We start from the raw sequence: 115,343 nt of genomic DNA, 5'->3' as shown, positions 1-115,343 counted from the left end.
TTGGCCCGCTAATCGCTATTCGCAGCGACAATCCGTTCAGGCCGCAAGAGCTGGTGGACGTGATGACCGCCCGCAATCTGGATGTAGTGGCGCTGGCGGTAGTGGGCCTGAACAGCCGCAATGTTAACAAGCGGGAAACCCTGCAATTCACCTTTGGTGGTGAAGGGTTCTGGCGCGACTACGGTTATAACTTCTATGTGCAGCACGGCAAAGTGGAGTCCAGTTCAACCTCTCAAGACGTGCTGAATGAGCGCTACTATGAAGCGCTGGATGCCACCACTGATGCGCAGGGTAATCCGGTCTGTCGCAGCGGTAATAGTGCCTGTGTACCGTTCAATCCAATCAATAACCAGGCCAGCCAGGCTGCCATTGATTATGTGGCGGTAACGCTACGTCAGGAAGATGAGATTAAGCAGACGCTGGCATCCTTTTCCTTAAATGGTGATCTGTTCGAGTTGCCTGCCGGTATGGTGGCCTTTGCTGCGGGCCTGGAGTATCGCAAGGAGAGTTCATCCAGCATTCCAGATCCTCTGGCTCAGGCCGTGGACGCTGATGGCGTGGGTTCCGGATTGGTGGGAAGTCGCACGGGGCCAAGCCGTGAGGAAAATAGCTATCTGAATCCGGTAAAAGGCAGCTTTGATGTTAAAGAAATATTCGGCGAAGCCATAGTGCCGTTGTTGGAAGACACGCCGGTATCAGAAAGAGTGGAGCTGGAACTGGCCGCCCGCCTGGCTAATCATAGTGAAACAGGCTCGGATGTGACCTATAAATCCGCCTTGAACTGGACCTTTAACGATATGTTCAGGTTGCGAGGCACCTATTCCAAGGCGGTTCGTGCCCCCAATATTCAGGAGCTGTTTGCGCCGAATTCTATCGCCGGCGCGCGGGTCACCGATCCTTGTCACAATACCGAACTGGACAACGGCCGCGATCCGCAAAATCGGCGTGCCAATTGTCAGGCGCTGGGTATTGACGAGAATTTTGTCTCTGAAGCTTCATTTGGTACCCGTCAGGTTGTCACGCGCGGTAATCTGGCGTTAAAACCGGAAGAAGCCGATACGCTGACTCTGGGACTAGTGGTGACGCCGACTCAAGATCTGAACATGGCCATCGATTTTTGGGATATTGAGATCACGGACGCCATCACCAGCTTCGATGCCTCTGACGTACTGGCTAATTGCGTTGACGGCGCTGGCCTGAATGAAGAATTCTGCAGCCTGATTAAACGTGATGGTGAAGGCCAGATAAACAATATCTCGGTGCAGAATATCAATGCGTCAAAGTTCGCCGCCAGAGGGACTGACCTGGATATCTCCTATCGTTATGCTCTGGGAGACGGTGAACTGGGGTTAACCTTTAAAGGTACTTACCTGGACAAGCGTGAGTTTCGCCAGAACCCTAATGATCCCGAGGACATCAGCAGCCTGGCCGGACGCTGGGACTTCCCCAGGGTCCGTGCCCAGGTGAATACGGTATACAGTACCGGCAGCCTAACCTTGGCATGGGGAGTTAACTACGTTGGTGAGTCCACCTTTAACAAAACCGCTCAGCCTGAGGAATACCCAGATTGGTTTGACAATAAAGTACCGTCCTACTTTAAACACAATCTGCATCTGGGCTATGGCCTGACCGAAAACATCAACCTGTATCTGGATATTAACAATCTAACCGACAAGCAACCGGCCTTCCTGCCTAACATTAATAGCGGCGGTACCTTGTATGATGGTCTGGGTCGTTATTACACGGCTGGGATTAATGTCAGGATGTAAATTCGATACATAACACAACAGGGAAACCCTGGATGGGTATGTCCATGGAAGGACGGTATGCCGATGTTGCAGGGAGCATTCATCGGCGATGTCCATGGAAGGACGGGCAGAAAACCGCTCCTGCGTTTTCTGCACTTCCACCCTCCATGGCGGTCGTATGCCGATGTTGCAGGGAGCACTCATCGGCGATGTCCATGGCGTTCGTATGCCGATGTAGTAGTGAGCAGCATCGGCAACATCAATGCAGTGGGCCGACAATCTTAAGCTAGTTCCCATAGCTTAAAGCAGAGCAGCTACAGCTGTTCAATAGCCTTACATAGGCTATGGTGCCCCGGTGTTTTCTGTACTGCCATTCTCCCTGGTGGTTGTACAGAAGTCACAGGGCACTATTGTCGGCCATTTTTCAGACGTTCAGATAATCCAGCATGCCTTCTGCGGCCTGGCGACCTTCGAAGATGGCAGTGACCACCAAGTCTGAGCCTCTGACCATGTCGCCACCGGAGAATACCTTGGGGTTACTGGTCTGGAACGCATATTTACCTTTGGCTGGTGCCCTGACCCGGCCCTTTTCATCCAGAATAATGCCGAAGTCTGCAAACCAACTGGCCGGACTGGGTTGAAAGCCAAAGGCGACAATAACCGCATCGGCTTCCAGGATATGCTCAGAGCCGGGCACGGCTTCCGGACTGCGACGACCCGCTGCATCCGGTGCGCCCAATTGGGTTTTCACCAGTTTGACGCCACAGGCGTGACCGGCTTCATCAACGGCGATATCCAGCGGTTGCAGGTTAAACTGAAAATCCACGCCTTCCTCACGGGCGTTTTGTACTTCACGGCGCGACCCAGGCATGTTTTCCTCGTCGCGACGATAGGCACAGATGACCTTTTCAGCACCCTGACGCACCGCCGTGCGCACACAGTCCATGGCGGTATCACCACCGCCCAGCACCACCACTTTCTTGCCTTGCATATCCACATAGTCACAAGCCGATTGTTCCAAGCCCATGAGCTTATTGGTATTGGCAATCAGATAGGGCAGGGCTTCATACACGCCGGGCGCGGATTCGTTAGCAAAACCGCCCTGCATATATTTGTAGGTGCCCATCCCCAGAAATACCGCATCGTATTCATCCAGTAACTGCTGGAACTGAATATCCTTGCCGATTTCGGTATTTAGTACGAACTCCACGCCCATTTCGGTAAAGATTTCGCGGCGCAGTTGCACCACTTCTTTTTCCAGCTTGAAGGCCGGGATACCAAAGGTCAGCAGACCGCCAATCTCGGGGTACTTGTCGAATACTACCGGGGTCACGCCATTGCGAACCAGAATATCGGCACATGCCAGACCTGCTGGGCCAGCCCCGACAATGGCGACCCGTTTATCGGTTTTGACTACCCCGGACATGTCCGGCCGCCACCCCATTTTAAAGGCGGTATCGGTAATAAATTTCTCGATAGAGCCAATGGTCACCGCGCCAAAATCGTCATTCAGGGTGCAGGCCCCTTCACATAAACGGTCTTGCGGGCACACCCGGCCACAGACTTCCGGCAGGCTGTTGGTTTTGTGTGACAGCTCGGCGGCTTCCAGAATCCGCCCTTCATTGGCCAGTTTTAACCACTGCGGAATATAGTTGTGCACCGGGCACTTCCATTCGCAGTAGGGGTTACCGCAGTCCAGACAGCGATCGGCCTGACCGGCAGCCTGACTGTCACTCATAGGTTGATAAATCTCGGCAAACTCGCTGCGACGAATAGCGGCGGGCTTTTTCGGAGGATCGATACGTTCAACATCGACAAACTGATATACGTTCTTTGCCATACTGCTTGTTCCTCCTTACTGGGCCTGCACGCGCAACTCGGCGCTGGAACGGCTGATATGTCCCAGCAGATTCTTAACGTCGCTGGTCTTTGGCTTAACCAGACGGAACTGCTTCAGGTATTTGCTAAACTGGCTGAGGATCTCAAGTGAGTGCTCGCTGCCGGTTTCTTCGTAATGTTGGTTGATAAGACCACGCAGGTGCTCGACCAGGATGGGTTTATCTTCAACCCCCATCACTTCCACCAAATCGCCGTTAACGCGACGGTCAAAGTCATTGGCCTGATCCAGTACATAGGCAAAGCCACCGGTCATACCGGCCCCGAAGTTGACCCCGGTTTGCCCCAAAATGGCGACGATGCCGCCGGTCATATATTCACAGGCGTTATCACCGGTGCCTTCCACTACGGCAATGGCCCCCGAATTGCGAACTGCGAAACGTTCACCGGCTCGGCCAGCAGCAAAAAGTTTGCCGCCCGTTGCGCCGTACAAACAGGTATTACCCATAATCGCGCTGTCGCGGGTCGCGTAGTGCACACCAACCGGTGGGTGGATGGTGATCTTGCCACCGGTCATGCCTTTACCCACATAGTCGTTGGCATCACCAATCAAATGCAGCTCCAGACCGCCTGCATTCCATACGCCAAAGCTTTGACCCGCTGTGCCGGTTAAGGTGATACGCAGCGGATAATCCGCCATCCCCTGGTTGCCATGTTTTTGGGCGATAAAGCCAGAGATGCGCGCGCCCACCGAACGGTCGGTATTACGGATACTGTAGCGCCAGTTACCGCCTGACTTGTTCTCTACGGCAGTTTTAACATCGCCGAGAATGCGCAGATTCAGCTCGCCCTTATCCATTGGTGCGTTGGTCACCTCAGAACAGAATAGTCTGGTATGTTCGCCGGCCTGGGGTTTGGCCAGAATCGGCGATAGATCCAAACGCTGCTGGCGGGCATTGATACCGTCAATCACTTCCAGCAATTCGGTACGGCCAATCAGCTCTTCCAGTTTACGTACGCCAAGGGCAGCCATCAGTTCACGCACTTCCTGGGCAATAAACTTAAAGTAGTTCATGACCATCTCGGGCAGACCGATAAAATAGTTGTCCCGCAGGTTCTTATCTTGCGTGGCCACCCCGGTGGCGCAATTATTCAAATGGCAGATACGCAGGTATTTACAACCCAGTGCCACCATCGGGCCGGTGCCAAAGCCAAAGCTTTCTGCCCCCAGGATGGCGGCTTTAATCACATCCAGGCCGGTTTTCAGACCGCCGTCGGTCTGTACGCGTACTTTATGACGCAGGCCGTTTTCCACCAGGGCTTGCTGGCTTTCTGCCAGCCCCAGTTCCCAGGGGCTGCCGGCATATTTAACCGAGGTCAGCGGGCTGGCCCCTGTACCGCCGTCATAACCTGAGATGGTAATCAGGTCGGCATAGGCTTTGGCCACACCAGTGGCAACAGTGCCGACACCTGGCTCAGATACCAGTTTGACCGAGATCAGGGCGTTGGGATTGACCTGCTTAAGATCAAAAATCAACTGCGCCAAATCCTCGATAGAATAAATATCATGGTGTGGCGGCGGTGAAATCAGGGTGACACCGGGTACCGAATAGCGCAGCTCAGCAATGTATTTGTTGACCTTATCGCCGGGTAGCTGTCCGCCTTCACCGGGCTTGGCACCCTGTGCTACTTTAATCTGCAGCACGTCGGCATTGACCAGATAGTGCGGGGTAACGCCAAAACGACCAGAGGCCACCTGTTTGATACGGGAATTTTTCTCGGTACCGAAACGGGCCGGATCTTCCCCGCCTTCGCCGGAGTTAGATTGACCGCCCAGTCGGTTCATGGCAATGGCCAAAGCCTCATGCGCCTCAGGGCTTAATGCACCGATACTCATGGCTGCCGTATCGAAACGTGGGTACAGCGTTTCTGCTGCTTCCACTTCATTGATATCAATGGCCTGGTCGCTGAATTTCAGCTTGAACAGATCGCGGATATGGGCGGCAGGACGCTGGTTAACTAACTCGGCAAAGGCCTGGTAGTCGGCATAGTTGCCACTGACTACGGCTTTTTGCAAGGTGCTGACCACGTCGGGGTTGTAGGCGTGGTATTCACCGTCGTGCACATATTTAAGCAGGCCGCCATGGCTGATGGTTTTGCGCTTAATCCAGGCAATGCGGTTAAGGTTTTGGATGTCCTGCTCAAAATCATCGAAGTTGGCACCCTGGATACGACTGGGCACACCCTGGAAGCACAGCTTCATCACGTCCTGGTGTATACCTATGGCTTCAAACAGCTTGGCGCAGCGATAGCTGGCCACGGTGCTGATGCCCATTTTCGACATAATCTTAAACAGGCCCTTATTAATGCCCTTACGGTAATTCAGCACGGCGTCCATTACCGGAATATCCAGTTCACCCTTGTCGGCCATTTGCTCAATCACTTCGTAGGCCAGGAACGGGTATACCGCAGTGGCACCCAGGCCTAGCAGCACGGCAAAGTGGTGTGGATCGCGGGCTGAAGCGGTTTCGATGACGATATTGGCGTCACAGCGCAAGGCTTTTTCCACCAGACGACGCTGTACAGCGCCGACAGCCATAGGGGCCGGAATCGGCAGACGGTTAGCCTTGATTTTGCGGTCCGACAGGATCACAAAGGCGGCCTTTTTTTGTCTGACCAGATATTCGGCCTCATCACAAACCCGCTTAATGGCGGCTTTCAGGCCTTCTTCCGGCTGATAGTTCAGATCAATGACTTCTGAGTAATAATGCTCGGAGTCAAATTCACGCAACTGTTTCAGGTCGGTGTAGAGCATAATCGGCGATTCAAACAGCACCCGATTGGCGTAACCCGAGGTTTCGCTGAATACATTCTGTTCGCGGCCAATACAGGTGGCCAGCGACATCACATGGTTTTCCCGCAGCGGGTCGATTGGCGGGTTGGTGACCTGGGCAAACTGCTGGCGGAAGTAGTCGTACAAGGTTCGATGCTTGCTAGACAACACAGCCATGGGGGTATCGTCACCCATTGAGCCTACGGCTTCCTGGCCGTCTTTGGCCAGTACCTTAATAACCTGCTGAATCTCTTCGTAGCTGTAATTAAACTGCTTGTAGTAGGTATTCATCATGTCGTCATCAAACAGCCGCACACCAATCAGACTGGCATCGCATTTCTGAATGGGCAGCAAACGACTGATATGCTTGTCCAGCCATTCCCGGTAAGGATGGCGGTTTTTCAGATCTTCATCTATTTCACTGGAGCGCAGTACTTTGCCGGTGTATGTGTCCACCGCCAGCATTTCGCCGGGACCGACCCGGCCTTTTTCCAATACGTCTTCTGGCTGGTAATCCCAGATACCAATTTCTGAGGCCAGGGTAATCAGGCCATCTTTGGTAATCACATAGCGGGCCGGACGCAGGCCGTTCCTGTCCAGGTTACAGGCTACATGACGACCATTGGTCATCACGATGCCAGCCGGGCCGTCCCAGGGCTCCATATGCATGGAGTTAAATTCATAGAACGCCTTCAGGTCCGGATCCATGGTGTGGTTATTCTGGTAAGCAGGTGGCACCAGTAAGCGCATGGCACGGAATAAATCCATACCACCGGCCAGGAACAACTCCAGCATATTGTCCAGTGACGAGGAATCAGAGCCCTCGAAGTTCACAAAAGGGGCCGCGTCATGTAAATCGGGCAACAGCGGCGTGCGGAACTTATAGGTACGGGCTTCGGCCCACTCGCGGTTACCACGAATAGTGTTGATTTCGCCATTGTGAGCCAGGAATCTGAATGGCTGGGCCAGCGGCCATCTGGGCAGCGTATTAGTAGAAAAACGCTGGTGGAAAACACAGATAGCCGATTGCATGCGTTCGTCTGCCAGATCCTGATAGAAATTAGGCAGATCTTTGGGCATCACCAGGCCTTTATAGATGGTGACCAGATTCGACAGACAGGCAATGTAAAAGTCCGGATCATGGCTCATGCGTTTTTCAGCACGGCGACGCGCCATAAACAAACGGCGTTCCACATCTTTCTTACGCCAGCCTGGCGGGGCATTGACAAACACCTGCTCAATCTGGGGCAGACCGGTTAAAGCCAGTTCACCCAACAGCGCCGGATTGGTTGGCACCACGCGCCAGCCCTGTACATCCAGAGTTTCTTTTTGCAACTCTTCATTAAGGATATCGCGAGCTTGCTGGGCCAGTACCGGATCCTGGCTGAGAAATACCATGCCGACGCCGTATTTCTTGGCCAGCTTCCAGCCATTTTCCTCGCCAATAGCGCGGAAGAATGCATCGGGTTTTTGCAGCAGTAAACCACAGCCGTCACCTGTTTTGCCGTCTGCGGCGATGCCGCCCCTGTGCTGCATACGATCCAGCGCATGGATGGCGGTCTTTACCAGACTGTGGCTGGCCTGCCCTTGTGTATGGGCGATCAGGCCGAAACCACAGTTATCCCGAGAATCGTTCGGGTTATATAGTCTCATTACTCATGACTCCTTCAACCGTTCGACTGGGCAGGGTGATGTTTTTATTCAGGGATGGCATGTGCTGGACTCTTTTTGGTCCGTTTTATCATGCGCCTGTGTCGTTAGGATGACCTATTACAGGTTCTATTTTTATTTGGGGTTACCAGTCTTTCTTTCTGAACAGAGCGGTTTATTCCTTACCGCCGCTATTCTTATCGCACCGGACGTATCCAGTATCGACGCCTCTTGGCCCAATGGCCGGTTCCGCATTCCTATTTGTATATTGGCCGACCTCAAGCCTGTCTGCACCAATAACGAATCTTTATGCACTCATAAAGTGCGGCTAATGAAAATACCACAATGCTTCGACAAATCAATTCCCCCTTAGCAATAAGCTTGGAATGGTGATGGCTATTTTTGTCTAAAGTTAGGATAAAAGTTTCAAAATGGTCGCCATCTGACCAATTTGATGTTTTGGTTTTTAGCATATAACTAAAAATCCTAGTGACACAGGCAGGCTGAAAATGGCGAAGAAGGTGGTTTGCCAAGAATACTTTGGTTGAATTTATATCCGTTAAATGTGAATAAAAATTCCGACTGGAACACTTGGTGATTTAACTGGGACCGAGATAACGGGTACAAATTCAGCTTGGGGAATCCGCCATGCTCTTGCTAGGATGCCGACAACTATTGTCAGTGGAAATTCTCTTCATGCAGCCAGCTTCCAATCAAAATGAGTCATGGGCTATTCGTTTTGCCCAGTTTGTCGGGCGCTTTGGCACCTTGCGAATCAGTATCCTGTTTGTGTTGCTGACCTTGATGTTTACCATCGCTGGCTCTTACTTTATCCGTTTATATATGACAGGTGAAGTGCATCTGGAAGACTTTGTCTCTGCCATTATGCTGACACTACTGAGTGCGCCCTGGGTGCTGTATTTTTTCAGTGAACTGGTCAGGCAACTGGAGACCAGCCGCCACAACCTCAAAGATGTGGTGGCGCAGTTAGAAAGTCTGCGCGAAGAGGATGTGCTGCTAAACCGTGAACTGCAGAATAATATCCGCCAGCTCAATATTGAGATTGAAGAGCGTCGTAAGGCGCAGGAAGACAGAGAGAAAGTCTTCGCCGAGCTGGAGCAGGAGATTCATGAGAAGTCAGAAAAAGAGCAACAGGCTCTGCGTTTATCTACCTTGTTGCGCTCTATTATTGATGCCAGTCCGGATTTAATTTACTACCGCAATGAAGAAGGGCGCTTTGCTGGTTGTAATACCGTGGCAGAGCAAATGACGGGTAAGACCGAAGCGCAGCTGATTGGCCTGACTCCCCATGAAGTGTATGACGAAGATCTGGCCCGGCAGGTGGTGGAAAGTGACCATGAAGTGCTGGAGAACAATATGGGCATCACCGAAGAGCTGTGGCTGCGCTTTGCTGATGGCAGCAAGCGATACTACGAAATGCGCAAGGTGCCGTTTTTTGACAAAGAGGGTAATCGCCTGGGTCTGCTGGCCTTTGGCCGGGATATTACCGAGCGTAAACATTCGCAGGTGGCATTGGAAAAAGCCAGCCGGGATAAGACCGCCTTTATTGCCACGATCAGCCACGAACTGCGTACCCCTTTAAACGGCATTGTCGGCTTAAGCCGCATGCTGCGTGACACAAAGCTAACCGATGAGCAGTACAGTTGGGTCAGCACCATCTACGCCAGTGCCATTACTCTGGGCAATATCTTTAACGACATTATTGATCTGGACAAGCTGGGCCGGGACAAGCTGGAACTGGCATTAAAAACCGTCAGCCTGAAAGATTTCTTCGGTGAATTGTCCAGTATTATTCAACTGCTGGTGGCCGATAAGAACCTGAATTTTCAGACCCAGATGCTCGAGCCGTTGCCGGATTTTGTCGAAGCGGACGGCACCAGATTGCGCCAGGTACTATGGAATCTGCTGTTTAATGCGGTGAAGTTTACCCAGCAGGGCTCGGTCAGTTTTACCCTGTCGGCAGAAACGCCTAAAAACGGTATCTGTAACGTGCTGTTCAAGGTGGCAGATACCGGGGTGGGGATCCCGGAGGAAGAGCTGCATAAAATCTTCGCCATGTATTATCAGGTCAAACATCCAGATCACCAAAGCGCAACCGGCACCGGGATTGGCCTGGCTATCTGTAAAAAGATGGTTGAACTGATGCACGGCGATATCCGGGTCAGCAGCGAAGTCGGCAAGGGCACTTGCTTTACCGTTGAGTTACCCCTGGCTATCAGCACCCGTCCGGCCCAGTTGGCTGAAATCAGGGTGACGGGTCTTAAAATCCTGCTGGTGGAAGATATTGAACTGAACGTGATGGTGGCCAAAGCGCTGCTGGAAAAACTCGGTCAGAGCGTGGAAGTGGCCATGACCGGCCGACAGGCACTGGAAATGGCGCGGGCCAATGAGTACGACCTGATTTTGCTGGATATTCAACTACCTGATATGACTGGTTTTGACGTGGTTGGCAAAATGCACGAGGAAGAACTGGTTACCGGCACGCCGGTCGTGGCACTGACGGCCAATGTGATTAAGACCCGCCAGGAATATCTGGATCAGGGTATGGATGACGTGATTTCCAAACCAATCAAGAAGAGCAGGGTGGTTGAAGTCTTTAATCAGCTGTTCTGTGATGCCTCTGAGCTGCCTCGTTTACCTGAAAACAACCAGAGTAAGAGCGAATCCGTGCTGGATCTGGAGATGTTGCAGATGCTGGTGGACACCATCGGCGCGGAAATGCTCAGCACCAGCGTTAATGTGTTTAACCAGAGTATTCCTCAGTATATGGAGATTCTGCTTACCAATCTAAGCGCCAAAGACAAGGACGAGGTCTGTGCCCAGGCCCATAAGATTAAAGGCGCGGCAGGCTCGGTGGGGCTTTCCAGGGTGCAGAAAATTGCCAATCAGATTCAGCAGGGCGACCACCCAGCCTGGTGGCAGAATGTGTATGACTGGGTAGAAGAGCTGCAGGAAGCCCTGAAACTGGATATGCAATCTCTGCATAACTGGTTGTCTGATCAGACCATTGACGACTAGCCAGCAACATCCCGATTAGCCTTCGTGGTTGAAAACTCTTGCACCACGAAGGTTGCCAAAGCAACACTTTGCAGCCATTGACTCTGTTTACTCCTAAGCTCCCAATACTTAATGCAATCGTTTCCATTCTGGTGAAGCAATTCTTGCTGCTGAAACGGCCTGTTAGACGATACTCTTGCCAAGTCTTGTAACTAATTTGTAACTGCAACAGTAGTGGAAACCTTAAATTAACATTTTTTACACAAAATCCGGCCTTGATTATTGCAATCGATTGCAATTCGATCTACTTTTAAGCTATCTCAGCTCACACAGTGGCTGACAAGGTGGCTACAAACTCCCTGTCAGACCAGATAAAAGCTAACTAAGTCAAAAAGATAACTGGGGACCAGCAATGAAAAGCAATAAACTCATCCTGGCTTTGGCCGTTTCCACCGCCCTGAGCGGTCATGCCTGGGGGCAAGAAACACCTGATAATAAAGAACAGGCCAAGGATTTTGAGCAAATCGTGGTAACAGGTACACCCACCGGCACCGCTGTGCGTAAAGTAGATGCCGGCTTTGCCATAACCAACCTGTCGGCCGAAGCCATTAAGAAGCTGGCCCCTAAGAGTACCGCAGACTTATTTAAGGCTGTGCCCGGCGTCTGGTCTGAGAGTTCCGGCGGGGTATCCGGGGCCAATGTGTTTGTGCGCGGTTTCCCTGGTACCGGAGATGCCCCGTTTCTGACCGTGCAAATGGAAGGGGCGCCCTTGTATCAGCCGCCAACTCTGTCATTCCTGGAAAACTCCACGCTGTTTCGTATGGATGAAACTGTGGCTTATATGGAAGGCCTGCGTGGTGGTACTAACCCGGTGATCTCAAACGGCCAGCCCGGCCTGACCACCAACTTCCTGCTGAAAGAAGGTTCGGATATTACCGAAGGGGTATTTAAATACAGCACCTCAGATTATGACCTGCAACGCGTGGATGCCATGGTCAGCGGCGCCATCTCGGACGGTCTTTACTATATGGTGGGCGGTTATGTTTCCAGCTCGCCGGGCATTCGCGATGCCGGATTCAATTCCGAGAAGGGTCATCAGTTCACTATCAATATCACCAAAGAACTGGATAACGGCAAAATGAACTTCTACACCCGGGTCACAGATGACCATGGTGTCTGGTATTTGCCTACCCCGCTGGTGGATGGGGTAGACAACCAATATACCCAAATCGGTACCCTTAACCGGCAGGCCAGCATTCAATATGGCCCGAATGGCAGTAGCACCCAGGCCTTTGACTTTGGTAATGGTCGCGGCTGGGACGGTTCGGTGTCCGGTGGTAAAATCCAACTGGAATTTGCTGACGGCTGGCAGTTCTCGGACCGCTTTAATTTTACCAAGGGCGATGCGAATACTTATGGTTTAGTACCGGAAGGTGCACCCACTACTTTGGCTGCGGTAGCGGATAACGGTGAAAGTGCTACCGGTGCGGTGACAGGCAAAACCTATGCAGGCAACACCTTGGTGCAACAGATTGGCCGTTGGGTGGTGTTGAAAGAGATTGAGTCTTTTACCAACGACTTGTCGCTGACCAAACAAATCGACGCCCTGAAGGTGACATTCGGCCTGTATACCTCCAACTTTGAAGCCAAAGACTGGTGGTCAATTGGTAATCAGTCATATCATGTGGTGGCGCCGGGCGGCGAGAATCTGACCGGCATAGATTGTAACGATAATGATGACAGCTGCACTTGGAATTACGATATTAATGCCACGGGTGACGGCTCCACCCGGGCGTTTTATACCGCCTTTGAATATAAGGCCACTGATGATCTGACCCTGGATTTGGGTATTCGCCGTGAAAATCACAAGATTGACTATTCGGTGGATGAAGATCTGGACGGCACTATCAACAAGCCAGTGCAATACGATGAGGACACCACGTCCTGGACGGCTGGGGCCAATTACATGCTCACTGACAATTCCGGCATTTTTGCCCGGGTCAATGACGGCAGTAAAATGCCTTATTTCGATGATTTTCGTGATAACTATGGACAGTATGAAATCGGTAATGACCTGATTTTCGATGTCACCCAGTATGAGCTGGGTTATAAGCTGGCCGCTGATAATTACAGCCTGTATGCCACGGCTTTCTTTAACGAAGTGGAAAGCAGCACGGTAACCCGTCCGGGTGAACCGGCCACCTTGTCGGTAAACGAAGCAAAAGGTATTGAGCTGGACGGTAATTACACCTTTGATTTTGGCCTGAACCTGAATCTAAACGCTACGATTCAAAGCACGGAAATTACCAAAAGCGCTGATATGGATTTGGTGGGTAACGAGTCGCAGCGTCAGCCTGGCTGGCAGTTGCGTCTGACCCCAAGCTATGATGTTGAACTGGCTGGCGGCAATTTTGTGACGCTGTATGGTACTCTGACGTCAGTAGATGACCGCTGGATCAGTAACGAGAATCTGGGCGAGCTTGACGGTTATACCAAGATTGATCTGGGCGCATACTGGGAGGTGACAGACCAATTGAATGTGCGCCTGTCGGTGGACAACCTGACCGATAAAGACGGGCTGACCGAGGGGGATCCCCGCAACCCCACGGCACCTAATGGCCGTTACATTATGCCAAGGTCAATGAACCTGAGCATCGGCTACAACTTCTGAAGTCGTTGATAGAAATAACAAAAGGTGGCAGCTCGCAGCCACCTTTCGCTTTTCCACCGGTGGGGCAATTTGATAACCTTGCCCCAACACCCATCTGAATAAGCTGATCCATGACGCGCGCCAAAAGCATTGCCGATATTGCCAAACTCCTTGGCGTTTCCGAGTCCACCGTTTCCCGCGCGCTGAATGACAACCCGCTGATTGCCGAAAAAACCCGGCATAAGATTCAGCAAGTGGCCCGTGAACATAATTTTAAGATCAATGCTAAAGCCCGGGCATTGCGTACCCAGAAAACCATGGTGATTGCCGTGGTGGTGTTGTTCAAAGAGCGCACCGAACAGGGTATTTCTGATCCCTGGCTGTTGGATATGCTGGGTGCCATTGCCGATGAACTGACTCGTCATGGTTACGACATGTTGCTGTCTAATACCCGCACCGCCTCAGACGATTGGCGCGACTACTACTTCGATTCCAAACGTGCCGACGGCCTGATTGTCATCGGGCAGGGGGAGCATGATGCGCGCATTGATCGTTTGGCCGAACAGGATTGTCCTTTTGTGGTGTGGGGGGCAATGTTACCGGACAGTCAGTATTGTACCGTTGGTAGCGACAATAAGATGGGCGCCTTTCTGGCCGTTAACCATTTACTTAACCAGGGCTGCCAGCGTATTGCCTTTCTGGGCGACACCAGTCACAGCGAAATGGAGCAGCGCTGGCAGGGCTATTGTCTGGCCCTGCAGCAAGCCGGTATCCAGGTGGATGAATCGCTCAGACTGGAAACCGATTTTACCAGCGAAGCGGGTTATCGCAGTGCAACCCGCCTGTTGGAAAATGGCGCAGGGGACGTGGATGGTATTTTTGCGGTTAGCGATGTGATTGCGCTGGGCGCAATGAAAAAGCTGATTGAAGCGGGCAGACACATCCCTGCAGATATCGCCATGGTTGGGTTTGACGATGTGGCCTTGTCGATGTTCTGCCATCCTTCACTCACCACTATCCGGCAGCAGACACTGGAAGGGGGCAAATTGCTGGTGCGTAAATTGTTAGACAAACTGGCCGGTAAAACCGTGCGTTCACAAGTCATGGATGTGCAGCTTGTGGTGCGTGAATCCAGCCGCAAAGCACTTTGATCTGTATTGGCGCAAAACCAGTTGGAGTTATGCTTACCGTTGCGAATCTTTCTCTTTCATCGGGCATAGCTTACAGAGGGCTGGCTTGAAAAGGTTGTGCCATACACTTTGTCGTAATAGCGGGTAAGCTCTGCATGCAAGGAAACATCAAACCAATTCAGATGGCTTTGCAGATACGCAGAAGTCTGAGACAAAACGGCAATACGCTTGGACAGGACGCCCGCAGCATAGCGCCCGGTTTCACTGTTGGAGCACAAGATAAAACCAATATTATAAGCCGGCGTTTCCTTCAGGCTGAAACTTTGGCTTGTTGTCTGGCCTGATTGCCCGGCATAGAGTTGATATATATTGGGGAATTCCAGTAAAGCATCAATACGCTCTGACCTAAGCATGGCAATGACACCGGCGCCCATGTCTGTGCCCGCCCGCCGATAGAGTAAATCAGATGTCAGAAACGGCCGCAGTGCCTGGTCTACCGCTCCACCATAGGAACGACCTTCCACAATACCCAGTTTAAAAGCGGCTCCTTGTTCAGTCAGCAGATCAACAATGGATAGCCCTTGGGTTGTGGCTTTGTGCAGAATTTGGGGAAATCGTGCGGCAGTATCGCGCACATATAAGCGCAGCCCCAGCACCACCGCCTGAGGAAGCTGGGTTGCCACGCTGAATTCCTGGCGGGCCGGCGTGTAAATTCTGTCACCCACACAAATATCATCGCGTTGCGCCAGAAGCTTTATGGCCCGTTGTGGATTGCTGACTTCGATGCGCACTTGCAAATCCGGCAAGTCCTGTAAAATCAGATCGCGGGTTTGCTCATCCAGTCGCACTTGCTTGTCAAAACCCGGTGCGGCATCCGCCAACCAGGTAATGCTTTGCCCCCAGCCCGAAAAAGACACCAACAGAAATAGCCACCACAACTTCAACGCGTTATTCCCGGTTAACAAATGGCCGCGGATTCTACGTTATGTAGTCTGGTAGAACAATATTTGTGCAGATATAGTGCTGAAATTGACCCTGACCAATTATCCTTAGCCTGTAGTCGGAGCTTTACGCCCAAGCATCAACACCTCATCGAGATCCAGTTGGCCTATCTGTGCATAGACCAGATTGGCGTCTGTAAGCAGCTGTTTTTCACCTATGCCCACAGCGTACATACCGGCATCGAGAATGCTTTGCAGGCCAGCCAGCGAATCTTCCACCCCGACACAATGTTGCGCTGGTATACCAAGCGCCTTAGCCACGGTCAGAAAGATTTCCGGATGGGGTTTGCCTTGCCTTATGGCGGCGGCATCGGCTACGTAGTCAAATGCTGCGCTGATTCCCAGCTTATTCAGCACCATGGCAGCATTCTTACTGGCTGACGCCAGGCCTATGGCGATTCCCGCCTGTTTCAAGCGGTTGAACAGCGGGTGAACACCTTCAAATAAATCGGCATCGCTGATATTTTCAATCAGTTGCTGGTAATGTGTGTTCTTTGCTTTTGCCAGCATGTCCTTTTCATCGCTGGGGAGCTGCAGGCCACCTTTATCCAGAATAAACTGCAATGACCCCATACGGTCGACGCCTTTGAGTTGTTCGTTGTCTTGCCGGTCAAAGGGCACACCAAGCTTGTGTGCCAGGGCTGACCAGGCCTGGAAATGGTACTCTGCGGTATCGGTTAACACCCCGTCCAGGTCAAAAATCACGGCTTTGATACTCATGACTGCACCTTTGCGATATGCAGCGTTTGGTTGCTGCTTAGGGTGAGTTCCTGCTGGTGATGGCGGATGCTGAGCGTTGCACCTCGCTTGAGGAGATAACGCACGCCGTCTTTGGCCACAGAGACCTGTAAGTGCCGCCCCTGATATTGCAGATTGAAGCTGTAACTGTCCCAGTGGGCAGGTAAATGCGGTGTGAAGACCAGCTCATCCGGGCGTATCCTCAGCCCGGCAAAGCCCTGCACAATGCTCATCCAGGAACCCGCCATACAAGCAGTGTGAATACCATACTCGGTGTTCCCATGGCGGTTATCTATGTCCATACGCACGCTGTCATGAAAAAACTCATAGGCGCGCTGATACTGGCCAGTTTCAGCAAACTCAATGCTGTGAATGCAACTGGACAGGGTGGAATCATGGGTAGTGAGCGGCTCATAGTAAGCCAGATTCCTGGCTTTTTGCTGCTGGTCAAAGGCGTCATCCAGTAAAAACATGGCCAGCACCACATCGGCTTGTTTTAACACCTGGTGGCGATAAATCACCAGGGGATGGTAATGCAGCAGCAAAGGGTATTTGTCTGCGGGAGTGTTGGCAAAGTCCCACGGCTTTTTATCCAGAAAGCTGTCATCCTGGGCATGGATGCCGAGCTTTGCATCATAAGGCAGATACATCTTGTCTGCCGCTTTTGCCCAGCTTGAGATCTCTGCGTCATTCAAACCAATACTTTTGCATAACAATTGGTAAGCAGGACGATTTTTGTCCTGGAGTTTAGCGGCAATTTGTACCGCAAAGCGCAGATGCGCCTGGGCCATGGCATTGGTGTAGAAGTTGTTGCTGACAATGGCTGTGTATTCATCCGGCCCGGTTACTCCGTCGATACAGAAGCGATCTTGTTTTTGCGGGTTAAAATGCCCCAGACTGAGCCACAACCTGGCGGTTTCAAACAACATCTCAGCGCCCATGTCCTGCATAAAGGTCCAGTCTGCTGTGGCGGTAAAATAGCTGCGAATGGCATGGGCAATGGCGGCGTTAATGTGATACTGCGCGGTGCCTGCCGGGAAAAAGGCCGAACATTCGTCGCCGCCAATGGTGCGCCAGGGATAAAGTGCACCACGGGAATGGGACATTTGCCGGGCACGCTGACGGGCTCCATCCAAAGTGCGATAGCGGAATGTCAGGCACTGTTTGGTTAGCTCCGGGTTAGTGGCGGTCATCACCGACAGAATATAAATTTCGGTGTCCCAGAAATAATGACCATCATAACCGTGTCCGGTCAGCCCTTTTGCCCCCATATTGCAGTGGCCGTTCTTGCCAATGGACATAAATAAATGCAGTAGATTAAAACGCATGCCTTGCTGCAGTGCCGGGTCACCATTGATCTGCACATCGCTATTTTGCCAGAACTCGGCCACCTGATGCTTATGCTCTGCCAGCATCTGGTCCCAGCCCATGGTTTTGGCCTGTTGCAACTTATCCTGGCAAGATAGGAGTAGCTCGCCGAACTCCATTTGTTGGTCATGTTGATAGCTGATAAATTTATCCACGATCAGCTTAACCCCTTGCACCAGTCTAAACCGCCACTGCTGGCCAACTTGTTTATCGCTGTTGATGTGCGAAATATTGTCCGCTGGCTGTGATGCACTGACAGCAGTGGCCGAAGCAATGCGGAACGGGCCGTCTTTTACCTGATGCAGCATCCAGGCTTGTTCATCGGTGCTCTGTTGCTGGTGTAGCATCAGACTGTCATCCAGACTGAGCACACCTACTCTGGGATCATCTTTATTGGGGCTGAACTGATAAGCGGCATCCAGCAGGGTGCTGAGATCAATGTCACCACTGAAATTCTGCGCCACAATTTCCATGCGCTGACAGATCAAATTCGGCTGGCTGAGTGACGCGAAACGGCTGGTGGTCAGCAGAATTTGTTTGCCTGTCGGACTTTGCCAATGCATTTGCCGGTGTAAACTGGCAGAGCGAAAATCCAGCCAGCGTTTACCTGCTGAGGCATCAGACAGATTGACCAGCTGATTGTCCAACCTTAACTGCATTATCTTGCCATTGGGGACCAGCTGCATTTTCTGGTTGTGGCTGGCATAGCCATAGGCCACCTCACCATAGGTGATTTTCTCGCTATGGTAGACGCCGTTTAAATAGGTGCCTTCGCAGCTTTGCTGGCCTGGTTGTGAGCCTTCTTCCATGGTACCCCTGGTACCCAGATAACCATTGGCCAATGCAAACAAGGTTTCTTCCAACATTGCTTGTTCAGGTATCAACCGGTCAATTTCAAGTTGCCAGGGCTGAGGGGTGAAAAGCAGGTGTTTGGGTGAAACGTTCATAGCAGCGATAAACCTTGGAATGAAGAGCAATAGTGACAAGGTTAGCTGTTTTTGCAATCGATTGCAATTGTGTTAAATTTAGGTAAACTCAAATAGGTCGGGGCAATACTGCCTGTATTTATCAGCACGGAGATACAGATGATTAGCAACAGTGTCAGAGTAAAATATTCCCTCATGCTGACCTACTTTCTGTTTGCTATTTTGCTCAACAGTGTGGGCACTGTGATATTGCAGGTGATCAACGGTTATGGGGTCAGTAAAGAGGCTGCCAGTGTGCTGGAAGGCTTTAAGGATCTGCCAATTGCACTGGTGTCTTTTATGCTGGCGGCTTACCTGCCCAGGTTTGGCTATCGCAACGCCATGATGCTGGGCACCCTGCTGGTCACCGGGGTTAGCCTGTTAATGCCTCTGCTGCCGGTATTCTGGATGACCAAAGTGCTGTTTTTCTGTGTCGGCAGTGCCTTTGGGTTGGTCAAAGTGTCGTTGTATTCCACCGTGGGGCTTATCAGTGACGATAAGCAGCAGCACGCATCCATTATGAACACCATTGAAGGGATTTTTATGGTGGGGGTGTTGTCTGGTTATTGGTTGTTTGGTGCTTTTATCGATGGTGATGATCCTGCTTCAAGCAACTGGCTGAACGTTTATTGGTGTCTGGCCTTGTTGGGCGGGCTGAATTTCTTGTTGCTGTGGCGCACACCATTTGCCAACCCTGTCCCTCAGCAGAGCAGCCGGCCCATGGAGGATTTTCTGGCCATGCTGAAATTAGCCCTTAAACCTCTGGTGTTGGTATTTGTACTATCTGCTTTTCTATATGTATTGATTGAGCAGGGGCTGGGCACCTGGCTTCCCACCTTTAATAACCAGGTTCTGCACTTACCCGCCGATATGAGCGTGCAGGCGACCAGTATTTTTGCCGCCTGTTTGGCCATTGGCAGACTGGGCGCCGGGGTATTGATGACCCGAATCAGCTGGTATGTGCTGCTGAATATTTGTCTGCTGGCGATGGCGGCATTAGTGCTGGTTTCCATGCCTCTGGCCAATCTGGCCATGCCGCAGGCACAGATGAGTTGGGGTAATGCGCCGCTGGCGGCCTTTGTTTTTCCATTGATTGGCTTGTTTATGGCACCCATCTACCCGGCTATCAATTCTATTATGTTGTCGTCTCTGCCCAAAACCCAACATGCCGCGATGACTGGGTTGATAGTGATTTTCTCGGCGCTGGGCGGCACCACAGGTTCAATGATTACCGGACTGGTGTTTGGCAGCTTTAGTGGACAAACGGCATTTTATTTGTCGCTTATCCCCATCGCTGCCATCTTAATAACTCTGTTCTATTTCCGCCAGGGTACTCTGCAGCAGGGCCCTGCGGCCCCCATCAGGGATGGCTCAGCTCATACAGGCGGGTAGACAAGGCGGTCGACGAGCGACTCAACTCGCTTAGCGCCGTGGCATCGCGGGAGTTCATCTCATTACTCTCGCGAATGCCCTCGGCCAGGCGGTGAATTTCATTCGCCACTTTGGCCTGCTCGCTGGCGGCGGTAGCGATCTGCGAGGTGCTGTCGCTGATGCCACCAAACGCTTCGACAATCTCATTAAAGCCGGCGATCACCTTATTGGAACGCTCAACAGTTTGTTCCGACAGGGATTGTGAGCTGAGAATAATATCCACGCCTTGCTTGGCTGAACTTTGTAGCTGGGCAATCATATTCTCTATTTCATTGGCAGAGGATTGCGAGCGTCCTGCCAGGGTACGTACCTCGTCGGCTACCACAGCAAAACCGCGCCCTTGTTCCCCGGCCCTGGCCGCTTCAATGGCAGCATTTAACGCCAGCAGGTTGGTTTGCTCTGATATGCCTTTGATTACATCCAGCACCGCGCCCATTTGCTGGGCATCACCGGACAGGCGGTTAATGATGTCAGCGGTTTGCTGTAACACACCGGCCAGTTCCTGATTGGCCTGGTTGTTGGCCACCACATCCTGCAAACGCCGTTTTACCAAGCCTTGTGAGTCATCCACCGTGTCGGAGGTGGTACGGGTATTATTGGCCACTTCTGCTGCACTACTGGCCATCTGATTAATGGCGGCGGCCAGCATATTGTTTTCACTAAGTTGATGTTCTGCACGGTCTTTGAGATCGTGAGCCATGCTGCTTAGTTCTTCGGCTCGTTGCTTGGATTCTGCCGCCTCAGCGGCGATTTGGCGCAGCAAACCATTAAGGTGCTCGCCATAATTATTCACCGCCTGTTTCAACAGGCCTATTTCGTCCAGCTTATCAATACTCAGAGTGGCCGACGCACCGCCCCGTATCAGCCGTTGTATCTGTTCGGTGGTTTCATTAACCCACCCCAGCACCTTGTTAGCATAGAAAATCAGTAAACCAACAAACAAGGCGATGAGTGGCAAAAGGGTGCCATACAGGCTGAAACTCAGGTGACTAACCGGCTCCTGTACCACCTGACTGGGTAATACCAGGCCCATCTTCATGCCTTCCTGCGGCAATGACTGTAGGGCCAGCAGGCTGGTGTCGCCCTGAACCACGCCTTCAGGCAAAGAACTGATGCTTTTCCCCTGACTAATAGCCTCCAGCAATGGGCGCAAACTTTTGTCCTGACCGGCAACCTGTTGAAGATTTTGCATATCCAGGCGCTGGTCGCGAATATCCGGGAAACTGATGATCTGATCATTGGCACCCAGCAAGAATATATAGCCGCCGGATGCTTTGTTTTGGGTGCGGAACAAGTCAGCTAAACCGGATAGCACCAGATCGACCGTGGCTACCCCCCAGAATTTGCCCTGGCGTTTAATGGCAACCGTGCAGGTTACCATAGCCACACCGCTGGCCGCATCCTCATAGGCTTCAGACCAGCCACACTGGCCGGAATTTAATTGTTTTCCGGCCTGATACCAGCTTTCATTGTGGTAGCCGTTGCCACTGGGGTCGTTGTAATCATCGGATTTGACCAGACGGCCATTATTGTCGCGGGCCCAGAAAAAGGAGTATCGGGACTGACCGGCATTAAAGGCATTGGGTTCTGGCCAGATACCGCCGCCGGCAATATTAGTGTTGCCGAATTGGTTGATCAGAACCGGCATCAGGCTGTTGAACTGAGCGTCATCCAGCGGCAGATGTTGCGCCAAAGCGGCCATATTCTGGGTGAGAATAGCACCCTGATTCAGTTCATTTCGCAGCTGCGCCGCGCTGTCTGACACCCTGACCAGGGCTTCTTGTTCAACTTCCTGTTGAATAATGGGCAGCGCCAGCCATTGCATTACCAGGTAGATTACTACTAAGGCGGCACCCAGTAAGCCGGCCCCCAGATAACTGGCCTTGGTCTTTATCATCAGATCTTTTGCCATGCGTCTATCTCACTGTTATTGGTAAGGAAGTTCAGCCTCCTTAGGATAGACCAAGATAACGACAAAAAGCCTTTAACCGCAAAAAAATTATGGCTTTTCAGATGCTTCCGTTACAGCATCAGGGCATCATCAACAACGTGGCGGTGCCTAAAAAGGCAAAAATACCAACCACGTCCGTGATGGTGGTGAGAATAACCGAACCGGCCAGCGCCGGATCGATTTTCAGGCGTTTCATCAATAGTGGCAGCGTTGCGCCAGCAAGTCCTGCCGCCAGCATATTGATCATCATGGCAAAGGCGATAATGCCACCCAGGGTCAGATCCTGTTTCCAGATGGCCACTACACCGGCAATCAGTACAGCCCAGATAATGCCGTTCAGTGCACCAATGGCCAGTTCCTTACTCACCAGCCAGCGGCTGTTACTGGGACTGACATGGCCCAGCGCCATGCCCCGAATAACCAGCGTTAATGTCTGGTTACCGGCCACGCCACCCATACTGGGCACAATGGTATTGAGAATAGCCAGCACGGCCAGTTGACTCAGGGTGGCTTCGAATAAATCGCTGACCATTGCCGCCAGTAATGCCGTGACCAGATTAACCCCCAGCCAGATAGAGCGTCGGCCGGTACTTTTCATTACCGGTGCGAAGGTATCTTCCTCGTCATCCAAACCGGCCATGCTCATCATGCTGTGTTCGGCTTCTTCACGGATGATATCCACCACATCGTCGATGGTGATTCTGCCCAGTAGCCTGTCTTCGCCATCCACCACAGGAGCAGAAATCCAGTTGTAGCGCTCGAACAGTTTAGCTACTTCACCTTCGGGCATGTCTACGGGGATGGTTTCGGCGTCTTCATCCATCAATTCCTCCACCGTCATATCTGAGGTGGCGGTCAGCAGGCGGATCACCGGCACAATCCCAATAAGCTTGTCGTGACGGTTCACCACATAGAAGGCGTCGGTGTCTTCCGGCACTTCCCCTTTTAAACGCAGATAGCGCAGGATCACATCGACGGTCACTTCCGGGCGCAGGGTGATGGTGTCGGTATTCATAATAAAACCGGCGGTACCCTCACCGAAGGAAAGCGCCTGCTCGGCCCTGACCCTGTCCTGTTCATCCATGGAGTGCAGTACCTGCTGGAAGATGGTATCCGGCAGACCGCGCAAAAGCTCGGCCAAATCATCGGTGTCCATATCTTCCAGGGCGTCGGCGAGTTTTTCCGGTACCATCTGGCGGATGATGCCGTTGCGCACATCTTCGGACAGCTCTTCCAGCACATCACCGTGGAATTCAGGGTCTATAAGTTGCCAGAGCACGGCGCGGCTCTTGGCTGGCGTGGACTCCAGCATAAAAGCCACATCCGGCGCCGGCATATGATGGAGCATCTTGCGCACGTGCACATACATGCCGCTGGACAGGGCGTCATTAATAGCCTGTAGCTGCTGGTATGAGGATTGTGATTCGAATGCCGGTTCCAACTTAGCTCGGGCCCTTGTGCAACTTATTGATTTTCTGTTGTTAGTTTAGTGGAAGACGAACAGCAGGTCAGCAGGAATCTTATCGCAAGATGAAGTTAAGTGTTCTTACCGGACAAACTGTTGGTAAGATAAAATGATCATCAAATCTGCTATTAACATTTAATGCAAGGACGCGCTTGTGAACGCTACTCGCTTTAGAACCTCTCTGCTCATTTTGCTATTGGTGTGTTGGGCGTTCTCATCCTATGCATCACCGAACGATGAATACCGGATTGCTGCGCAGCCTGACTGGGTGGTTCCAGCTTCCATTCCTGCCTTAGGGTCTGTTGAAATAATGAATAATTTCAATGGTATAGCTCATTTGCTGGTAGACAGACAATGGAAAATTCAAGAGACACAACAGAGTCGTTTTGAACACTTCGCCGAGCAGGCCCTGAATGCCGAGGGACTGGGATATATTTCCAATATCGAAATCGATTTTGACCCCAGCTATGAGCAGGTTATTTTGCATGATGTCGAGGTGATTCGCAGCGGCGTATCTGAACCTCGTCTGCCTCGCGCCAGAATTAGCCTGTTGCAATTAGAAACGCAACGAGAGTATCAAATTTACAATGGGCGCAAGACCTTAAGCTTGGTACTGGATGATATTCGGGTTGGCGACGTGGTTCACTACAGTTACAGCGTGGTCGGTGTTAACCCGGTGTATGCCGGACATTTTTCCAATCAGCTTGCGCTGGGCTGGCGGGTACCTGCGGCGTTAGTCAATTACAGATTGGTGTGGCAAGAAAACAAGCCTTTATATATTCAGAATCACCTCACTGATATCGAACCCAACATTGAGACGCACAACGGCACCAGCGTTTATCATTGGCAACAAGCCATGCTGGAAGAAATAGAATGGGAAGACAACATCCCTGGCTGGTATGACCCTTTTCCGTTTGTCCAGGTGAGTGACTATGCCAGTTGGCAGGATGTGGTGGCGTGGGCGATACCTTTGTTTCAATCCAGACCACAAGAAATGGCGACGGTGATTGATGAGATTCGCAGCACACACCACTCGGTTGAAGAGCAGTTGTTGTCTGCGCTGAGATTTTCTCAGGAGAGCATTCGCTATTTGGGAATCGAGATGGGTATTCACTCCCATCAACCTCATAGTCCGGCACAGGTGCTGTTGCAACGATATGGTGATTGCAAGGACAAAGCCTTACTGCTGGTGAGTATTCTCAATGGTTTAGGTATTGAAGCAAACGTCGCCCTGGTGAATACCCAGAGTGGTCTGGCCCTGCCTGACAGCCTGCCAACGCCATTGAGATTCAATCATGCCATTGTAAGAGCAAAGCTGCATAACCAAACCTACTGGTTAGATGCCACTCGAACTTACCAAAGTGGCAATCTGGCTCATTTGTATCAGGCTGACTTTGACTATGCCTTGGTTATTGCAAAAGACACGGCGAATTTACAAAACATGTCGGCAGATATCCTGCAGGTGCATCGTAAGAAAGTCGTTGAATATGTTGACTTGCGCACATCTCATGATGAGGCCACTTATGAAGTGACCACCAGTTATGACGGCTTTTATGCTGATCAGTTCAGAGAGCAACTGGCCGGGTCTAATCTTAAAACCATGCAGCAGAACTATCTTGAGTACACGCAAAAGTACTTTGAAAATGCCAAGGTTTCCGCTGATCTGACGGTATATGATGACGATGGCTTAAATCGTATTACCGTTACTGAAAACTATGTTGTGTCCCCCATATGGCAGGCCGAGGCCGGTTCTGACTTTGTAAGTGTCAATTTTGAGCCTTTTCTGATGGATGACCATTTGCACAAAGTTGAAAAAAAAGCCCGCCGCTATCCCATGTCTTTCTCTCATCCGGTTGAATTTACGCATATAACCCGAATCAAAATGCCGGCAGACTCCAATTTCGCTGATGAGCAGGTGAGTATAAAAGACCAGGCCTTTGACTACAGCAAGGTGGTGCAATTTGATGGTGAAACGTTGGAACTGACGTATTCATATGGTTCGAAAAAGTCGGTGATAGAGCCCGAGTATTACTCGGACTACGCGAAGAATATTGGGGCCGCTCAGGAAGAGGGCTTTTATCTGATTCAGAAAGTCGACCCGGCTTTGAACTTTGGTACCTACCAATTTGCCATGAAAGACATTAACTGGCCGGTAATATTATTACTACTCGTTAGTTTGCTGGTTTGTGTGTGGCTGAGTATCAAAGTTATCCGTTATGATCCCCCCGTGAAGCCATACCAACCCGAGGTATTCTGCTCATCTGGCATTGGTGGTTGGCTGATTCTGCCGATGTTGGGTCTGTTAATTACCCCGCTTGCGTTGGTTATTCAAAGCCGGGATCTTTGGTACCTGGCGTCAGCGAAACAGTGGGCAGTCATATCTCAGCACTACGATTTTCCGATGATGACACTGCTATGTGTCGAGTTGTTTACCAATGTTATGTTGCTGGTCGGGACAATAACCGTTTTATGGTTGTTTTTTAAACGCAGGCAAACTCTGCCCAAAGTTTATGTAATATATAAAGTCGCTATGTTGCTGATTATCGGGATAGATCTCTACCTGACCTCTGTCCTTGGCGGGCCAGATTTCGCAGTGGAGGCTGCAGAGATCACTGAATGGTTGTCAATGCTGGTCACCAGCCTAATCTGGATTAGCTATTTCCTGGTATCTAAACGTGTCAAAGCCACGTTTATTCGCAGGTACAATTCTGCACAGACTGAAGCGTCCACGCCTGAGGTGGCTGCTGAGGGGGCGAACTAGCGGCATCCAGATGCAATGCCGCAAGCTGAATAATGATTACTGTGGTATGCGATGTCGACAGGCTTTGCGACTGGACCTGCATAATGGGTCACCCTGATTTGGTGATTGCGTCAGCAATACCGCACGCATTTGGTTGTTGACCAGTGCGGTGGCGGCAATCTGGCCATAATTGTTGATATCTTCAGCACTGATCAGTGGCCATTGGCTACTAACCAGCGTATTGAGGTCAATCAGCTTACCCTGTAATACGATAATCGCCCTGGCATGGCCGTCTTCATCCCAGGCCTGTCCGACTGCCACGCCTTGATCATTAATCCCGCGTAGCGATGAGGCGCTGTAATTTTTCAGGGTACCCAGCTCAAGGGTCTGCATTTCACCGCCCAGCAGAGGAAGCCACAGAGCTGCCAGGGGCGGACGATGTGGCCCGGAGGCTAACTCACCCGCTACCATACCCAGGTTGTTAATATCTTTGGCTTCGGACCATACTTCACTTTGGTCCGATAACTGGCTGACGACATGATGCTGATAGAGCAGCGCAGAATTTGGCCGAAAACTGTAGGGCCTGTATTGATATCCCACCAGATTGCCACTGTCGTTTATGCCTAAACCTCGGCGGTAGTATTCCTTGTCCATTGCATGCAATTGCATTTCCTTGCCATGCCAGACGGTCAGATTCTGCTGGCCCTGCTCATCATAGCTCCAACCCACAATTTCGCCCTGGCGGTTAATATCTTCCGCCTGACCTCCACCGTTTTCATGTGCTACTGCCAGCAAAGTCAGGCCTTGTTTGTCGCCTTTAATGGGGCGGGTGATCGAACCGCTTAGTGGGTAGTAGTCGGTTTCATAGCCGACCATAATGCCGTCGTCATTGATCTCTACCACATAGGTCCTTTCAGCGTCGGGATGTGCATGCCCTAAGTCTTGCATCTGACCTTGCTGCCAGACAAAACCATAGCGACACGGCGCGTTCTGCTCACTGGCAAGACATTCCGGCCGGTTGTTGCGGGTTGACCAACCCACCACCTGGCCCAGATCGTTCAGGCCCATGGCTTGAGACTCTGCACCACCCAGGGTGCCTAAATCCGTTAACTGGTAAGCTGGCAACGGTGCGGCCTGGCTTAAATCTGCCAGCAACAGACAAAGTCCGGCAATCAGCTTGGCTGTTTTCATAAGCTTACTTCCTGTAATGGTGCTAAGGGGGAGTGATTGCCGCCAAATTATCGCCAGTTCTTTCCAAGCACAACCCGTGATTACAAATTAATACTTAATTTTCAAATATTTAACTATTTTGAAAAACAGGGCATTTTGGCGGTCATTCTTGCTATTCGCCTAAAGTCGGTTGGCCTCAGCACTAAAAGCGGGCTAGAGTCGCCTCATGTTGGCTTGATATATATGCTTTGCATGGAAAGTTTTGCCCTGGTCTTGATTTACCTGTTAATCGGCAGTCAGCTTCGCCGTCTGCCGCAGTTTCCTGCCGACACAGGTATGGTGCTGAACCAGTACGTACTTTACGTGGCCTTGCCTGCTCTGGTGTTGCAAAAAATCCCATTGATGACGTTTTCTGCCCAGTTGTGGATGCCGGCAGTACTGCCCTGGATCATTTTGTTAATAGTGGCCACACTGGTGTTGTTGGTGGGTAAGATAATGAAATGGGACCGGCATTTAATCGCTGCGCTATTGGTGGTATTGCCGCTGGGGAATACGTCCTTTCTGGGCTTTCCCATGGTCGAGGCCTTTTTTGGCGAGCAGGCTATGCCCTATGCGATTATTTACGATCAGCTTGGTTCGTTTCTGGCCCTGGCCACTTATGCCACCCTGCTCTGTGCCTGGTACAACCCGCAGGCCAGCGCGCCTTCTGCCGGTCAGATGGCCAGACGGGTGCTACTGTTTCCCTCCTTTATTGCCTTATTGCTGGCGTTGCTGCTCAAAGACTGGCCTTATCCTGAATTTATGCAGCGCCTGCTGGATAGTCTGGCTGCTACTCTGGTGCCTGTGATCATGGTGGCGGTGGGCTTTCAGTTTCGCCTCAAACTGGATGGCAAAGAAGCCCTGCCGCTGGGATTTGCGTTGATGGTTAAATTAGTGCTGATGCCCGCCATTGCCCTGATCCTGCTCTTGCCGTTGCAGCCTGATGGTCTGTTGTTGCAGGTCGGTGTATTTCAGGCGGCAATGCCACCTATGGTATCGGCTGGCGCGCTGGCCATAGGCGCCGCATTAGCCCCCAGATTGGTGGCCGCGTTGGTGGGGTTGGGTTTGGTGCTTAGCTTTATCACTCTGCCGTCCTGGTATTGGCTGTTGCAGCAGGTGGTATCCTGATGTCATTTGTGCTCAGAGCCGCCAAAGTCGAAGAGGCGCAGTCGCTGTCTGTTTTAGCACTGCGCTCTAAAGCCTATTGGGCCTATTCTGCAGATTTTATGGCCGCTGTGGCCGATGAATTAACGCTATCCTGCCAGCAATTACTGAGTGAGCAGTGGGCCTGCCAGGTTGCTGAAGGCAAAGATATTGTGCTGGGCTATGCCCTGATTGATAAAACCCATGCCGGGCAATGGCAATTGGACGCCTTATTTGTCGAGCCGCAAGCAATAGGGCAGGGGGTAGGGCGGGCGCTGATGGACTGGGTGAAACAACACATGGCGGAACACAATATAACCAGCTTAATCATTCAGAGTGATCCGCACGCCGAAATGTTCTATCTGGCGATGGGGGCTAAACGGATAGGCGAGTTACCCTCGGCCAGTATCGCAGGGCGAATGTTGCCTTTGCTTGAGTTGGCTGTTTAACCTTTTATCCAGGCATCTGAGCTTAGCAGTGCCACATTGTCTTGCCTCCGTCACATAAGCGTTGGAGACTCGACCTTTTTTAGATGGAGACACACCTTGCGTAATCTGATTCTGGCAATCGCTTTGTTCAGCGCGCATACACTGGCAGGACCCAGTTTTATTCTGCTGCAGGACCTACCTTACACAGACACACAGGAATATGTGTATAAGAAGCTGATCCGGCCGGCCATTATGGCCTCGGATGCTGCTTTTGTTATTCACGGCGGGGATATGCAGGGGAGTAAGGCACCTTGTAGCCAGGCAGGATTGACGGCGATTCGCGATGATTTATATGCCTTAAAGCCGGACCGGGTTTTTGTGACGCCAGGGGATAATGATTGGACCGATTGCGACAGGCCCAGTAATCCCCATCCCGTCAGCGAGTACCAGGTGCTGAACCAGTTACGCGAGATTTTTTACCATCCCGCCCCGTCAGGGCTGGCCGAATGGCAATTAAGCCGGCAGGAGGAATACCCTGAGAATGCCCGCTGGCTGGTGGAAGAGACGGTTTTTGTTACCCTGCATATATTGGGAACGGTCAATGGCCGCGCACAGATATATCTGGATGATGCTGACTTTGCGCTACAGCAGGTAGAAATGCGTGACCAGGCAAATCAAATCTGGCTTGAGCAGGCCCTGGCTTTTGCCAAGCTCAAGCAAGCCAAAGCCATGGTGATTGCCACCCATGCCGATATCACTGTGGGGGAAGGCAAGCCTGTTTGTCGCGCTGACAGCACCCATCAATGTGATCCTTACCTGCAATATCGCCGTCAATTACGCGACGTGGCAAAAGCCTTTGGTAAACCAGTGTTGTTCGCACATGGTGATACGGAGCCCATGTGTTTGGATAAACACTTTGGAGGCCCTGATACTGTGAATTTGTGGCGATTAAACGGTGCCGGGGATTACAACCTTATCGACGCGTTGACGGTGAAAGTCACAGAAGACCCTGAGCAGCCTTTTAAAGTAACGGCTCTGACTCAGGAATTAACACCACCTTCCTGTACCGAGGAGTAGAAGATGCAAGTGATTCGGGCTAGAGAGTTTACCGCCGAGCGCCCATGGGGGGCCAAAGACATTGCCTGTATGCAGGGGATAAGCACCCGATTGCACTGGACGGATCAACCCTATCACTGGCATGTCAATGATGGCGATGAGGTCTTTGTGGTGCTGGATGGCGAAGTGGAGATGCGTTATCGGGATAAAGGCAAGGAGCATAAGGCACTGCTTGGTTGTGGTGATATTTTCTATGCTGGTGTCGGCACCGCCCATTGCGCCTTTCCTGTGGGACCAGCGCGCATTCTGGTGGTGGAAAAACAGGGCAGTATCTGATGCTGGAGCTGCGACCCAACTGTGAGTGCTGCAATTGCCCGCTGCCGCCCGATTCAGAGCAGGCCTGGATATGCAGCTATGAGTGCACCTTCTGTCAGCACTGTGTGGAACATATTCTGCAAAATGTCTGTCCTAATTGCGGCGGGGGTTTTACTGCGCGCCCCATTCGGCCAAAGCAAGCATACCGACCCGGAGTCAGCCTGTTGCATCAACCGGCCTCAAACAAAGCCGTACACAGCCGTTACAGCCCTGAAGATATGCAGACCTTCAGTCAGTCACTCAAAGCTATCCGTCCATCCCAACGTTAAGGCGCAACCAGTCTGCCTTTGCTGAGAAATACGCAAAGGCATCGGCATAAACCAGTTTTACCGTGATCTGCACCGCTGCATGGATTAAAATTCCCCGGCGCAAAGGCGCTGGAGGATATATGAGCGAAAACGGCGCCATCAGGCTTAATAAATTTATCAGCGATTCAGGCTACTGTTCCCGTCGCGAAGCAGACAAGCTGATTGAACAAAAACGGGTTAGCATTAACGGCAAAGTGCCAGAGCTTGGTACTAAGGTGATGCCCGGCGATCAGGTCAGTGTGGATGGCAAGCCGGTTGGTGCCAGTGCCGAAGACAAATCTGATCGTGTCTATATTGCCTATAACAAGCCGGTTGGCATTATCTGTACCACAGAGCGCGATGTGCAGGGCAATATTGTTGATGCCATCGGCCATCGCCAGCGTATTTTTCCTATCGGGCGGCTGGATAAAGATTCAGAGGGACTGATCTTTCTGACCACAGACGGGGATATCGTTAACAAGATCCTGCGCGCCGGTAATGAGCATGAAAAAGAATATCTGGTGACTGTCAATCAGCCGGTGAGTGAACGTTTTGTGCGTCAGATGAGCCAGGGGGTACCTATTCTGGGCACCATAACCAAACCTTGTCAGGTAAAAGCAACCGGGCGCTTTTCTTTTCGGATTATTCTGACACAAGGACTGAACAGACAAATTCGCCGCATGTGTGAGTTTCTTGGTTATCAGGTGGTGCGTCTCAAACGTGAGCGTATTATGCAGGTGCAACTGGGCAATCTTAAGCCTGGCCAGTGGCGAAATTTAACTGAAGCAGAGATGGGGCAAATTAATCAGGCGGTGCGCTACTCCAGTAAGACCGTCTAGATAGGCTAATGACAAACTGCGAAGGTGATTTGCTTAGTACAGTATTAAATACCAGAGGTTACTGAAATTTACTCTGCCTCATTAAATTTCTGTTGAATTAATTGTTCCACTGCCAGCAGTGCGGCTTTGGCATCCTGCCCTTCGCTGATCACCAGTACTTCCTTGCCCATGCTGCTTTCCAGCATCATCAAACCTAATACACTGGTGGCTGAAGCTGACTTGTCGCCCTGTACCAGCGTTACCTGGGCATCGAATTGATTGGCCAGTTTCGCTAATTGGGTGGCTGCTCTGGCATGTAATCCCAATTTGTTCTGGATTAACAGGACCTTTTCCAGTCTCATTTTCGTGACAACTCCCTGTGCCTTATTTGTACATCCGGATGTACCGCCTTGAATGTGCGCGCCAGGCTTTCTGCCACGTAAACGGAGCGATGCTGACCACCAGTACAACCAATGGCTATGGTGACATAGCTGCGGTTATTGCGCTCCAGATGAGGTAACCAGGTTGATATCAGGTTCTGTATTTGCCAGATAAACTTGGTAACAATGGCCTGGGAGCCTAAAAATGCTTCCACTTGCGGATCCAGACCGGTCAGGCTCTTCAGCTCAGGCTCCCAGTGCGGGTTAGGCAAAAATCGCGCATCGAATACGTAGTCGGCATCCTTGGGAATGCCATGTTTAAAACCAAATGATTCGAAAACCAATACCAGGCGTGAGCTCTTTTTTCCCAGGATGCGTTCACGCACCAGTTCGGCCAACTGATGCACCGATAACTCACCGGTGTCGATGTATAAGTCGGCCCGCTCGATAATCGGGGCAAGCAATAAGGCTTCTGACTGAATAGCGTCGGTCAGCGACTTACTGTGTTTGGATAACGGGTGCAGACGACGGGTTTCGCTGAAACGTTTGATTAGCACGTCGTCACTGGCATCCAGATAAAGTATGGTCAGTTCCCAGTTAGAGGGCAGGTAGTCAAGAATTTCTACCAACTCTTCAGGGTCTTTGGGTAGGTTACGCACATCAATGCTGACGGCAACCTGATCATACTCATCGACAACCGTGTGGGTCAGAGTCGGTAGCAAATTAACCGGAATATTGTCCACACAGTAATAACCCAGATCTTCCAATGCCCTTAAGACAATAGACTTACCCGAGCCGGAGCGCCCGCTGATAATAATGAGTTTCACACTATGGCCTCAAATAGTTCCTGATCTGATTGGGCATGACGTAGCTTTTTCACCGTTTCCTTGTCATTCAGTTTGGCTGCTATAGTGGCCAGGGTTTGCAGATGTCCCTGTGCCTGATCTTCTGGTACAAGAATAGCGAAGAAGATGTCCACAGGCTGATTATCAATGGCTTCAAACGCGACGGCTGGCTGGCTGGTTAACAATATTGCCGTGACTTTCTCCAGTCCGGCCAAACGGCCATGGGGAATGGCAATGCCACAACCAATGCCGGTACTACCCATTTTTTCACGGTTCAGCAGACTGGTGAGGATCGCATCCTGACCAATTTCTGGCAGATGCCTGGCCGCGATATCACTGATAGATTCCAGAATGCGTTTTTTACTGGTCCCCTGAATGGCACAGGAAGTGCAATCAAGGGAGAGGATGTCTTTGATTTCCATGCTGAGTTTTGTGTTGTGGCCATAAACAGGCGGGGCCTGTTTATGGCTTTGTTTGAGCCTAATGGCGTTTTATTTTTTCCTTATGCTTGAGCACCTGGCGATCAAGCTTATCTATAAGGCTGTCAATGGCGGCATACATATCGGTATGCTCGGAGGTGGCAAAAACCTCGGCACCATTGAGGTGCAGAGTGGCTTCCGCCTTCTGATTAAGTTTCTCCACATTCAGGATAACATGGACATTGTTAATATGATCGAAATGTCGCTCCAACTTGGTAAATTTGCTGTCAACATAGGCGCGAAGAGAATCGGTGATTTCAACGTGATGACCAGTAAGGTTGATTTGCATAATGCCTCTTCCTTTTGTTGGTAAGTCTTAAAGCAGACTCTTGCGTTGGTTGGATGGGGGAATCGATAAGGATTCCCGGTATTTGGCGATTGTCCGCCGGGCAACCATAATGCCTTGCTCGGCCAACAACTGCGCAATCTTGCTGTCACTCAGCGGTTTGGCGGGTTTTTCTGCCGCCACCAGTTTTTTAATCAGAGCGCGGATAGCAGTAGACGAGCACTCGCCACCACTTTCCGTTGCCACATGGCTGGAGAAGAAGTATTTCAGCTCAAAAATGCCACGTGGTGTATGCATATACTTCTGGGTCGTAACCCGGGAAATAGTGGATTCATGCATATCCACCATTTCTGCGACATCATTCAGCACCATTGGTTTCATGGCCTCAGGGCCATATTCAAAAAATCCCTGTTGCTGCTGTACTATGCAATTAGCCACTTTAAGTAGCGTTTCATTCCGGCTTTCCAGACTCTTGATAAACCATTTGGCTTCCTGCATATGAGAGCGGATAAACTGGCTGTCGCTGGAATTTCTGGCATTGCGGCTCATGGCCGCATACTGCTGATTGATACTCAACTTGGGCAGGCTATCAGGGTTTAGTTCTACCACCCAGCGGCCATTTTTCTTAGTCACTGACACGTCTGGAATAACGTACTCTGGTTCACTGGTGACGATGGCGCTGCCTGGCCTGGGATTCAGGGTTTGCAGTAACCGCAGTGCTTCACGCAGTTCGTCTTCTTTCAAACGTGCCTTGCGCATCAGGGTACGGTAGTCTTTGCTGGCCAGCAGTTCGCTATGCTCCAGAATCAACGCCTTGGCTTCTTCCAGCCAGGGGGTTTCAGCGCCAAACTGACGAAGTTGCACCAATAGGCATTCTTGCACTGAACGCGAGCCTACCCCCACAGGATCAAACATCTGGATACGTTTTAACACGCATTCCACCTCATCCAGTTCCACTTCTTCGTCTTCGATATCCAGACTCTGCAGAATGTCTTCGGTGCTGACCGTAAGATAACCTGACTCATCAATGCTATCGATAATAGCGATAGCAATAGCGGTGTCAGTTTCACTGAAAGGGGTCAGACGCATTTGCCACAGCAAGTGATCCTGAATGCTGTCGGATGTTTCACCCTGGTAAATATTGTCCTCATCTGAGCTGGCGGCTGAGGAGGAGGGGCCTGAAGAAGCGCTGTAATACTCATCCCAGGTAGTATCTACCGGTAAGTCGTCTGGTAATTCCTGTTTTTCCAGCGCTTCGCCGGTTTCCATGCGGTCGTTGTCTTCGCTATTGGCAGAAGCACTGTCGTTGCTGACATTGTTGAGGTCCTGATCGTCGCCGGTGGAAAAATCCTGGCCGTCATCCGCTTCCAACAAAGGGTTGGATTCCAGGGCTTCCTGGATTTCCTGTTGCAGATCCAGGGTCGACAGTTGCAACAGACGAATGGCCTGTTGCAGTTGCGGCGTCATGGTGAGCTGCTGGCTGAATTTTAGCTGTAATGCGGGCTTCATCTACTTCTTATTATCTTCCAATGGCCTTCAGGGTATTGATATGGTCGTTCATGGCAAGTTCAATGCCTGTTTGGCTTAACTATAGCTTGAATTGCTCACCCAGGTATACATCTCTGACCTGCTTGTCGTTAAGTACCTGTTCGGCTGAGCCTTCCGCAATTAATTCACCATGACTGACAATATAAGCTTTTTCACATACATCCAGGGTTTCACGGACATTATGGTCGGTAATCAGAACGCCGATGCCTCTGTCTTTCAGATGATGGATAATCTTTTTTATATCGCTGACCGAAATGGGATCGACACCGGCAAAGGGCTCATCCAGCAATATAAATCTGGGGTTGGCTGACAAGGCCCGGGCGATTTCCACCCGGCGTCTTTCTCCTCCGGACAGACTCATGCCGGTGCTATGACGGATATGGTTGATGTTAAATTCATCCAACAATGCATCCGCCTCCTGCTCCCGTTGCTCCTGGTTGAGATCCTTGCGGGTTTCCAGAATCGCCATCAGATTTTGATAAACGCTTAGTTTCCGGAAGATGGATGACTCCTGGGGCAGATAGCCAATGCCCAGTCTGGCCCGCACATGCATTGGTTGGTGGCTGAGTTCCTGGTCATCAATAAATATCTGGCCTTTGTCCATGGGAACCAGGCCAACAATCATATAGAAGGAAGTGGTTTTTCCTGCGCCATTGGGGCCGAGCAAACCCACAATCTGTCCGGTACTGACTTGCAGGCTCACGTCACGCACCACCTGGCGATTTTTGTAGCTTTTCGCCAGATGCGAGGCCTTAAGTGTTGGCATGAATTTACTTCTCCTGGACCGGTTTCTTCTTGGGCTCTGGCTGGAAAATTGTTTCTACCCGGCCATCACCGTCGTCCGAGCCTTGTGCGACTAACTGTTCCTTCTCCATATTGAACTCAATGTTATCACCGCTAACACTGCTGCTGTTTTGATGTAGCTCAGCATTTCCCTTTAAGGTCAGAGTTCGTTTATCCACCTGATATTCGATATGATTGGCCAACGCCCGAATACGACTGCCGTCGGCCATGGTTTGTTGGTACTCGGCCGGTTCGCCTTTGGCAATAAAAATTTCCCGTCCTTTACCTTGTTCGGCATTCACTTCCACTTCATCGGCATCAATACTCAGGGTGCCTTGGGTGATTTTCACATTTTCGCGAAAAATGGACACTTTATTGATACCGTCACCGGACTGGTATTTGGAGGCCACCTTAATAGGTTCGTTAAAATCCTTATTGATTGCTGCAGCGGAAGCACTCAGAAGAACGGCCGCCGTCAGCACATGCAGTTTAATTTTATTTACCATAGATGGTCTCTACGTGATCCAGTAGTTCAAATTGTTTGGTGTTCAAATCTGCGCTAAAACCATTGCCTCTGATGACATAATTGACACCGCTGATGGTAACAGGCTGGTCAGAATGCATGGTTTTGCTGTTCAGGTCTATCTCGATAAAGCTGGTGCTGATGGTTTGCAGCAATCCTTCGTTGCTAAGACTGCGTATCTCTACATTGGTTTCCAACTGAATGCGGTTGTCTTCGTATAGTGTGCCCTCGTCGGCGGTAATTTCCCAAGGGGGCTCGTTCGTGTCAACAAAGATACTGTATTGAGGTTGCTGGAACAGGGTAAAACCCAGCATGTCGTAATGCTCCATTACCTTAGCGTGGATACTATGAGTCAGAACACCATCGTCATTATACAAACTGGTTTGCATATTGCGGGCCAGGTAATTTGGCTGCCAGACTTCTTCACCTTGCTTGCTGGTTTGTGGCTGTTCACTGTCCAGCCACCAGTTGTAGTTGGTAGCCAGTATCAGCACAAACAGCAGCAGAATACTTAAGGTCAGGCGATTCATAGGCTAATGCCGTGTATTTGGGTTAGTTGATGATTGGCTTGCAATATCATATCGCAAACCTCTCTGACGGCACCAAATCCACCTTGGCAACGGGTAATAAAATCGGCCTGTTGTATCACCACTGGATGACCATCGGGTACCGAAATCTTGATACCTGCTTGTCTGAACATGCCCAGATCGGGCATATCATCACCCATGGCAGCTATCTGCTCTGTATTGAGTTTCATCTGCCCAGCTATGTCCTGCAAGGCCTGTTGTTTATCTTCCTGCCCCTGGATGATATAGCGCAGGCCTAGTGCGCGCATCCTGTCTTCCACTATTTGAGATTTGCGTCCAGTGATGACAGCCACTTCTACCCCTATTTTCATCAGCGCTTTGACGCCGTAACCGTCGCGGGTGTGAAAGGCTTTTAATTCTGCACCATCATTTCCCAGATAGATTCGGCCGTCGGAAAAAATACCGTCCACGTCACAGGCTAACAAGCGGATATTGGCAAAGCGCTTAAAGATAGAAGTGTCTAACGTGCCGTAGGGGGTCTGGGTATGGCTCATGTGGCCTCTAATTCCGGTTAATGTTGAAACAAACTGGCCTGGTAAGCCAGGTAGCAAGCCAATAACAGTCCGCCTTGCCAACGCTGTATCTGCCGCCGTCCGCGAATAGCGATGCAAAAAAATACCAACAGCATGGTCAAAGCCAGCATGGCTGGCAAATCCCGTTGTACCGCCAGGGAATCTATGGCTCCCGGAGCCAACAGCCCCGGCATGGACAGTACTGCCAAAATATTAAAAATATTGGAGCCTAATATATTGCCCAAAGCCAGATCGTCTTCACCTTTCATGACGCCTGCTATGCTGGCGGCCAGCTCAGGTAAACTAGTACCGATTGCGATGACGGTCAGGCCAATCACCAAGTCACTAATGCCAAAATGCCGGGCAATATCAGCTGCCGAAGCCACCATCACATGGGCGCTGAGTGGTAATAAAAGCAAACCAGCCAATATCCACAACACGGCTTTAGCGGAAGCCATTTTGGATATTTCCCCGGCTATTTCCTGATTAAGAGGATCCTGTTTGTCGCTGCGTAGTGATAGCCAGGCAAGCAGGCCAATCACCAGGAAAAATAATAATAACAACAGCAACCCTTCACGGTAGCCCAGACGGCCGTCCCACAATAAATAGGTGGCCAGTAAAGACACCGCCAGTACTATGGGTAATTCCCGCCACAACGTGCCAGAGGATACCAGCAGCGGCCTGAACAGGGCCGTGATGCCTAACACCAGGCCGATATTTGCAATATTTGAGCCGATGGCGTTACCAACTGCGGTATTGCTGTTGCCCGCTAGTGAGGCACTTGCACTGACCATAATCTCCGGCGCAGATGACCCCATGGCTACAATAGTCAGACCAATGAGCATGGGGGGCAGTCCAAAATTTCCCGCCAGCGCAGAAGCACCGCGGATGAATCCATCGGCACTCCAACTTAATACTGCCAGACCGGCCAGGAAAATCAGGGATTCTGTAATCACTAGCTGCTGAAAGATGTCCATATCGTTGACCTTGTGGCGATTGTCGCAAAATCCAAGCCTTTTGCCTATCAGTGCGCATCATGGATTTGCGAAAGTAAACTGTACCGTTTACAATTCGACAGATCCAGGCCAGATAGGGGTTAACCAGGCCTGGTCAGACAAAATTCGAACATTTAGAACACAACTTATTACTTTTTAACTTTGTTGCAGTTTCTTGAAAAACATTACAATACCCCCACTCTGGTGCGCCCAAGAGTGGTATTTTGTTAGATGGATGTGGAAATGGAAGACTTGGTAAGTGTAGATAACCTGACGTTCTCCCGCGGTGATCGGTTGATTTACCAGGATATTTCCCTTCGTCTGAGAAAGGGTAAAACCACCGCCATTATGGGCCCCAGCGGTATAGGTAAAACCACACTGCTTAAGCTAATTGGTGGTCAGCTGCGTCCGGATAGCGGTGATATTCGCTTTAAAGGTGAATCGATTCCCGGTATGGGACGTAAACGCTTGTTTGAGGTACGCCGACAAATGAGCATGTTGTTTCAAAGTGGTGCCCTGTTTACTGATATCTCAGTGTTTGACAATGTTGCCTACCCACTTCGTGAGCATACAAACCTTTCTGAACAATTAATTCGTTTACTGGTACTGATGAAATTGCAGGCAGTTGGGTTACGCGGTGCCGCCGCAATGATGCCCAGCGAGCTTTCCGGCGGCATGGCGAGGCGTGCTGCACTGGCCAGGGCTATTGCTTTAGACCCTGAACTGATTATGTATGACGAGCCATTCGCTGGTCAGGATCCTATTTCTATGGGCGTGTTGGTGAAGTTAATTAAAGAACTGAATGACGCCCTGAGTCTGACGAGCGTGGTGGTTACTCATGATGTCACGGAAGTGATGTCTATTGCTGACTATGTCTACATTCTGGCGGACAAACAGATTATTGGTGAAGGTACGCCAGAACAAATCCGTTCCCATCAGTCACCTCTGGTTCAGCAGTTCCTGCTTGGACGTGCCGATGGACCCGTGCCTTTTCATTATCCTGCCGAGAACATTGCGCAGCAGTTGTTGGAGAATTATTGATGGAATGGTTTGCACGCCTTGGCAGGTCTACTTTGCAGGGCTTAGCAGGGTTAGGTCGGGCAGCTTATTTGTTAGTGGGCGCGCTGGTTGCCAGGCCGCAGCTTAAAAATATCCCACTGACTATCAGGCAAATGTATGTAGTTGGTGTGCAGTCGCTGCTGATCATTATCGTGTCTGGCGCCTTTATCGGTATGGTACTGGCACTGCAGGCGTATACCGTGTTGGTAGATTACGGTGCAGAGGAAAGCCTGGGGCCGATGGTGGCGTTGTCATTGTTGCGCGAGTTGGGGCCCGTGGTAACGGCGTTGCTATTCGCTGGGCGGGCCGGATCCGCCCTGACCGCTGAAATTGGCTTAATGAAAGCCACCGAACAACTAAGCAGCCTGGAAATGATGGCGGTAGATCCGCTCAGACGCATTATCGCGCCCAGATTGTGGGCGGGTGTGATTTCTATGCCCATGTTGGCCATTATCTTCAGTGCCGTGGGGATACTGGGGGGCCAGGTCGTGGGTGTTGACTGGTTAGGGGTGGATTCCGGTAGTTACTGGTCAGTGATGCAGGCGGCGGTAGAATTTGACGAAGATATTATGAATGGCGTGATAAAGAGCCTGGTGTTTGCCTTTGTGGTGACCTGGATAGCAGTGTTTAGAGGTTATGACTCTGTGCCTACGTCCGAAGGCATTAGCCAGGCGACCACCCAGACAGTGGTGTATTCATCACTGGCGGTACTGGGATTGGATTTTGTTTTGACAGCATTAATGTTTGGTACGCATTGACAGGGGGTTGGCAATGAATTCGAGAAAGATTGAAGTACTTGTTGGGTTGTTTGTGGCATTGGCTGCCGCTGCGCTCATCATGCTGGCCCTGAAAGTGGCGGACCGAGGCCTGAGTGGCAATGGTGAAACCTATATACTCAAGGCCAAGTTTGACAATATCGGTGGGTTGAAAGTGCGCTCACCGGTAAAAGTCGGTGGGGTGGTCATTGGCAGGGTAGGTAATATCAGCCTGGATGATGATGATTTTACTCCTGTTGTGACATTGATCATAGGTAAGGAATTCGACAAGTTTCCGCAGACCAGTTCAGTGTCTATTCTTACTTCTGGGCTGCTTGGAGAGCAGTATGTAGGGCTACAGCCAGGTTTTATGCTGGATGAGAACGATGTCCTGAAACCGGGCCAGTATATTGAAGACACTAAGTCGGCTCTGGTTCTTGAAGATTTGATCGGCCAGTTCCTGTTCAGTCGCAATAATGACTGAGGCCAAGAATTCTAGTTTGCGTGGAGAGAAATATGTTAGTTAAGAAACTACTGTCCTGGTTCGCCGTTGCGGCAATGGTAGTATCCTGTCAGGTCGTGGCCCAGGAGTCGGATGATCCCTATCAATTGTTGTCTACTGTGGCGACTAAGACGTTTGATCGTATAAAAGGGGAAAGAGGGGACATTCAGGCTAACCCTGAACTGCTGCGCCAGATTATGGAGCAGGAGCTGTTGCCTTATATCGATTATAAGTTTGCTGCCCTTAAAGTCTTAGGTAAGCATTTTAAATCGGTGCCTCGTGAGCGCATTCCTGAGTATGTACAAGTGTTTCGTGATTATCTGGTCACAACTTATGCACTGGCACTAGCACAATATGACAACCAGACGGTGGAGTTTGAGCCAAACCGTGGTGAACTGGACGAAGACCGGGTGGTAACAGTACGGGCATTGATCAAAGAGCCTGGCAGACCTGACATCAAGCTGGCCTTTAAAGTGCGTAAGAGTAACAACACCGAGCAATGGAAAGCCTATGACATGGTGGCAGAAGGCATCAGTATGTTGTCCAGTAAGCAAAGTGAACTGGAAGGCATTATTCGTCAGGATGGCATTGATGCGGTGATTAAACTGATGAAAGAGAAAAATGCTCAGCCGATTAACCTGCAAAAAGTGGCCAAGGATAACGCATGAGCGGGCTGAGCCTCAGGGCCCAATCACAGCCGGGTCAGTTTGATTTGAGCGGCAGTCTCACCCGTGACCATGTGATGGGCCTGGCATCTGCGTGTCAGCAGCTATGGAAACATAACAGTCTGGTGCTGGATTTGGCCGGGATTCAGCAGTCAGACATGGCTGGCCTGGCCTGGTTGGTGCAACTGGTGGGAGAGGCACATAAACAGAAAGTCGAGGTGCAGTTGCATAACTTGCCAGTTACTTTACGCAAGTTAGCAAAAATCAGCGACGTGGAATCACTTTTGCCGTTACAATAACCAGCCTGTGTCACAGGCTGGAAGTTCTCGTCATGCCAATCAATCAAATCGAACAATTACTCAGAGATGCCCTGGAACTGAGTGAATTGTATGTAAAGGGAGAAGGCTCCCATTTCCAGGTAATTGCGGTATCCACTGTGTTTGACGGCGTCAGCCGGGTCAAGAAACAACAGATGGTCTACGGCCCCCTTTCTGCCCTGATTGCCGATGGCACAGTTCACGCCCTTTCCATTAAAGCTTTTACGCCCGAAGAGTGGCAGCGTGAACGCAAATTTATTATGCCGGAGTAATTAGTGGATAAATTACTAATCAAAGGAAATGGACCGCTAAGCGGTTCGGTGCGCATTTCAGGTGCGAAAAATGCCGCTTTACCCCTGTTGATGGCTGGCTTGTTAACTGACCAGCCCTGTATTTTTACCAATGTGCCTGCGCTACGTGATATCAAAACGACGCTGGCCTTGTTGGAACAATTAGGTGCCAGGGTAAGCCATACAGAAGACACTGTCAGCATTGATGCCAGTGAAATTACCAATCTTATTGCGCCTTATGAACTGGTTAAAACCATGCGCGCTTCGATTTTGGTGCTGGGGCCGCTATTGGCAAAATTTGGACGGGCGCAGGTGTCCTTACCCGGTGGATGTGCCATTGGCGCCAGGCCGGTGAATCTGCATCTTAGCGGCCTTGAGCAAATGGGCGCCAAAATTGAAGTGGATGCCGGATACATAACCGCTGAGGTGGAAGGTCGTCTGCAAGGCGCTAACATTTTTATGGATATGGTCAGTGTCGGCGCAACAGAGAATCTGATGATGGCGGCCGTGCTTGCCGAAGGCACCACTATTCTGGAAAACGCCGCACGTGAACCTGAAATTGTTGACCTGGCTAACTGCCTGAACAGTATGGGGGCCAATGTCAGCGGTGCAGGAACCGATAAAATCCAAATCCAGGGCGTGGCGTCACTCAATGGTTGCCATCATAGGGTATTACCGGACCGCATCGAGACAGGCACCTTCTTGGTTGCTGCGGCAGCAACTGGTGGACAGATTCGTTGTGAACAGGCTGCGCCAGATACCCTGGAAGCCGTACTGAGTAAATTAAAGGAAGCCGGCGCCACTATCACTGTAGGTGATGATTGGATTGAACTGGATATGCAAGGCAAGTCACCTAAGAGCGTTAATATAAAAACCGCTCCGCATCCTGGGTTTCCTACCGACATGCAGGCTCAGTTTGTGGCGCTTAACTGTGTCGCCAGTGGCACTGGCGTGGTAACTGAGACTATTTTTGAAAACCGCTTTATGCATGTTCCTGAACTGCAACGCATGGGCGCTAAGATTGATTTGGAAGCCAACAGCGCAGTGTGTCGCGGTGGTTCAAAACTCAAGGGGGCGCAGGTGATGGCCACCGATCTACGTGCTTCTGCCAGCCTGGTGATTGCCGGCCTGGTGGCCAAGGGCGAAACTCTGGTTGACCGGATTTATCATTTGGATCGTGGTTACGAGAAAATTGAAGTTAAGCTGGGTGGTGTGGGCGCTAAAATTGAACGGGTTAAGTGACCCCACATAACCTGACTAGAAAGGCCGCATTGCGGCCTTTTTTGTTTGGGTCTAACTACTGGTTAATTCAGATACTTTCACGGTAACGCTGACGGTGGTGCGCTTTTTGTCTTCGTCCTCTCGCAGAAGTTCAAAGGTTAACTCGGAGCCAGGGGCGGTTTCTGCAACCTGATCCAGGGTTTTAAAGGTACTTTCGATGGGCTTGCCGTCAATTTTTACCAGAATGTCGCCAGTACGGATACCGTAGCGCGCCGCCGGACCTAAAGGGTCCACACCGGTGACCAGAATGCCGGCGTCACTGATAATTTCCGCACCGCTAATGCCCAGATAGCCTCTGATCACCCGGCCATGGGCAATAATATCGTCCATAACCCGTTTGGCCAGTGCATAAGGCACAGCAAAGAATATGCCGGCCACATCCTTTATGCGGCGGTTGCGATCCAGGGTTTTGAAATTGGCATTATTGATGCCCACTAATGTGCCGTTGCTGTCCACCAGTGCGCCACCGGAGTTGCCTTCATTCAGTACCGCATCCATCTGGATAAAATCGGCGTAGTTGGCGTTACTGACATAGTTACTCAGTCCACCACGGCCAGTGGCGCTGATAATGCCCTGGGTAATGGTTTGACCAAGGTTGTAGGGATTACCAATAGCTAATACCAAGTCACCAACCCGGGTGTTGTACTGTTCGCTCTGGGGGATAACCGGCAGATTTTCGTCTGTTACTTTCAGTACTGCCAAATCTGTGTGGGGGTCCTGTCCCACTAAGGAGGCTTCAAGTATACGGCCATCCTGTAACATCACATTAATGCGTTCAGCATCTTTAATTACGTGGTAGCAGGTCAGGATATGGCCGTTAAACGTCATAATCACACCTGAGCCCAAACTGGTGCGTTCAATAGGCTGGCGGCGATAATACAGTGGCCTGGTGTCGTAGCTGGTGCTGTAAATATTTACTACGGCAGGCGCGGCTTTGCCTATGGCCTCGGCAAAACTCAATGGCGGGGGCTTACTTCCTGCACTTTGAAACAGGTTGAAGCTTAGGCCTGCATTGTTGCGTAACTCTGGCATAGCCAGCAGCAGAATGCCTGCAACAAAAATGCCCAGCAATATGGACTTAATCAAGAAAACGAGCCAACTTGAATTTTTCACGGGCGCTGATGATGATTCAAAACTGCCCAGAGGATAGCATTGTCATGCAGTGGATGACAGTATCAAGGCGCAGCACTGAGTAATAAGCAAGATACTGTTATGACAGAAAAAAGGCTGCCGGGAGGCAGCCTTTTGGTGGCAATCTGGTGCGAATTAACGAATCACCAGATAGAGCGAGCTCTTACCTCGCTTGATATTCAGGGCTACCACGCCTTCATTGTCACGCAGGTAACTGCGCAACTCACTGACATTCTGAATACGTTGGCGGTTGATGCCTACTATTACATCGCCATTCTGTAATCCCAGCCTTTCAGCAGGCGAACGACTGGCGATATCTGAGACTAACACACCATTGATACCGTCTTCCGTTTTACCATCGGACAGATTCGCACCTTCAAGGAAGGGGTGAATTTCACTGGCGGCGACATTAGCAGAGGTGTAATCACCCAGGGTGACTTCCACATTCTTGCGTTTACCATCGCGCAGCAGCCCTAGTTTCACCTTGCTTCCAGCGCCTAATGTGCCTATTTTAGCGCGCAGTTCGGTGAAGCTGCGGATATCCTTGCCATCAATGGACAAAATAATATCACCCGGTTCAATACCGCCTTTTTCCGCCGCTGAACCGGCATTCACTTCGCGTACAAATGCACCTTGGTGTACATCCAGGTCCATGGCCTTGGCTAGTTCGGAATCCAGGTCGCCACCAAGAATGCCCAGCAGACCGCGGCGAATTTCACCAAATTCAATTAACTGATCAGACAGGTTCTTCATCATATTGGAAGGAATGGCAAAACCAATCCCGACGTTGCCGCCGTTGGGGCCGTAAATGGCGGTATTGATCCCCACCAGTTCGCCGCGCAGGTTAACCAGGGCGCCACCTGAATTACCACGGTTGATGGCCGCATCGGTTTGAATAAAGTCTTCATAACCTTCGATATTAAGACCACTGCGGCCCAGCGCACTGACAATCCCGGAGGTAACTGTTTGGGTCAGGCCAAAGGGGTTACCTATGGCCACCACAAAATCACCAACCCGAAGCTGGTCTGAATCGGCCACTTTAACTGCATGCAGGTTGTCGGCCTTGACCTGCAGTAAGGCAATATCGCTTTGCTCGTCAGAGCCTAGTTTTTTGGCTTCCAGCTCCCGGCCGTCAACCAGTGTGACGGTGATTTTATCGGCCTGATCCACCACATGGTTGTTGGTGATGATATAGCCTTTGTCTGCGTCAATAATGACGCCGGAACCCAGGCCGCGGAACGGACGTTCCTGCACTTGCTCATCTGGTGCGTTGGGGCCAAAAAAGAAGCGGAACATTTCCGGCACTCTTTGTCTGGACACCTGCGTGCCAGCCACCGAGATGCTGACGACTGCGGGTTTCACTTCCTCCAGCATCGGAGCCAATGATGGCACCTTATCGTCGTCGCCGAAAAACGGAATGGCGGCGCTGGTAGTGAATGACGCACTGGCCATGGCCAGTGCACTGATGGCAAATACCTTGGTGATGTTTCGTCCAAAGGCTGTTTTCATTGCTGCTATTTCTCCAGGCTGATTCAAGGACAAAAGTATTCAACAGACACAGTGGGCGGGTAGAAAGTTCAATGCAAATTTAGTCCGCAGACGATGACGTGCTTTTACCGGTACCTTTAAACAAACCCGTCCCGGCATTGGCATAATCCCTGGGTTGATAGTCTGTGGTCTGGCTGACCGGTTGTTGTTTTTTACTTTGATTGCGCAAATAGGCTGACGCCTGCTCGCCAAAATAATTGAGCTGAGGCTTGTCCTGTTCAGTGTCCACCTGAGTCAGCAGAGACTCATAGTTCTCCATCTGGCTCTTAAGCATCTCGCTTTGTTGGTCGATAGTAGCCAGCATCTGACGACATTCACTGATATGGATAGCGGCCTGCTCTGACATCAAGCGTTTGATGTCCTGCTCTATCGCCATACCGGATTGCTTGTCACCCGATTTGTTCAGGCTGTATCTGGCCGCAAAAAAGCCGATGACAGCCCCGCACACCAGCAGCAAGAGTCCTACTATCCAGTCCATAACCTCTCCCCCAAATAAACAACAAAAAGCACGCGGCGTGCAAACATGGTGGCAGTGGAAAACGGCATTTGCCGCTATCAAGCGATCAAAGTGCAGATTTTACCGCCGACACCCTTTACTTAATAATACCCGCTACGCAAACTATGCGGCCAGTTTATTTTTATTCAAGCATTCGGCCGTCCGTTGGGACATATTTGAGTCGATTGGCATCATCAGTGGATCGCGACACATGTTATCTATGACCCCGTGGCAAAAATACCAGCAGGATCTGCAATCGCCGGACTTTTTTGCCGATTCTGCGCAGGAGAATGCGGTTCGGCATCTGCAGGAACTGTATGAAAAGTTGTTGGTGGAAAAGCCCAAGAAGGGCGTGACGGGGCGTTTGAAAGGGCTATTCAGCAGAGGTCAACCTGCCCCGGTTCAAGGTCTGTATTTTTGGGGCGGGGTAGGACGGGGTAAAACCTATCTGGTGGATACCTTCTTTGAATGCTTACCGTTCGAGCACAAGATGCGCATTCACTTTCATCGTTTTATGCATAAGGTGCATCATGAACTTAAGGCCCTGGCTGGCCAGTCTGATCCCCTGAAAACCGTAGCGAGACGCTTTGCTAAAGAAGCCAGAGTGATCTGTTTTGACGAGTTTTTTGTGTCGGACATCACCGATGCGATGATTTTAGGTACCTTGATGGAGGAACTGTTCAGTCATGGTATCGTGCTGGTTGCCACCTCCAATATTGTGCCGGATGAGTTGTACCGAAATGGTTTGCAGCGGGCCAGGTTCCTGCCTGCCATTCATTTGATTAAGCAGCACTGCGCTGTGGTGAATGTCGACAGCGGTACTGATTACCGGCTTCGGGCTCTCGAACAAGCAGAAATTTATCATCATCCACTGGACACAGATGCCACGGAAAATTTGCACAGATACTTTATCCAGTTGGCACCGGAAGAAGGTACTCAACACCAACCAATAGAAGTGGAAGGACGTAAAATTCAGAGTCTGCGTGAGGCTGATGGGGTGCTGATGATTGACTTTCGCGCTATCTGTGATGGTCCCCGCAGCCAGGCTGACTATATGGAGCTGAGTCGTTGCTACCACACTGTGCTGGTGGCCAATGTGGAACAAATGGGGCAGCAAGTGGACGATATTGCCCGGCGTTTTATTGCCATGGTGGACGAGTTTTATGAGCGGAATGTCAAATTGATTATGTCGGCGGCGGTGCCGTTAGAGGCACTTTATACCGAGGGGCGTCTGAACTTTGAGTTTAAGCGCTGCCTGAGTCGCCTGAAAGAAATGCAGTCTCACGATTATCTCGCTTTACAGCACCTGCCTTAAATCAAGTTAACCAGGACAGGCAACACCTCTGTTGAAGCCTGTCTTTTGCTAAGACTATTGCTTATTTCATCTGCATTGTACTGTGGGGTAAGCATCGCATTCCTGCGGGTTGCCCAGGCTAGGGTATAAGAACTTATACATAGGTACTGGCGCTACTCTGTCACCTTTGCCAATCCTCTTATAAGCTTATCTCCGTCAAGACCCGAATGTGTAAATTTGTTTAGAGGCAACACCCATGAAAAAGTCAGCTATTGCAGTTATCGCCAGCCTGGTAGGTTTCGTTTTCACTCCTGTGAGCCAAGCCGATATCAACGAAGATTTGCAGAATATCTGCACCATCGTAAAAAACGATGATAAATCTGAACTGCGTAAGAAAGTCAAAAAAGTGCAGGATGACTACAACCTGCGTTTGGGTGACTACTACACAGGGATCAGCTGTGGTGGCAATAGCCTGATTCGCTATGCGATGGAAAATGGCGCCAACGAAGTCGGCACCTTTATGATCAAAAAAATGAGCAAATCTGACCTGACTCAGGCCGAAGCCGATGGGCAACTGCTGCAACAGTGGGCAGAAAGTAATGGCCATATCGCCAGCCCCATAGGTCAGGAATTGTTGGCCAGGATCAACTGATAGAATTTTATCCGGCGTCTCAGATTCAGACTTTCGAACATAAATTAGCTGATTAAACGGATTAAGGCGGCTGGCATCGTCCAGCTTCCACAGGATTGGGCAGCACTCTCTTGAAGGTCTTGACGCCTCTTAATTTGAGAGAGTGCTTTAGCCCAACTTATGCAAAACCCCGCAACTCCGCGGGGTTTTTTATGTCCAGGGATGGACGGTATGCCGGTGTAGCAGGAGCATTCACCGGCGATGTCCAGGGATGGACGGGCAGAAAAACTGCTCCTGCGTTTTCTGCACTATCACCATCCTTGGCGGGCGTATGCCGGTGTAGCAGGAGCATTCACCGGCGATGTCCAGGGATGAGCGGGCAGATAACCGCTCCTGCGTAATCTGCACTTCCGCCATCCCTGGCGGGCGAAGCCAGGCTTATGGCATTTGAAAAACAATAGTTTGAACCCTTGACCACCTTCTTAGGGTCAGTTCAATCTGCCATCTCAACGCCACAACTTCAGCAACTTATCTTTTCTGAAACTTAACAGTAGTAACAACATCCCGATATACACAAGCGGCTGCGTGATATCGGACTTTACCGACCAGATATAGTGCAGGGCAATGAGTCCGGCGGCCAGATAAACCCAGTTATGTAATTTTTGCCAGTTGCGGCCAAGACGGCGCTGGGCGGCTTTGTTTGAGGTCAGTGTCAGGGCCAGCAGAATTATCCAGGCACTGAAACCTACAGTGATATAAGGCCGTTTGACAATTTCACTGAGCAGCAACTGCCATTCCAATTGCAACTCGAACAGAATGTAACTGGCCAGGTGCAGCAGTGCATAGAAGAAAGCATACAACCCCAGTAACCGGCGCACCTGCATAAACTGGCTGATACGAGACCACCTGACCAGTGGCGAAATAATCAGACATAACAACAGCAGGTTAAATGCCCCGATGCCGGTAAAGTGCAAAATGCCCTCTACAGGATCGCCGCCTAGCTGATCCGTACCGGCCCGGTAATAGGTAAGCGAGGCCCAGCCCAGACTGAGTAAGTGAATCAGAGCCTTGAGCCAGAAGATGTTCCTGCGACTCAGTCCTCTAACCATCAGTAATGTTGCCTTAAATCCATACCAGAATAGAGGCTGGCCACTTCGTCATAGCCGTTGAACAGCTGTGTGTCGATTCGGTTACTGGAAAACAGGCCACCTGTGGTGATACGTCTCTCTCTGGCCTGACTCCAGCGTGGGTGATCCACTTTGGGATTAACATTGGCGTAAAAGCCATATTCCTGTGCCGCCAACAGATTCCACGTAGTGGGTGGCTGCTTATCAACCACGCTGATTCGTACAATGGATTTAATGCTTTTAAAGCCATATTTCCAGGGCACCACCAGGCGGATAGGGGCGCCATTCTGTGCCGGCAGGCTTTTACCATAAAGACCTACCGCCAGAAAACTCAGCGGATGTGCAGCTTCGTCTATACGCAGGCCTTCTACATAGGGGTAATCAATACCGCCGCCGCGAAAAGGGTTGCTTTGACCTGGCATCTGCTTAGGGTCGTACAGCGTTTCAAAGGCAACATATTTACCGCTGCTAAGAGGCCGGGCTTTGTTCAACAAGGCATTCAGCGAGAAGCCAACCCAGGGGATCACCATAGACCAGGCTTCGACACAGCGAAGGCGGTAAATGCGTTCTTGCAGTGGAGCAAATTTGAATAGTTCATCAAACGACAGGGTAAAAGGGGTTTCCACCAGGCCATCCACTCTGAGCTGCCAGGGATCGACCTGAAATGCCTGGGCATTAGCCTTGGGATCGCTTTTATCGGTGCCAAATTCATAAAAATTGTTATGGCCGATAACCTTGGCTTCAGGTGTCAGAATCTGGCTTTGCTGTTGCGCCTCAGCATAATCCAGCGCATGAGTTTGAAATCTGGGCTCATCATCGCCAAATAAGCTGATGCCGCTGGCCTGATGCGAGGCCAGCAGCGCTCCGGCACCGATAAAGCCCATTTGCTTTAACAGATGCCGCCTTTGCTGGTAGATTTTTTCGTCTGTTACCTGATTGTCTTTAAGTGTCCAGGATGTGGGGCGCTTAATCAGCATAATGTTTCTGGTTCCGTTAACAGGGATACCAGAGATGACAGGCAAAACGGTTATTTTGTTTCAGCAGCGCCATGCTCAGCTCTTTAACATTTGTTGTAAAGCTTGCTGATTCGGGCTGCAGTCGCCAATATTTTGCGCCACCCAATCCTTGTTGTAGTAGGTTTCAAGATAACGTTCACCGCTGTCGCACAACAGGGTGACAATGGAGCCACCCTTACCCTGTCGGCGCATTTCATCTGCTTTGATCAGCGCCCCCCACATATTGGTGCCGGTTGACGGCCCGACCTTGCGGCCCAACAGGTTTTCCAGCCATAGCATGGTGGCAATACTGGCACCGTCCGCCACCTGCAGCATATCGTCTACCACGCTGGGGACAAACGAGGGTTCAACCCTTGGTCGACCAATACCTTCTATTTTACTGCCACAGGAAGTCAGATTGGCATTGCCGGAGAGAAAGTAGGGGTAGAACACCGAATGGTCTGGATCTACCACCAATAAGCGGGTGTCATAGCATTTATATCTGATATAACGGCCAATAGTGGCACTGGTGCCACCGGTGCCTGCACTCATAACAATCCAAGCCGGGATGGGATGGCGTTCATAATGCATCTGCTCAAAAATACTGCAGGCGATGTTGTTGTTGCCTCGCCAGTCAGTCGCTCGTTCTGCATAAGTAAACTGATCCATATAGTGACCCTTGAGTTCTTTGGCCAGGCGCATGGACTCCGCGTAGATCTGGTCACTTTTTTCAACGAAATGGCATTGTCCGCCATAAAACTCAATTTGCTGAATCTTTCGCTGCGCCGTATGCCTGGGCATGACTGCAATAAAAGGTAAGCCAAGTAGTCGGGCAAAGTAAGCTTCAGATACCGCCGTGCTGCCAGAGGATGACTCGATGATGGTGGTTTGTTGATTAATCCAGCCATTGGTCAGGGCATACAGGTATAACGAACGTGCCAACCGATGTTTCAGACTGCCGGTAGGGTGTGTGCTTTCATCTTTTAAGTAGAAATCAATTTGTTCAAAACCCGGTACTTCGAGTTTGATCAAATGAGTGTCGGAAGAGCGTTGGAAATCCGCCTGAATACTTTCAATGGCCTTGTGAGCCCATTCTCTGCACATATGAAGTATTGCCTTTGTATATGGGGTGGCACTAACCTTTAGCAAAGATGAGTGCGCCAATGTTAAGAATGGGTATAACTTATATCAAAAGGTAGTATTAAATTCGACAACAGCGTAATCAAATTGGGTTATTGCATCGGCACTACACGCGGAGCCGGACGTGTTGTGGTCGGGTTCTGTTGTTCGGTAAAACTGGTTAGTGCCAGCATCGCAACACAAAGCCAAAACAGCCTGAAGAAGAGCTTGTAACGCACTATATAAACTCATGGTTCTGTTACTAGAGCTACAAAGTGTTGCGAGTCACTCAATCCTCCCAGCTAATTTTTTATATTTGAGTTGCCGCGTTTTTCTGCTGGTAAATTAAGATGTTAAGTTTTCGGTGCAGTAGCACATATTGAATAAAATGCAAGCAGTTGCGCCCGGCGGATGACATTTGCCTTGAAATAGCGGACACTTGGCGCCACTTAGTCATTCACATTCATATAAAAAGAGAACTGAAACATGGCTCGCAACTACGTTATTTTGGATAAGGAAGCTCACAAGAAGCTGAAGGTTAAGCAGGATCCCACTCTGGCTCATGGTAAAGCCTCGCACCTGGTTGGTGTGTCTATTCGTGAATTCGCGCGCGCGTCCAGCGCCGTTCCGCTGGTATTGATTAAAGACGAATCTGCCAATCGTTATCATGTGGCCGGTCTGTATGGTTTGAACGAAGGTGTGAACCTGTATTTCTCTGAAGAAGGCTGGCAGAGCCATTTCGCCCCATTAAATCTGCAGCGTTATCCTTTTGATGTGCGTCCCAATGGTGAACAGCTGTCTATCTTTATTGACAAAGACAGTGAGCTGGTGGGCGAAGATGACGGTTTTGAGCTGTTTAAAGAAGATGGTTCAGTATCCGAGTACCTGGAAAGCCGCCAGCGTATGTTGTCTGATCTGGTTAACAGCGAAAACGTAACCCAGGAATTTGTTAAGCAACTGGTGGATCTGGATCTGGTTGATGAAGTGCGCCTGGGCATTCGTTATGCCAATGGCGAGCAACGCCAATTGGTGGGTTTATACAACGTCAGCGAAGAGAAACTGCTGAAGTTGGACGACGAGCAGGTACTGAAATTGCACCGCAACGGTTTCCTTGGTGCTATCTATGCCATGCTGGGTTCTATGGGCCAACTGAACCGCCTGGTGCAGTTTTCGCAAAAATCTGAACAGCCTATTGCCTCTATCCAGATTCTGCCTAAAGAACAGGCCGAAGCTCAGCCTGCTGAAGCAGAAAAAGCTAACTAATAAAAATGGGGCGGTATCGCTAGTCCGCCCCACTTGTCCTCTCCTGTCTATAGTAAAAATTCTTAAATCAGTACATCGATACTCACCAGCTACCACTTTTCTCCACCTTATCAATTACTTCCACAAAACCCTTGATATATCTGGCTTACAGCCCGGAAAAGCGCAGATTTTTATTCCTTGACACTCTGTACTGGGGATACCTAAACTGTCATTTGTGGGTAAAAGTGGCAGAAAGTGGAAAAAATAACTTTAAAAGGCATGGGGAATGTTCCGCGGCGCTAACGCAATCAGTCTGGATAACAAAGGACGTGTAACGATTCCAACTCGTTACCGGCAGTCTTTGCTGGATGATTGTCAGGGACAGCTGGTGTGTACCATAGATAGTCAGCAACCCTGTCTGCTGCTTTACCCACTTACCGAATGGGAAGAAATTGAGCAAAAGCTGGCTCGCCTGTCCAGTATGAACCCCCATGAACGCCGGTTGCAACGCCTGCTTTTGGGTTATGCGCTGGAAGGCAATATGGATAACAGCGGGCGTTTTTTGTTGTCAGGGCCTCTGCGCCAGCATGCCAGGCTGGATAAACAGGTCATGTTGGTTGGCCAGCTCAATAAATTTGAGATTTGGGACGCAGAAATCTGGCAACAGCAAATTCATGCTGATATTGAAACCGAACAGCAGGGCGGTTTCGAATTAACCGAGAGACTTCAGGACTTTTCATTCTAATGTCCACCGATTTTGTTCATCAGTCGGTGTTACTGCAGGAATCCGTTGAGGCGTTAGCAGTAAAACCAGACGGCATCTACCTCGACGCGACTTTTGGCCGCGGCGGGCATTCGCGTGCCATTTTGGCTAACCTGGGCGAAACTGGCCGTCTTATCGGGCTGGACCGCGATCCTCAGGCTATACAGGCCGCTCAGGCACTTGCTGATGACAAGCGTTTTCAGATTTTCCATTGCGCTTTTTCCAATCTATTGAATGTGGTTGAAGAGCTGGGCTTGGTGGGCAAAGTTGACGGTATCTTGATGGATCTGGGGGTCTCTTCACCACAACTGGATGACCCCGAACGTGGCTTTAGTTTTATGCGTGACGGTCCACTGGATATGCGCATGGACACCACCCGGGGGATCAGTGCCGCCCAATGGCTGGCACAGGCGGATCTGGAAGAAATCGTACCGGTACTCAAAGAATACGGAGAAGAGCGCTTCGCAAGGCGTATTGCACATGCCATTGTGACCACCCGTGACGAGCAGCCCCTGACCCGCACCAGACAATTGGCGGAGCTTATCGATCAGGCGGTGCCATTTAAAGACAAACATAAGCACCCGGCCACTCGCAGTTTCCAGGCTATCCGTATTTTTATTAACCGCGAGCTGGATGAAGTCACAGACACGTTAAAACATGCTCTGACCGCATTAAATTCCGGTGGTCGCCTGGCCGTTATCAGCTTCCATTCACTGGAAGATCGGCTGGTGAAGCGCTTTATGCGTGAGCAGAGCCGGGGGCGTCAGGTGCCACACGGCTTGCCATTGACCGAGGCAGAGTTGAACGCCAGCAAAGCCATGAAGCTGGTGGGCAAGGCTATTATGCCGTCCGAAGCTGAGCTGTCGGTTAACAACCGGGCTCGAAGTTCGGTGCTCAGGGTGGCGGAAAAGCTATGAAAGATGGCCAAACCCAATTCAGCTTGGTTGGGCTGATATGGACTGACCTGACTCGCCACCCCGGGCGGGTTTTGTTGTATTTAATGGTACTGGGAAGTGCAGCTGCGGTGATTCTCAGTTCTCACCACAACCGTCAACTGACCATTGTGCATGAACAGCTTATGCAACAGCGTGATCAACTGGATGTGGAATGGCGGCATCTGTTGCTTGAGCAAAGCGCACTGACCGAACACAACCGGGTGGAAACGCTGGTGCGCAAGCAACTGAATATGCGTCGGCCGCAACCTGAAGACGAAGTAGTGGTGAGAATAAAATGAGCACCGCCGGTCAAGCCAAGAAAAACCAAAAGCCACGCCTGGTGGAATGGCGTTTTATGCTGGTGGCCTTCGTGGTGGTCTGCGTGTTTGCGACTTTGGTCGCCAGGGCGGCCTATATTCAGGTTATCGAGCCGGATTCACTGATTCAGCAGGGTGATAATCGAACCAAACGTACCCGCTATACCCAGGCTCACCGAGGCAATATTACCGATCGTAACGGTGAAGAGCTGGCGGTCAGTGTGCCGGTGCGGGCTATTTATGCCGACCCTAAGCTGGTTCATGATAACGGCGGATTTGCCGATTTGCGCCGTTGGCAAGCCTTGGCAGAAGTGTTGGGACAAGATTTAAAAGATATTCGTGCCAAGCTTGGCGACCCTAAAAAGCGTTTTGTTTATATTCAGCGCCAGGTCTCTCCCGCCATGGCCGATTATGTTGAACAACTGGATTTACCCGGAATCTACCTACGCAACGAATCGCGCCGCTATTACCCTGTGGGGGAAGTATCCGCGCAGTTAATCGGTTTTACCGATGTGGATGACAGGGGCATTGAAGGCATCGAGCGGCTTTACAACGACTGGTTAACCGGCACACCGGGTGAACGTAAAATTCGCCGCGATGCCAAAGGGCGTCAGGTTGAAATTCTTGATGAAACACAAAGTGAACCCGGCAAGGATTTACAACTCACCATAGATCAGCGCATTCAGGCGCTTGCATATAAAGAGCTGAAACAGGCAGTGGGTACTTACAAAGCGGCTTCTGGTTCCGTGGTGGTAGTGGATATCCACAGTGGTGAAATTCTGGCGATGGTGAATAGCCCATCGTTCAACCCCAATAACCGGGTCGGCGTGTCGCCGCATCGGATCCGCAATCGCGCCATTACCGACACCTTTGAACCAGGTTCTACGGCCAAGCCATTAGCGGTATTGGCGGCGTTGGAATTTGGCAGTGTCAAACTGGATGAAGTCATTGATACATCGCCAGGATGGATGCGCCTGGGGGGCAGCCTGGTACAGGATGCACGCAATTACGGCGAGATGGATTTGACCGGTATTATCCGTAAGTCCAGCAACATGGGCACGTCTAAACTGGCGTTGTCTGTACCTAAAGAACACTTTATCGAACTCTATTACCAGATGGGACTGATTGGCGATACCGGCACGCATCTGGTCGGTGAAAGCGGCGGGATTTTTCACGACAGATCCCGTTGGTCTCAGCATGAACTGGCAGCCTTGTCCTTCGGTTACAACATCGCTGTGACGTCAATGCAACTGGCGCGCATGTATTCCGTGATAGGTTCAGGCGGGATTAAGCGCCCATTGTCCATTATCAAGTCCAATCAGACTGTGCCATCAGAGCGAGTGCTCAGCAAAGGCAATGCGCAGGCCATGGTGCAAATGCTGGAAACTGTAGTACTGGACGGTGGAACGGCAACTAAGGCCAGAGTGCCGGGCTATCGGGTCGCAGGCAAAACCGGTACCAGCCGCAAGGCGGTGGCGGGTGGTTATGGGGAAGAATACGTGAATAACTTTGCCGGTATTGCGCCGGTCTCTGATCCCCAGCTTGTGGTCGTAGTGATGATAAATGAGCCAGGCGGCGATCTTTACCATGGTGGGGATACTGCCGCGCCAACTTTTGCCCGCATAATGGCCGGTGCCCTGCAGCTTCTGAATGTGCCACCAGACGACAAGACGGTGAATTCCCTGGCGTCAGCAGTCAAAGGGGGACGACATGATTCATGATATGACCCTGCGCCAGTTGTTGCTGCCATTTGGTATTGATGCACCCGCCATTGAACTGACAGATATGGTGCTGGACAGCCGTGATGTCGCCATTCATAAACTCTTTGTGGCGCTGATTGGCCACAAACTGGATGGTCGGGATTTTATTCCCCAGGCAATCAGTTTGGGCGCTAAAGCCATCCTGGCTGAAACCACCGAGGCCAGCGCGCACGGTGTCATGGAAATGCGCGAGCAATCGCTGATTGTGCAGTTTTACGGCCTGGCAGAGAAGCTGTCTGCCCTGGCCGCACAATTTTATGCTTATCCGGCCGAGCAACTGCAAGTGGCAGCCGTGACAGGAACAAACGGCAAAACCAGCACAGTGCAGCTTATTGCCCAATTGAGTCAGGCCATGGGCCAGACCGCTGGCACCATAGGCACGTTGGGAGCGGGACTGCTTGGACAAGTGCAAGAAGGTACCAATACCACACCGGATGCCATCAGCATGCATAGGTTGTTGCGCCAGATGCAGGAGAAAGGCGCCGGATTGGTGGCGCTGGAGGCATCGTCTCATGCCCTGGTTCAGCATCGTATCGCCAGTGTCAAAACCGATGTGGCGGTCTTTACCAACCTAACTCGTGACCATCTGGACTATCACGGTGATATGAGTCGCTATGCGGCGGCCAAGCGCCTGTTACTTGAGCAAAAAGGCTTGAAAACCGCAGTGCTGAACCAGCACGAAGGCGAAAGTGAAAACTGGCTGGCGCAGGCCCGCGGACGCATGGATATTGTGTTCTACGGCATGCAGCAAGCCATCTATCCAGAGCAGCCGTATCTGCTGGCAAGCGCTGTAAATTATCAGCCTGATGGTTGCCAAATCAGCATCATCAGCAGCTGGGGTGAGGTACAAATACAGTCCCCTTTGTTAGGGCAATTTAATGTATTGAACCTGCTGGCTGCCATGGCTGTCCAACTCAGCTTTGGTCATTCGTTGCAAAAGGTCGCGAATGCCGTTCAGCACATCAGTACCGTACCAGGTCGGCTTGAGGTCTTTCATCAGCCAAACCTGCCCACATTGGTGGTGGATTATGCCCATACGCCGGATGCTCTAGAGCAGGCCCTGAAAGCCTTGCGGCTGCATACCCAAGGGCGTCTGTTATGCGTGTTTGGTTGTGGTGGTGACAGGGATAAAGGCAAACGACCACTGATGGGAAAAATAGCCGAGCAACTGGCTGATCTGGCCATTATCACCAATGACAACAGCCGTTCTGAACAGCCATTGGCTATTGCCAGGGATATTCAGGCCGGTATGCAGCACCAGGAATCGGCTCTGATTGAACTGGATCGTCAGGCTGCCATCCGCCTGGCGATGAGTGAATGCCAGGCCGGAGATGTGATTCTGCTGGCCGGTAAGGGCCATGAAAACTATCAGATTATTGGCAATAACAAGATCAACTATGACGAGCGGGCCTTCGCATCGGCATTAATAAAGGGGACAAGCGCGTGATCTCTGTAACACTTGAATGGATTGCTGAGCAACTGCAGTCCGAGCTGCAAGGTGAAAACAAGGATATCAGCGGGGTCAGTACCGATACCCGCACTTTGCAAACGGGTGACCTGTTTGTCGCTCTGTCCGGTCCAAATTTTGATGGGCATGGTTTTGTCGAAATGGCAGAACAAAAAGGCGCTGCCGCTTTGATTGTCAGTCAGCCGGTGAAAAGCTGCTTGCCCTTTATTCTGGTGCCGGATACCAAACTGGCGCTGGGTAAACTGGCTGGTGCGGTCAGGCAACTGGTGCCGGTTAAAACCGTTGCCATTACCGGCAGCAGCGGCAAAACCACAGTAAAAGAAATGGTGGCGGCTATTTTGTCTCGCAAGGGCAAAGTGCTGGCCACTCAGGGCAATTTCAATAACGACATTGGTGTGCCCCTGACGCTGCTGCGACTGGAAGCCGATCATCAGTATGCGGTGATAGAGCTGGGGGCAAACCATCTGGGTGAAATTGCCTACACCACGGCATTGACCAGGCCTGATGTGGCCACCATTGTCAATGCCGCCGCCGCTCATTTGGAAGGCTTTGGCAGCCTGTTCGGTGTGGCCAGGGCTAAAAGCGAGATATTCAAAGGCTTACCTGACAATGGCCTGGCGGTGCTGAATGCCGATAGCCAGTTTCTGGCCTTCTGGAAAGGTAAACTGAATCACCTGCGCATTCAGGAATTCGGAGAAGCGGCCGGTGATTTTCATGCTTCTGATGTGGCATTGGGTATGGATGGTTGTGCACAGTTCCAGATGCACACACCCAAAGGTAATTTGGATCTGACCTTGGCCGTTCCGGGTATGCATAATGTTTCCAATGCCTTGTGTGCTGCGGCCCTTGCCATGGAAGTGGGCGCCAGCCTGGAAGACATCAAGATGGGACTGCAGGAGATGGGCCAGGTACGTGGTCGCCTGAATATTAAGGCGCTGACCAATCAGGTCAGGCTGATTGACGATAGCTATAACGCCAACGTCTCCTCTACACAGGCAGCTATTGACTTACTGGCCAGTTTTCCAGGTCGTCGGGTTTTAGTCTTGGGTGACATGGCCGAACTGGGTGAAAAAGCCCGTTTTTACCATGAAGAAATGGGCCAGTATGCGCTATCCAGAGGGGTGGATAACCTTTTCAGTTTGGGCGTATTGAGTCAACAGGCCAGTGACCAGTTTGGTGCAGCGGGGCGACATTTCAGCGAGGTGGACGCCCTGATTGCCTACCTGCAAGGCGAACTGCAAAGCGAACAACGTGATATCAGCATTTTAATTAAGGGCTCGCGTAGCGCACGTATGGAAAGAGTGGTTAAAGCCATCGAGGAGTCTCCCGTGGGAAAGTTTGAACGGGCCAGGGAGCGTATCGCATGCTGATTTGGCTGGCCGAGTGGTTACGGCAGTTCGATACAGGCTTTAACGTATTTTCTTACCTGACGATGCGGGCGATTTTAAGCACCCTGACCGCCCTGGTGATTTCCGTTGTACTGGGTCCACGCATGATACGCTGGTTACAGCATATGCAAATCGGGCAGACGGTCAGAACCGACGGTCCTCAGTCGCATTTGTCCAAATCCGGTACCCCAACCATGGGCGGGGTGCTGATTCTGGCTGCGATCATCAGCAGCACGTTACTTTGGGCCGACCTGACCAACAGGTATGTACTGGTCACCCTGTTTGTGGTGGCCAGTTATGGGGTGATTGGCTTTGTCGACGATTACCGCAAAGTGATTCGCAAGGATGCCAAAGGGTTAATTGCCCGCTGGAAGTATTTCTGGCTGTCTGTGGTGGCTATCCTGGTGGCGTTTTACTTGTACAGCAGCAGCCAGCAGGCCGCAGAAACTGCCTTGTTGGTGCCTTTCTTTAAAGAAGTCATGCCACAACTTGGGTTGATGTATCTGGTGCTGACCTACTTTGTGCTGGTTGGCACCAGCAACGCGGTGAACCTCACCGACGGCCTGGATGGTTTGGCTATTGTGCCGACGATTCTGGTGGCGGGGGCTTTCGCCATCTTTGCCTATGTAACGGGCAATGTGAATTTCTCTGCCTATCTGAATATTCCACATATTCCTCTGACCAGTGAACTGGTGATTGTTTGTACCGCCATTGTCGGCGCCGGGCTGGGCTTTTTGTGGTTCAACACCTATCCGGCCATGGTGTTTATGGGCGATGTCGGTTCGCTGGCATTGGGGGGCGCATTGGGAATTCTGGCGGTGTTGGTTCGCCAGGAACTGGTGTTAGTGATTATGGGGGGGGTGTTTGTAATGGAAGCCCTATCGGTGATTCTGCAGGTGGGCTCGTACAAGCTTCGTGGGCAGCGGATATTTCGTATGGCACCGATTCATCACCACTACGAGCTGAAAGGCTGGCCGGAGCCGAGGGTGATCGTACGTTTTTGGATTATTTCTTTAATTCTGGTGTTGGTGGGTCTGGCCACCCTTAAACTCAGGTAGCAGGACGAATAGTGAACTATAAGCTGGTCGACAAACAAGTAGCAGTAGTAGGGCTGGGCCTGACCGGGCAGTCTTGCGTGCGCTTTTTGTTGGCACAAGGCGCTAAAGTCACGGCTTATGACAGTCGTCCACACCTGGATGTTCAGCTACCCGAGGATGTGGAAGTGCATCTTGGGCCCTTTGATGCCAACGAACTTAGCCAGGCGCAACTGATTTTGCTTAGCCCCGGGTTGCCATTGGCTGCCCCTGCTATACAGGCTGTCAAAGCCGCAGGTGTCGAGGTGATCGGTGATATAGAGCTGTTTGCCCGTTTTAACTGCAAACCTGTGCTGGCGATCACCGGTTCCAACGGCAAAAGTACGGTGACCACGCTGGTACGTGACATGCTGCAAGCCAGCGGTATTAAAACCGCCATGGGCGGTAATATCGGCACACCGGCGCTGGATTTACTCGCTCAGGATTATGATGTGGCTGTGCTGGAGCTGTCCAGTTTCCAACTTGAGACCACATATAGTCTGGCACCCACGGCTGCCACCATCCTGAATATCAGCCCTGATCATCTTGACCGCTATGCTGACCTTGCCGCCTACCGGCAAGCAAAACTGCGTATTTATGCTCAGGCCGCACTTTGTGTTTACAGTCGTCTGGATGCCCTAACTCGTCCCGAGCACAGTGCAAATCTCATCAGTTTTGGTCTTGACTCACAAGCTGATGGGTTGGGTTATCAATCTGACAGCGGCTGGATCTTAAATCAGGGGGAAGCACTGCTGAATGTGCATCAGTGCAGCCTGGTAGGCGAACATAATCTGCTGAATATACAGGCCGCCGCAGCATTGGCGCTGGCAGGTGGTGCCACAACTGAAGGTATTCGTACCGCCTGTGGCAGTTTTAAAAGTCTGCCACATCGCTGCGAGCTGGTGCGTGAGCACCGTGGTGTGCGTTGGGTGGACGATTCCAAAGGCACTAATATTGGCGCTACCGAGGCGGCTATTAACGGCTTGCGCGGGCAAGTGCCGGGTAAGCTGCTGTTGATTGCTGGTGGGGATGGTAAAGGGGCGGACTTTAACGAATTGCTTCCCAGTCTGGCCAAGGTGGACAAACTTATCTGTCTGGGTAAAGACGGTCCGGCTATAGCGGCATTAAAATCCGGTGCTGAGCTGGTAGACAGTATGGCCAAGGCCGTTGCTCTGGCCGATAGCCTGGCTGACAGCGGTGATATGGTGCTGCTGTCCCCGGCTTGTGCCAGTCTGGATATGTTTGATAACTACCATCACCGTGGTCAGGTGTTTGCCCAGGCTGTGGAGGCATTGCCATGAATATGCCGCAAAGCCTGATGGGGGAAAATCTGCAGCGTTTGTTCCAGTTACGTCACGATGTGCGTGGCATGCGCCCTTATGATTTGGGTTTGTTGCTGATCGCTCTGGCGCTGATGTCGGTGGGTATGATCGTCGTTACATCGGCATCCATGCCCGCAGCGGCGCGCATTTATGACAATCCTTTTCACTTTGCTATCCGACACGGTATTTATATGGGTATAGCCATGGTGGCGGCACTGGTCACCATGCAACTGCCCATGCGCTGGTGGCGTACCTTCAATGGTTGGCTGCTGTTATTGGCTATTCTGTTGTTGTTGGCGGTGTTGCTGGTGGGGCGGAATGTTAATGGCAGTACTCGTTGGCTGGCACTGGGGCCAATTACCATCCAGGCTGCTGAACCGGCCAAGCTATTTTTCTTCTGTTACCTGGCTGGCTATTTGGTGCGCCGTTATGAAGAAGTGACTGAAAACCTCAAAGGCTTTATCAAGCCATTGGGGGTGTTGTTTATTCTGGCCTTGCTGCTTTTGATGCAGCCGGATCTGGGTACCGTAGTGGTGATGTTCGCCACCACTATAGGTCTGTTGTTTCTGGCCGGGGCCAAGCTTTGGCAGTTTTTTGGTTTGCTGCTCAGTGGGCTGTGCGCCGTGGTTGCACTGATTGTATTTGAAGAGTACCGCCTTAAACGTATTACCGCTTTTCTGGATCCCTGGGCGGATCCCTTTGGCAGTGGCTACCAATTGACTCAGTCACTGATGGCCTATGGGCGGGGGGATATATTTGGCCAGGGTCTGGGTAACAGTCTGCAGAAACTGGAATATCTGCCTGAAGCCCATACCGATTTTATTGCCGCCATTTTGGCAGAAGAACTGGGCTTTGTCGGTATCTGCGCGGTACTGGCATTGTTGCTGATGTTGGTATTGAAGGCCTTGCGGCTGGGTAACCTGGCGTTACAGCAGGGGCGGCCATTTGAAGGCTATCTGGCCCATGCCATTGGTATCTGGTTCAGTTTCCAGACAGCCGTTAATGTCGGGGCCAGTGCAGGCATTCTGCCCACCAAAGGGCTGACCTTGCCATTGGTCAGCTATGGTGGTAACAGCCTGATTCTGATGGCCATGGCGGTCGCCCTGCTACTCAGAATTGATTTTGAATTGCGTATGGACGGTGTCCAGGCCCTGAGTGACCGTAAACGGGGTAAAGTGTCATGAGTGGCAGGATTATGATTATGGCCGGTGGCACTGGTGGGCATGTTTTCCCGGGGCTGGCGGTGGCTGATTGGTTAGCGGCACAAGGCTGGCAAATCCACTGGCTGGGCACTGCACAGAAGATGGAGGCCAAGGTTGTTCCCGCCGCAGGTTATCCTATTAGTTTTCTGAGCATCAGTGGAGTGCGGGGTAATGGATTGCTGAGACTGCTCAAAGCGCCATTTAGTATTGTCCACGCCATCTGGCAGGCAAGACGCGCAATCAAGGTCTTTAAACCGGATGTGGTATTGGGCATGGGCGGTTTTGCCAGCGGCCCCGGGGGCATGGCTGCCTGGTTGTGCGGAATACCTTTGCTTGTTCATGAACAAAATGCCGTGCCAGGTATGACCAACAAATTACTCAGCCGCCTGGCGAGAAAAGTGCTGAGCGGTTTTGATCAGACCTTTAAGCCCGGCGCGAAAGTGGCATGGGTGGGTAATCCAGTACGTCGCAATATTATGCCAAAGCCATATCGCCAAATCGAAGGCAAAGTGCATGTGCTGGTGGTGGGAGGCAGTTTGGGGGCTAGAGCCCTGAATGAACAGTTACCCGCACATTTTGCCGGCCTGCAGAATATTGAGATTCGTCATCAATGCGGTGGCGGACGACTGGCAGAAGCCACTGATGCTTACCGTCAGCATATGGGCCAGCAGAATAACTGGCAGGTTGAAGAATTTATTCAGGATATGGGGCAGGCCTATGCCTGGGCAGATTTGGTGATCTGCCGTTCTGGTGCACTTACCGTATCGGAAATCGCCAGCAGTGGTTTGGCGGCAATTTTCGTTCCTTTACCCCATGCTGTGGATGACCATCAGACCTGTAATGCACAGGTGTTGGTGCGTGCCAACGCAGCTATTTTAGCCCCTCAGCCAAGTCTGACCGGGGAACAGTTTAAACAGACCTTGATGCAGTTACTGCATGATCCGGCAAAACTGGTGGAGATGGGCCAGAGAGCCCTGAGTCAGGCTAAGCCGGATGCCACTGAAAAGGTGGCGCAGTATTGCAAACAACTAGCGGAGCAACAGGCATGAGCAGTACCGCCAATTACACCGTTCCGGAGATGCGCCGAATTAAACGCATTCATTTTATCGGCATTGGTGGTGCCGGAATGGGTGGCATTGCCGAAGTGTTACTGAACGAAGGTTATCAGGTATCCGGCTCCGATCTGGGTACAAATAGTATGACCGCCAGGTTGGAAGGATTGGGGGCCAGGATTTTTATCGGCCACCAGGCAGACAACGTGCGTGATGTGGACGTGGTCGTGGTGTCCAGTGCCATCGACAAACAGAATCCGGAGATTCAACTGGCCAGAGAAAACCGCATTCCGGTGATTCGCCGTGCCGAAATGCTGGCAGAACTAATGCGTTTTCGTCATGGTATCGCCGTTGCTGGCACCCATGGTAAAACCACTACCACCAGTCTTATTGCTACCATCTTCGCCCATGGCGGGCAGGATCCCACGTTCGTGATCGGCGGCTTACTCAACAGTGCCGGCACCAATGCCAGGCTGGGCAGCAGCCGTTATCTGATTGCCGAAGCGGATGAAAGCGATGCGTCCTTCTTGCATCTGCAGCCGATGGTATCCGTGGTGACCAATATCGAGGCAGATCATATGGATACCTATCAGGGTGACTTTCAGAAGATGGAAGACACCTACGTAGATTTCCTGCACAACCTGCCTTTTTACGGCCTGGCGGTCGTTTGTGGTGACGATCCGGTTATTCGCAACCTGCTGCCAAGAATTGGTCGTCAGTACCTCACTTACGGTTTTGAGGATGGTGTGGATTACCGGGCAGTGGATCTAACCCAGGGCTTTAATCACAGTTGTTTTACGGTGGAGAAAAAGTCTGGTGAACGCTTTGATGTGAAACTCGGTTTGCCTGGGCGACATAATGTGCTGAATGCGCTGGCAGCAATTGCCGTGGCACTGGAAGAAGGGCTTGAACAAAACAAAGTGGTGGAAGCATTGGCTTCTTTCCAGGGCATCGGGCGGCGCTTTGAATATCTGGGCGAATTTGACAGCGGTAACGGTCAGGTGGTGTTGGTGGACGATTATGGTCACCATCCTACTGAGGTGGAAGCCACCATCGCTACCGCCAGAAGCAACTGGCCTGACAAACGTCTGGTGATGGCCTACCAGCCACATCGATATTCCCGTACCCGCGATTTATACGAAGATTTTGTCCGGGTCCTGTCGCAGGTGGATTTGTTGCTACTGCTGGAGGTGTATTCGGCTGGCGAAGCGCCCATCGAAGGAGTGGACAGTAAAGCCTTGTGCCGCTCTATTCGCCAGCGTGGCCAAATAGAACCCGTATATGTCAGCAGTCCACAGGAATTACCGGCCATTCTGGCGCCATTGCTACAGGATAACGATCTGCTGATGACGCAGGGTGCTGGCAACATAGGTAAGCTGGCGAAGGACCTGCAAAAAATGCAACTGAATGTAACGCAGATGGCTAAGGAGAACCTTGCATGAAGGTTGCTGAGTTCGGCAAAGTCGCGGTGCTGTTTGGTGGCACCTCGGCGGAGCGTGAAGTGTCGCTAAAATCCGGTCAGGCAGTGCTGAACGCGCTTAAAAGCCAGGGCGTGGACGCTTATGCATTTGACACGGCCAGCCAGCCTCTCACCGAGCTGGTGAACCAGCACTTCGACCGGGTGTTGATCATGCTGCACGGCCGGGGTGGTGAAGACGGAACCCTGCAGGGGGCACTGCAACAGTTGGCTATCCCTTATACCGGTTCCGGCGTACTTGGCTCTGCTTTGTCCATGGACAAAGTACGCAGTAAGTGGATATGGCAGGCCTTGAATTTACCTACTGCCGAATACCAAGTTATTGATAAATCCAGCTTTAATGCTGAACACTGCGCAGATATAATGGTCCGTTTAGGCGGCATTGTAATGGTCAAGCCAGCGAATGAAGGCTCCAGTATCGGCATGACCAAGGTCAGTGATGCAGGACAATTATCCGCAGCCATAGAGCAAGCCTTTCAATATGACCACCAAGTGTTGGTGGAAAGATTTATTGTTGGTCAGGAATTTACCGTCAGCCTGCTGGGCGAAAGGGCGCTACCGTCTATCCGCATGCAAACTCCCAGGACGTTTTATGATTATGAAGCCAAATATCAGGCTTCCAGTACGGAGTATTTTTGTCCCAGTGGTTTGGATGTAGAAACCGAAAGCGGTCTGGCTGAGTTGGCCCGCCGGGCCTTCACTGCAGTAAATGGCAGTGGTTGGGGACGAATCGATTTTATGCAGGACCAGGCCGGGCAGTTTTATTTGCTGGAAGCCAATACGGTTCCTGGTATGACTGAGAAAAGTCTGGTGCCTATGGCCGCCAAACAAGCTGGGATGAGCTTTGCAGAGCTGACCCTGGAAATTCTGGCAACCTCGGAGGTTAGCCGGTGAATGAGTTACAGGTCCTGCCTGAACCGGCCCGTGGGCCGCAGTTGTGGTGGGGCATGGTGTTTCTGTTAGTGGTACTGGTGGGGATGGGGTATGCGGCATACCGCCTGAATGTGTGGCTGGATGATGAACAGCAATTACCGGTGCGGGATATAAAAGTATCAGGTGAACTTAAATACCTGGTGAAGCAAGACGTTGAAAACGCGATTAGGAAGAATCAGCCAGGCAGCTTCTTTGAGCTGGATATTGAGCGCGCCCTGCTGGATATCGAGGCCCTGCCTTGGGTGTACCGGGCCTCAATTCGTAAGGACTGGCCAAATAATCTGCATGTTCACGTGGTGGAACAGCAGGTAGTGGCCAACTGGAATGATGATATGTTGCTGAACAGCCAGGGCGGCACCTTTAATGCCGCGCAACCAGAAGGGTTGGTATTACCCAAATTGTATGGACCACAAGGTAGCGAGCAGACAGCATTACAGGGCTTTCGGGCGATGCAGGCTTTATTGGCTCGCTCTGGGGTGTCGGTAAGTGAATTGGTGCTGACAGAGCGATTTGCCTGGAATCTGCGTTTAGACAATGGGCTGGGTTTAAACCTGGGCAGGGATGAGTTTATCGACCGCCTTCAGCGCTTTGTGGATATCTATCCGCTGCTGAAGAAGGATGAGCGCCGGGCCGAATACGTGGACCTTCGCTATGACACAGGCCTGGCCGTGGGATGGCAGAAAACAACGGCCGAGATCAGCAAAGGCTGACTGGCAGATAAGATTAACCGTAAACAGACAATACAGCAGACAGCGTAGTGAGAATGAACATGCCGGTGGCAAAGGTAACAGATCGGAATTTGATCGTAGGTCTGGATATAGGTACCAGCACTGTAAAAGCAGTGGTGGGCGAAGTGCTGGACGACGGCGGTATTAGTATTGTCGGCGTTGGGACGCATATGGCCCGTGGCATGGACAAGGGCGGGGTGAATGATCTGAACCTGGTGGTGCAGTCGGTGCAGAGCGCTATTAATGAAATGGAATTGATGGCTGATTGTCGGGTGTCGTCAGTATTTATGGCAATTTCCGGCCGCCACGTACAGTGTCAGAATGAAAGCGGCATGGTGCCCATTAATAACAAAGAAGTGACTCAGGAAGATGTCGACAATGTTATTCACGCCGCTCGCAGTGTGCCTATCGCCGCTGAGCGACGCCTGCTACACGTGTTGCCGCAGGAATTTACTATTGATGTGCAGGAAGGGATTAAAAATCCAGTGGGGATGTCCGGTGTGCGTATGGAAGCTGAGGCGCACATTATTACCTGCGCAGATGATATGGCGAAGAATCTGGTCAAGTGTGTGGAACGCTGTGGATTGCACTCGGATCAACTGATTTTTTCTGCCCTGGCGTCAAGCTATGCGGTACTGACCGACGACGAAAAAGAATTGGGCGTGTGTGTGGTGGATATTGGTGGTGGCACTATTGATATCGTGATTTACACCGACGGCGCTATTCGTCATACCGCGGTGATTCCGGTGGCTGGCAATCAGATAACCAGCGATATCGCCAAGATTTTCCGTACCCCCATCAGCCATGCTGAAGAAATTAAAATTAACTATGCCTGTGCCTTGAAAAACATGGTCAGCATGGAAGAAAGCATTGAAGTGCCCAGTGTTGGCGGCAGGCCGTCACGGGCTATGTCCAGGCATACCCTGGCTGAAGTGATTGAGCCTAGGTACCAGGAATTGTTTGAATTAGTGCACGACCAGATCCGTTCCAGCGGTCTGGAAGAGCAGATTGCTGCCGGTATTGTGCTGACCGGCGGAACGGCCAAGATGGAAGGCGCAGTGGAATTTGCCGAAGAGCTGTTCCAGATGCCGGTAAGAGTGGGGCGACCACTGAATGCCAAGGGCCTGTCGGAATATGTAGAGGATTCAACCTTCGCCACAGTGGTGGGGCTGTTGCAATATGCCAAAGATCATATGCGTGCCAAGCAATTGGCCCGACAGAAGTCATCAGATGGCCTATGGCACAGGATACAGAGTTGGTTTAAGGGCGAATTTTAAGCCCTGAATTGAAAAAGATGTCTAGCGGGGTGCGGTTAACGCCAAGGACCGCACGTTGTGAAGCAAAAACCGGAGAGAAAACATGTTTGAATTAATGGATAGCCACGGTGATGAAGCCGTAATCAAAGTCATAGGTGTAGGTGGCGGTGGCGGTAACGCTGTAGACCACATGGTTTCGCACAACATTGAAGGCGTGGAGTTTATCGCCGTCAATACCGATGCCCAGGTGCTGCGCAGTTCCAAGGCCAATGTCACCCTGCAAATCGGTTCTGGTGTAACCAAAGGCCTGGGGGCCGGTGCCAACCCTATGGTTGGGCGTCAGGCCGCCGAAGAAGATGGCGAGACCATCCGTCAGAGCCTGGAAGGAGCCGACATGGTATTTATCACCGCCGGTATGGGCGGTGGTACAGGAACCGGCGCCGCGCCAGAAGTCGCCCGTATTGCCAAGGAAATGGGGGTACTGACAGTGGCAGTGGTCACTAAGCCTTTCCCATTCGAAGGACGTAAGCGTATCGAATATGCGGAGCAGGGCATTCAGGAGTTGTCCAAATATGTGGACTCACTGATCACTATCCCCAACGAAAAGCTGCTGAAAGTGATGGGGCGGGGCACGCCGCTGTTGAAAGCCTTCAGTGCTGCAAATGACGTACTTCGCGGTGCAGTACAGGGGATTGCCGAACTGATTACCCGTCCTGGTCTGATTAACGTCGACTTTGCTGACGTGCGTACAGTAATGTCTGAAATGGGCAAAGCCATGATGGGCAGCGGCACCGCAACAGGTGAAGACCGTGCCGAAGAAGCAGCAGAAGCGGCCATTGCCAGTCCGCTGTTGGAAGATATCGATTTGTCGGGTGCCCGCGGCATTCTGGTCAATATCACCGCGGGTCCGGACTTTGCTATTGACGAGTTTGAAACAGTCGGTAATGCAGTGAAAGCCTTTGCCTCTGAAAATGCTACTGTGGTGGTGGGAACTGTTATCGATATGGAGATGTCTGATGAACTGCGCGTGACTGTGGTAGCCACCGGTATCGGCGCAGAACGCAAACCGGAAATCTCTTTGGTCAGCAACCGCCAAACCAGCACAGGTGGTCGCTACATGCCTGAACCGAGCGAGTTTAAGCTGAGTCAGGAAGGGACTGGTGAGCGGGTCAGCAGCATGCGTGAGCCTGCTGTACGCAGCAACCACAATGTGGAAGAAAAGGCCGAGTCTAACAACGATTTGGAATATCTGGATATTCCTGCGTTTCTGCGTAAGCAGGCGGACTAACAGGCAAAAATATTGGGATGGCTGTAGCAAAACTGTCATAAGTGGCAAGAACTCGTTGCATTTCTTGAACTTGCCTCAATATGATGTTTTGACATTGCGTGGTCTAACCACTAAAATGCCTGCCCTTTTGTGTTTTGGTTAATTATTGAGCTAAGGCGAGATGATCAAACAACGTACCCTGAAACAGCCAGTGCAAGTGACAGGAATTGGTCTGCACAAAGGTGACAAGGTCACCATGACTCTCCGGCCCGCGCCCGTGAACACAGGGATCCTGTTCCGTCGCGTTGACCTTGAGCCTTATGTGGACATTCCTGCCCGCGCCGATGCGGTAGGGGATACCATGTTATGTACATGCCTTAGTAACCAGGAAGGTGCCAGCATTTCCACGGTGGAACATCTGGCGTCAGCTCTGGCCGGTATGGGCATTGATAATATTATTGTTGAAGTCGATGCCAATGAACTACCCATTATGGATGGCAGTGCCAGTCCTTTTATATTTCTGCTGCAGTCGGCAGGAATAGAGGAACAAAAAGCGGCCAAGAAGTTTATCCGGGTAACCAAAACCGTGCGCGTGGAAGACGGTGATAAGTGGGCAGAACTGCGCCCTTATGATGGTTTTCGCGTTGATTTTCGCATTGATTTCGAGCACCCGGTGATTAGCCAAACCCGCCAGCATTTGGTGATGGACTTTGATACTGCGTCTTACATCGACGAAGTCAGCCGGGCCAGAACCTTTGGCTTTATGAAAGACCTGGAATATATGCATGCCCACAACTTGGCGTTGGGTGGCAGTATGGAAAACGCCGTAGCATTGGACGAATACCGGGTACTCAACCACGAAGGCTTGCGTTATGAGGATGAATTCCTTAAGCATAAGATTCTGGATGCCATCGGTGATTTGTATCTCGGTGGTCACAGCATTATCGGCGAGCTTTGCGCATACAAAACCGGCCATGGTCTGAACAATAAGTTGTTGAACAAGTTGCTGGCCATGCAGGATTGCTGGGAATTTGTCAGCTACGAGTCAGACGAGAAAATGCCTATCCGATTTGGTGCGCCATTACTGGCAAATTAAACCTCAGAAATTAAAAAATGCCGCCATCGCGGCATTTTTTCTTTTGATTTAAATAAATTCTTTTGTAAACAATTGGTTATACTTTGTTGGCAAGTTCAATGCATGGCCAAGAGTAGCAAGTGGAAAAATTGACGTTTTGCATATTATCCCTGGTTATTATCCTGAATGCGTCTCCTGGCTTTTTTTTGGCGTAGAGTCGGTTTAGAATCGACCCGAGCCGTAACGAGAATAACATCCGATGAGTCTGACCCTGGTAATCAGAAGTAAAAAGATACGCCTTCGATATAATCTGTCAAAACGGCAGCTTATTGCCGCTGTTGTCGTGACGCTGGGGCTAACTCTGATTGCTGGCCGCTCCACACAGGATCCTGCCGATGCACAGGCCAGGGTAAGTTTTGCCCAAACAGGTCTGATCAAGCAAAAAGAAGAAGTGGAACTGTTGAAAGAAACCACTCAGCAGCAATTAACCGGCATGTTAATGAAACTGGGTGAAATGCAGGGGCAACTGCACCGTTTGAATGCCCTGGGAGAGCGTTTAGCCAGTGAATCTGGGCTTAACAGCGAAGAATTTAACTTTTCCGAGTTGCCTGCTATGGGGGGGCCATCCCACGACATGCTGGATACGGAAGTGCAGGCTGCCAGTGATGTTATGTTACAAATAGAAAAAATGCTGGCACAACTGGATAGCAAAACTAAGCAACTTCAGGCCCTTGAATCCATTCTGTTGAATCACCATATTGAAGCGCAGAGCTATTTGGCTGGCAGGCCGATAAATAGTGGCTGGCTATCTTCGTACTATGGTGTTCGCAAAGATCCTTTTACTGGTATGCCAGCTATGCATAAAGGGCTGGATTTTGCTGGTCAGGAAGGCGACGCGGTGGTGGCCACCGGTGCCGGACTGGTAACCTGGGCTGGAGAGCGGTATGGTTACGGCAATTTGGTCGAAATTGAGCATGGAAACGGTCTGGTAACACGTTACGGCCATAATAAGGAATTGGAAGTCAAGGTAGGGGATGTGGTGACCAAAGGTCAGGCTATTGCTGTGATGGGCAGTACCGGACGTTCCACCGGCGCGCATGTGCATTATGAAGTGATGCAACATGGCCGACAGATAGACCCTTTGCCATTCGTCTATCGTAAATCCCAGGGGTGACCCACGGGTAATGCGGGTTGCAACCTGCTGCAAATGGGATTTTCCTGATCCTTAATGCGCAATCGGCTTAAAGCCGATTGTTTTGTTTGGAATTAGATTAAAAAGAATTGGAAGCCGTTTACGCATGTTTTCTAGTATTCTCACAAAGATTTTTGGTAGCCGAAACGAACGCACACTAAAGAAACTGGGTAAGGTCGTTGAGCAAATTAACCAGTTGGAACCCGAATATGAAGGTTTCAGTGATGAGCAGTTAAAGCAGAAAACCAGCGAGTTCAAAGAGCGACTGGAAAAAGGCGAAACCACTAACGATATTCTGCCCGAAGCTTTTGCGCTGGTGCGCGAAGCCAGCAAGCGTGTATTTGGTATGCGCCATTTTGATGTGCAGATGATTGGCGGTATGGTGCTGCAGGAAGGGCAGATTGCTGAAATGCGCACAGGTGAAGGTAAAACCCTGACCGGTACCTTGAGTTCCTATCTGAACGCAGTTACCGGCAAAGGGGTACATGTTATTACCGTGAATGATTACCTGGCCCGCCGTGACGCTGAGTGGAGCCGCCCATTGTTTGAATTTCTTGGTCTTACCGTAGGCTGCAATGTACCCGGTATGAACCATGAGCAGAAAAAAGAAGCCTACGCTGCCGACATTACTTACGGTACCAACAACGAATTCGGCTTCGACTACCTGCGTGACAACATGGCGTTTCGCCCCGAAGACAGAGTGCAACGCCCGCTGCATTACGCGGTAGTGGATGAAGTTGACTCTATCCTTATCGATGAAGCCCGTACCCCGCTGATTATCTCTGGTCAGGCAGAAGACAGTTCAGAGCTGTACAAGCGCATCAATGCCATTATTCCTGAGCTGAAATTGCAGGAAAAGGAAGATGAGGAAGGCCAGGAAGGTGATGGCGATTTCACCATAGATGAAAAAGCCAAACAGATTCACCTGACCGAACGTGGCCAAGTACGTATTGAAGAGATTATGCATAAATACGGTCTGTTGCCTGAGGGCGAGTCCTTGTATGCGGCCGGCAATATCTCGCTGATGCACCATGTTAACGCGGCATTGCGCGCGCACAAGCTGTTTAGCCGCGATGTGGATTACATAGTTAAAGATGACGAGATCGTTATCGTTGACGAGCATACTGGTCGTACTATGGAGGGCCGTCGTTGGTCTGAAGGTTTGCATCAGGCGGTGGAAGCAAAAGAAGGGGTGCGCATTCAGCACGAAAACCAGACCCTGGCGTCTATTACCTTCCAGAACTATTTCCGTTTGTACGACAAACTGGCCGGTATGACCGGTACGGCAGACACCGAAGCCGCCGAGTTCCAGCAAATTTATGGCCTGGATACCGTGGTTATTCCCACCAACAAACCCATGATTCGTGATGATCGGGCTGACCTGATTTACCTGACAGCGGAAGAGAAATACGAAGCCATTATCGCTGATATCAAGGAGTGCGTGGAAAAAGGCCGACCGGTATTGGTGGGTACAGTGTCTATCGAAAACTCCGAATTGCTGTCCAATGTACTGAAAAAAGGCAAAATCCCGCACAAGGTACTGAACGCCAAGTTCCATGCCCAGGAAGCGGATATTATTGCCCAGGCTGGTCGTCCGGGGGCCGTGACAATTGCCACCAATATGGCCGGTCGAGGTACCGATATCGTATTAGGGGGCAACTGGCAGGCTGAAATCGATAAGATTAACGACCCCAAGCCGGGCACTGTGGACAAAATCAAAGCTGAATGGCAGGAGAACCATGACAAGGTGATTGCTGCCGGAGGCCTGCATATTATCGGTACCGAGCGCCATGAATCGCGTCGTATCGACAACCAATTACGTGGTCGAGCAGGTCGTCAGGGTGACCCAGGTTCCTCGCGCTTCTATCTGTCGCTGGAAGATTCGTTAATGCGTATCTTTGCGTCTGAGCGTATGGCCAATATGATGAAACGCTTGGGCATGGAACGTGGCGAAGCCATTGAACATCCTTGGGTAACTAAAGCCATTGAAAACGCCCAGCGTAAAGTTGAGCAACGTAACTTCGATATTCGTAAGCAGTTACTGGAGTTTGATGATGTGGCCAATGACCAGCGTAAGGTCATATACGAGCAGCGCAACAGCCTGCTGGACGAAGGTGACATTAGCGAAACCATCAAGGCCATACGTACCGATGTGGTGGATGACACCATCAGCCAGTTTATTCCTCCGCAGTCTCTGGCGGAAATGTGGGATGTTCCGGGCTTGCAGGAACGTATCAAATCTGACTATTTGCTGGATCTGCCAATTCAGAAATGGCTGGACGAAGACGACAAACTGTTTGAAGAAACGCTGCGTGAACGTATTCATGAGCAGATCGACGCTGCTTATCAGGCCAAAGAAGAAATGGTAGGGGCACCGGTACTGCGCCAGTTTGAAAAAGCCATTATGCTGCAAACGCTCGACAGCCATTGGAAAGAGCATTTGGCGGCCATGGATCACCTGCGCCAGGGCATTCATTTGCGCGGTTATGCACAGAAGAACCCTAAGCAGGAATATAAGCGCGAGTCTTTTGAACTGTTTGGCCAGATGCTGGAAAACCTTAAAACTGAAGTGGTTAACGTACTGAGTAAAGTGCAGGTACGTGCCGAGTCCGATGTACAAGCCGTGGAAGAGCAGCGCCGTCGTGAAGAAGAAGCCATGCGTCTGCGCATGAAGGAACAACACGAATCTGCCAGTCAGCCGCAGGCTGCCGAGGTGCGTGAAGGCCCTAAAGTTGGGCGTAACGACCCATGTCCATGCGGATCGGGTAAAAAGTATAAACAATGCCATGGCAAGCTGTCTTAAGCTTACTGGTTTGCCAAGCGCTAACGCATAAATAAGGCCGGGATATCCCGGCCTTTGTCTTTGGAGAATTGAATATGAAAGTGGTCCAAGTGGCGGTGGGTGTGATCCTGCGTCAACAACAGGTGTTTATTACCCTGCGCGACCCAAGCCTGCACCAGGGCGGCAAATGGGAATTTCCAGGGGGTAAAGTCGAAGCCGGTGAAACTGTGACCCAGGCGCTTATCCGCGAGTTGCAGGAAGAGGTGGGCATTGAAGTGAGCAGCTCACAACCCTTTATGCTGATAGAGCATGACTATGGCGACAAACAGGTGAAACTGGATATCCACCTGGTCAGCGACTTTCGCGGCGAACCCCATGGCCGTGAGGGGCAGCAAGGTCGTTGGGTGGATGTGTCGGAATTGGACACTTACCAGTTTCCTGAGGCTAATATGCCTATTCTTAGTAAGTTGGCAGAAATAAGTCGTCAGTAGGCAGGGGAAAAGAGCGCTTTAACACGCTCTATTATTGCTTAAAAAATTCATCGCCCTGTTGGGCCAGCATGGCCTCAATATCTTCAATATCCGGTAACTGAGTTTCGGCATCGTTGCTGGGGCCGCAGGGGATAGTCTTTTGTTCCTCGGCCCATTCGCCTAAATCAATTAACTGACAGCGTTTTGAGCAGAAGGGGCGGTAAGGGCTTTGGGGACCCCATTCCAGTTCGGTCTGGCAGGTAGGGCAGGTAACTTTCATAGCAAACTTGGCCTTTTTGTCTTGTGGGTCGGGATTTATCCCGACAATTAACATAGCTGTTTCTGAGAAGGGGACTCAAGCAATCTGATTGTTTGTCGGGATAAATCCCGACCTACCTAACAGCAGGCCAGCTTAAACTGCACCATACTTTCCATGGCGACCTGGCCTGCCTCTTCGGGGTTAAACATCATAAAGCGGATGGCATAGCGGTATTTGTTGCCACTCAGGGTCGGGAAATAACCCTGATCGGTGCGGCAGTATACCCGGATCACTTCATTTTTGTCGTCGGCCACACCCTGATAGAAGCCTTTCTCCGCGTTGATGGCTTCAAAGCGGCCGCGTTCACGTAAAAAGGTCAGGGTCATATCTATGGCATTTTGCATCAGCGCAAATTCACTGAACCAGCCTTTGAGGGCCTGAAGTTTAATGTCGTTGTCCTGGCGTAACCAATAATGCAGGTTCGGCAAATCAAAGCTACAAGTGCCGCCGGGGATACTGAAGCGCTGGCGGATGGACATCAGAAATTTTTCTTCACGCAGTGCTGAACCAAATTTTCTGGCATTTTTCAGTTCATCACGCAGTGCCAAGACCTTTTGCTGAGCCTGACGCAGGGCATCCAGATCAATGTTGGGGTGCTGGGCCCAAAACTGCAGATTTTTTTCATGCAGCTCCACGTCTTTTAACAGATCGGTACGCACATCCACCCGTTCTGACAGGTCCAGCAGGGTAAACAAAGACTCGATAAAACGCACATACTGCCAGTCTTCCGTGGCACTGATGCTCTGGCCAAGCTGTTTGAATAACTGCTCCAGGCGCAAATAGGTGCGCACCTTTTCATTGAGCGGAAATTCATACACTGCCTGGTTCATTGCCTTACCTCGTCGTATTGACCTGCCTGTCTCACCTCAATTGCCTATGACAAAATCACAGACCTGAGCATAATACTAGCACTACAACGTAAATGCCGATTTATTTCAAGCTTTTAGCTTGGTAATCCGGCTGAGGTAATAGGCGTGGAGCTTGTCTACCTGCTCTATCAGGTTATTTATCGTGCCGTTGTTATCGATAATGTCATCGGCAGCAGCCAGACGTTGGCTGCGGCTTGCCTGCGAAGCCAGTATCGCATCTACTTGATCAGCACTGACATTGTCTCTGCTGATAACCCTGGTACGTTGCACCGATTCCTCCACATCCACCACCAGAATTCTATCCACCAGACTTTGCAGTTGGTTCTCCACCAGAAGTGGTATGGCCAGGATACAGTATGGGGAACGTGCTGCCGCCGTGCGCTCTTGCATTAATTGTCTGATCAGGGGATGCAGTAATTCGTTGAGCCAGGTTTTATCTTGAGGATGGGAAAAGATACGCTCGCGCAACGCCTTTCTGTTTAACTGACCGTCGGCTTGAAGCATATCTTTGCCAAAGTGCTGTGCAATTTTAGCCAGCGCCGGTGCGCCGGGTTCAACCACTTCCCTGGCCAGGATATCCGCGTCTATGATCTCAATACCTTTAGCGGCGAACAGATCCGAGACTTTGCTTTTGCCGCTGCCTATACCGCCAGTCAGCCCAATTATCATAGGGCGCTGTCTGGTCATGACAAAATCCACTGCCAATAGATGTCGGCAATAGGTTCACCATATAAAAGGGTTAACAAGCCGGCAATGGCCAGGTATGGACCAAATGGAATAGCCTGACCCTTGTCCTTACCTTGGATACTTAGCACCAGGATGCCGATAATGGCCCCAACAAAAGACGACGCCAGAATTACCATTGGTAGATACTGCCAGCCCAACCAGGCCCCCAGGGCAGCCAGCAGCTTAAAATCCCCGTGCCCCATGCCTTCCTTGCCGGTTAGCAGCTTAAAGCCCCAATACACTGACCACAAACTGAGGTAACCGGCCACCGCACCGATAATAGCATCCATCGGGCCCACAAATAGTGACTGGGTGCTGGCTAACAGTCCCAGCCATAATAACGGCAGGGTAAGCTGATCTGGCAACAGCATTTTATCCAGGTCGATAAAGGTCATTGCAACCAACAGCCAGGTAAATAGTAAAGCCGCTAACAATGGCCAGCCAAACCCCCAGTGCCAGGCCATCCAGGCCGACAACAGGCCGGTGAGCAGTTCCACCATGGGGTAGCGGGCAGAGATGGGCGTGCCACACTGACTGCACTTGCCCCGTAATAGCAGCCAGCTTAGCAACGGGATATTTTCCCAGGCGCGAATTTTATGCCCGCATTTAGGGCACTGCGAGTCGGGCTTGACCAGATTATAGGGCGCTGTGGCCTGGGCCTGCTCCGGATGGAAATAGCTTTGGTATTCATATTGCCAGCTACGTTCCAGCATAATCGGCAGGCGATGGATCACCACATTCAGAAAACTGCCCACCATCAACCCGATAATCAGCACAAAGATAATTAATGCGGTTGGGGAGCTTTGCAGTAACAGAAAAATATCGGGCATGATTAGTTGTCAGTTGTCAGTTGTCAGTTGTCAGTTGTCAGTTGTCAGTTGTCGGTTGGTTTTCTACTTAGTGCTTATATCAGCGGCTTTTCCACCACCAGCAAAAGTCTGTTGATTTATATAAGTTAAGTCAACAGACTTCTGCCTCACGCCTCACGCCTCACGCCTCACGCCTCACGCCTCACGCCTCACGCCTCACGCCTCACGCCTCACGCCTCACGCCTCACGCCTCACGCCTCACACCACATTACCCATCTGGAAGATTGGCAGATACATGGCCACAATCAGGCCGCCAATGACCACGCCCAATACCGCCATAATCATAGGTTCCAGCAGGCTGGTCAGACCGTCTACCATATCGTCTACTTCACGCTCGTAGATGGTGGCAATTTTACTGAGCATTTCATCCACAGCACCGGACTCTTCACCTATGGCAATCATTTGAGTCACCATATCCGGAAATACATTGGTAGCTCGCATTGCAACATGCATTGGCATACCACCAGCCACTTCCTTGCGGATATAGAGAATGGCATCACGAAACACGGCATTGCCTGCCGCTCCTGCTGCGGATTCCAATGCACCAATCAAAGGCACCCCAGCGGCAAATGTTGTAGCCAAAGTGCGGGTAAAACGGGCGATGGAGGCTTTTTTAAGGATCTCGCCAATCACTGGCACCTTTAGAATTTTCTTGTCCAACGCATCTCTTAGATCCTTGGATTTTTTATAGCTACGCTGAAACAACACTGCGGCAACAAACCCTGCGGCGGCCAAATATAAGCCAAAATCCTGTACAAATCTGGAGATACCCAGCACAAACTGCGTAAATGCAGGTAGCTCGGCACCAAAACTGGAAAATATTTCTTCAAACTGCGGTACTACAAAAACTAAGAGTATGGTTGTGACGATGAAAGCTACAACAATTACTGCAACTGGGTAAAACATGGCCTTTTTAATTTTGGATTTTAGCGCTTCGGCCTTTTCTTTGTATGTGGCTATGCGGTCGTAAATGGTTTCCAGTGCCCCGGATTGTTCACCGGTTTCCACCAAGTCGCAGTAAAGATCTTCGAAATGGTCTGGATGTTTTCGCAGTGCTCTGGAAAGCGGATTACCGGCTTTTACTTCATTGCCTATTTCGGTTAGCATTTTGCGCATACTGGCCTTGGCATGACCTTGGGCAATCATATCTATTGTTTGAATTAGGGTAACACCTGCACTCAGCATGGTGGCCATTTGTCTTGATATAACACAGATGTCTGCGGCATTTATTTTCTCCGAACCTCTACCAAATAGTGGCTTGGCAAATTTCTTAACTCGTGTCGCAGAAACACCCTGACGTCTGAGCAAATTTCTAGCTTCCGTAATAGAAGCCGCCGTTATCTCTCCTTTTATTTGCTGGCCTTTTCTGTTTTTTCCTTGCCATACAAAGGTATCAAGTGTCTTTTCTCGTGCCATGATAAAATTACCTAACAACCCTAAATTAAAAAAGCCCAGTTTAGGACTGGGCTTTTGTTTAACTATTAAGTCTCAAACTTAGCACATAGTGGCAGGAGTACAGGTAGCGTCCCACTCAACCTTACCGTTATTAAGTGTGCCATCCAGTTTGAAGGTTGCTCCACTCAATGAACCCGTTGCGTCGGTAGGTGCAGAAATCGTGATATCTCCGTCTGTCACACTGATACCAACAATACCTGCTGCCGCATCAATCTTGGCTGGGACACCGTTAGTGCCTTCGTCACAGTTACCAATATCTCCGGTAGTTTGCGCACATACTTCAACGGCAGTTTTGGCCGCGGCTGACGCATTGGTTAGTTCAGTAAAACGCGCCTTCTCAGTGTAGTTCTGATAAGCAGGCAGAGCGATAGCAGCCAAAATACCGATAATGGCCACTACGATCATCAATTCAATCAGGGTGAAACCCTTTTGGTTAGTTTGCTGTACTTTCATGGTTTGTCTCCAATGCATTCCCGGAATGCTTAACGTTGCTGACTAAACAAGTTCGCCATTCACAGAAATCTGCAATCTGGCTTGTGTTTCCGAGTTTCAGTATAGGCCTGATTGATAAGTGGACAAGTATCGCCATTAATACTCAAGTCTTGAACCTGGATGACAATTCCATGACAGAGGCCAGCCTACCCCTGGTTAGCGAATAACCTTAAAGACAGGTCAATGGCCTGTACGTTTTTGGTTAATGCCCCGCTGGAGATATAGTCCACGCCGGTTTCAGCCAGTTCAGCCAGTCTGTCCAGCGTGACATTCCCCGACACTTCTAATTTTGCTTTGCCCTGATTCAACACGACCGCTTTACGTATAGATTCAAGATCGAAGTTATCCAGCATAATAATATCGGCACTTGCATCCAGCGCTTGTTGCAGTTCCTGCAGGTTTTCCACTTCCACCTCTACGGGCTTGTCTGGATGCTGGTGCCGCGCGGTCGCCACCGCCTGCTGAATAGAGCCGCAGGCCAGAATATGGTTCTCTTTAATCAGAAAAGCATCGAATAAACCGATACGATGATTTTTACCGCCGCCGCATTCAACCGCATATTTTTGTGCCGCCCGCAAACCCGGCAGCGTCTTGCGTGTATCCAGAATACGGGTCTGGGTATGCTTCAGGGCATCGGCATAGTGGGCGGTTTGCGTCGCTGTCGCCGATAGGGTTTGCAGGAAGTTCAGGGCACTGCGTTCACCGGTCAGAATGGCGCGGGCAGGGCCTTGCAGCTCGAATAGACAAGTATCTGCGTCAACCTGGTCGCCGTCCTTAACATGCCAATGTATTGTGACTTCCCCGCCTAACTGATGGAAAACCTCGTCTACCCAGGGTTTACCCGCCACGACACAGGGCTCACGGCAAATAACCCGGCCACTGGCTTGCTGCGAGGCAGGGATCAGCCCGGCGGTGATATCTCCATTATCCGCATCCTGATAAGCCAGATCTTCGTTAAGAGCCGCTGTAACGGCACGTACAATTTCTTGTTGCAGGTTTAGCATGTCATCGTCTCGTCAGTTGACATAGGTCAGGGTCAATGTGTCCCCCGACTGTGTGAATTCAAGTTGTTTAAGGGCGCTCATACCCAGCAGAATATCGTCTGATTGCATACCAGGGTTGAGGTTGGCGCTGATATTTCTAAGCTCAATATCACCAATTCGCAGGCTATCCAGAAGGGTTGATGCCACCTCAATTCTGCCGTTGGCGGTATTCACCAGATGGCGTCGGCCCGGCTGTAAATCTAAATAAGCGGCCAGGTGCTGTGGTACCGATACTTGTGTGGCACCGGTATCCAGTAAGAAAATCACCGGTTGGCCGTTAATCAGGCCACTGGTCACATAATGGCCCTGGCGATTGCGTTTCAGCTCCACCGTCACTCTATTGCCCTGCACCAGGCTGTCAGGGTTGTCATTGGGGTTAAACTGGCGAGCCAGTTGCTTGTCGAACAGCAAGGTTAACAACCCCAGACCACTGACCCAGGCCAGTATCCACATCCAACGCGCCACACTGTCTCCTGTTCCAAGGCGTGCTCAGTGGCGCTATAGTACCTAAAACCCTTGTGGAATTTCACCTATGTTTGACGCACAAGGCTGGTATCAGCAAGCCCGCCGCTGCCCGTCGCCGCATTTTAATCAGCGCCCCGCTCATTTGCCGATTAGCTTGCTGGTCATCCACAACATCTCATTGCCGGCAGGGGAATTTGGTCAACCCTATATTGAAGCGTTATTCAGCGGTACATTGGATTGCACGTGTCACCCAAGTTTTGACAGCTTGCGTGGGTTGCAGGTATCCAGTCATTTTGTCATTTACCGGGATGGCCACATAGTGCAGCATGTACCTGTTTACGAGCGTGCATGGCATGCGGGACAATCTGTGTTTCAGGGGCAGAGCAATTGCAATGACTTCAGCCTGGGTATAGAGCTGGAAGGCACGGATAATCAGCCGTATGAACAACAACAATATCAAAGCCTGGTCAATCTGAGCCGGGCGATATTGCAGATTTGTCCGGCTATCAATCTTAGCCGTATTGTCGGGCATTGTGATATTGCACCGGGGCGTAAGACCGATCCGGGGCCTGCCTTTGATTGGCCGAAGTTTCGTGGTGCGTTAAGGGAATTGTTATGACATTAATTAGCTTGTTGTTGGTGCTGGCCCTGGAGCGGGCCACACAAAAAAGTCAGTACTGGCAATGGGAGTTTTATGTTGCCCGTTATCAGCACTTTTTACAGGCCAGAGGATTACTGAAGGAAGACGCGTCTTTTATCCAATTGTTGGCCACGGTATTGCTACCTTCCTTACTGGTTTTTGTGCTTCTGCAGCAATTGGACGCGTTTTTGCTTGAACTGATCCTGGATTGTGCATTGCTGATGGTTTGTATTGGCTGTGTGGAATTTCGCCAGAGTTACCGGGGGTATTTACAGGCCGCCAGCCGTGGTGATATCGAAGCCAGCCACTTGTACGCGGAGCAGTTGGGTTACCCCTGTGACAGTGGTAATAGTTTTGGTCAGTGTCTGGTCTGGATCAACTATCGGCATTATATGGCTGTCAGTATCTGGTTTATTGTTTTTGGTGGCGCCGGTGCCATGTTTTATGTGCTTAGCCGCGCTATGCTGGGCTATCTGAAGCAACAGCAGTGGTCGCAATTGACTGGCTGGCAGAAACTGATGGAAGGACTGGACTGGTTACCGGCCAGATTGGGCACACTGGGACTGCTGGTGGTGGGGCATTTTTCCCGTGCTTTACCAGTGTGGCTTGGACATCTGTTTAACCCCAGCAGTCAGGCCCGCACTCTGACTACTGAGGTTGCAAAAGCGGCGGAGTATATTGAACCGGATACACTCACCTGCTCTGATGAGCCATGCACTATGGTCAGGTTGGTGAAGCGCAATATGATGCTATTGTTAGTAATAGTGGCTGTGCTGACGCTGGCTGGTATTGTAGGGTAGACAATTCAGGACACAGCCGAGGGCTGTGTCCATTATCCCAAGGTCGTATTTCACACTGATCCGATCAGTTGTGCGTTGTTCAGGTGCGTCGCTTATTTTCCTTGATTAAATTGGTCTTACCATTGCTTCTGGGCCAGTCTTTTCGCCCATTTAACGTAACTCTATTGATTAAATGATGACAGCTGCCAGGCTGTGGATCTTTTGTTTTACCTGTTTGGGCTTTTGCACTATGCTAATAGGTTAATTGGTATTACCATTTGTTTGTGAGATTAATGCAACGAATTCGCGCCAGAAAATTATCTGAAGTGATTATGGAACAGCTTGAGTCCATGATCCTCGACGGCAAGCTTGCCGCTGGCGAGCGTTTGCCTTCTGAGCGCGAATTAGCCGAGCGTTTTGCCGTGTCACGTCCTTCGTTACGCGAAGCGATTCAAAAGCTCGAAGTGAAAGGGCTGGTGGTGCGTAAGCAGGGTGGTGGCACTTTTGTGCAGACCAAACTGGCGTTGCTTGAAAATGCCCCGCTGCTGGAGCTGATTGCGTCCCGGCCGGAATCCCAGTTTGATTTACTGGAGTTCCGCTTAGCGCTGGAAGGTATGGCGGCATATTACGCGGCACTGCGCGGCGATGAGCGGCAGATTGCGGCTATTCGCCAGGCTTATGCGGCCGTTAAGCAGGTGCAGGAGCAAAGCGTTCGGGATATTGAGGCCGAGGCATCGGCGCTGGCCAGTTTTTATCTGGAAATGATCCAGGCCTCACACAATATGGTCATGCTGCATATTTTCAGGGGATTACAGCCCCTGCTGAAGGATAACATCAGGCGAAACCTTGAAGTGCTGTCGGCTTACCCTGATGTAAGCGAACAGATAGACAGACAAAGGGTAAGAATACTGGATGCGATTGTGGCCAGTGACCCTGACCAGGCCAGGCTGGCCAGCAATGAGCATTTGGCGTTTATTGAAGAGACCCTGCTCAATATAAACCGGCAGAATACCAATATGCAGCGCACTCTGCGTCGCATTGAAATGCCAGAATAAAACAACAGAATGTCGGCGGATAAAGCGGCGTTTTACACTATCTTTATCCACTGGCCCTCATTCACCAATTAAAGGAAAGCGCTATGGCAGAACTGATTAAGCCAGACGTGGATCCCCAGGAAACACAAGAATGGCTTGAAGCACTCGAGGCGGTATTGGAAAACGAAGGTACCGAACGAGCCCATTTCCTGCTTGAATCACTGATCGAGAAGGCCCGTCGTAGTGGCGCCTATCTTCCCTATACGGCGACCACCGCCTATGTCAATACCATCCCGGCGGGTCAGGAACCTACCATGCCTGGCGATCAGACCATGGAAGCGAGAATTCGTAGCGCGATCCGCTGGAATGCGCTGATGATGGTGGTGCGGGCTTCCAAGAAAGATTTGGAATTGGGCGGCCATATCTCCAGTTTTGCGTCCTCTGCCATGCTTTATGATGTGGGCTTTAACCACTTCTTCCGCGCCCCCAATGCCAAAGACGGCGGTGATTTCCTGTTTATTCAAGGGCACGTTTCACCCGGCATCTATTCCCGCGCCTTTATTGAGGGTCGCCTGAGCGAAGATAAGCTGGATTTATTCCGCCAGGAAGCCGATGGTCAGGGGCTGTCTTCTTATCCGCATCCTAAGTTGATGCCTGATTTCTGGCAGTTCCCCACCGTTTCTATGGGCCTGGGGCCCATGCAGGCGATATACACTGCACGCTTCCTTAAGTATCTGACCGATCGCGGCCTGAAGGATTGTTCAGATCAGCGCGTCTGGTGCTTCCTCGGCGATGGTGAATGTGACGAGCCGGAAAGTCTGGGTGCTATCGGCCTGGCTGCCCGTGAAGGGCTGGACAACCTGACCTTTGTGATCAACTGCAACCTGCAACGTCTGGATGGCCCGGTGCGTGGCAACGGTAAGATTGTGCAGGAACTGGAAGGCACCTTCCGTGGCGCCGGCTGGGAAGTCTTCAAGGTACTGTGGGGCCGTTACTGGGATCCGCTGTTTGCTCGTGATACCACCGGCAAGCTGATTGACCTGATGAACGAAACCGTGGACGGCGAATATCAGAACTACAAGGCCAAGGGTGGCGCTTACACCCGTGAGAAGTTCTTCGGCAAATATCCTGAGCTGAAAGAAATGGTGGCTAATATGTCTGATGAGGACATCTGGCGTCTGAACCGTGGTGGTCACGATCCAGTCAAGGTGTATGCCGCTTATAAACGTGCAACCGAAACCAAAGGTCGCCCACAGGTGATTCTGGCCAAAACCGTCAAAGGCTATGGGATGGGCGCGGCCGGTGAAGGCAAGAACATTGCCCACCAGGTTAAGAAAATGGATATGGATGCCATCAAGCATTTCCGTGACCGTTTCAATATTCCGGTTGCGGATGACAAGCTGGCGGACCTGCCATACTTCCGTTTTGCCGACGACAGCCCGGAAATGAAATATCTGCGTGAGCGTCGTGAGGCCTTGCATGGTTTTATGCCGGTGCGTAAACCGCAAAGTGCCGAAAATCTACCTGCGCCAGCATTAAGCGCCTTTGATGCCATTACCAAAGGCTCCGGTGACCGTGAAATCTCCACCACCATGGCCTTTGTCCGGGTACTGACCGCGATGCTGAAAGACAAGCAGGTTGGTCAGCGGGTTGTGCCTATTATTCCGGACGAAGCCCGTACCTTTGGTATGGAAGGCTTGTTCCGTCAGGTGGGTATTTATTCCAGCCAGGGGCAGAAATACGAACCGCAGGATGCCGATCAGGTGGCCTACTACCGTGAGGATAAGAAAGGCCAGGTGCTGCAGGAAGGCATTAACGAGCTGGGAGCCATGGCATCCTGGCTGGCGGCGGGTACCTCGTATTCCACCAACGACCTGCCAATGATTCCGGTCTACATCTACTACTCCATGTTTGGTTTCCAGCGGGTTGGCGATCTGGCCTGGGCTGCTGGTGACAGCCAATGTCGTGGCTTCCTGGTCGGCGGAACGGCTGGCCGTACCACGCTAAATGGTGAAGGCTTGCAGCACCAGGACGGCCACAGCCATATTCAGGCAGGTTGTATTCCTAACTGTATCACCTATGACCCGACCTATGGTTATGAAGTGGCGGTGATCGTGCAGGACGGTATGCGCCGTATGTTCGAGCAGCAGGAAAATGTTTTCTATTACCTGACGGTAATGAACGAAAACTACGCGCAGCCAGCCATGCCTGAAGGTGTGGAAGAAGGCATTATCAAAGGTATTTATAAACTGGAAAGCCAGCAGGCTGACAAGGCTAAGCACAGCGTCAAACTGCTGGGCTCAGGTACTATTTTACTGCAGGTACAGGAAGCCGCGCGCATCCTGAGTGCCGACTACGGTATCAGTGCCGAGGTTTACAGTGTGCCGTCCTTTAACGAACTGGCCCGCGATGGTCTGGACTGTGAGCGTTTCAATATGCTGCATCCGCAGGCTGACGAAAAAGTGCCCTATATTACCCAGGTGCTGAATGCCGGTGTGGATGGCCCGACCATTGCTGCAACGGACTATATGAAGTCATACGCCGATCAGGTACGTGCTTTTGTACCGGGGCAGTTTAAAGTGCTGGGCACTGACGGATTTGGGCGTTCAGACAGCCGCGCCAATCTGCGTCGTCATTTCGAGGTGGATGCTGCCTATATCGTGGTAGCCAGCCTGCACGAACTGGCTAAGGCCGGTAAAATTGAGCGCAAGGCGGTCAGCGATGCCATTGCCAAGTTCGGTATCGATGCCGAGAAGATTAACCCGCTGTACGCCTGATAGGGAGGAAGAGCATGTCTAATTTGAAAGATGTACTGGTTCCCGATGTCGGCGGGGATGAAGTAGAAGTGATTGAGATCTGTGTCGCCGTTGGCGATCAGATCGAGGCCGAACAGGCGCTGATTACCGTAGAAAGCGACAAGGCCAGCATGGACATTCCGGCACCATTTGCCGGTACGGTTAAAGACATTCTGGTGAAAGTCGGCGACAAGGTTGGTCAGGATAAGCTGATTCTGAAGGTGGAAGCAGGCGAAGCTGCGGCCTCTGCGGATGAGGCTCCGGCTAAGCAGGAAGCCCCTGCTGAACCCGCGCCAAAAGAAGCGGCTCCTGCCGCGCCAGCCAATGGCAGCAGCCAGGTTATTGAAGTGAAGGTGCCGGATATCGGCGATGCCGCTGATGTGGATGTTATCGACGTCTTAGTGGCTGTGGGTGACAAGGTGGAAGCCGAAACCGGTCTGATCACCCTGGAAACCGATAAGGCCACCATGGATGTGCCAGCGCCACAGGCAGGTACAATCAAAGAGCTGAAAGTCAAAACCGGAGACAAAGTCTCTGAAGGATCTTTGATTCTGTTATTGGAAGTGGGTGCGAGTACAGGGGGGGAGGCAACATCTGCTGATTCCGCTGCACCTGCTGCAAATTCCGAGCAAGCCGCAGCGCCTGCTGGTGAGCCGGAAGTGAAAGAAGTCGTGGTACCGGATATCGGCGATGCCTCAGATGTGGATGTTATCGAGGTCCTGGTCGCGGTAGGGGATAAGGTGGAAGCCGAAGCCGGTCTGATTACTCTGGAAACCGACAAGGCGACCATGGATGTGCCAGCACCTTTTGCCGGTACCATCAAAGAGTTGAAGATTAAAACCGGCGACAAGGTCAGTCAGGGGAGTTTGATTGCGCTGATTGAAACCACAGGTTCAACGTCTGCGCCATCGGCAGCGCCTAAGCCACAAACGGCAGAAGCGCCTGCAGCCAGTGCTGCTCCTGCCAGTGCATCACGTCCGCCACCAGTGCCGCATCACCCCAGTGCTGGCGAAATCAAGCCAAGTGGTAAAGTTCATGCATCACCAGCGGTGCGTCGCCTGGCTCGTGAGTTTGGTGTGGATTTGTCACAGGTCAGTGGCAGTGGTCCGAAAAGCCGTATTCTTAAAGAAGATGTGCAGTCTTATGTGAAATACGAGCTGTCCAGACCCAAAGCCAGTGCCGGCTCAGCGGTATCTTCTGGTGCTGGTGGCTTGCAGGTTATCGCCCCACCCAAAGTGGACTTCAGCAAGTTTGGTGAAGTGGAAGAAGTGGCGCTGACCCGAATCCAGAAGTTGTCTGGACCCAATTTGCATCGCAACTGGGTCACTATCCCGCATGTGACGCAGTTTGAAGAAGCCGATATTACTGAGCTGGAAGCGTTCCGTAAGGAACAGAATCAACTGGCTGAGAAGAAGAAGCTTGGTGTCAAAATCACCCCGCTGGTGTTTATTATGAAAGCGGTGGCCGATGCATTGAAGGCCTACCCGGTTTTCAACAGCTCGCTGTCGGAGTCAGGTGAAAGCCTGATTATGAAGAAATACATCCATATCGGCATTGCCGTAGACACGCCCAATGGTCTGGTGGTGCCCGTGGTACGTGATGTCAACAAAAAAGGCATTATGGAGCTGTCTGAAGAGCTGATGGAGATCAGCGCCAAGGCGCGCGAAGGCAAGCTTAAGGCTGCCGATATGCAGGGTAGCTGCTTTACCATCTCCAGTCTCGGTGGTGTTGGCGGAACGGCCTTTACGCCTATCGTTAACGCCCCGGACGTGGCCATTCTGGGTGTGTCGAAGAGCGACATCAAACCGAAATGGAATGGTAAGGAATTTGAACCTCGGCTGATGCTGCCGTTGTCGCTGTCTTATGATCACCGGGTTATTGACGGTGTTTTGGCAGCGCGCTTTGCGGTGCATCTGAGCAGCGTGATGGGCGATATTCGCCAGATGCTGCTGTAAAAAAGCTAATCCGCAGAGGCACACAAAGCACTGAACTTCTTCGTTCGTATTTCTGTGCCCATTGTGTCTCTGCGGTGAATGTCAGATTTTTAAGGTCTGTTTTTGCTTATAGCGGGCTGGCTGGTTAAAATCCGCCAGTCTGAAACGGATAGAACAATATTTATCTTTTACCCCTGAACGATTGAGGTCACTAATGAGCGAGATTAAAACGCAACTGGTTGTGCTGGGAGCAGGACCAGGTGGTTACTCCGCCGCGTTCCGTGCGGCTGACTTAGGCATTGAAACTGTTATCGTCGACGCCCGTGATACCCTGGGTGGTGTGTGTTTGAACGTGGGCTGTATTCCTTCCAAAGCCCTGCTGCACGTGGCCAAAGTGATCGATGATGCCCGCGATATGGCCGCCCATGGCGTCAGCTTCGGTGAGCCTCAGATTGATCTGGACAAGGTTCGCGCCTGGAAAGACAGCGTGGTAGGACAGTTGACTAAAGGTCTGTCCGGCATGTCCAAAATGCGTAAAGTTAAGCACGTTCAGGGTTATGGTAAATTCACCGGCAGCAATACGCTGGTGGTTGAAGGTAAAGAGGGTAAAACCACCATCCAGTTCGATAATGCCATTATTGCGGCTGGCTCTGAGCCTGTCTCGCTGCCATTTATTCCGAAGGACGATGCGCGCGTGATTGATTCCACCGGCGCCCTGGAAATGAAAGATATTCCAGAGAAGATGCTGGTGTTGGGCGGCGGTATTATCGGTCTGGAAATGGGCACAGTCTATAAAGCGCTGGGTTCACAGATTGACGTGGTTGAGTTCCTGGACCAGTTGGTACCTGCGGCTGACAAAGACATCATCAAAGTGTATCAGAAGTACGTTAAAGACAAATTTAACGTGATGCTGGAAACCAAAGTGACCGGCGTTGAAGCGAAAGACGATGGCCTGTATGTCAGCTTTGAGGGTAAACAAGCCCCAGCCGAAGCAGTACGTTACGACAAAGTTCTGGTAGCCGTTGGGCGTCGTCCGAATGGTGGCCTGCTGGATGCCGACAAAGCTGGCGTGAAAGTGGATGAGCGCGGCTTTATCAGCGTTGATAAGCAGATGAAGACCAACGTTAACCACATTTATGCCATTGGCGATTTGGTTGGTCAGCCGATGCTGGCGCATAAAGCCGTGCATGAAGGCCATGTGGCAGCGGAAGTGATTGCCGGTAAGAAGCACTACTTTGACCCGCGCTGTATTCCTTCTGTGGCTTACACCGATCCGGAAATTGCCTGGGTTGGCCTGACCGAGAAAGAAGCCAAAGAGAAAGGTATCAGTGTTGAAACTGCCACCTTCCCATGGGCAGCGTCTGGCCGTGCAATCGCTTCTGGCCGTACCGAAGGCATGACCAAGATGATCTTCGAAAAAGACAGTGGTCGCGTAGTAGGTGGGGCTATTGTGGGTATCAACGCCGGTGAAATGCTGGGCGAAATTGGCCTGGCCATCGAAATGGGCGCGGATGCCGAAGATGTGGCCCTGACTATTCACGCCCACCCGACCCTGAATGAATCAATCGGTCTGGCGTCTGAAATCTTTGAAGGCAGCATTACCGATCTGCCTAATCCCAAGGCCAAGAAAAAGTAAGCGTCAGCATTGCTTTACCTTGTGAAGGCACCTTTTTGGTGCCTTTTTGCTTTTTATGGCTTTTAAAACCTTTCAATCAAGGTAAATTAAGGCCCACAAAACTACAACAACAGGGAATCTTAATGAAACAGCTTCTTCCGGCCTTACTGGCCACCTCTATGCTGGCTGGTTGTTCACAGCCACCCAGCGAAACAGCAGAGAAACCTATGCAGGCCACGCAGCCGACAATCAACTATGTCCAAACCCGTCAGTCAACTCAGGTAGATGAATACTTTGGTGAGCAGGTAGCCGACCCTTACCGCTGGCTTGAGGATGACCGCAGTGACGAAACAGCCGAATGGGTAAAGGCACAAAATCAGGTGACTTTTGCTTATCTGGACAACATCCCATACAGGGATGAGGCCAAACAGCGCATTACCAAGCTTTGGAACTACGAGCGGGTTGGTGCCCCATTTAAAGAAGGCGATTATACCTATTTCTTTAAAAATGATGGTCTGCAAAATCAGTCGGTGTTGTATCGAACCGATAAAGACGGCAATACAGAAGTGTTTCTGGACCCGAATCAGTTCAGCGAGGATGGCACGACCTCGCTGGCGGGGCTGAGTTTTTCCAAGGACGGCAGTAAGCTGGCCTATTCCATCTCTGAAGGTGGTAGTGACTGGCGTAAAGTCATTGTTATCGATACTCAAAACAAAGCACAGCTGGAAGCGCCACTGGTGGATATCAAGTTCAGCGGTATCGCCTGGTATGGCAATGAAGGCTTCTATTATTCAAGTTATGACAAGCCTGAAGGCAGTGAGCTGTCGGCCAAAACAGATCAACATAAACTCTACTATCATAAACTTGGGCAGCCGCAGACTAATGATGAATTGGTGTATGGTGGCACAGAGGCTGAAAAGCATCGCTATGTTGGCGCTTACGTAACCGAAGATGACAGATATCTGGTGGTGGAAGCCGCTGTATCCACCTCGGGCAACAAACTCTATATCCGAGATTTGCAAAAACCAGACAGTGAGCTGGTCACCGTGCTTGATCACACCGATTCAGACACCTCGGTGGTAGAAAGTCTGGGTGAGGAGCTGCTGCTGGTGACCAACCTCAATGCGCCGAACAAAAAAATTGTTAAGGTCAGCGCGACAAGCCCTGGGGTGGAAAACTGGCAGGACTTTATTCCTGAAACCGAAAATGTTCTGACCATCAATACCGGCGCGGGATATCTGTACGCTGAGTACATGGTGGATGCCATTTCCAAGGTTATTCAGTATGACTATCAGGGCAAACAGGTGCGTACCGTAGAACTGCCGGGTGTCGGCAGTGTCGGCGGCTTTGGGGCCAAGAAAGAAGATAAACTGGTGTACTACTATTTCGGCAACTACACCATGCCAAACACCATCTTTGCCTTTGATCCCCAGACTGGCGTATCTGATGTGTACTATCGGCCTAAGGTTGCCTTTGACAGTGAGGCTTATGAATCCAAACAGGTATTCTACCATTCCAAGGATGGTACCAAGGTACCTATGATTATCACCTACAAAAAAGGCACTAAGCTGGATGGCACCAATCCTACCCAACTTTATGGTTACGGTGGTTTTAATGCCAGTATTACCCCGGGTTTCTCGCCAGCCTGGGCGGGGTGGCTGGATCTGGGCGGCGTGCTGGCCGTGGCTAACCTGCGTGGTGGCGGCGAATATGGCAAAGCATGGCATAAAGCCGGCACACAAATGCAAAAGCAAAATGTGTTTGATGATTTTATTGCCGCCGCTGAATACCTGATTGACAACAAGTACACCGACGCCAGCCACCTGATGGTAAGAGGCGGTTCGAACGGTGGTTTGCTGGTGGGGGCGGTAATGACTCAGCGTCCTGAGCTGTTTAAGGTTGCCATTCCACAGGTGGGAGTGCTGGATATGTTGCGTTATCACACCTTTACCGCCGGGGCGGGCTGGGCTTATGACTATGGCACGGCAGAAGACAGCAAAGAGATGTTTAGCTACCTTAAGGGCTACTCACCGGTGCACAATGTGAAGGCGGGGGTGCAGTATCCTGCCACGTTAGTCACCACCGGAGATCATGATGATCGTGTGGTGCCAGCGCATTCCTTTAAGTTTGCGGCCGAATTGCAGGCCAAACAGGCCGGTACTAACCCGACCCTGATCCGCATTGAAACCAATGCCGGGCATGGAGCGGGTACCCCTACCACCAAGCAAATTGAGCTGTACGCCGATATGTACTCCTTTGCTTTGTACAATATGGGTATTAAGTCACTGTAAACGCGGGCAGCAGGATTTGCATAATCCTGCCGTTAAACTGTAAGCAGTTTCTGATGGCGGGCCAAACGGCCCGCCTTTTTGTTTGTTGTAATTTAGTTAATTCTGACACAGACTCACAACAGGCAGGTTTGAAAGGTTTAGCTGTTCAATGCGTTTTGTTGGTTTTTTCCTGTATTTGGCCATGTTCTCGCTGAGCAGCCTGATAGGTAAGGACGCCAGAGCTCAGGATGTGGACGCGCTGTTTAATCTCACCTTCGATGAACTGCTGGAACAGCAGATCAGTATTTCCGCCAAAGAATCCGTTGCACTGCAAGCTTCACCGTCCACTGTTACTCTGTTTACCCGGCAAATGCTGGACCGGCTGGCAGTCGACAATCTGTACGACCTTCTTAATTATGTGCCGGGTTTTCAGGTCACCAGAGGCGACTGGGTGGGCGCGGTGCCAAAAGAACACGCCCGCGGGGTCTACCTCGACAACGGCTATGTGCTGTTTATGGTGGACGGCCAGCGTATCAACGAAATTTCCTTTGGTAAGGCGTCAGTATATAGCCCCTATATTCCTCTAAGCCTGGCTGAGCGGGTGGAAGTGATTCGTGGGCCGGGTTCGGCGTTGTATGGCAGTAATGCTTTTATGGGGGTAGTGAATCTCATCACCCGTCAGGACGATAATCTGCTTTCAGCCCGCCTTGGCAGCAATGCCAGCCGCGGCGCCACCCTGACATTACATCCACAGTGGGCCGGCCTGAATTGGCAACTATTGCTGGATGTGCAGCGCCATGGGGGGGCCGCACACAACTTTAACGATCTGACTATCAATGACCCACGCCAGAGCCTGTTTGTACAACTTGGTGTGCAGGGGCAGCGCTGGCACCTGCGTAGTCGTTACAATAAAACCAGTATGAACGGTTATATCAATCTGGGCGGTGCCAGCGACAACAACAGGTATGAGTCGGAAAATCTGGGCCTGGAGGCAGGCTTACACTGGTGGCAGGATGACAGCGGCGCTTTGAGTTCCAGCTTGGATATTAGCGAACATCGCATTGCCAGTGCCGGGCTGCTGGTGGAAGCGCAACCTGGTTTGCTGGCAGCGGATTTCTTTAACGGACCCAATTGGGTGACCCGTAACCTGCAACTTAGTACAGATTGGTTAAAGCCATTGATGCCAGGCTGGGAGTTAAATGCCGGGGTGATTCTGTTAAACGCCGAACAGCATCAGGCAGGCGCACTGACCACCCATCTGCAGGGCGGAGAGTTTGTTCTTTCTGACAGTGCTTATCTTGGCGGTATTAGTGCATTCAGGCAGGTAGATGCATTTGACAGTTTGCTGGCCAGTCAGAACAGTCGCAGCGCTTATTTGCAACTACAGTGGCAGGCTGCGGATGACTGGCTGCTGTATCTGGGCAGTCGTTATGACAAAGTACAGAGGCTGGCAGCCAACTGGTCACCACGTTTTGCCCTGATTCATCAGCTTAACGATACGCACAGTTTACGTCTGCAATATGGCGAAGCCTTTCGCACCCCCACCACCAATGAGCTTTTTTCCAGTGACAATGTCACCCAAGGCAATCCTCTGTTACAACAAGAGAAGATTGCCACACTGGAGGCCATCTGGCGCTGGCAGGGCAGCAATACGCAATGGGAAACCGTGCTGTTTCGCAACAAAATGCAGGACTTTGTTAATAAAGTGGCCGTGGAAGGAGGCAGTCGCTTTACCTTTGCCAATACCGATGAGCATGAAATACGGGGTGTGGAAACCAGCCTGAACTGGAAACTGAACGAGCATTGGGAAGGGCAGCTTAACTACACGCTTTTATTCGATAACCCGTTTAATGCCAGCTTCAAACACTATGGTCAGCTTCGCCTCGGCTATCAGCAGGAATCCCTGAGTTTGAACCTGGATGCCCTGTGGCGGTCGGCGGTGGGTGAACAGGGATTTCATCAGTCGGCCTATAGCCTAATCAATTTTCAGGGGCGCTGGCAATGGCAAGAAAAACAGGTGTTGACGCTATCGTTGACCAACTTGTTTGATAAACAATATCAGGTCTATGAGCCCAGGCTAAGCAACCTGGCAATGCCGGGGGAACGCAGGCAACTTATTCTGGGCTATCAGTTGAGCTTTTAGTGTTATTCCTTATCCACCATTACCGACAGTCTTGGCAAGCCAGCCCTGGATGCCTGGTCTAGTACCCTGACTACCACACCATGTTTGGTTTCTTTGTCCGCCTGAATCACCGCATTTTCGGTAATATTTTCCGCCAGAAAACTCTGAATATTGGCTTCGACCCGTTCAATATCGATCTGCCGACCATTCATATAAACAAAGCCATTAGCGTCAATTTTGATAGAAACGTTCTTGCTGGGTTTATTGCTTTTCTGGGCATCATCAGGACGATTCACGATTAGCCCTTTTTCTTTAACGAATGACGTGGTTACGATAAAGAAGATCAACATGATAAAGACGATATCCAGCATCGGCGTCATATCAATATTGGCATCTTCAGACTCTCTATTGTGTTTCTTCTTCATGATTATCCTCGTTGTTGGTCGATCGTTATCCCTGTTGCCGACCATATGCACAACAGTCCTGTTTCTATATTCAATGAAAACCCTGCTTTGTGCAATTGTTAACCAGAGTGAATTTTGCTGGCCTGCTATGCATATATGATTTTTTTTCGCAAAGTACTTGAGCCTGACATAGTGGCAAGCTTTAGGCTGGTGGGCTGATACCTTGCGATAGATTCACAAAGTCCCTGGTTATTGCTATGTTGCATGCAATGTTCAAACAGGGCTTGGTATGTAATTTTGGCGGTTGTTTGATTTTTCTGGATGTTACATATTCTGGACTTTAAAGACCGACAGGATTTTAATAACCCTTTGTTAATCAATTTGACCATAGGCGCCTGGCTTTTTACCTTGAGTGGCTTTGTTATGCTTTACCATAGCCTGTTTAAACCCCATTGGCGTAAGTGGCAATACAAGAAGGGCATGTGAAACTTTTTACCCGTTTTATGCTGATAGTGATGCTTGCCACGGCTTGGCCTGTGGCGGCCGACGTCACCTCAATGCCGATATCGCAAAGTGCTGATGTGGCTATGTCCCATGACTGCTGCGATGGAAGTGCCGATGCAGAAGAGGCGGATGCTGAATGCTGCGAAGGTTGCGATCAGGCCAGTTGCGCAAGCCACTGCGTCAGCCCGGCCCTACCCCTTGGCCATCTCTGTGGTTTATTTCCCGCTATGCAGGGGGAAAGGAGCCGTTTTATTCAAACCATCCATTGGATTCAATCGGACCCGCTTTTTCGCCCTCCCAAAAACACTGAATAAGCTCGTCACTATTTTTTTGCTTATTCAGGAGTATTTATGAAATCAATTATTTTCGCTGGTTTGCTTGGCAGCTTACTGGTCATTGGTCCCACTGTGGCAGCGCAGCATCACAACCATGCAAGTCAGCATGACAGTCCCACATCGCAGGTCGATGCGGTCTTTGGGCAGGTACGTTATGTTTGTCCTATGCACAGCCATATCGTTAAGGATCATCCGGGCAACTGCCCCATCTGTGGTATGGCATTGGAGCCAGTAACCTTGAGCAGCAGTGCCGAGGATGATGGACCCTCTATCCGGGTCAGCGGACAAATTCAACAGGCCATGTCAGTGAAAACTGCAATGGTTGAACGCGACGATTTGTGGAAATACATCAAGACACTGGGAACAGTTAGTTTTGATCAATCGTCTATTCATCATGTGCACCCGCGGGCATCAGGGTGGCTGGAACAACTGACCGCCCATGCCGTAGGTGAGCGGGTCGAGCAGGGGGAACTGCTGTTTACCCTGTACTCGCCGGAACTGGTGGTAGCCCAGGATGATTATCTGCAGGTATTACACAACGCCTCTGGTGCATCCCGGGCCAGTTTGCTGCAGCAGGCCAGATTGCGGCTCAGTTTGCTGGGCATTGATGAAAAGGTCATAAGCGGAATCGAGAAGTCGGGTCGTGCACTTTACACTGTGCCTTTTTATGCCCAGCAATCCGGTGTTATTACCGCGTTGAACGTTCGACACGGTATGTATGTGACCCCGGATGTGGAGATGCTGGCCATTTCCGATTTGCAAAAGCTTTGGGTGATAGCCGACGTATTTGAAAGTCAGTTTGACTGGCTTAAGCTCGGCAAACCTGCCGAGATCAGTTTGGCGGCATTGGGTGTACATGCCCTGGAAGCCAATATTGATTATATCTACCCCCAACTGGACCCGGTCACGCGCAGCCTCAAAGTGCGGCTCAGTGTCAATAATCCTCTTGAGCGCATTAAACCCGGCATGACAGCAGATGTTGCCATTTTTGGTGGCCCTTTACGCGATGTGTTAGTGATTGATAAGCAAGCAGTGATTCAAACCGGCGAAGGGCAGCGTGTGGTGGTTAAAAGTAGCGACGACAGTTTCACGGTGCGAAAAGTACAAACCGGCATGCAGGCCAGAGGACGGGTTGAGATTTTGTCTGGTCTGGCAGAAGGTGAAGAAGTGGTAGTGTCAGGTCAGTTTTTGCTTGATTCCGAGGCCAGCCTGGCCGCAGGTATGCAGCGCCTGGAAGGCGCTGGCCATAACCACTAGGAGCCTGACATGCTGAGCAAATTAATTGAGCTGGCCATTCGTCAGCGTCTGCTGGTGTTATTAATCAGCGCTTTACTGGCTATGGCTGGCTGGCAGGCCATGCGTGGCCTGAATGTTGATGCCATTCCTGACTTATCCGACGTACAGGTGATTATTAAAACCCCATATGCCGGGCAAAGCCCGGAACTGGTGGAACAGCAGATAACCTATCCGCTTGCCAATATTATGATGGCAGTACCCGGTGCCACGTCGGTGCGGGGTTTTTCATTTTATGGCGATTCCTATCTTTATGTTCTGTTTGAAGATGGTACCGACATTTACTGGGCCCGCTCGCGGGTACTGGAATACTTAAACCAGGCAGCCAGCCAGTTACCTGAGGGTGTACAGCCGCAACTGGGGCCGGATGCCTCTGGCGTTGGCTGGGTTTATCAATATGCCCTGGTGGACAACAGCGGCAACTGGGATCTTGCTGATTTGAAGAGCCTGCAGGACTGGTTTCTGAAACAGGAACTGCAATCCGTGTCTGGAGTGGCAGAAGTCGCCACCGTGGGGGGCATGACCCGTACCTATCAGATCGTGTTAGACCCTCTGAAGCTGGCCAACTATCAAATGTCGGTGCAGCAGGTTATTGAGGCTTTACAAAGTCATAATGGTGAAACCGGTGGCGCATCGGTGGAAATGGCTGAAGCCGAATATATGATTCGGGTACGGGGGTATCTTGAATCCATTGCGGACATTCAGGCCATTCCGTTGGGCAAACGAAACGCCGCCAATATCCCACTGCAGATCAAGGACGTGGCTGAGGTCAGGCTGGGGCCACAATTACGCCGTGGTATTGCCGAGCTGAATGGGCAGGGCGAAGTGGTTGGCGGCATTATAGTGATGCGCAGTGGTGAGAACGCCCGGCAGGTGATTGACAGAGTCAAAGCCAGATTGAATGAATTGAAAGCCAGCCTGCCCGATGGGGTGGATATTGTCCCCACCTACGACCGCTCTGCCTTTATTCAGCGCTCGGTAGATAATTTGTCGGATAAATTGCTGATGGAAATCCTGTTGGTGTCGGTGGTGTTGATGCTGTTCCTCTGGCATCTGGGCTCCATTATGGTGGCGGTGCTGGTGTTACCTTTGGCGCTGCTGTCTGCCTTTATTCTGATGCGGGTATTGGGCATCAGCGCCAATATTATGAGTCTGGGAGGCATTGCCATTGCCATTGGCGCCTTGGTGGATGCCGCTATCGTTATGATCGAAAACCTGCACAAGCATCTTGAGCAGTTTGACGCCAAACATGGCCGCCGTCCTAATCGCGCTGAACATTGGCAGCAAGTCAGTCAGGCCTGTCGACAGGTTGGCCCGGCCCTATTTATGTCGTTGCTCATTATCACCCTGAGCTTTTTCCCGGTCTTTGTATTGGAAGGGCAGGAAGGGCGCTTATTTACTCCGTTAGCCCTGACCAAATCTTTTGCCATGGCGGCAGCGGCCCTGCTGGCGGTTACTCTGGTGCCGGTGTTGATGGGCTATTGGGTGCGGGGCAAGATTGTGCCGGAACATAAGAATCTGCTGTCGCGCGGTCTGATTGCCCTGTACCGGCCGCTGCTGAACAAAGCCCTGGCCTGGCCGAAAACCTGCCTGTTACTGGCCGTATTGTTGCTGGCAAGTGGTTACTATCCCTGGCAACAGCTGGGCAAGGAGTTTATGCCGCAAATCGATGAAGGAGATTTACTGTATATGCCGACCACCTTACCGGGTATCAGCGCGGGTAAGGCGGCACAGCTGCTGCAACAGACCGACAGATTGATTGCCCAGATACCGGAGGTTAAAAGCGTATTTGGTAAGATTGGGCGTGCCGAAACGGCCACCGATCCCGCCCCCCTGACCATGTTGGAAACCACTATTCAACTGAAACCACAGGCACAGTGGCGGCCAGGTATGACCTTGGATAAGGTGATTGCCCAGTTGCAGGCAACCGTTAAGTTTCCTGGCCTCACTAATGCCTGGGTGCAGCCGATCAAAACCCGTATTGATATGTTGTCGACGGGCATTAAAACGCCGTTGGGGCTGAAAATCGCCGGACCTGATCTGGCCCAGATTGAGCAGATTGGTGTGCAGGTTGAGCAATTGCTCCGACAACTCCCTGCCACCCGCTCGGTGTACTCAGAGCGCGTGGCAGCCGGGCGCTATCTGGATATTCAACCTAATCTGCAAGCCCTGGGTGAACATGGCATCAGCCTGGCAGAGTTGCAGGCATTGATTCGCACTGCCGTGGGGGGAGCGAAAGTGTCTGAAATGGTTAAAGGTAATGAGCGATATCCGGTGAATGTCAGGGTTGAAGCCCAGTATCGTCAGGATCTGGATGCGCTGGCCAGCTTGCCCATCAGCACAGCCCAAGGGATTTTCGTGCCACTGTCGGCGCTGGCCAGCTTACAGATTCAGGATGGTCCGGCCATGATAAAAAGCGAAAACGCCCGGCAAGTTGGCTGGACCTTTGTGGATATTCAGGATCTTTCGGTCGGCGAATACCTGACTCAGGCTAAGGCGCTGCTCGACAATCAGTTGGTACTGCCAGCCAGATACTCTGTGCAGTGGTCGGGGCAATACGAATCCATTAAGCGGGTGGAAGGCAAGCTGGTACAGTTGGTGCCACTTACCCTGCTGCTATCCTTGGTTTTACTTTATCTTACCCTGTCCAGCTGGCAGCAGAGCCTGGTGGTGATGTTAACCCTGCCTATTGCTCTGTGCGGTAGTTTATGGCTTATCTGGTGGCTGGGCTTTAACCTGTCCATCGCCGTGGTTGTGGGAATGATCGCATTGGCAGGGGTGGCGGCTGAGTTTGGTGTGGTAATGTATCTGTACCTGAATCAGGCTTGGCAGGATTCTGCACTGCGCTGCCAACGTGGTTTATATCAGGCTGTGGTGGCAGGTGCTGTGCAACGTATCAGACCCAAAGCTATGACGGTTATTACCATATTGGCCAGTCTGTTGCCGATTATGCTGACGCAGGGCACCGGGCATGAGGTAATGCAGCGTATTGCCGCACCTATGCTAGGTGGTATGATACTGGCCCCTCTGGTTTCTCTGTTTGTGATTCCGGTAATTTTTTATATGCTGGAACGCAGACAAAGCGATTTGGTCCGGACAAGTGCAACAACTTGAGTTTTTTGCTATTCCCAGTCCCTGCATCGGTGTATGCCAAAGCGGGGACAAGGGCTATTGTCTGGGATGCTTTCGAACCAGGGAGGAGCGTCTTTATTGGCATCAAATCGACGACGGGGTAAAACGCAAGATAATCCGGGCCTGCCAAATGCGAAAAAGGCGGGCTAATGCAGCAAAACAACCAGCCAGGGGAGGCGACATGTTGGAACAACAGCAATTGGGATTTGATGAGGACCAGTCATAATGCAAGCCACTGAATTAGCCAAATATGCCAGCCAGTCATTTGCACTGCCGGATACCTGCAGCCGGATTCGTGCCCTGCTGGATGATGTCAGTGCGGATTCGGCGGATATCGCTGAGGTGATTGCTGTGGATCCATCCCTCAGCTCTAAGCTGCTGAAACTGGCCAACAGTGCGTTGTTTCGGTTTCCTGCGCAGATAAATTCTATCCCCAAAGCGGTTGGTGTCATTGGTGGTGAAGCGCTGTATAACCTGGCACTGGCCGAAACCGCGACCACCGCCTTTAAGCATTTCTCATCTGAAGTCATTGATCTGCGACGTTTCTGGCAGCAAAGTGTTTATTGCGGACTGTTAGCCAAGCATCTGGCCAAAACAGCTAAAATCCGCGCCAGTGAGCAGTATTTTGTGATGGGCTTATTGCATCAGTATGCTGAGCTGGTGGTGGCCAGCAAAGATGCCGCCTTGGCACACGAATGCGAAAAATATCAGAAAGACAAACTACCCTGGCATCATCAACAAGCGCTATTGGGATTTACCTATGCCCAGTGCTCGGGCCTGATTTTAGAATCCTGGCATTTGCCGGAGCAGTTTTGCTACGTGATTAATCATGTGCACAGTGAAATCAAGGCCAAAGACGGTAAAGATGTGGCCATCGGTCATTTAGCCGTGCGATTGGCACTGCATATGGTCGACAGCCGTTACAAACTGGACAGTCTGGTATCACCGGCCGCACTGAAAAAACTTAAACTGGAAGCCGAAGATATTCAGGATGTCATCAAGTTTACCCAAATGGATGCGCATAAGCTTCTGGCGATTATGAATCCTGAATTGTTCTGAATTGTATTGCTAAAACAGGGACAGATGGGTGAGAAAAGCGCGGGTTGTTAATATTATTGTTGTCGTTGTTACATGGTTGGGCATGACAGCTTGTCAGAGTATTTCCAAACCAACCCCTGGCCTAGCATACCAGTTGCATCTGCCAACAAACTGGCCAGATGCAACACAACCATCTGAACCGATACCCGCAGCACGGCTTTTCCAACTCAGCCAACAGCAACAGCAGGACTTTGTGCATTACTTTAATGCGCCAGTCAACCAGTCACGAGCACCCAACTGGCGGCTGTATGATTACCTTGAAGGCCGATTAGCCGGTTTTGACTATAAAGGCGATACCTACACCGCTCAGCAGGCATTAGAAAAAAACGCTGGGAACTGTTTATCGCTGGCATTGGTAACAGGTGCCCTGGCGAAACTGGTCGGCCTCGAACTTGATTATCAGCAAGTGGATTCTGCACCGGTTTATCGTATGCAAAACAACCTGTTGATGTTATCCAGTCACGTTCGTACCAAGGTATACGATCCCAGTTTCAAACCTGAAAAAGACATCCTTTATCTTAGCCGCCCCGGTGTCGTAATCGACTATTTGCCAGCGCGAGGTGATCGTTATGGCGCTAAACGCACCGAGCAAGACGTAATCGCGATGTTTTACCAGAATCAGGCTGCGGAGGCGCTGGTGAATAATCAATTAACGCTGGCTTACCAACTGAGTCGGCGAGCCCTGCAACATGGACAGCTTAATCCCGGCAGTCTCAATAGCCTGGCATTAGCATATTCGCGAGCAGGCTTAATTGATGAATCCGCGCAGACCTATGCCTATGCGCGCGAGCGCGGTGCCACTTCGCTGGAATTGCTGGACAATTATCGTAAGTTATTGCTCCGGCAGGGCAAGCTCGCAGAGGCCGCTGAAATAGCCGCGCAACTGGGCAATGTGGATGATGCTAACCCCTATAATTGGTTGAGTCTTGCCGAGGGCTTTTTTGCTGAAGGCAAAGTACACTACGCCCTGGAAAATTACCTAAAAGCACAACAACTGGCCCCTTATCTGGAAGAAAGCTATTTGGGACTGGCCAAGTCATATCACGCGATGGGAAAACTGGTGAAAGCATCAGAAGCACTGGAGAAAGCCATTGCGTTAAGTTATCAAACCAGGCAAAGGCAACTTTATGAAGCGAAATTGAGTACTTTGCGTGCCAGTGCCCACAGTGGCGAGGAAGTATCCAGATGAGAATTATTCCTATCTTATTCACGGGATTTATTAATTTTTAATCAACATCACTGAAATTTATTCTGGCTATAAGTGAACTAAAGGCTGGGCAAATTCAAATCTTCATACTAAACCCTTATACTTGTCGGGTTTATCGTTCTTGCTGCCAACTGGGCGACCAGTGACAAGGCGGCTAACTCATCGAAGAGGACCAAACTGTGTTAGAAGCATATCGTCAACACGTTGCAGAACGTGCCGCTGAAGGTGTCCCACCAAAACCTCTGAGCGCCGAACAGGTCGCCGAACTGGTTGAATTGTTGAAGAATCCCCCCGCCGGTGAAGAATCCTTCCTGGTGGAACTTATTTCTGAGCGTGTCCCGCCTGGTGTGGATGAAGCCGCTTATGTTAAAGCGGGCTTTTTAACCGCCATTGTTAAAGGTGAAGCGGTATCTCCTTTGGTTAGCAAAGATGCAGCAGTGCAGTTGCTGGGTAATATGCATGGTGGTTACAACATTGCCACCCTGGTCGAATTGCTGGATGATAACGAGCTGGCAGAGCAGGCCGCAGAAGAGCTGAAGCATACCCTGCTGATGTTCGATGCTTTCCATGATGTGGAAGAGAAAGCCAAAGCCGGCAATGCTTTTGCTAAAGATGTTATGCAATCCTGGGCGGAAGCCGAGTGGTTTACCAGCCGCCCTGAGCTGGCAGAAAAGATCACTGTGACGGTATTTAAAGTCACCGGCGAAACCAACACCGATGACCTGTCGCCTGCGCCTGATGCCTGGTCACGTCCGGATATTCCGCTGCATGCCCGTGCCATGTACAAAATGACTCGTGACGGTTTAACCCCAGAACAGCATGGTGAAGTAGGCCCGCTGAAACAAATCGAAGAAATTAAAGCCAAAGGCCATCCGGTTGCCTTTATCGGTGACGTGGTAGGAACTGGCTCTTCACGTAAGTCTGCTACCAACTCGGTATTGTGGTATTTCGGTGAAGATATGCCTGGCGTGCCGAACAAACGTAGCGGTGGAATCTGTTTTGGCTCCAAAGTGGCACCTATCTTCTTCAACACCATGGAAGATGCCGGTGCGCTGGTATTCGAAGCCGATGTAGACAAAATGGAAATGGGCGATGTGATCGACATTTATCCATTTGAAGGCAAAATCAAAAACGCCGAAACTGGCGAGTTACTGGCTGAGTACAGCTACAACTCTAAAGTCATCCTGGATGAAGTGCGTGTTGGTGGCCGTATCAATATGATCATCGGTCGTGGTTTGACCGAGAAGGCGCGTGAGTCACTGGGTCTGCCGCCAGCTGATTTCTTCCGTGTGCCGGAGCAACCAGCTGATACCGGTAAAGGCTTCACCCTGGCGCAGAAGATGGTTGGCCGTGCTTGTGGTGTGGAAGGTATCCGCCCAGGTACTTACTGCGAACCTAAGATGACCACGGTAGGCTCTCAGGATACCACAGGTCCCATGACCCGTGATGAGCTGAAAGACCTGGCTTGTCTGGGTTTCTCTGCCGATTTAACTATGCAGTCATTCTGTCACACGGCGGCCTACCCTAAGCCGGTAGATATTGACACCCAGCATACCCTGCCGGACTTTATTATGAACCGAGGTGGTGTGAGCCTGCGCCCTGGCGACGGTATTATCCACAGCTGGCTGAACCGCATGTTGTTGCCCGATACCGTGGGTACAGGTGGTGACTCGCATACCCGTTTCCCAATCGGCATTTCCTTCCCAGCCGGTTCCGGCCTGGTGGCTTTCGCGGCCGCCACAGGTGTGATGCCTTTGGATATGCCTGAGTCTGTGCTGGTGCGTTTTAAAGGTAAGATGCAGCCGGGTATCACCCTGCGTGATCTGGTACATGCCATTCCACTTTACGGTATCAAGCAAGGTCTGCTGACTGTTGCCAAAAAAGGTAAAGTGAATGCGTTCTCTGGCCGTATTCTGGAAATCGAAGGTCTGGAAGACCTGACCGTTGAACAGGCCTTTGAGCTGTCTGATGCTTCTGCCGAACGCTCCGCGGCCGGCTGTACCATCAAGCTGTCTCAGGAGTCCATTGCCGAGTACCTGAACTCCAATATCACTATGCTGCGTTGGATGATCAGCCATGGTTACGGTGATCCTCGTACCCTTGAGCGTCGTGCTCGTAAGATGGAAGAGTGGCTGGCTAAGCCTGAACTGATGCAAGCTGACGCCGATGCGGAATATGCTGAAATCATCGAAATCGATCTGGCTGATATCAAAGAGCCTATCGTTTGCTGCCCCAATGACCCGGATGATGCTAAGACCCTGTCTGAAGTTGCCGGTGACAAGGTAGACGAAGTGTTTATCGGTTCCTGTATGACTAACATCGGCCACTTCCGTGCCGCCGGTAAGTTACTGGAGCAGAACAAAGAAGCCCTGACCACACGTCTGTGGATGTCACCACCGACCAAGATGGATCAGGCGCAGCTGATGGAAGAAGGTTACTACAACATCTATGGCCGTGCTGGTGTGCGTACTGAGATGCCAGGATGTTCACTGTGTATGGGTAACCAGGCACGTGTAGCCGCTGGCAGCACTGTGTTGTCTACTTCTACCCGTAACTTCCCCAACCGTCTGGGCGACGGTGCCAACGTATACCTGACATCAGCAGAACTGGCCGCTGTCGGTGCTATTCTGGGTCGTATTCCGACCACCGAAGAGTATCTGCAATACGCCAGTAAGATTGACTCTATGGCCGGTGATATCTATCGCTATCTGAACTTCGACCGTATGGATGAGTTCAAAAAGGCCGAGCAAAAAGCTAAGGCAGACATCATTCCTACTCTGAATGTAGCCTGATAGCTAGCTAAGCGTTGAAAAGCCGGGACTTGTCCCGGCTTTTTTATGTCCATGGATGGACGGTATGGCGCGGTGGCATGGATGCCAAAGAGCGCCGATTTCCATGGATGGGCGGGCAGATAACCGCTCCTGCGTAATCTGCACTTCCGCCATCCTTGGCGGTCGTATGCCGGTGTTGCAAGGAGCTTTCACCGGCGATGTCCATGGAGTCGTGTGTAATCTGCACCAAATTGATGCATCTTCCTGATGCAAGTGCTGACTATCAGATAGCGGTTAGCCAGTCCAAGGGACTGGATCTTGTCATGTTTTTGCCATCTGCTGGCGTTTAAATGGAAACTGGCCTGGATAATGCTAAAAAATATACTGAAGTAGTGACAAAATCGCCCTAATCAGGCCGTTATTTATCTTTTGTACCCAAATCAACAAGGACACAGCATGAATCTAGATGACCGCATACCCAGGGACAGACGCAATGATTACAGCCGGGAAATGGCCGATAAACGTCGTGAATTTCTGGCTGATAAAACCGGTGAACAAATGGAATACACTGGCCAGTTCAGCATTGACCCTGCAGTACTGCCGGGCAATATTGAAAACTTTATTGGCATAGTGCAAATGCCGGTTGGTATTGCCGGGCCGGTGCAAATTGATGGTGAGTATGCCCAAGGCCAGTTTTATGTGCCTTTGGCCACCACCGAAGGGACGCTGGTGGCAAGTTACAGCCGCGGCATGCGGGTTATCAATGAATGTGGCGGCGTGACCACTACGGTGGTTGAACAGTTTATGCAGCGCGCTCCAGCCTTTTTGTTTGAAAATGCCCGCCAGGCGCGGGATTTTGGTCAGTGGGTAAGCGCGCATTTTGCGCAAATTGCTGAAGTGGCAGAGAGCACCAGCAGCATTGCCAAACTACAACATATTGAACAATGGTCTGTGGCTAAAATGCGTTATCTGCGTTTTAACTACACCACAGGCGATGCAGCCGGACAAAACATGGTCAGTAAAGCCACTTTAGCGGCCAGTGAATGGATCAAGCAGAATTCGCCCATTCCCTGTGACTATTTGTTGTCAGGCAATATGGATACCGATAAAAAGCATTCGCAACTGAATATGATTCATTCCCGTGGCCGACGGGTGATTGCCGAGATTGTGCTGAAAAAAGAAGTACTGCGCAAAATCATGCATGTGGACAGCCGTATGATGGCCAAGGCGGCCGTGCTGTCCAATGTCGGTGCGCGTATCGCCGGCGCTGCCTATAACGGTCCGCATTCGGCCAATGGTATTGCTTCCCTTTTTATAGCCACAGGTCAGGATGAAGCGAACGTGGTGGAATCTCACGCTGGCCATTTGTCCCATGAATTGCTGGAAAATGATGACCTCTATTTGTCCGTCACTTTGCCTTCTTTGATTGTTGCCACCTATGGCGGCGGCACTGGGTTGCCTACTCAAAAAGAATGCCTGAATTTGCTGGGCTGCTATGGAAAGGGCAAAGCGAACAAATTTGCCGAGATAGTCGCTGCTACTGTGCTGGCTGGTGATATCTCCCTGGCTTGTGCAGTTATTGCCGGGCATTGGGTAAGCAGCCATGATCGTTTAGGGCGCAATCGTCCCTGACCGTTCAATTCCAGTATCTGAAACGCTGAGTGTTGGAGATTTGACCATTCAGCGTCTTATGCTCTTCTATACTTGCTGTCATAACGATCATCTGGTTATCCCAATGCTGGAACACGGCACTTTTGAACTGAAACTGCATGGGCGTGTTTTACATAGTTTTCCCCGGGGGAGTTTTAATCGCCCCGGGCTGCTGCGCTATCGACAAGCGCTATTGTTGGCTGCTGCTAAGTTATCCGGATGGATCTTGTATGAGCATGCCGGTAACGAAGCGGCGCTGACCAGCGAGGCTTTACCAGAGCTTATTGAAACGTACCGACAGGCAGAGGAAAACGGCTGTATTGGCATTGCCTGCGATGTTGGTCCATTGTTTCGTGATCTAATTCAGGCCCAAGCACTGGGAAAGTTGCAGATTCCTCTGTTGTTGTCTGACAAGGCGAGTGAAATAGAGTCCTTTATCAGTGGCTTATAACTATGCTGCATGTTGCGTCGGCTTCGCTGTAGCGATACCTTAACGCTCAGGATCCTCAAGGTAGAAAAACAATGCGCTTACTAGTGGTTTTATTGGGTTTGGCGGTTTCAGGCTTGGCTGCAGCTAGCCTGTTTGGCAAAGTGCAGGTGTCAGTAGGTGAAAAACAACTACAGCTTGAACTTGCACAAAGTTATGAGGCGCGAGCCATGGGGTTGATGCACCGTGAATCACTTTGCAGCGATTGCGGCATGCTGTTTGAGTACCAACAGCCCAGAGTGATCAGTATGTGGATGAAAAATACCCTGATACCGCTGGACGTAGCATTTTTGAATGCCGAGGGTGAAATACTGGTGATTAAACCTATGCAGCCCCATGATCTGACCCCAGTGGACTCGGAATTGCCCGCAAGCTATGCCTGGGAAATGAATCAGGGCTGGTTTGCTGCTAACCATATTAAGTCTGGCGATAAGGTGACAATACGAGCCGCGATGTAGTTTAAGCATCTGGTCGTAGTAGTGCGATGTGCTTTTCTCTTGTAGAGTCGATTTTTAAACCAGTTTCCTACAACAGAAAATAAGGATAATTGTATGTCAGACTCACTTCCAACCGAATCAGGCGTCATCAGTCAGGATTCTAAAAACCTGGCGCTGCTTCTGTGGATAGGGACCATTTTCTTCGGCTTTATTCCCGGATTGGTGTTTTATCTGGTGAAAAAGGATGATGCGTATGTATTGGACCAATCCAAAGAAGCCTTGAACTGGTCTATCACTGCCATATTTGCCTACATCGCAGCCATGATCTTAACCGTGATTCTGATAGGTGCGTTGCTCATTCCAATTATTGGTTTGGTACACCTGATTTTTTGTATTTTAGGGGCCGTTGCCGTGTCCAGTGGTAAGGACTTTCGCGTACCTTTTGCTGTACGTTTAATTAAATAGCCTATGCCTACCCGCCTCAGCGCGCAGAATAGTGCCCTGGTATTAGTGGACGTCCAGGGCAAACTGGCGCGTATGATGCCGGACGCAGAAAGTTTAATTCACCGCATCTGCGTCTTGTTACAAGGTGCAGTGCAATTGGATATTCCTATCCTTTGGCTGGAACAGAATCCTGCTGGGTTAGGGCCGACTGTTCCTGAAATAAGCGCTCTGCTTAGGGCGCGGCGTCCTATTGCCAAACAGCATTTTGACGCTTGTTCAGAGCCGGATTTTGCCCGTCAGATAGCCGCACTTAATCGACGATATTTAATACTTTGTGGGATTGAAGCCCATATATGTGTGTTGCAGACGGCGTTAGGCTTGCTAACGCAAAAACATGCTGTGTATATTGTTGCCGATGCGGTGGCGTCAAAGCAGGAAGCACATAAGCAACTGGCGCTGCAAAGACTCACACAGGAAGGCTGTAGACTTTGTAATGTGGAGATGTTGTTGTTTGAGTGGCTGGCCAGTGCCCAGCATCCCGCCTTTAAGCCCCTGTTACCCCTGATTAAATCTTTGCCCCGCTTGTAGTGTGCTAAAAACTATTGGGCAGTTTAGGCCGGTTGGCAATAGTGTTATTCTATGCACCCTTTTTATCATGACCCAATCTGGAGAAGCCGATGCCATTGCTAGACAGCTTTACCGTTGACCATACCCGTATGCATGCGCCAGCAGTGCGCGTGGCTAAAACCATGAGTACCCCAAAAGGGGATACCATAACTGTGTTTGACCTGCGCTTTTGTGTTCCTAATCAGAACATTCTGAGCGAAAAGGGAATTCACACACTGGAGCATTTATTTGCCGGCTTTATGCGTGACCATTTAAACGGTAATGGTGTGGAGATCATCGATATTTCCCCTATGGGATGCCGCACCGGTTTTTATATGAGTTTGATTGGTGAGCCCTCCGAACAGCGCGTAGCAGATGCTTGGCTGGCGGCTATGCAGGATGTTATCAGGGTGGCCAATCAGTCTGAGATTCCCGAGCTAAACGAATACCAATGTGGTACCTATGCCATGCACTCCTTGCTGGAAGCCCAGGATATCGCCCGTGATGTCATCGGGGCGGGTGTCGCTGTGAATAAGAACGATGATCTGAAATTAAGCGACGAAATTTTGGGTAAGCTATAGCAAATCCAAAGGTTAAACCCGGCTTATGCCGGGTTTTTAATAAATGCAAAGAATCACCTTTTGCCTAAAATTTACCCTCGCCTTTTATTCTAAATTCTGTATAATGCGCGCCCTGCCCAGTTACAACTGCCGCCTTGGGAAGGCGGGACAACCGGCTTGCTCGAAGGGGCAAATACACCGGTTTAGCAGCTGACTGGCAGCATGGCTGCAAGTTAGCGCAAGTAACTATTTGAATCTTTTGGGTAAGTCAAAATGAAAACTTTTGTTGCTAAGCCAGAGACGGTAAAACGTGACTGGTTCGTGGTTGACGCCACAGACAAGACTCTTGGACGCCTGGCGACCGAAATCGCCCGTCGTCTGCGCGGTAAACACAAGCCTGAGTACACGCCTCACGTGGACACAGGTGACTACATTGTGGTTATCAACGCTGAAAAAGTACGTGTAACTGGTAATAAGACCAAGGACAAGATGTACTATTCCTACACTGGCTACGTTGGTGGTCTGAAGGAAACCACTTTCGAGAAGCTGCAAGCCCACAAGCCTGAGCTGATCATCGAAAGAGCGGTTAAAGGTATGTTGCCTAAAGGTCCTCTGGGCCGTGCGATGTTCCGCAAAATGAAGGTCTACGCTGGTTCTGAGCATGCCCATGCCGCTCAGCAGCCACAGGTTCTGGATATTTAAGGAGCATTGAGTTATGGCAGATAATCAATATTACGGTACTGGCCGTCGTAAAAGCTCCACTGCTCGCGTATTCATTCGCCCAGGCAGTGGTAAAATCACTATCAACAAGCGCACTATCGAAGAGTTCTTCGGTCGTGAAACTGCTCGCATGGTAGTACGTCAGCCTTTGGAACTGTTGGAAATGACTGACAAGTTTGACCTGTACATCACTGTAACTGGTGGTGGTATCAGCGGTCAGGCTGGCGCTATCCGTCACGGTATCACTCGTGCCCTGATGGAATATGACGAAGCACTGCGTCCGGCTCTGCGTAAAGCAGGTTTCGTGACTCGTGATGCTCGTGAAGTTGAACGTAAAAAGGTCGGTTTGCACAAAGCCCGCAGACGTCCTCAGTTCTCCAAGCGTTAAGATTACGCAGCATGTTGCAAAAACCCGGCCATGGCCGGGTTTTTCTTTTTTGTTGCCCTTGCCTGCCAGTATTAAGTCAACTAATACCTTGTTTTACCCATCATTTCCTTGTGTTTTGCAGGGGTTTTCTTTTATCATTTCCCGCTAAAATATAACCCCCAAGATTTCCTGTAACATTTGCAAATCCCAGAAGACGAATGGTCAGGAAATACACTAAATCCAACCTTTGGAGAAAAGTGGATGAGCAATGCGCCAGTAGATAACAGCAGGCGCCGATTCCTGACGATAGCCACCTCTGTGGTGGGCGGCGTCGGAGTGGCGGGCGTGGCTGTGCCATTTATTGCTTCCTGGAACCCCAGTGCCAAAGCCAAAGCTGCCGGTGCTGATGTGGAAGTAGATATCAGCAAAGTCGAACCAGGTCAGTTGTTACGCATTGAATGGCGAAGCAAACCGGTTTGGATTGTACGTCGTACTCCAGAGTTGCTTGCAGAACTGGCGAACCATGAAGATCAGCTCAAAGACCCCAACTCAGATGAGCCACAGCAGCCCGAGTTTGCTCACAACAGATACCGTTCTTTGAAAGAAGAATATCTTGTGTTGGTGGGCATTTGTACTCACCTTGGTTGCTCTCCGCAGCATCTGAAAGGCGGTGCCTTCGAGGAACAAGTTGAAGGTGTGCCAGACGGTTTCTTCTGTCCGTGCCATGGTTCTAAGTTTGATATGGCTGGTCGTGTATTCCAGGGCGTACCTGCGCCACTGAACCTGGTTGTACCGCCCTACATGTATATCGACGACAACACCATTCTTATCGGTTCACAAGAGGGGGCGGCATAACATGTGGCAGAATCTGCTCGACTGGATTGAATATCGTATTCCCATGATGCGTGTGGCCAAGATGCACGCCATGGAGTACCCCGCACCTAAAAATATGAATTTCTGGTACGTATTTGGCTTTTTGGCCACCATCGTACTGGTTAACCAAATTGTCACCGGCATCTGGCTGACCATGAGCTTTGAGCCGTCCGCTGAGCGCGCTTTTGCCTCAGTTGAATATATTATGCGTGAAGTGGATTACGGTTATATTATCCGCTACATGCACAGCACCGGCGCCTCTGCGTTCTTTATCGTTGTGTATCTGCACATGTTCCGCGGCATGATCTACGGTTCTTATCAAAAACCACGGGAATTGCTGTGGCTGTTCGGCATGTTTATTTATCTGGCGCTGATGGCTGAAGCCTTTATGGGCTATGTATTGCCTTGGGGACAGATGTCTTATTGGGGTGCTCAGGTTATCGTGTCACTGTTCGGCGCTATTCCTGTCATCGGCGAAGACTTAACCGTTTGGATTCAGGGCGATTATGTTATCTCCGGTGCCACACTGAACCGCTTCTTTGCCTTGCATGTCATTGCATTGCCCCTGGTTATCGTGATTTTGGTGTTCCTGCATATCGTTGCGCTGCACGAAGTGGGTTCCAACAACCCAGACGGTGTAGAAGTTAAGCGTAAAAAAGGTTCCTTGAAAGAAGAAGAAAAAACCAAGTTCAAGATGCATGAGTACTACACCAACAAGTACGACATCATTGATGACGTGGTGCCTTTCTTCCCACATATTGTGCTGAAAGATTTAGTGGCATTCAGTGTTTTCCTGCTGGCCTTCTGTTACATCATGTTCTTTAAGCCGGAAATGGGTGGCTATTTCCTTGAAGCGCCTAACTTTGAAATTGCTAACCCGCTGAAAACTCCTGAGCACATCTTCCCGGTATGGTATTTCACGCCTTTCTACGCCATTTTGAAGGCAGTACCGGATAAACTGTTTGGTGTTATTGCGATGTTTGCTGCGATTATTATGCTGGCCTTGTTGCCCTGGATTGACCGCGGCAAAGTGAAATCCTGGCGCTACCGCAGCGGTATTCACAAGTACAACCTGATCGTGTTTGCCATTGTATTTGTGTTCCTGGGCTATCTTGGCGGTACGCCACAAGAGCCATGGAAAGTCACGGCGTCTCAGATTGCGACAATCATGTACTTCGCCTTCTTTGGTTTGCTGTGGTTGTACAGTAAGAATGAAAAAACCAAGCCACTGCCAGAGAGGATCGGTTAATGAAGAAGCTCGTTGTTCTAATTGGCCTGTTATTGCCGTCTCTGGCCATGGCAGCCGGTGGTCATAGTGTGCATCTGGATAAAGCTCATATTGACCGTACTGACCAGCCGTCACTGCAGCGCGGTGCGCAGATCTTTATGAACTACTGCATGGGCTGCCACCAGACACAATATCAGCGCTATCAGCGCACCTTTGAAGATCTGGGCGTTCCTCTGGACCTGGGGCAGGAAAACCTGCAGGTAACAGGTGAGAAAGTCGGTGACTATATGAAGAGCGCGATTCCAAAAGAGTCTGCTGCTAAATGGTTTGGCGCACCGCCACCGGATTTGACGCTGGTCGCTAGGGTGCGTGGCGCAGACTGGCTGTACACTTACTTCAGAAGTTTCTATGTCGACGAAAGTCGCCCGTTTGGTGTGAACAATAAGGTTTTCCCTGAAGTGGGTATGCCACATGTTCTGCAGGAGCTGCAAGGTGTGCCTTATGATCAGCACGAAGAGCGTATGATCGATGGTGAAATGCAGTCTGTGTACGTGGGCATTAAGTCTGATGGCACCGGTATGCTAAGCCCCGACGAATATGATGCTGCAGTTTTAGATTTGGTGAACTACCTGGTTTATCTGGGAGAGCCATCCAGATTGGAAGCCGAAAGCATCGGTCGTTGGGTTATAGTCTTTATTCTGGTTCTGTTTGTATTTGTTTACCTGCTGAAGAAAGAATATTGGCGTGATGTGCACTAATTAGGCACAAATTCCTGTATAATCGCAAAAGGGCAGTGTGGTGATTCACACTGCCCTTTTTTAACGTTTTAGATGATGCCAATTTTATTAGCTAAATCATACGGTTGTGATTTGACTAATAAAATTGGCGTTGGATATTTGGTTTTTGGAGGAGTGTGAATGGCCTTAGCCGCGAACAAACGTTCGATCATGACATTATTCTCGGACACGCTGGACATATACAGCCATCAAGTACGTATTGTACTGGCTGAGAAAGGTGTGGGTGTTGAAATCTGCTACGTGGATCCGGCTAATCAGCCAGAGGATCTGATTGATTTGAATCCATACGGCACACTGCCCACCCTGGTTGATCGCGAGTTGGTATTGTATCGTTCGCATATCATCATGGAATATCTGGATGAGCGTTTCCCGCACCCACCCTTGATGCCTGTATATCCGGTTTCCCGTGGGCAGAGCCGTCTGATGATGCATCGCATCGAGCAGGACTGGTATAGCCTGGCAGAAAAGATTCTGAAAGGTGCTGGTGATGTTGCCGCAGCCCGTCAGGAACTGCGCGAGAACATTCTGGCTCTGGCACCGCTGTTTGCCGACAATCCATTCTTTATGAGCGAAGAGTTCAGTCTGGTTGATTGCTACCTGGCTCCACTGTTGTGGCGCTTACCCGCCCTGGGAATTGAAATTTCAGGTGCAGGGGCTAAGGAAGTCAAAGCCTATATGAACCGGATCTTTGATCGCAGCTCCTTTAAAGCATCACTGACCGATCAGGAACGTGAAATCCACAACCCGCTCTGATGATGGACAGTACTATCAAGATGACGTCCAACAAGCCCTATTTGCTTAGGGCTTTTTATGAGTGGATAGTGGATAACGATCTGACTCCCCATTTGGTGGTGGATGCCAGAGTGCCTGGCACACAAGTACCGCAGGAGCATGTCAGGGACGGGCAGATTGTACTGAATATCGCTCCCAGCGCTTGTGGCAAGCTGCAGATGGGGAATCTGGAAGTCACTTTTGACGCACGCTTTGGCGGTGTTGCCAGGCGTCTGGAAGTGCCTATACAAGCTGTGCTGGCTATTTATGCCAGAGAGAACGGTGCTGGGACTATCTTCGAGGAAGAACCTGAAACCTCTCCTCCTGAGCCTACCCCGCCCCCTGAACCACCAAAAGGGCGACCACAGCTGAAAGTGGTTAAGTAATAAAAAAGGCCATGAAACTCATGGCCTTTTTTTATTTTTAATGGGCGACTATTCCCTTACCCACACTTATGCTCAAGCCAGTTAAGCAGTTCGCTGTAGAACAAGGTTTTATGATGGTAGTAAAGGGTATTGGAGAAGTGGTCAGCCCCTTCCAGC

Annotated in this window: 103 protein-coding genes (1 of these 103 running past the window's edge); 70 read left to right on the top strand and 33 right to left on the bottom strand. The window is 50.9% G+C overall.

Annotated elements, in window-relative coordinates:
* A protein-coding gene (locus ABD028_RS09500) for a TonB-dependent receptor domain-containing protein (protein WP_343844435.1) crosses the window boundary here: on the top strand, positions 1-1,769 show its 3' portion. It extends 1,177 nt beyond the left edge of the window; the window shows 1,769 of its 2,946 coding nt (coding positions 1,178-2,946); its start codon lies off the left edge, out of view; its stop codon occupies positions 1,767-1,769.
* Between the two features lie 403 nt (positions 1,770-2,172).
* Here ABD028_RS09500 and ABD028_RS09495 read toward each other — a convergent pair whose 3' ends face one another.
* Both ABD028_RS09495 and gltB read right to left on the bottom strand, forming a co-directional pair.
* Positions 2,173-3,588, bottom strand: a complete 1,416-nt coding sequence (locus tag ABD028_RS09495) for an FAD-dependent oxidoreductase (protein ID WP_102797290.1) — start codon at positions 3,586-3,588, stop codon at positions 2,173-2,175.
* A gap of 15 nt (positions 3,589-3,603) precedes the next feature.
* Entirely contained in the window at positions 3,604-8,070 is a 4,467-nt protein-coding gene (gene gltB / locus ABD028_RS09490; RefSeq protein ID WP_343844433.1) for a glutamate synthase large subunit, read from the bottom strand.
* Between the two features lie 693 nt (positions 8,071-8,763).
* Between gltB and arcB the strand changes: the two genes are divergently transcribed.
* The 3 genes from arcB to ABD028_RS09475 all read left to right on the top strand — a co-directional run bounded on the left by arcB (position 8,764) and on the right by ABD028_RS09475 (position 14,886).
* Complete coding sequence (gene arcB / locus ABD028_RS09485) at positions 8,764-11,106, top strand: aerobic respiration two-component sensor histidine kinase ArcB (protein ID WP_343844431.1); 2,343 nt, start codon at positions 8,764-8,766, stop codon at positions 11,104-11,106.
* 391 nt (positions 11,107-11,497) lie between these two features.
* Positions 11,498-13,756, top strand: a complete 2,259-nt coding sequence (locus ABD028_RS09480) for a TonB-dependent receptor (protein ID WP_343844430.1) — start codon at positions 11,498-11,500, stop codon at positions 13,754-13,756.
* 110 nt (positions 13,757-13,866) lie between these two features.
* Positions 13,867-14,886 (top strand): LacI family DNA-binding transcriptional regulator, encoded by a 1,020-nt coding sequence (locus ABD028_RS09475; protein WP_343844429.1) that lies wholly within the window; start codon positions 13,867-13,869, stop codon positions 14,884-14,886.
* A gap of 56 nt (positions 14,887-14,942) precedes the next feature.
* On the opposite strand, the gene ABD028_RS09470 is transcribed toward ABD028_RS09475, so the two are convergent.
* From ABD028_RS09470 to ABD028_RS09460, 3 genes are all read right to left on the bottom strand, one after another.
* The gene (locus ABD028_RS09470) at positions 14,943-15,809 is read right to left on the bottom strand and encodes a hypothetical protein (RefSeq protein WP_343844428.1); all 867 of its coding nucleotides are present in this window, start codon (positions 15,807-15,809) and stop codon (positions 14,943-14,945) included.
* Between the two features lie 105 nt (positions 15,810-15,914).
* Positions 15,915-16,586, bottom strand: coding sequence for a beta-phosphoglucomutase (gene pgmB / locus ABD028_RS09465; RefSeq protein WP_343844426.1), 672 nt, complete (start codon positions 16,584-16,586; stop codon positions 15,915-15,917).
* On the bottom strand, positions 16,583-18,919 hold the full coding sequence (locus tag ABD028_RS09460; RefSeq protein ID WP_343844424.1) for a glycoside hydrolase family 65 protein: 2,337 nt from the start codon (positions 18,917-18,919) through the stop codon (positions 16,583-16,585). Before ABD028_RS09460 ends, pgmB begins: the two co-directional genes overlap by 4 nt.
* A gap of 138 nt (positions 18,920-19,057) precedes the next feature.
* Here ABD028_RS09460 and ABD028_RS09455 point away from each other — a divergent pair, with 138 nt between their 5' ends.
* The gene (locus ABD028_RS09455) at positions 19,058-20,329 is read left to right on the top strand and encodes an MFS transporter (RefSeq protein ID WP_343844422.1); all 1,272 of its coding nucleotides are present in this window, start codon (positions 19,058-19,060) and stop codon (positions 20,327-20,329) included.
* Here the strand turns inward: ABD028_RS09455 and ABD028_RS09450 are convergent.
* A complete protein-coding gene (locus ABD028_RS09450; RefSeq protein ID WP_343844420.1) occupies positions 20,298-22,280 on the bottom strand; it encodes a methyl-accepting chemotaxis protein in 1,983 nt (660 codons plus the stop codon). The genes ABD028_RS09455 and ABD028_RS09450 overlap by 32 nt on opposite strands.
* 118 nt (positions 22,281-22,398) lie before the next feature.
* Positions 22,399-23,760 (bottom strand): magnesium transporter, encoded by a 1,362-nt coding sequence (gene mgtE / locus ABD028_RS09445; protein ID WP_245921670.1) that lies wholly within the window; start codon positions 23,758-23,760, stop codon positions 22,399-22,401.
* 334 nt (positions 23,761-24,094) lie between these two features.
* Here mgtE and ABD028_RS09440 point away from each other — a divergent pair, with 334 nt between their 5' ends.
* A complete protein-coding gene (locus ABD028_RS09440; protein WP_343844417.1) occupies positions 24,095-26,545 on the top strand; it encodes a DUF3857 domain-containing protein in 2,451 nt (816 codons plus the stop codon).
* Positions 26,546-26,581: 36 nt separating this feature from the next.
* On the opposite strand, the gene ABD028_RS09435 is transcribed toward ABD028_RS09440, so the two are convergent.
* Entirely contained in the window at positions 26,582-27,715 is a 1,134-nt protein-coding gene (locus ABD028_RS09435; RefSeq protein ID WP_102797279.1) for a hypothetical protein, read from the bottom strand.
* Positions 27,716-27,946: 231 nt separating this feature from the next.
* On the opposite strand from ABD028_RS09435, the gene ABD028_RS09430 reads away from it, so the two are divergent.
* The 6 genes from ABD028_RS09430 to rluF all read left to right on the top strand — a co-directional run bounded on the left by ABD028_RS09430 (position 27,947) and on the right by rluF (position 31,861).
* Positions 27,947-28,861 carry an AEC family transporter gene (locus ABD028_RS09430; RefSeq protein WP_343844415.1) on the top strand — a complete coding sequence of 305 codons (915 nt, stop codon included), beginning with the start codon at positions 27,947-27,949 and terminating at the stop codon, positions 28,859-28,861.
* A complete protein-coding gene (locus tag ABD028_RS09425) occupies positions 28,861-29,325 on the top strand; it encodes a GNAT family N-acetyltransferase (protein ID WP_102797278.1) in 465 nt (154 codons plus the stop codon). The genes ABD028_RS09430 and ABD028_RS09425 overlap by 1 nt, the downstream gene beginning before the upstream one ends.
* Before the next feature lie 96 nt (positions 29,326-29,421).
* Positions 29,422-30,381: a hypothetical protein gene (locus ABD028_RS09420; RefSeq protein WP_102797277.1), complete on the top strand. Its 960-nt coding sequence runs from the start codon at positions 29,422-29,424 to the stop codon at positions 30,379-30,381.
* Positions 30,382-30,384: 3 nt separating this feature from the next.
* Positions 30,385-30,696: a cupin domain-containing protein gene (locus ABD028_RS09415; protein ID WP_343844412.1), complete on the top strand. Its 312-nt coding sequence runs from the start codon at positions 30,385-30,387 to the stop codon at positions 30,694-30,696.
* Positions 30,696-31,004, top strand: coding sequence for a DUF1272 domain-containing protein (locus ABD028_RS09410; protein WP_343844411.1), 309 nt, complete (start codon positions 30,696-30,698; stop codon positions 31,002-31,004). Before ABD028_RS09415 ends, ABD028_RS09410 begins: the two co-directional genes overlap by 1 nt.
* 119 nt (positions 31,005-31,123) lie before the next feature.
* Complete coding sequence (rluF, locus tag ABD028_RS09405; protein WP_343844410.1) at positions 31,124-31,861, top strand: 23S rRNA pseudouridine(2604) synthase RluF; 738 nt, start codon at positions 31,124-31,126, stop codon at positions 31,859-31,861.
* Between the two features lie 68 nt (positions 31,862-31,929).
* Here rluF and ABD028_RS09400 read toward each other — a convergent pair whose 3' ends face one another.
* The 10 genes from ABD028_RS09400 to ABD028_RS09355 form a co-directional block, all read right to left on the bottom strand.
* Entirely contained in the window at positions 31,930-32,202 is a 273-nt protein-coding gene (locus ABD028_RS09400) for an HPr family phosphocarrier protein (RefSeq protein WP_102797273.1), read from the bottom strand.
* Entirely contained in the window at positions 32,199-33,047 is an 849-nt protein-coding gene (gene rapZ, locus ABD028_RS09395; RefSeq protein WP_102797272.1) for an RNase adapter RapZ, read from the bottom strand. Before rapZ ends, ABD028_RS09400 begins: the two co-directional genes overlap by 4 nt.
* Positions 33,044-33,487: a PTS IIA-like nitrogen regulatory protein PtsN gene (gene ptsN, locus ABD028_RS09390; protein WP_102797271.1), complete on the bottom strand. Its 444-nt coding sequence runs from the start codon at positions 33,485-33,487 to the stop codon at positions 33,044-33,046. Before ptsN ends, rapZ begins: the two co-directional genes overlap by 4 nt.
* Positions 33,488-33,545: 58 nt before the next feature.
* On the bottom strand, positions 33,546-33,833 hold the full coding sequence (gene hpf, locus ABD028_RS09385; RefSeq protein WP_102797270.1) for a ribosome hibernation promoting factor: 288 nt from the start codon (positions 33,831-33,833) through the stop codon (positions 33,546-33,548).
* A gap of 27 nt (positions 33,834-33,860) precedes the next feature.
* Positions 33,861-35,339: an RNA polymerase factor sigma-54 gene (locus ABD028_RS09380; RefSeq protein ID WP_102797269.1), complete on the bottom strand. Its 1,479-nt coding sequence runs from the start codon at positions 35,337-35,339 to the stop codon at positions 33,861-33,863.
* Between the two features lie 79 nt (positions 35,340-35,418).
* Positions 35,419-36,144, bottom strand: coding sequence for an LPS export ABC transporter ATP-binding protein (gene lptB / locus ABD028_RS09375; protein WP_343844405.1), 726 nt, complete (start codon positions 36,142-36,144; stop codon positions 35,419-35,421).
* A 4-nt stretch (positions 36,145-36,148) separates the two neighbouring features.
* Positions 36,149-36,667: a lipopolysaccharide transport periplasmic protein LptA gene (gene lptA / locus ABD028_RS09370; protein WP_102797267.1), complete on the bottom strand. Its 519-nt coding sequence runs from the start codon at positions 36,665-36,667 to the stop codon at positions 36,149-36,151.
* A complete protein-coding gene (gene lptC / locus ABD028_RS09365) occupies positions 36,657-37,214 on the bottom strand; it encodes an LPS export ABC transporter periplasmic protein LptC (RefSeq protein ID WP_102797266.1) in 558 nt (185 codons plus the stop codon). Before lptC ends, lptA begins: the two co-directional genes overlap by 11 nt.
* Complete coding sequence (gene kdsC, locus ABD028_RS09360) at positions 37,211-37,765, bottom strand: 3-deoxy-manno-octulosonate-8-phosphatase KdsC (protein ID WP_343844402.1); 555 nt, start codon at positions 37,763-37,765, stop codon at positions 37,211-37,213. Before kdsC ends, lptC begins: the two co-directional genes overlap by 4 nt.
* A gap of 17 nt (positions 37,766-37,782) precedes the next feature.
* Positions 37,783-38,739, bottom strand: a complete 957-nt coding sequence (locus tag ABD028_RS09355; RefSeq protein WP_343844472.1) for a calcium/sodium antiporter — start codon at positions 38,737-38,739, stop codon at positions 37,783-37,785.
* A 282-nt stretch (positions 38,740-39,021) separates the two neighbouring features.
* Here ABD028_RS09355 and ABD028_RS09350 point away from each other — a divergent pair, with 282 nt between their 5' ends.
* The 7 genes from ABD028_RS09350 to murA are packed head-to-tail and all read left to right on the top strand — an operon-like array spanning position 39,022 to position 43,608.
* On the top strand, positions 39,022-39,819 hold the full coding sequence (locus ABD028_RS09350) for an ATP-binding cassette domain-containing protein (protein WP_102797329.1): 798 nt from the start codon (positions 39,022-39,024) through the stop codon (positions 39,817-39,819).
* On the top strand, positions 39,819-40,595 hold the full coding sequence (mlaE, locus tag ABD028_RS09345; protein ID WP_102797264.1) for a lipid asymmetry maintenance ABC transporter permease subunit MlaE: 777 nt from the start codon (positions 39,819-39,821) through the stop codon (positions 40,593-40,595). Before ABD028_RS09350 ends, mlaE begins: the two co-directional genes overlap by 1 nt.
* A gap of 13 nt (positions 40,596-40,608) precedes the next feature.
* Complete coding sequence (mlaD, locus tag ABD028_RS09340; RefSeq protein WP_102797263.1) at positions 40,609-41,076, top strand: outer membrane lipid asymmetry maintenance protein MlaD; 468 nt, start codon at positions 40,609-40,611, stop codon at positions 41,074-41,076.
* A 32-nt stretch (positions 41,077-41,108) separates the two neighbouring features.
* Entirely contained in the window at positions 41,109-41,762 is a 654-nt protein-coding gene (locus ABD028_RS09335) for an MlaC/ttg2D family ABC transporter substrate-binding protein (protein ID WP_172449388.1), read from the top strand.
* Positions 41,759-42,058 (top strand): STAS domain-containing protein, encoded by a 300-nt coding sequence (locus ABD028_RS09330; protein ID WP_102797262.1) that lies wholly within the window; start codon positions 41,759-41,761, stop codon positions 42,056-42,058. Before ABD028_RS09335 ends, ABD028_RS09330 begins: the two co-directional genes overlap by 4 nt.
* Before the next feature lie 32 nt (positions 42,059-42,090).
* Positions 42,091-42,348 (top strand): BolA family protein, encoded by a 258-nt coding sequence (locus ABD028_RS09325; protein WP_102797261.1) that lies wholly within the window; start codon positions 42,091-42,093, stop codon positions 42,346-42,348.
* A 3-nt stretch (positions 42,349-42,351) separates the two neighbouring features.
* Positions 42,352-43,608: a UDP-N-acetylglucosamine 1-carboxyvinyltransferase gene (murA, locus tag ABD028_RS09320; protein ID WP_343844398.1), complete on the top strand. Its 1,257-nt coding sequence runs from the start codon at positions 42,352-42,354 to the stop codon at positions 43,606-43,608.
* A gap of 51 nt (positions 43,609-43,659) precedes the next feature.
* Here murA and ABD028_RS09315 read toward each other — a convergent pair whose 3' ends face one another.
* From ABD028_RS09315 to ABD028_RS09305, 3 genes are all read right to left on the bottom strand, one after another.
* Positions 43,660-44,760, bottom strand: coding sequence for a trypsin-like peptidase domain-containing protein (locus tag ABD028_RS09315; protein ID WP_102797259.1), 1,101 nt, complete (start codon positions 44,758-44,760; stop codon positions 43,660-43,662).
* Positions 44,761-44,913: 153 nt separating this feature from the next.
* Positions 44,914-46,287 (bottom strand): Do family serine endopeptidase, encoded by a 1,374-nt coding sequence (locus tag ABD028_RS09310; RefSeq protein ID WP_425542093.1) that lies wholly within the window; start codon positions 46,285-46,287, stop codon positions 44,914-44,916.
* A 79-nt stretch (positions 46,288-46,366) separates the two neighbouring features.
* Positions 46,367-46,804 (bottom strand): ZapG family protein, encoded by a 438-nt coding sequence (locus tag ABD028_RS09305; RefSeq protein WP_102797257.1) that lies wholly within the window; start codon positions 46,802-46,804, stop codon positions 46,367-46,369.
* Positions 46,805-47,042: 238 nt separating this feature from the next.
* Between ABD028_RS09305 and zapE the strand changes: the two genes are divergently transcribed.
* Positions 47,043-48,137, top strand: a complete 1,095-nt coding sequence (zapE, locus tag ABD028_RS09300; protein ID WP_281259796.1) for a cell division protein ZapE — start codon at positions 47,043-47,045, stop codon at positions 48,135-48,137.
* A 235-nt stretch (positions 48,138-48,372) separates the two neighbouring features.
* Positions 48,373-48,768 carry a DUF3718 domain-containing protein gene (locus tag ABD028_RS09295; RefSeq protein ID WP_102797255.1) on the top strand — a complete coding sequence of 132 codons (396 nt, stop codon included), beginning with the start codon at positions 48,373-48,375 and terminating at the stop codon, positions 48,766-48,768.
* Between the two features lie 485 nt (positions 48,769-49,253).
* On the opposite strand, the gene msrQ is transcribed toward ABD028_RS09295, so the two are convergent.
* The 3 genes from msrQ to ABD028_RS09280 all read right to left on the bottom strand — a co-directional run bounded on the left by msrQ (position 49,254) and on the right by ABD028_RS09280 (position 51,973).
* Complete coding sequence (gene msrQ, locus ABD028_RS09290) at positions 49,254-49,856, bottom strand: protein-methionine-sulfoxide reductase heme-binding subunit MsrQ (RefSeq protein WP_343844397.1); 603 nt, start codon at positions 49,854-49,856, stop codon at positions 49,254-49,256.
* Positions 49,856-50,851, bottom strand: coding sequence for a protein-methionine-sulfoxide reductase catalytic subunit MsrP (gene msrP / locus ABD028_RS09285; protein ID WP_343844396.1), 996 nt, complete (start codon positions 50,849-50,851; stop codon positions 49,856-49,858). The genes msrQ and msrP overlap by 1 nt, the downstream gene beginning before the upstream one ends.
* Before the next feature lie 75 nt (positions 50,852-50,926).
* Positions 50,927-51,973 carry a PLP-dependent cysteine synthase family protein gene (locus ABD028_RS09280; RefSeq protein ID WP_343844395.1) on the bottom strand — a complete coding sequence of 349 codons (1,047 nt, stop codon included), beginning with the start codon at positions 51,971-51,973 and terminating at the stop codon, positions 50,927-50,929.
* 501 nt (positions 51,974-52,474) lie between these two features.
* Between ABD028_RS09280 and ABD028_RS09275 the strand changes: the two genes are divergently transcribed.
* The 20 genes from ABD028_RS09275 (at position 52,475) to mutT (ending at position 75,711) form a co-directional block, all read left to right on the top strand.
* Positions 52,475-53,251, top strand: coding sequence for a SapC family protein (locus ABD028_RS09275; protein ID WP_102797251.1), 777 nt, complete (start codon positions 52,475-52,477; stop codon positions 53,249-53,251).
* Between the two features lie 265 nt (positions 53,252-53,516).
* On the top strand, positions 53,517-53,975 hold the full coding sequence (gene mraZ / locus ABD028_RS09270) for a division/cell wall cluster transcriptional repressor MraZ (protein ID WP_102797250.1): 459 nt from the start codon (positions 53,517-53,519) through the stop codon (positions 53,973-53,975).
* A complete protein-coding gene (gene rsmH, locus ABD028_RS09265; RefSeq protein ID WP_343844392.1) occupies positions 53,975-54,910 on the top strand; it encodes a 16S rRNA (cytosine(1402)-N(4))-methyltransferase RsmH in 936 nt (311 codons plus the stop codon). The genes mraZ and rsmH overlap by 1 nt, the downstream gene beginning before the upstream one ends.
* Entirely contained in the window at positions 54,907-55,227 is a 321-nt protein-coding gene (gene ftsL, locus ABD028_RS09260; protein ID WP_102797248.1) for a cell division protein FtsL, read from the top strand. The genes rsmH and ftsL overlap by 4 nt, the downstream gene beginning before the upstream one ends.
* Positions 55,224-56,966, top strand: a complete 1,743-nt coding sequence (locus tag ABD028_RS09255) for a peptidoglycan D,D-transpeptidase FtsI family protein (protein ID WP_343844389.1) — start codon at positions 55,224-55,226, stop codon at positions 56,964-56,966. The genes ftsL and ABD028_RS09255 overlap by 4 nt, the downstream gene beginning before the upstream one ends.
* The gene (gene murE / locus ABD028_RS09250; RefSeq protein WP_343844388.1) at positions 56,956-58,452 is read left to right on the top strand and encodes a UDP-N-acetylmuramoyl-L-alanyl-D-glutamate--2,6-diaminopimelate ligase; all 1,497 of its coding nucleotides are present in this window, start codon (positions 56,956-56,958) and stop codon (positions 58,450-58,452) included. Before ABD028_RS09255 ends, murE begins: the two co-directional genes overlap by 11 nt.
* On the top strand, positions 58,449-59,843 hold the full coding sequence (locus tag ABD028_RS09245) for a UDP-N-acetylmuramoyl-tripeptide--D-alanyl-D-alanine ligase (RefSeq protein ID WP_343844386.1): 1,395 nt from the start codon (positions 58,449-58,451) through the stop codon (positions 59,841-59,843). Before murE ends, ABD028_RS09245 begins: the two co-directional genes overlap by 4 nt.
* Positions 59,837-60,919: a phospho-N-acetylmuramoyl-pentapeptide-transferase gene (gene mraY, locus ABD028_RS09240; protein ID WP_102797244.1), complete on the top strand. Its 1,083-nt coding sequence runs from the start codon at positions 59,837-59,839 to the stop codon at positions 60,917-60,919. Before ABD028_RS09245 ends, mraY begins: the two co-directional genes overlap by 7 nt.
* 8 nt (positions 60,920-60,927) lie before the next feature.
* Complete coding sequence (murD, locus tag ABD028_RS09235; RefSeq protein WP_343844466.1) at positions 60,928-62,235, top strand: UDP-N-acetylmuramoyl-L-alanine--D-glutamate ligase; 1,308 nt, start codon at positions 60,928-60,930, stop codon at positions 62,233-62,235.
* A gap of 2 nt (positions 62,236-62,237) precedes the next feature.
* Positions 62,238-63,440, top strand: coding sequence for a cell division protein FtsW (ftsW, locus tag ABD028_RS09230; RefSeq protein ID WP_425542094.1), 1,203 nt, complete (start codon positions 62,238-62,240; stop codon positions 63,438-63,440).
* The gene (gene murG / locus ABD028_RS09225) at positions 63,437-64,507 is read left to right on the top strand and encodes an undecaprenyldiphospho-muramoylpentapeptide beta-N-acetylglucosaminyltransferase (RefSeq protein ID WP_343844384.1); all 1,071 of its coding nucleotides are present in this window, start codon (positions 63,437-63,439) and stop codon (positions 64,505-64,507) included. The genes ftsW and murG overlap by 4 nt, the downstream gene beginning before the upstream one ends.
* Positions 64,504-65,952 (top strand): UDP-N-acetylmuramate--L-alanine ligase, encoded by a 1,449-nt coding sequence (gene murC / locus ABD028_RS09220; protein WP_343844383.1) that lies wholly within the window; start codon positions 64,504-64,506, stop codon positions 65,950-65,952. Before murG ends, murC begins: the two co-directional genes overlap by 4 nt.
* Positions 65,949-66,881 (top strand): D-alanine--D-alanine ligase, encoded by a 933-nt coding sequence (locus ABD028_RS09215; RefSeq protein WP_343844382.1) that lies wholly within the window; start codon positions 65,949-65,951, stop codon positions 66,879-66,881. Before murC ends, ABD028_RS09215 begins: the two co-directional genes overlap by 4 nt.
* On the top strand, positions 66,878-67,630 hold the full coding sequence (locus ABD028_RS09210) for a cell division protein FtsQ/DivIB (protein ID WP_425542092.1): 753 nt from the start codon (positions 66,878-66,880) through the stop codon (positions 67,628-67,630). The genes ABD028_RS09215 and ABD028_RS09210 overlap by 4 nt, the downstream gene beginning before the upstream one ends.
* 53 nt (positions 67,631-67,683) lie before the next feature.
* Complete coding sequence (gene ftsA / locus ABD028_RS09205) at positions 67,684-68,925, top strand: cell division protein FtsA (protein ID WP_425427698.1); 1,242 nt, start codon at positions 67,684-67,686, stop codon at positions 68,923-68,925.
* Between the two features lie 82 nt (positions 68,926-69,007).
* Positions 69,008-70,192, top strand: a complete 1,185-nt coding sequence (gene ftsZ, locus ABD028_RS09200; RefSeq protein ID WP_102797239.1) for a cell division protein FtsZ — start codon at positions 69,008-69,010, stop codon at positions 70,190-70,192.
* Between the two features lie 160 nt (positions 70,193-70,352).
* Entirely contained in the window at positions 70,353-71,267 is a 915-nt protein-coding gene (gene lpxC / locus ABD028_RS09195) for a UDP-3-O-acyl-N-acetylglucosamine deacetylase (protein ID WP_102797238.1), read from the top strand.
* Positions 71,268-71,505: 238 nt separating this feature from the next.
* Positions 71,506-72,420, top strand: a complete 915-nt coding sequence (locus tag ABD028_RS09190; RefSeq protein ID WP_102797237.1) for a M23 family metallopeptidase — start codon at positions 71,506-71,508, stop codon at positions 72,418-72,420.
* Positions 72,421-72,544: 124 nt separating this feature from the next.
* Positions 72,545-75,241 (top strand): preprotein translocase subunit SecA, encoded by a 2,697-nt coding sequence (secA, locus tag ABD028_RS09185; protein WP_343844379.1) that lies wholly within the window; start codon positions 72,545-72,547, stop codon positions 75,239-75,241.
* A 74-nt stretch (positions 75,242-75,315) separates the two neighbouring features.
* Positions 75,316-75,711 (top strand): 8-oxo-dGTP diphosphatase MutT, encoded by a 396-nt coding sequence (gene mutT, locus ABD028_RS09180; protein ID WP_343844378.1) that lies wholly within the window; start codon positions 75,316-75,318, stop codon positions 75,709-75,711.
* Between the two features lie 31 nt (positions 75,712-75,742).
* On the opposite strand, the gene yacG is transcribed toward mutT, so the two are convergent.
* The 8 genes from yacG to ABD028_RS09140 form a co-directional block, all read right to left on the bottom strand.
* Positions 75,743-75,970: a DNA gyrase inhibitor YacG gene (yacG, locus tag ABD028_RS09175; RefSeq protein WP_102797324.1), complete on the bottom strand. Its 228-nt coding sequence runs from the start codon at positions 75,968-75,970 to the stop codon at positions 75,743-75,745.
* Positions 75,971-76,086: 116 nt separating this feature from the next.
* Positions 76,087-76,839, bottom strand: coding sequence for a cell division protein ZapD (zapD, locus tag ABD028_RS09170; RefSeq protein ID WP_102797234.1), 753 nt, complete (start codon positions 76,837-76,839; stop codon positions 76,087-76,089).
* Positions 76,840-76,944: 105 nt separating this feature from the next.
* Positions 76,945-77,565 (bottom strand): dephospho-CoA kinase, encoded by a 621-nt coding sequence (gene coaE / locus ABD028_RS09165; RefSeq protein ID WP_343844375.1) that lies wholly within the window; start codon positions 77,563-77,565, stop codon positions 76,945-76,947.
* A complete protein-coding gene (locus ABD028_RS09160; protein WP_343844374.1) occupies positions 77,562-78,434 on the bottom strand; it encodes a prepilin peptidase in 873 nt (290 codons plus the stop codon). The genes coaE and ABD028_RS09160 overlap by 4 nt, the downstream gene beginning before the upstream one ends.
* 237 nt (positions 78,435-78,671) lie before the next feature.
* The gene (locus ABD028_RS09155; protein ID WP_343844372.1) at positions 78,672-79,889 is read right to left on the bottom strand and encodes a type II secretion system F family protein; all 1,218 of its coding nucleotides are present in this window, start codon (positions 79,887-79,889) and stop codon (positions 78,672-78,674) included.
* Between the two features lie 78 nt (positions 79,890-79,967).
* Positions 79,968-80,381, bottom strand: a complete 414-nt coding sequence (locus tag ABD028_RS09150; RefSeq protein WP_343844371.1) for a pilin — start codon at positions 80,379-80,381, stop codon at positions 79,968-79,970.
* 185 nt (positions 80,382-80,566) lie between these two features.
* Positions 80,567-81,424, bottom strand: coding sequence for a carboxylating nicotinate-nucleotide diphosphorylase (gene nadC / locus ABD028_RS09145; protein ID WP_343844369.1), 858 nt, complete (start codon positions 81,422-81,424; stop codon positions 80,567-80,569).
* Between the two features lie 12 nt (positions 81,425-81,436).
* Positions 81,437-81,916: a retropepsin-like aspartic protease family protein gene (locus ABD028_RS09140; RefSeq protein ID WP_343844459.1), complete on the bottom strand. Its 480-nt coding sequence runs from the start codon at positions 81,914-81,916 to the stop codon at positions 81,437-81,439.
* 79 nt (positions 81,917-81,995) lie between these two features.
* On the opposite strand from ABD028_RS09140, the gene ampD reads away from it, so the two are divergent.
* From ampD to ABD028_RS09100, 8 genes are all read left to right on the top strand, one after another.
* Positions 81,996-82,547 carry a 1,6-anhydro-N-acetylmuramyl-L-alanine amidase AmpD gene (gene ampD, locus ABD028_RS09135; RefSeq protein WP_343844367.1) on the top strand — a complete coding sequence of 184 codons (552 nt, stop codon included), beginning with the start codon at positions 81,996-81,998 and terminating at the stop codon, positions 82,545-82,547.
* Positions 82,544-83,368, top strand: coding sequence for a beta-lactamase regulator AmpE (gene ampE / locus ABD028_RS09130; RefSeq protein ID WP_343844365.1), 825 nt, complete (start codon positions 82,544-82,546; stop codon positions 83,366-83,368). The genes ampD and ampE overlap by 4 nt, the downstream gene beginning before the upstream one ends.
* Before the next feature lie 272 nt (positions 83,369-83,640).
* A complete protein-coding gene (locus ABD028_RS09125) occupies positions 83,641-84,402 on the top strand; it encodes a GntR family transcriptional regulator (protein ID WP_102797226.1) in 762 nt (253 codons plus the stop codon).
* Positions 84,403-84,485: 83 nt separating this feature from the next.
* Positions 84,486-87,158, top strand: a complete 2,673-nt coding sequence (gene aceE, locus ABD028_RS09120; protein ID WP_343844362.1) for a pyruvate dehydrogenase (acetyl-transferring), homodimeric type — start codon at positions 84,486-84,488, stop codon at positions 87,156-87,158.
* A 14-nt stretch (positions 87,159-87,172) separates the two neighbouring features.
* On the top strand, positions 87,173-89,131 hold the full coding sequence (aceF, locus tag ABD028_RS09115) for a pyruvate dehydrogenase complex dihydrolipoyllysine-residue acetyltransferase (protein ID WP_343844360.1): 1,959 nt from the start codon (positions 87,173-87,175) through the stop codon (positions 89,129-89,131).
* Positions 89,132-89,324: 193 nt separating this feature from the next.
* The gene (gene lpdA, locus ABD028_RS09110; protein WP_343844358.1) at positions 89,325-90,746 is read left to right on the top strand and encodes a dihydrolipoyl dehydrogenase; all 1,422 of its coding nucleotides are present in this window, start codon (positions 89,325-89,327) and stop codon (positions 90,744-90,746) included.
* A 122-nt stretch (positions 90,747-90,868) separates the two neighbouring features.
* Positions 90,869-93,016, top strand: a complete 2,148-nt coding sequence (locus tag ABD028_RS09105; protein ID WP_343844356.1) for a prolyl oligopeptidase family serine peptidase — start codon at positions 90,869-90,871, stop codon at positions 93,014-93,016.
* A 148-nt stretch (positions 93,017-93,164) separates the two neighbouring features.
* Entirely contained in the window at positions 93,165-95,138 is a 1,974-nt protein-coding gene (locus tag ABD028_RS09100) for a TonB-dependent receptor plug domain-containing protein (protein ID WP_343844354.1), read from the top strand.
* 2 nt (positions 95,139-95,140) lie between these two features.
* Here ABD028_RS09100 and ABD028_RS09095 read toward each other — a convergent pair whose 3' ends face one another.
* Positions 95,141-95,545 carry an ExbD/TolR family protein gene (locus ABD028_RS09095; RefSeq protein WP_102797322.1) on the bottom strand — a complete coding sequence of 135 codons (405 nt, stop codon included), beginning with the start codon at positions 95,543-95,545 and terminating at the stop codon, positions 95,141-95,143.
* Between the two features lie 297 nt (positions 95,546-95,842).
* On the opposite strand from ABD028_RS09095, the gene ABD028_RS09090 reads away from it, so the two are divergent.
* The 21 genes from ABD028_RS09090 to ABD028_RS08990 all read left to right on the top strand — a co-directional run bounded on the left by ABD028_RS09090 (position 95,843) and on the right by ABD028_RS08990 (position 115,187).
* Positions 95,843-96,007, top strand: a complete 165-nt coding sequence (locus ABD028_RS09090; protein WP_343844352.1) for a hypothetical protein — start codon at positions 95,843-95,845, stop codon at positions 96,005-96,007.
* The gene (locus ABD028_RS09085; protein ID WP_343844350.1) at positions 96,004-96,339 is read left to right on the top strand and encodes a hypothetical protein; all 336 of its coding nucleotides are present in this window, start codon (positions 96,004-96,006) and stop codon (positions 96,337-96,339) included. Before ABD028_RS09090 ends, ABD028_RS09085 begins: the two co-directional genes overlap by 4 nt.
* Positions 96,340-96,375: 36 nt before the next feature.
* A complete protein-coding gene (locus ABD028_RS09080) occupies positions 96,376-97,617 on the top strand; it encodes an efflux RND transporter periplasmic adaptor subunit (RefSeq protein WP_343844348.1) in 1,242 nt (413 codons plus the stop codon).
* Between the two features lie 9 nt (positions 97,618-97,626).
* Entirely contained in the window at positions 97,627-100,767 is a 3,141-nt protein-coding gene (locus tag ABD028_RS09075) for an efflux RND transporter permease subunit (protein WP_343844346.1), read from the top strand.
* Positions 100,754-101,011, top strand: a complete 258-nt coding sequence (locus ABD028_RS09070; protein ID WP_102797217.1) for a DUF1289 domain-containing protein — start codon at positions 100,754-100,756, stop codon at positions 101,009-101,011. The genes ABD028_RS09075 and ABD028_RS09070 overlap by 14 nt, the downstream gene beginning before the upstream one ends.
* Positions 101,011-101,844: an HDOD domain-containing protein gene (locus tag ABD028_RS09065; protein ID WP_343844344.1), complete on the top strand. Its 834-nt coding sequence runs from the start codon at positions 101,011-101,013 to the stop codon at positions 101,842-101,844. The genes ABD028_RS09070 and ABD028_RS09065 overlap by 1 nt, the downstream gene beginning before the upstream one ends.
* A gap of 133 nt (positions 101,845-101,977) precedes the next feature.
* Complete coding sequence (locus ABD028_RS09060) at positions 101,978-103,072, top strand: tetratricopeptide repeat protein (RefSeq protein WP_343844343.1); 1,095 nt, start codon at positions 101,978-101,980, stop codon at positions 103,070-103,072.
* A gap of 197 nt (positions 103,073-103,269) precedes the next feature.
* Positions 103,270-105,882, top strand: a complete 2,613-nt coding sequence (gene acnB, locus ABD028_RS09055; protein ID WP_343844341.1) for a bifunctional aconitate hydratase 2/2-methylisocitrate dehydratase — start codon at positions 103,270-103,272, stop codon at positions 105,880-105,882.
* A 435-nt stretch (positions 105,883-106,317) separates the two neighbouring features.
* Positions 106,318-107,493, top strand: coding sequence for a hydroxymethylglutaryl-CoA reductase (locus tag ABD028_RS09050; protein WP_102797212.1), 1,176 nt, complete (start codon positions 106,318-106,320; stop codon positions 107,491-107,493).
* A 103-nt stretch (positions 107,494-107,596) separates the two neighbouring features.
* Positions 107,597-107,962 (top strand): hypothetical protein, encoded by a 366-nt coding sequence (locus ABD028_RS09045; RefSeq protein ID WP_343844339.1) that lies wholly within the window; start codon positions 107,597-107,599, stop codon positions 107,960-107,962.
* 71 nt (positions 107,963-108,033) lie between these two features.
* A complete protein-coding gene (locus ABD028_RS09040) occupies positions 108,034-108,456 on the top strand; it encodes a DUF192 domain-containing protein (protein WP_343844337.1) in 423 nt (140 codons plus the stop codon).
* Positions 108,457-108,549: 93 nt separating this feature from the next.
* Positions 108,550-108,900, top strand: a complete 351-nt coding sequence (locus ABD028_RS09035) for a DUF4870 domain-containing protein (RefSeq protein ID WP_102797209.1) — start codon at positions 108,550-108,552, stop codon at positions 108,898-108,900.
* A 3-nt stretch (positions 108,901-108,903) separates the two neighbouring features.
* Positions 108,904-109,467: a hydrolase gene (locus tag ABD028_RS09030; protein ID WP_343844335.1), complete on the top strand. Its 564-nt coding sequence runs from the start codon at positions 108,904-108,906 to the stop codon at positions 109,465-109,467.
* A gap of 89 nt (positions 109,468-109,556) precedes the next feature.
* Positions 109,557-110,066, top strand: coding sequence for an S-ribosylhomocysteine lyase (gene luxS / locus ABD028_RS09025; RefSeq protein WP_343844333.1), 510 nt, complete (start codon positions 109,557-109,559; stop codon positions 110,064-110,066).
* Positions 110,067-110,318: 252 nt separating this feature from the next.
* Entirely contained in the window at positions 110,319-110,747 is a 429-nt protein-coding gene (rplM, locus tag ABD028_RS09020; RefSeq protein WP_102797206.1) for a 50S ribosomal protein L13, read from the top strand.
* 13 nt (positions 110,748-110,760) lie between these two features.
* On the top strand, positions 110,761-111,153 hold the full coding sequence (gene rpsI / locus ABD028_RS09015; protein ID WP_102797205.1) for a 30S ribosomal protein S9: 393 nt from the start codon (positions 110,761-110,763) through the stop codon (positions 111,151-111,153).
* Between the two features lie 240 nt (positions 111,154-111,393).
* On the top strand, positions 111,394-111,987 hold the full coding sequence (petA, locus tag ABD028_RS09010; RefSeq protein WP_343844331.1) for a ubiquinol-cytochrome c reductase iron-sulfur subunit: 594 nt from the start codon (positions 111,394-111,396) through the stop codon (positions 111,985-111,987).
* Position 111,988: 1 nt separating this feature from the next.
* The gene (locus ABD028_RS09005; RefSeq protein WP_343844330.1) at positions 111,989-113,254 is read left to right on the top strand and encodes a cytochrome b; all 1,266 of its coding nucleotides are present in this window, start codon (positions 111,989-111,991) and stop codon (positions 113,252-113,254) included.
* Positions 113,254-113,991, top strand: coding sequence for a cytochrome c1 (locus ABD028_RS09000; protein WP_343844328.1), 738 nt, complete (start codon positions 113,254-113,256; stop codon positions 113,989-113,991). Before ABD028_RS09005 ends, ABD028_RS09000 begins: the two co-directional genes overlap by 1 nt.
* 159 nt (positions 113,992-114,150) lie before the next feature.
* Positions 114,151-114,783: a stringent starvation protein SspA gene (gene sspA / locus ABD028_RS08995; RefSeq protein ID WP_102797201.1), complete on the top strand. Its 633-nt coding sequence runs from the start codon at positions 114,151-114,153 to the stop codon at positions 114,781-114,783.
* Between the two features lie 20 nt (positions 114,784-114,803).
* Entirely contained in the window at positions 114,804-115,187 is a 384-nt protein-coding gene (locus ABD028_RS08990) for a ClpXP protease specificity-enhancing factor (protein WP_343844325.1), read from the top strand.
* Positions 115,188-115,343: the final 156 nt, after the last annotated feature.

Origin of the sequence: Bowmanella denitrificans (assembly GCF_039522935.1) — a bacterium.
Classification (GTDB): Bacteria; Pseudomonadota; Gammaproteobacteria; order Enterobacterales; family Alteromonadaceae; genus Bowmanella; species Bowmanella denitrificans.
Note: the sequence above shows the minus strand (reverse complement) of the source record. Positions and strands in the feature narration are given on the sequence as shown.

Excerpts from the sequence above, each read along its gene's own strand:
- ABD028_RS09480 (WP_343844430.1), top strand. The coding sequence starts at position 11,498 with ATGAAAAGCAATAAACTCATCCTGGCTTTGGCCGTTTCCACCGCCCTG.
- rpsI (WP_102797205.1), top strand. The coding sequence starts at position 110,761 with ATGGCAGATAATCAATATTACGGTACTGGCCGTCGTAAAAGCTCCACT.
- ABD028_RS09310 (WP_425542093.1), bottom strand. The coding sequence starts at position 46,287 with ATGAAAACAGCCTTTGGACGAAACATCACCAAGGTATTTGCCATCAGT.
- coaE (WP_343844375.1), bottom strand. The coding sequence starts at position 77,565 with ATGACCAGACAGCGCCCTATGATAATTGGGCTGACTGGCGGTATAGGC.
- mraY (WP_102797244.1), top strand. The coding sequence starts at position 59,837 with ATGCTGATTTGGCTGGCCGAGTGGTTACGGCAGTTCGATACAGGCTTT.
- ABD028_RS09325 (WP_102797261.1), top strand. The coding sequence starts at position 42,091 with ATGCCAATCAATCAAATCGAACAATTACTCAGAGATGCCCTGGAACTG.
- ABD028_RS09280 (WP_343844395.1), bottom strand. The coding sequence starts at position 51,973 with ATGTGCAGAGAATGGGCTCACAAGGCCATTGAAAGTATTCAGGCGGAT.
- ABD028_RS09080 (WP_343844348.1), top strand. The coding sequence starts at position 96,376 with ATGAAATCAATTATTTTCGCTGGTTTGCTTGGCAGCTTACTGGTCATT.
- ftsZ (WP_102797239.1), top strand. The coding sequence starts at position 69,008 with ATGTTTGAATTAATGGATAGCCACGGTGATGAAGCCGTAATCAAAGTC.
- mlaE (WP_102797264.1), top strand. The coding sequence starts at position 39,819 with ATGGAATGGTTTGCACGCCTTGGCAGGTCTACTTTGCAGGGCTTAGCA.
- ABD028_RS09410 (WP_343844411.1), top strand. The coding sequence starts at position 30,696 with ATGCTGGAGCTGCGACCCAACTGTGAGTGCTGCAATTGCCCGCTGCCG.
- sspA (WP_102797201.1), top strand. The coding sequence starts at position 114,151 with ATGGCCTTAGCCGCGAACAAACGTTCGATCATGACATTATTCTCGGAC.
- lpxC (WP_102797238.1), top strand. The coding sequence starts at position 70,353 with ATGATCAAACAACGTACCCTGAAACAGCCAGTGCAAGTGACAGGAATT.
- ABD028_RS09075 (WP_343844346.1), top strand. The coding sequence starts at position 97,627 with ATGCTGAGCAAATTAATTGAGCTGGCCATTCGTCAGCGTCTGCTGGTG.
- ABD028_RS09440 (WP_343844417.1), top strand. The coding sequence starts at position 24,095 with ATGAATAATTTCAATGGTATAGCTCATTTGCTGGTAGACAGACAATGG.
- ABD028_RS09415 (WP_343844412.1), top strand. The coding sequence starts at position 30,385 with ATGCAAGTGATTCGGGCTAGAGAGTTTACCGCCGAGCGCCCATGGGGG.
- arcB (WP_343844431.1), top strand. The coding sequence starts at position 8,764 with ATGCAGCCAGCTTCCAATCAAAATGAGTCATGGGCTATTCGTTTTGCC.
- ABD028_RS09150 (WP_343844371.1), bottom strand. The coding sequence starts at position 80,381 with ATGAAAGTACAGCAAACTAACCAAAAGGGTTTCACCCTGATTGAATTG.
- ABD028_RS09045 (WP_343844339.1), top strand. The coding sequence starts at position 107,597 with ATGCTGGAACACGGCACTTTTGAACTGAAACTGCATGGGCGTGTTTTA.
- lptB (WP_343844405.1), bottom strand. The coding sequence starts at position 36,144 with ATGCCAACACTTAAGGCCTCGCATCTGGCGAAAAGCTACAAAAATCGC.
- ABD028_RS09455 (WP_343844422.1), top strand. The coding sequence starts at position 19,058 with ATGATTAGCAACAGTGTCAGAGTAAAATATTCCCTCATGCTGACCTAC.
- ABD028_RS09140 (WP_343844459.1), bottom strand. The coding sequence starts at position 81,916 with ATGTGGATACTGGCCTGGGTCAGTGGTCTGGGGTTGTTAACCTTGCTG.
- lpdA (WP_343844358.1), top strand. The coding sequence starts at position 89,325 with ATGAGCGAGATTAAAACGCAACTGGTTGTGCTGGGAGCAGGACCAGGT.
- ABD028_RS09000 (WP_343844328.1), top strand. The coding sequence starts at position 113,254 with ATGAAGAAGCTCGTTGTTCTAATTGGCCTGTTATTGCCGTCTCTGGCC.
- ABD028_RS09040 (WP_343844337.1), top strand. The coding sequence starts at position 108,034 with ATGCGCTTACTAGTGGTTTTATTGGGTTTGGCGGTTTCAGGCTTGGCT.
- ABD028_RS09330 (WP_102797262.1), top strand. The coding sequence starts at position 41,759 with ATGAGCGGGCTGAGCCTCAGGGCCCAATCACAGCCGGGTCAGTTTGAT.
- mutT (WP_343844378.1), top strand. The coding sequence starts at position 75,316 with ATGAAAGTGGTCCAAGTGGCGGTGGGTGTGATCCTGCGTCAACAACAG.
- gltB (WP_343844433.1), bottom strand. The coding sequence starts at position 8,070 with ATGAGACTATATAACCCGAACGATTCTCGGGATAACTGTGGTTTCGGC.
- rplM (WP_102797206.1), top strand. The coding sequence starts at position 110,319 with ATGAAAACTTTTGTTGCTAAGCCAGAGACGGTAAAACGTGACTGGTTC.
- ABD028_RS09035 (WP_102797209.1), top strand. The coding sequence starts at position 108,550 with ATGTCAGACTCACTTCCAACCGAATCAGGCGTCATCAGTCAGGATTCT.
- ABD028_RS09030 (WP_343844335.1), top strand. The coding sequence starts at position 108,904 with ATGCCTACCCGCCTCAGCGCGCAGAATAGTGCCCTGGTATTAGTGGAC.
- zapE (WP_281259796.1), top strand. The coding sequence starts at position 47,043 with ATGACCCCGTGGCAAAAATACCAGCAGGATCTGCAATCGCCGGACTTT.
- msrQ (WP_343844397.1), bottom strand. The coding sequence starts at position 49,856 with ATGGTTAGAGGACTGAGTCGCAGGAACATCTTCTGGCTCAAGGCTCTG.
- ABD028_RS09495 (WP_102797290.1), bottom strand. The coding sequence starts at position 3,588 with ATGGCAAAGAACGTATATCAGTTTGTCGATGTTGAACGTATCGATCCT.
- petA (WP_343844331.1), top strand. The coding sequence starts at position 111,394 with ATGAGCAATGCGCCAGTAGATAACAGCAGGCGCCGATTCCTGACGATA.
- msrP (WP_343844396.1), bottom strand. The coding sequence starts at position 50,851 with ATGCTGATTAAGCGCCCCACATCCTGGACACTTAAAGACAATCAGGTA.
- pgmB (WP_343844426.1), bottom strand. The coding sequence starts at position 16,586 with ATGAGTATCAAAGCCGTGATTTTTGACCTGGACGGGGTGTTAACCGAT.
- ftsA (WP_425427698.1), top strand. The coding sequence starts at position 67,684 with ATGAACATGCCGGTGGCAAAGGTAACAGATCGGAATTTGATCGTAGGT.
- ABD028_RS09430 (WP_343844415.1), top strand. The coding sequence starts at position 27,947 with ATGGAAAGTTTTGCCCTGGTCTTGATTTACCTGTTAATCGGCAGTCAG.
- aceF (WP_343844360.1), top strand. The coding sequence starts at position 87,173 with ATGTCTAATTTGAAAGATGTACTGGTTCCCGATGTCGGCGGGGATGAA.
- ftsL (WP_102797248.1), top strand. The coding sequence starts at position 54,907 with ATGAAAGATGGCCAAACCCAATTCAGCTTGGTTGGGCTGATATGGACT.
- ABD028_RS09400 (WP_102797273.1), bottom strand. The coding sequence starts at position 32,202 with ATGAGACTGGAAAAGGTCCTGTTAATCCAGAACAAATTGGGATTACAT.
- ABD028_RS09155 (WP_343844372.1), bottom strand. The coding sequence starts at position 79,889 with ATGGCACGAGAAAAGACACTTGATACCTTTGTATGGCAAGGAAAAAAC.
- ABD028_RS09050 (WP_102797212.1), top strand. The coding sequence starts at position 106,318 with ATGAATCTAGATGACCGCATACCCAGGGACAGACGCAATGATTACAGC.
- ABD028_RS09295 (WP_102797255.1), top strand. The coding sequence starts at position 48,373 with ATGAAAAAGTCAGCTATTGCAGTTATCGCCAGCCTGGTAGGTTTCGTT.
- ABD028_RS09105 (WP_343844356.1), top strand. The coding sequence starts at position 90,869 with ATGAAACAGCTTCTTCCGGCCTTACTGGCCACCTCTATGCTGGCTGGT.
- ABD028_RS09425 (WP_102797278.1), top strand. The coding sequence starts at position 28,861 with ATGTCATTTGTGCTCAGAGCCGCCAAAGTCGAAGAGGCGCAGTCGCTG.
- ampD (WP_343844367.1), top strand. The coding sequence starts at position 81,996 with ATGTTTGACGCACAAGGCTGGTATCAGCAAGCCCGCCGCTGCCCGTCG.
- ABD028_RS09100 (WP_343844354.1), top strand. The coding sequence starts at position 93,165 with ATGCGTTTTGTTGGTTTTTTCCTGTATTTGGCCATGTTCTCGCTGAGC.
- ABD028_RS09350 (WP_102797329.1), top strand. The coding sequence starts at position 39,022 with ATGGAAGACTTGGTAAGTGTAGATAACCTGACGTTCTCCCGCGGTGAT.
- murC (WP_343844383.1), top strand. The coding sequence starts at position 64,504 with ATGAGCAGTACCGCCAATTACACCGTTCCGGAGATGCGCCGAATTAAA.
- lptC (WP_102797266.1), bottom strand. The coding sequence starts at position 37,214 with ATGAATCGCCTGACCTTAAGTATTCTGCTGCTGTTTGTGCTGATACTG.
- hpf (WP_102797270.1), bottom strand. The coding sequence starts at position 33,833 with ATGCAAATCAACCTTACTGGTCATCACGTTGAAATCACCGATTCTCTT.
- ABD028_RS09160 (WP_343844374.1), bottom strand. The coding sequence starts at position 78,434 with ATGCCCGATATTTTTCTGTTACTGCAAAGCTCCCCAACCGCATTAATT.
- mlaD (WP_102797263.1), top strand. The coding sequence starts at position 40,609 with ATGAATTCGAGAAAGATTGAAGTACTTGTTGGGTTGTTTGTGGCATTG.
- zapD (WP_102797234.1), bottom strand. The coding sequence starts at position 76,839 with ATGAACCAGGCAGTGTATGAATTTCCGCTCAATGAAAAGGTGCGCACC.
- ABD028_RS09190 (WP_102797237.1), top strand. The coding sequence starts at position 71,506 with ATGAGTCTGACCCTGGTAATCAGAAGTAAAAAGATACGCCTTCGATAT.
- murG (WP_343844384.1), top strand. The coding sequence starts at position 63,437 with ATGAGTGGCAGGATTATGATTATGGCCGGTGGCACTGGTGGGCATGTT.
- kdsC (WP_343844402.1), bottom strand. The coding sequence starts at position 37,765 with ATGAGCCATACCCAGACCCCCTACGGCACGTTAGACACTTCTATCTTT.
- ptsN (WP_102797271.1), bottom strand. The coding sequence starts at position 33,487 with ATGGAAATCAAAGACATCCTCTCCCTTGATTGCACTTCCTGTGCCATT.
- ABD028_RS09090 (WP_343844352.1), top strand. The coding sequence starts at position 95,843 with ATGTTACATATTCTGGACTTTAAAGACCGACAGGATTTTAATAACCCT.
- nadC (WP_343844369.1), bottom strand. The coding sequence starts at position 81,424 with ATGCTAAACCTGCAACAAGAAATTGTACGTGCCGTTACAGCGGCTCTT.
- ABD028_RS09335 (WP_172449388.1), top strand. The coding sequence starts at position 41,109 with ATGTTAGTTAAGAAACTACTGTCCTGGTTCGCCGTTGCGGCAATGGTA.
- ABD028_RS08990 (WP_343844325.1), top strand. The coding sequence starts at position 114,804 with ATGACGTCCAACAAGCCCTATTTGCTTAGGGCTTTTTATGAGTGGATA.
- ABD028_RS09460 (WP_343844424.1), bottom strand. The coding sequence starts at position 18,919 with ATGAACGTTTCACCCAAACACCTGCTTTTCACCCCTCAGCCCTGGCAA.
- ABD028_RS09450 (WP_343844420.1), bottom strand. The coding sequence starts at position 22,280 with ATGGCAAAAGATCTGATGATAAAGACCAAGGCCAGTTATCTGGGGGCC.
- secA (WP_343844379.1), top strand. The coding sequence starts at position 72,545 with ATGTTTTCTAGTATTCTCACAAAGATTTTTGGTAGCCGAAACGAACGC.
- ABD028_RS09275 (WP_102797251.1), top strand. The coding sequence starts at position 52,475 with ATGGCTCGCAACTACGTTATTTTGGATAAGGAAGCTCACAAGAAGCTG.
- ABD028_RS09005 (WP_343844330.1), top strand. The coding sequence starts at position 111,989 with ATGTGGCAGAATCTGCTCGACTGGATTGAATATCGTATTCCCATGATG.
- lptA (WP_102797267.1), bottom strand. The coding sequence starts at position 36,667 with ATGGTAAATAAAATTAAACTGCATGTGCTGACGGCGGCCGTTCTTCTG.
- ABD028_RS09065 (WP_343844344.1), top strand. The coding sequence starts at position 101,011 with ATGCAAGCCACTGAATTAGCCAAATATGCCAGCCAGTCATTTGCACTG.
- ABD028_RS09255 (WP_343844389.1), top strand. The coding sequence starts at position 55,224 with ATGAGCACCGCCGGTCAAGCCAAGAAAAACCAAAAGCCACGCCTGGTG.
- ABD028_RS09380 (WP_102797269.1), bottom strand. The coding sequence starts at position 35,339 with ATGAAGCCCGCATTACAGCTAAAATTCAGCCAGCAGCTCACCATGACG.
- murE (WP_343844388.1), top strand. The coding sequence starts at position 56,956 with ATGATTCATGATATGACCCTGCGCCAGTTGTTGCTGCCATTTGGTATT.
- ABD028_RS09435 (WP_102797279.1), bottom strand. The coding sequence starts at position 27,715 with ATGAAAACAGCCAAGCTGATTGCCGGACTTTGTCTGTTGCTGGCAGAT.
- rsmH (WP_343844392.1), top strand. The coding sequence starts at position 53,975 with ATGTCCACCGATTTTGTTCATCAGTCGGTGTTACTGCAGGAATCCGTT.
- mraZ (WP_102797250.1), top strand. The coding sequence starts at position 53,517 with ATGTTCCGCGGCGCTAACGCAATCAGTCTGGATAACAAAGGACGTGTA.
- aceE (WP_343844362.1), top strand. The coding sequence starts at position 84,486 with ATGGCAGAACTGATTAAGCCAGACGTGGATCCCCAGGAAACACAAGAA.
- yacG (WP_102797324.1), bottom strand. The coding sequence starts at position 75,970 with ATGAAAGTTACCTGCCCTACCTGCCAGACCGAACTGGAATGGGGTCCC.
- ABD028_RS09475 (WP_343844429.1), top strand. The coding sequence starts at position 13,867 with ATGACGCGCGCCAAAAGCATTGCCGATATTGCCAAACTCCTTGGCGTT.
- ABD028_RS09125 (WP_102797226.1), top strand. The coding sequence starts at position 83,641 with ATGCAACGAATTCGCGCCAGAAAATTATCTGAAGTGATTATGGAACAG.
- ABD028_RS09305 (WP_102797257.1), bottom strand. The coding sequence starts at position 46,804 with ATGGACTGGATAGTAGGACTCTTGCTGCTGGTGTGCGGGGCTGTCATC.
- ABD028_RS09215 (WP_343844382.1), top strand. The coding sequence starts at position 65,949 with ATGAAGGTTGCTGAGTTCGGCAAAGTCGCGGTGCTGTTTGGTGGCACC.
- ampE (WP_343844365.1), top strand. The coding sequence starts at position 82,544 with ATGACATTAATTAGCTTGTTGTTGGTGCTGGCCCTGGAGCGGGCCACA.
- luxS (WP_343844333.1), top strand. The coding sequence starts at position 109,557 with ATGCCATTGCTAGACAGCTTTACCGTTGACCATACCCGTATGCATGCG.
- rluF (WP_343844410.1), top strand. The coding sequence starts at position 31,124 with ATGAGCGAAAACGGCGCCATCAGGCTTAATAAATTTATCAGCGATTCA.
- ftsW (WP_425542094.1), top strand. The coding sequence starts at position 62,238 with ATGCCGCAAAGCCTGATGGGGGAAAATCTGCAGCGTTTGTTCCAGTTA.